The following is a 115343-nucleotide window of genomic DNA, read 5'->3' on the forward strand; positions in this document are numbered from 1 at the left end:
TCGCAACTCGCACAGCAAATAACTCGGCGCGATGTCCTTGAACTGCGCCACGAATCGCCTCATTTACTAGGTAAGCGATTTGTTCTTGGGTAATGCAGACATCCTTGAGCCATTCCCGTGCCAAAATAATTTGGGTTTTCAGACCGTCTAAGTCTTCGCTATACTGCTGAAGAAACTGTTGGGGAGATTGGGAGTAGGCGATCGCTTGCTCTACTGCTGCTACTCTTTGATCTAAGCCCAGTACACCGTCAGCAGAAAGAGCGATCGCAATTCTATCTAGTAAATGTTCCCGTAATCCCCCTTCTTCTGGGTTGTAGGTAGCAATAAACAAAGATTTACACGGATGTTGAAAACTAATTCCCTCCCGCTCAATTTGGTTACGTCCGTCAGATAATACTGTTAGAAGCTGATTTGATATTTGATCGTCTAATAAATTAATTTCATCTACGTACAGTACACCTCGGTTGGCTGTAGCAAGTAAACCGGGCTGAAAAATTGTATCACCTTGCTTTACAGACTTTTCCACATCTACGGAACCGAGAAGTCTGTCTTCTGTGATACCTAGAGGAATTTGCAAAAAAGGCGCGGGGATAATTTCAGTAGGGACATCTTCAATGTCTTTCTCTGCGTACTCCGCCAAAAGTCGATCGTCCCATTCTTCTGGGTGGTTGGGGTCACAATTACTGATAGAGCCTTTGACAACTTCAATAGGCGGTAATAGAGCGTGGATAGCGCGAGCCATCACAGATTTTGCCGTACCACGACGACCTGCGATCGCCACTCCCCCCAACCCCGGATCGACGGCTGCTAACAGCAAGGCTAATTTAATCGCTTCTTGACCGACTACAGCTGTCAAGGGAAAGGCAGTGATAGTAGGGTTGATAGTGGGCGCAGGCATGGTTTGAATAATCGCTAGTCTTGGCCTTTAGCATATCAATTTCTGGCACAATTAAAATAAGTGTTATGGGAATTAATGCACAAACTCCGCTTTGTGCTGCCACTAGTACAGCACAGCGTAAATAAACTACCCATTCCAAATCAACGAAACCCTTACACTGCATTGATTTTAAATTTTGTTAGCGTAGCGTCTCGTAGAGAGCGTCATTTTGAATTTTGAATTCACGGCGGTACTAAGTGTATTTTCAAAATCAAATATGAGTCCTAAATTACCAAAGCTTTTAATGGAAAAAGTGTAAAAAGCTAAGTTTGCGTCATTCTTAGACTTGTTGCACTTAGTATGGTGAATAAATACTACATAGTAGTAAGTTGAGCAAGAAATTCAAAGCTAAGAGATAGATACTCTTTCTATAAAAATAGTACTTAGGCACTGAAGCTGAAACCTAAATCTCTTATTTTTGCATCATTAGAGTTATTGAAAATACTGCAAAATTTCAGTTGACAGAATATTATCACAAATGATGCTTAGTTTTTAAGCATTGGTCACATTGGATAACATCATAAGTTGATAGTTGTTCTAAGTTTATTGTTGTAGCTAAGCAAAAATTCAAGTTTTTTAGTTTCTAGCTAGCAAACTGTGCGCTGCAATGCTTCGATACGCCTTTGAAGGCGCCCTTGCCGCACTGTACTATTTACCAGGAGACTACAGCAATGATGAAAGCTGAAGATATCATGACCAAAAACGTAGTTACCATTCGCGGTTCAGCAACTGTTGCTGAAGCGGTGGGGCTAATGAAAGAAAAAAGATTGCGTGCGCTGGTTGTGGATCGTCGCTATGACAATGATGCGTATGGTATTGTTACAGAAACAGATATTGTCTATAAAGTAATAGCTTACGGTAAAGACCCAAAGCAAGTACGAATTTACGAAATCATGAGTAAGCCTTGCATTGTGGTAAACCCTGATTTGGGTGTGGAATATGTAGCACGGTTATTTGCTAACACTGGTATGCATAGAGCGCCTGTGATTCAAGGTAAGTTATTGGGTATCATCTCGATTACCGATATTTTGACTAAAAGCGATTTTGTGGAAGCGCCAAAAGTGCTACAGCTGGAAGAGAGAATTCAAAAAGCAATTGAACAGGCTCGTGCTATTTGCACTGAACAAGGTGCTTATTCTAAAGCCTGTGCAGCTGCTTGGGATGAAGTAGAAGAACTCCAGGCTGAAGCAGCTCATCAGAAAGCCGAGGGTATGGTTTCAGCAAAAGTCTCTTTTGAGAAATACTGCAAGGAAAATCCTGATGCACCAGAATGTCGCAATTATTATCCATCCTAATTGAGGTGTGGAGATCGGGGGGACAAGGAGGACAAGGTAAAATTGTCTCCCTTGTCTCTCCCCTCTCGTCTCAAATCCCTCCATTTAACGTTTAGCAACTCGCGTCAATAAAAACATACCTATTGCCAAAAAAATAAAGTTGGGTAACCAAGCCCCCATAAAGGGAGAGAGGGCACCGGCTTGACCGATCGCTCCACTAATAAAGAAAATTAAGTAGTATGAAAAAATAACGATAACGCTAATCCCAAAACTGGTGCCTCTGCCAGTACGTTGGGGAATGCTTCCCATCGCTGCGCCAACTAAGCCAAAAACTACACATACAAAGGGCAACGAGATTTTTTGTTGAATCCGTACTTCGAGTTTACGAATTTTTTGGCGATCGCCACCAAGACGTTCCACTTCTAATTGATCTAGGGCTTCGCTAATATTCATTTCACCATAGTCTCGGCTTTTCTCTGCCAAGCTTAATGGTGTGCGGGGTAGTTGCAGTTGTTGCTTTTCAAATCTAACGATGTTGCGATAAGAGCGATCGGCAGCAACGAAATAGATCGTGCCGTTGTAAAAATCCCAAACATTTTTAGAAGGATTCCACTCCGCGGATTCTGATACGACAATTTGGTTCAAACCTTTAGTTGAGCGATCTATAATCGTCAACCCTGTCATACGCTTACCATCAAATTGGTCGGCGTAAAACAAGCGTGACAATATCCGATTCTTAGAGCCATCCGGCTGGTAAACATCCTGGTATTCAGGATAGAAAATATTTTGCTGTTTTAAAGTTGGCTTGTCTGATTTGAGAGCATTATTCAGAGTCATAGCCGCTTGGTAATTTGCTGCTGGTGCTATTTGTTCGTTAAACAAAAATGTCATTCCTGTAACCACAAGACTTAACATCACAGCAGTAAATACCATGCGATAGACACTCACCCCACAACCACGCAAGGCTATTAATTCGCTATCGCTAGAAAGACGACTATATGTCATTAAAGTAGCCAACAGCGTAGACATGGGAAAAGCTAAAACAATAAAGTTAGGAAACTTTAATAAAAAAACTTGAATAGCGATGTCTATCGGTAGCCCAGATTCGACAATTTTTCTGATCAGATCGAATACAGCATCAATGGTGACGCCAATTGATGAAAAAGCTCCAACACCAAAGAAAAACGGCGGTAACAATTCCCTCCCAAGATAACGATCCATGATCGTAAAAGGCATCAGCGAATGGAGGCTGTAAAAAGATGTGAATTTCTTTGATATCATAAGCAACTTCAAAAGTTAAATATTGGCAACCCTGGTAAAGCAAACAATATATAGCAATCCGATTTGATTCCTGAAATCACTTGCGTAGGTCGGTAGGAAAAAAGAAATACATATGTAACTAGCTTCACCAAAATAAAATCAGAGTCCTATGGAAAATTTAGTAGTTACAATTCAGAAGTAAAACAGGTTTCATATTTGGCTTTTAAGTCTAAGCTCCATACCTAAGTTAACTTTATCTACTATATGTAATATCAAAATTAAATTCTCAATTGCTGAACATTAACTCAGAAATTCATGGCGAAGCAGAAAAAATCAAAACATTCTTTAAAAAGATAGCAGTCTTAAATGATTTATGAAATTTGATGTTTATTTTATTGTCACTTCGATAGTTTTCACAACTCATTTATGATTGCTATATTCAGGAAATAATTTTTAATTTAGACATGAAAGTTATCACCCAAGTAATATTGCCGCACGAGAGGATTGCTGTAGAGTTCGTCAGCAGCGCCAAAGGCAAGGATTTGTCCCTCGCGCATGATGTAGGCGCGATCGGTGATTGCCAGGGTTTCGCGGACATTATGATCTGTAATTAAGATTCCCATACCGCGATCGCGCAATTGTGCCACAATTTGCTGAATTTCTGACACTGCTATGGGATCAACTCCCGCAAACGGTTCATCCAAAAGTAAAAATTTTGGACCTTCTGGTCCAGCAGCTAAAGATCTGGCTAATTCTGTCCGTCGTCGTTCGCCACCAGAAAGTTGAATTCCCTTGCTATTAGCTAATTTTTCCAACCGAAACTCCCGCAGTAAAGTTGTTAGTCGCCTTGGCCACTCCCATCGTGGCACATTAGTTTGCTCTAGCACCAACAGAATATTATCCTGCACCGACAGTTGGCGAAAAACACTTGCTTCTTGTGCTAGATAGCCAATTCCCAATCGCGCCCTTTTGTGCATTGGCATTCCTGTAACGTCTACATTACCTAGCCAAACTTTTCCTTGATTGGGTTTTTCTAAACCTGTAGCAATGTAAAAAGTCGTCGTTTTACCAGCGCCATTGGGGCCTAATAAACCAACGACTTCACCCTGAGCAACAGAAAGATTGACGCGATTGACAATTACACGCTTCCCGTAAGATTTGTGAATGTTCTCTAAAACAATTTTCACGCTGGAGGCACCCTTTCTTGGTGGTAAATGCTAATTAGAAGGCTTGAATGCTGGTGTCTTTGGAGCAGGTGTAGTAGTTTGTCCATCATTATCTGATTCCTGCACCATGTAGATAGACTCTACCTGACGCTTGGATTGGGGTAAGGCGACAAATCTGCCTTCGTCAATTAAATAGGTTACGTTTTCCGCTCGGATACTGTTACCGCCCTGTTGCAAAATATAAACGTTGCCGCTGAAATCAATTCGGCGTTCTTTACTAAAGTACTGTGCTTGGGCAGATGTTGCCTGAAGCTGGCGAGCAGGATACAACATTTGCACGTTACCGCGAGCCGTAACTACTTGAGTTTTGGCGTCATATTCTTGCACATCAGCACGGATAGTCAGAGGACGATTTCCTACCGATGTTTGTGCTGTAGCTGTTTGCACTTGGTTAGGGAAGGCAAAAGTTCCTAAGAGTGCAGCTGGCAGCATTAAGGCTAATCCAGCACGACGCATTTGAGATATTAACAATTGATAGCAGGGCATCATAACAATTTGGGATTCAAGATTTGGGCTTATATTCTAATTATCTCAAGTACTTTATCCAGAAAGGAAATGTAGAATCTGGAGTGATTTAGGATAACTACTGGCTGAAATAGTGACGCTACCCCCAACCTCAAGGTTTCAGGAAACGTTATGTAAAAAATTAGATACAGCAGATTGCAATTTTGTGAGGTACAGATAATTTTAAGGGCGAACGGCCGTTTGCCCCCAGATGTGTACTTCATTTACCTGAAAAACGCTGTATTAATCGACAACTGCATAAAGAACAATCCCTAGTTCAAAGTTAGGATGGTATCCTCCATTCTCTAGTTCATAGCTAAATAACTGACTCGCAGGACCTAAATTAAATTCACTGAGTTGCCGACTTAACCTGTGTATTGCAACCTTAAGAGGGGAATTTTGGCTTAGCTTTCCTTCAATCTGCACTCCAGAACGCAACCCGCGTCTACCGTCTGTATCGTAACCAAAGGTATAATCTTGAACAGCCAAAGGTTCGTATTCTGGAAGTTCGCTTGTCTGTTTCCTCGATTGACGCCGTGAGAAATGATAATCCTGCTCACGAATAATCACCTGGATTTGCTTTTCCGTTTTTTGTGCCAAAAAAGCCAGTATATTAAAGGCGCTTGACTCTGGCTTAATTCCATGCAGGCGATCGAGTTTTTTAGACCCAGGCATTTCTAGCAGCACTGACTTTTCTGTAGCTTTTTGCCAAAACTCATCCAATATCCTTTGGCCGCCTTTCTCTAATAAAGGAGCTATAGGCAGAAATTGTTTCCTGGCTATACCCATCTGTTCAGCCATCGCTTTGTGTACTTCTTTTGTATAACCCAAACCAATCATCACTTTTGGCGTGACTACATCGGCTTTAATAGAGAGGGCTGGTTTTTTAAGTAAATCTATTAGCCATTTATAAGAACCTTCTGGGTCTTCTTGAATATCTGATTTATGGATAATATCAATAACTCCCTTTTGCCGCCGCAGTTTTGCTGTTTCCCGTCTAAATAACTGGTTATCACCTTTGCTGCGAGATACAGCAGCAGCCGTAACCACAATAATCTGGATATCAGAGCGTTGAGCAACAATCTCTCGAATCACACCGCTACCTTGCCACCTCTGCATTTCCCGTTGTTCCTCAACTACGGGAATTGGGGTGACATAGAGGATTTCATCAATGAGTGCAAATTTGAGTGATGGGTTTGTCTTAGCAATCTTAATAGCTTCTTTTGCATCTTGAGTTGGATGGCATACAAGCCTAGCTTGTTTTAGACGGCTTTCGTGTAGTGCAAGCCAAGTTGGTTCATCATCTAGCAGTAAGACACTAAAATCAGTCACACACTCTTCCTCCTAAAAAGACGCAAAATATTTTTCACCATGTAGATTGCAAAAGCTGGTGTTGCATAATGTCCGGATGAATTGAGGTGTTTTACTGTGCATCGTCCATACTGGGAGTTGAGAGTATAGGGAAATACCTGTGTTAAACTGATTTATCCCGCATTTATCCAACGCCCAAAAGATATTTCAAATGATTGAAAGCTTCTTCCAATCGGTTGATTGCTTTTTGGCGTTGCTGGCGATCGCAAATACTAATTTCATCTAATGCTACTTGAAAATGCTGTTGCAGTGGCCGGCTCTCCTGACCAATAGTGACAATTGTATGACAAGCTACACGCGCATCTGACATCAATTTTTGTAAAGTTTTTTCTATCTCTTGTATTTTCTGGCTATCTTCCTGAGGTAAATTTTTCAGATGCTTAATATCTTCAAGACATGATGTGATTTGTTTGTCGCTCAGCTTTTGAGAAGCCCTTAGCTCTTTATGTAAAAATTTAAAATTTTCTGGTTCTAGAGGCACTAGTTCTTTGACCTTCTCTAACAATATAGAAAGCATCCAAGGACTTTCACAACAATCATGAGAACCCTGCCCAAAGCGCAGAACTCGGTGCTGCTGCTTTAAAGTAGAAAAGGGGATAGAGGATAATACTAGAACCGCTCCACTAAAACCTTTAAGACGAAGTTTTGGTAAGAGTTCTATCTGGTTTTCCGGAATTATACAGATAGATTGCTTGAGGGATTTCAACTTATGCCAATGCTCGTTTTCTTCCAGAAATAGTTGTGGTATGCCGAGTAATGTAGATAAAGCAGTTGCTACAGAAGTACTAACTAAACTACTTTTGACCGCTACAATCCAAGTGAACGGTGTTTGAATTGAATTTGTCACTAATTTAGTTGGTTGTATATCTAATTTATCCCCTATAACTTTGTATGCGGATCTTACTGTCTGTGGTGTTATCGAAGCCTCAGAAAATAAAAATGAAGGACTTTTAAAAATATTTTTCATTAAAGTATCAACAGCATCTTTATAAACATTGTTTGTACGTGGTGTTATCCACTCACTATTCAATAATTGCTCTAAATAGTGATAGTGTTGTTGAGCATCTTTTGATCCTCCCAAACCTTTAAGCCACCAAGATGAACGGGAAACTTTTGTATCCTGAGAATAGATTGATATATAACTCTGACAAAGTAATAATAGAGCAGGTAAAATTTCCTGAGATTGATAGCATATAGAAGGTAAATTTTCTCTCTGTCCAATTAAGTAATTAAATATTTCTTCAATATCTTTCGATTTAATTGCAAAATTAGGGGCGGTTTGCCGTAATATGGGAAATATACCTTCTTTTATTTGAGGAGTTCCAGGAGTATTGAATTCAAAAATACAGTTAGAAGTTAGATGACAATCGTGCAAAATATGTTCGTCACTAGAATGAAAAAAGACAGCACTAAAAGAAGAAGGTAATTTCCTTTGTGGAATCATGACTCCTTCTGTATCGCTGACGGTAAATTTCCTGTAATCACTACTAGATTGAATAATATATACTTCAGTAAAATAACTCATTAAAACTTTTGCCCAGAGAAAACTTCGATCGTCTCTGCAAATAACACATACAGTGAGAGAATTTTGACTTGACAATTGTGTTGTATTCATATGTTTGTTTTACTTTATTGATGCAATTATCAATGTGTCTCCTTCGATGTTGATAACTCCTGGACTCATAAATCCACTTTCACTGATGGCCATTTGACGCCATAGACGTAAAATGGCACTTATTGTGTTTTGAGGAAACTTGGGAATGGCGATCGTCTCTTGCTTAAATATTTTAGAAATAGTTTGAGCTAAAGATTCTTGACGATCTAAGGATGGATGCTGAGCATCCCAGCTAAGTTGAATTTTCAGTGTTTTGCCTGATTCATAAAAATATACACTTTTGACTTGAGACCTTCCGGATGTATTTTGACGAGAATTATCCTCACTTCGAGGATTAAACATGGAAATAAAAACATCATAAAGAGCAATAGCTGAAGCACGTGCAGTTGCTTTATCCTGTTTAGCAAAAATTGGACTTGTTGCTTGAGAACATTTCACCCAAGGTTTGACATCTTCCACAAATACATCGACATTCTTGTAAACTTTTTGATGAGCCATCAAGGCTATTAAATAAGCAGCGCCAACAGAAAGATGTCGCTTGCCATTCTTATCACTTTGGCCGCAAAAAAAATCACCACAAAGGCACTTGAGAGACTCATGGATATTGTTAGCTGTCTCTTCATTTTCCCACCATACATCAGGTAATTTGACATCTAAAGCAATTTCGATTTTTCTTTTGTATTCAGTAGCTAGAAAAATGCTATCACTATCTGTTTTGTTAAATAAAAACTTACTAACCTCTGAAAAGTTATGCTTAACTAAGACTGTATCGCTATCGCTTGAAAACCATCTGTCTGAGTAGCGCCACAACCTGCAAAGAGGATGTTCGTCAACATCCAACCAATTGAGAAAATCTTCAGGTAGTAGTTTATTTTCTTGTTTGTAATCATGAATGTCTGTTTTCCGAAACCGTTCTAAGTTATGCGGGTTCGGTAAATCTGCACCACCTATACTTAAATGACCAATTCTTTCAGTTGGTAGAGGTTGATGTTTTTGCCAGTACTCGACAAATTCTAGACCACGTGCCCTACTTTCCATAGTCTGTAGACCGTGGAAGTAATCTACCAATAAATACAGCTTGATGTTCCGGTTTTGGAACTCATCTATCCAGCTTTGTATAGCATCAACAATTAACTGGATATCTTCTTTTTTAGATGATTGAGGCAAGTCAAAAAAACCGATACCTAATGTATCGTTAAAAAGACTAAGCTTATCGAAAATGACTTTCAAACCGTAACCGTGTGCATTAGGAGGATTATCAGATACAGCTAGTTTAAAACAGTCATCAACAACAATAATGACTTTCTGACCACTCTCTTGCTTGTCTTGCTTCCAAACGTATCCTAACCACTTATTTTCGTGATTGTATTTATCCAATTTTTTCATGTTATTTTCGTTGATGATTGTATTTATTCAACTTTTACATCAAGACTCATTCCTGCTAATAATTGTGTGCCAGAAACCATCTATCATCTCAGGTCCTTTGATATCAAAAGCACCCTGCATACGCTTAATTAAAGAATCAAAAAATATCACATCTCTTGGTTGTTCTCCGTAAGGCGTTTTGTCGAATTCTTTCCTATTCCGAATTATCACTTCTTTGTCATTCACTTGAATGCGAAGATAAGGGCTGGATTGATCGGCACATTTAGCACGAAATGCATGATATGCAGCTTGCCAAAAACAATGATGAAAACAGATAGCAAAACCTCGGGATCTCAGCCAAGAGGGACACTCTCTGTCTACCCATTCAATTGCTTCTTCTATAGAGCTTCCAAACACTTCATCTCTAAACACATCTATTGGCTCTTCTGAATTCATCAATATTTCTATAGCTCTATCAACTGTATTGCTATCAGCTTCTTGTGTCTCAATGTCAGTGACTTCTTCTGAAGTTCGAGTATAAGTTGCACGTCTTAGTGCATGAGATAAGCTAATATCAATCAGTTGCTGAAATACCTGTTTGTTTGTTAAAGTTTCCCATTCAGGAAAATCAGGCTCTGGATCTTCAGAAATGTTTTTATTTGGTTTGAGGTTAAAATTACCCCAAACATCAACTAAAGATTTAAGCTGCCAAAGAGATGCTTTTGTTCTTGGCTCTAATTGTATCCTCATGGGGTCATCCCAAACTTCAGCAACTAACCCTGCTGCTTGATGCGCTATTTGACGTGATTGTTCTTCTCTACCCCGCATCTGAATTTTTTCTGTCTCCTGTTTCTTGGCTTGTAGTTCTTCGTACAAACCAGGAATCCGAACGCCTACTATTTGCATCTCGCCATTTAGTTCTTGACGAATCAATTCTTGATGTTTGTCTGACAGCCATTCTGGACCATAAATATTAATACCGTAATTTTGATAAACCAATTGCTTATTTGTTGCAGATGTATTGGGTTTTTCTCCTGTTTTGGACATATTGAAGCAAACAAAGTAATCTTTGACAGTTTCTAAAAATAAATCCTCAAAACCCAATTGCTGTTTGAGTCTTTCTTCTACTTTTGACAAGGCATCAAACCTTAAAGAGAATTTTAGAGTTTCAGAAACTGTTTGAATAACGTTAAAGATTTTGGAATACTTGTTCTTATCAAAAATTTCTGGTTTTTTCTGTAATTTCTTCACTATTGTTCTGCTATCGTCTTTAGCATATAAATAGGCAAAGCCTGCAAACCAGTATGTATCAATTATCAAGGGGTAATGTATCAAGTATCGATCTGAAATATCCGGACGTTGATATTGACTATATTTAATTTTATGAATTAAAGATTGTTCTACACAAGCAAACCAGGAATGATGAGGGTCATCGGATAATTTTATCGTCCAATTTTTATTATTTTTTAACTTACTCTTTTCTAATTGTGTTAAATGTTCTAAACCTAAATTTTGAGATATTTCCAACAATAGATTGTTAGCACTGATACGATTTTCCTGAATAAATAACCCATTAAGAACGTTGACAAAACGTTTTTTATCTTCTTGCGGATCGTCTAAAGAAAAAAACTTTCCTAACTTCCAAGCTTCATAGATAATGGCATTCGCTCCAAAATTAGTCGGGATATACTCTACTTCATATCTTTGGATTAATTTTCTAATAATTCTTTGAATCTCTTGTAAATCCCGTTCGTTAGGAAGTTCTCTAGGATTTAAATGCCGTACTTTTGTGTCATAAATTTCTGAAAGTAACTTCATTTCCTCTCCTAAGTCTGACAAACGCAATTCATCTGATTCTCGACTTGCCCATCTGACTGATTGCCAGTCCAAATTCAGGTATTCTGCATTTTCGTATAATCTTTTTAAGTCTTCCAAAAATGACTCTGGTTGATGAGCATTCAGCAGGTTATCAGAAATGTGTGGGTCAAATTTTCTTCTGATCGCAGTTTTGCCATTTTGTTCATATCTATGATTAAATAAAGCTTCAAATATCAGAAACTTTGGTTTGTAAGTCTTTCCGGGTTGGCTTGAGATTACATAATTTGCGGCGTCTGTATCAGTCATGGAGAAAACGGCTAGGGATTCTTGAACTCTCTCAACATAGCTGACAAAATATGGGTTGGAGGTCATCACGCTTACACCCAGGTATCACATTTATTTCAGATAGTAAACGTTATAACGATCAAAAAATGATAAATTTATAGTTTCTTTAGCTTTTAGTCACTTTATCGGGGCAAAGTTGCCACTGCTGCTAGACTTTAATGCCGATCGCATATATGTTAAGGTTCAGATTTATTGACTTAACTTTATATGTAGTAAATTTGCTGTTGATTTAACTTTTACAAAGATTGAAGTTCTTTAGATACATAGATGCATTTTGAAATTTATACTCGTTCCAAACGCAGTTAGGATCTTTGCGGTTGTAATTACCATAAACTGATTTAGCTAACAGAGAATCCCCACCCATACAGTAAGCAAAGCAAGCTTTATTGCGGCATTCTGAGTAATTATAAGCAAGCATGGAATTATAAAAAGGCGACTGTGGTAATAATACTCTACGGTAAATCTCTTGGATGGATTCTATCTGGATATTACCTACAGCTAGCTTAGTGTAATCTTTTTGGGTTAGAGGTTCACATCCTCCAACTACATAACCGTCAGATGAAATTCGCAAGGTATGTCGCCAGTATTCAGGGATGAGTTCTGGACGGAGAGTGATGGTTATAGAATCATTGACGCGAACGTTTTGATATAGGTGACCATATTTGTCTTGTCGAATTTGTTCTGGAATTAACCAACCACTATCTATAAGTGAAGGAATGAAAGCAGCGCAGTAGGCACAAATCTCAACTAAAATTGTTACTGTCTGTGAAACTTTTACTGATACAAGTGATTGAGATAAGCTATCTAAAAATTCCACTATATCTCTCTGTTGTAGCTGATATTGCTGCATTTTAACTGCCATCAAAAGACCAATATCAAACCATTGCACTCCATCTTCAAGAATAAGTTGATGAATCATACGAATAATTGAATCATGATTGAAGCGATGGAGCGTAGTCGCAACAATTACCTTTTCTGCTAGCTGCTTTTTTAGGGCGATTCTTAAGTTTTTCAACACTAAATCAAAATTACCTTTACCCCGAAGTTTATCGTGTTCATCACCTAAACCTTCCATTGAAATATCTAAGTAATCTAATTTAATTCGCTCTAAATCATTAGCATATCTATCGATCGCTAATCCGTTGGTGACACCTCCAAACTTGATATCAGGATATTCTTTGCGAAGTTTTGCTGTATGCTCAAAAAATGGTATGGATCGTTTGGGTGTGAGAGCATCTCTATCGACAACAGCGATCATCCGCGTGCCAAGTTTCTCAACCATGTATGTCACTGTGTCCAGCAGTGCAGACATCGGAATTAGCTGACTAATCGTGGCTCCACTATCGTATCCCAAAAAGCAATGCTCACATTCCAGTCCGCATACATTGCCTATGCCTAGTTCTAGCTGCATAGGATGTGATTTGGGAAGTAAATCTTGATAAAGCTCGATACCAGTAATTTGTTTGTGACCCAAAGCCGACCACTGCCTAATAATACTAATATCATAACCAATAGGGTCGCTAGACTTTGCATATATTCCACCTTTACTAGCTGCTAATGACATGAAAACATAGACCTCCTTGATATAGGCTGTTTTGCCTCTTTTATTGTTGAAATAAATTAATTTACTATCTGTTAATTTGCTTACTATTTGCAAATTTATTAATAATTTAGTCAACAATGAAATGAGTTACTAAAATAGCCTAAAACCACATGAGTCCGGTCAAATTCTCACACTAGCCTGTATTCAAGGCTAATTATCAATAATAATGCTTGTAACTGAGTTACAAGCACTTTATTTGTAGATAACCCCTTACATCTGCCTTTACAGGACTAAGACATCTGACAAAATTACAAAAATTCCAGGTTGAAAATTGGTACTTGTAACCATCGATTTTGCTTTTCTGGAATGTTATCGAGTCAGATAACTGTTACTAGGCGTTGCTCCATCCTTCATAAGCAGCGATCGCAATTTCTGCCGCCGGATGATTGCAAAGTTGTTTTAACGCTTCTGCGCCACCTGACTGTAATGCAGCAATAATCCTACCCCGAAGTTCTGGTTTCTGCTCAACTTCTTTTTTGAACTCAGCAGCAATCACCTGCTTTTGAGCATCAGTTTCCATTGGGTATCTTTGAGAAAGGTGATCTAAAAGATTTTGGATTTCTGAAGCAGCTTCTATCAGGTTTTGCTTTTGAGGGTAGTTATTCTGGGTTCCAACTTGAGTCCCGTTAACAGTACTATGAAAATTTAATCCACCTACGCTACCTAAATTCCAATTTGTTCCAGACATAAATATTTCTCCTGAAAAATCACTACAAACTTTTATTCAACTGATAAGAGACATCCAAATAAAAAATATTCAATTAACTCTTGTTGACTCGGTGGGCGAGACACCTACCCCAAAAAATTGGATGATTGATTTCTTGGATTTCCCTAATTAATAAGGGTTACAATTAAAGTTATTCGTTCGCACTTTGTTTCTCAAATCTTTGTGCCACCTAGTATTCAGCTTTTTTCACAACATCAAAAGTTCGTAAATGAGTTACAAGATTCGTATCGGTTACCCGTTGTCAGAGTATCGTTGTGAGGATATAGGATAAACCACCATGTAACCCTAGAGAAAATTCAAGACTTTGGAACCAGGATGGGTAGACCATTTTTTTCTTCAAGTGGCTTATCTGTTGCTTTCCTCTTCTTCTAACTGATTATGCTGGCTGCCAATTTGATTTCCCTGGGTTTTATTCCTGATGTTTATCGCCCCTATATTCACATTGATGAGTGTGAAACTTATATTAATCCGAAAAAGAGCTAACTGCTTCCGAAGACTACCCAGCCAAGATTCTGTATGTACAAAGTTACCTGAGTTTTGAGTGTTTCTATTAACCCTTCTAATAACATTGATTAAGTGAGCATAGGAATCCCCAGGATTGGAGTCTATTTGTGACTTGTTGATCACATTAATAACACCTGAAATATTTTCCAAGGATGTAATTTCTTGCCAAAATACATCTTGTAAAAATGCTGGAGTATTCCAGCCACTACGCTTAGCTGGTGCAGCAGTGATTAGTATGAAATGAGTATCGATTAAGCCAGCTTCCACAATCTCTCGAATCACGCCGCTTCCTTGCCAACGTTGAAGTTCTCCTTCTTGAGAAAACAAAATTTCATCAATGAGAGCGATTTTAATTTTGTGTTCTCTGGCAAAATTAATAGCTTCAGATGAATCTTGAGTGGGGTAGCAATCAATCCCAGCCTTTCTCAACTGTTGTTCATGTCGAGCTAGCCAGTGTTCTTCATCATCTAAAATTAAAACTCGATTGTTAAGCATCAGAATTATCCAAGAAGATCGGTTATTATCAGAATGCTAAGGGTACTGCTAATCTTTAGATAGAATACATCGTAGCTTCAAGATAGATGTTTAGTTTGCTCAATAAAATTGAATGATAATAACGTTAATTCTTATGGAGTTTCAAGCAAAACATTTGCAAAAGGAGCCATTTAAAACACGCTCAAATCTAAGGTTTTTACCGATCAATTTTTGAAACTGAGTTACAGTTATCATGTTATTTTTTTTGTGAAAAAATTAATCGACTGTCGAGCCAGTGATTGTTTCAGCAATGTCGGAACTAAAACTCATACTTTCTCTCAAAAAGATATGATGTAATGGAGAGCAATGAGGCTTCCAGAGAAAATAATCCAACAGGCGATCGCAGAACTACTTATAGAGCAATACAGTTCAGTTAAGCATTTCTTTGTTCTCTCTGTGTCCTCTGCGCCTCTGTGGTTCGTTAAAAAATCTACTTTAAAAGGTTTTAGCCTTAACTGAACCATATTGACTTATAGCGGTTGAAAATTATAGTGAAGTGAAAAGTATGACACAGAACAAAAGAAAAACAAGGAAGACAAGGAAGTAATTTTTCTCCCTATCTTCCTTGTCTTCCTTCACCTACTTAAACTTTATGAATCGCTAACTAGCACAATTCTAGGTAAAGATAAGGCTTCATTTTCAGCGAGATGGCCAGCTGTAATTTTGTCTGGTCCTATTTGTTGCAATGTCTTCAACAACGTTACACTTTGACTAAGTAGCTCATCTACATCAATGCTGCTATAACTAGATGGATAACGCCGCAAGCGATTGCTGCCTTCTCCCAGCAGAATTACCGCACCTCGCCAGTTACGATTCTCGAGATGATACAGTGCCACAGCAATTTGCAGAATGCCTTGATAAAAAGTTTTTTCTGGTTCGCTAGCTTCAATCCACAAAGCCTCTAAAGTGTCATGGCAAGTGTAAAACTGACCAGAGTTAAACTGTTCTACGCCTTGCCAAAACTCTTGGGGGATGATTTCGGTCATCCCATACTGTCTCGTACTTCTTTAATTGTTTCGAGAGAGATTTCTTGTTTTTCTCCAGCAAACTCGTTGTCAGGGGTGAGGAACAACATGCAGTGGCACTCTTTGCGTTCTCTCATGGGCACACAAGGACAGTTCCAATATGTGGCGTGAACTTCAGCTTCTTTATCTTCATAATGGCGACAGGGACATAAAGGCGCACCTAGTTCGTCTTTATGTTTGGCTAATCCTTCAATCACCACTGCGGTAACAGAAGGCTCAGAACAGAAGTATGTTCCAGTACGCTTGGCGTATTGTTCGGAAAAATGCCGCATTGCCTCTAGGCTTTTATCGCTGGATTTTGTGTTAAGTTCTGATGTGATCATCTGGATCTGTCGCTCATAATTTAAATATTTCTTTGCATTGTACCTCAGCCGCAGTAGGGGATTACTGGGTGTATTTCCCCAACCTGAGTTGCTCGCATTGTTTTACCTTTGCTCAAAGGCTGATATGTCTGGTGTGCTGGGATCGGAGAAAATCTCGGAAATTTCTATGATTTGGTTTTTTGCTGACAGTACAGTATTGATTAATGCGAATTTAATGTTTTTTGCAGTTGAGGTTGTAATGGACGATCGCTTTGCAAAACAAGACCAGGATGCTCCCAATTGATTACCTCTGGTTCTGCTGGTGAGGAAATATTTGGCCACAAAACCCAGCGACTACCTTGAGGAAGTGTAGCAAGGCTGAAGGGGTTTTGAGTCAGCCAAATCAAAGGATGGCTTTTAGGAACTACCGTACTGGAGTCTTCTAAGGTAGTGGTTGCTGCTAAGGTTTCTAAAACAAAGCGATCGCCTTTAATTAAACCTGTCAATGCTGTCCATAGTTGTACCTCTAGCTGCTGTTGCTGTGCATAAAAATACAGGGAAACTGCGGTAATTACTGCTTGTTCAAAGTTTTCTTCTTCCCAATTACTAGCACTGTCAACGCCAATCACTATCTCTTGTCCACCTGTGACCATTTCTAACTCCCGCACCCTTAATTCACCATAACGGGCGCTAGTCCGCCAGTGAATTAGGCGGGTGGGATCTCCGATGCGGTAGGGACGAAGCGATCGCACTAGTCCCGTTGTCGCTGTCTGCAAAGGTCTACCACGGGGATCGCCCCTTTTGCTCTCTTCTTGTCCCATTTCATCTATCAGGGGGCAAGTAACCAAGGGTAATACTGTGGGATAAACCATCGCTGTAGCAGCACAATCACGCTGACGACGGCACCAAAACAATCCCAAAGGCGCACCAGAAGCTAGTTCAACTGTATGCCAGCGATACACGCCCCGGCGCTGGGTAGGTTGGTAGTATACCCAACGGTAACTACCTTGACTAGAAATTGTTTCAATTGCCTTTTTGACTGGTTTCCCCAAGACGAAAGGCAGCATATCCTCGACTTGTAGCAAACTTACAGCCTGCTGTGTGTGATTGGAGATTTCTAATTCTACTTTCAGTTCGTCTCCTGCTGACACAGGCTGAATGGGACGGCGGGTAATGGATAGATTTGCGAGCGATCGCGGTGGTAAGATCGCTGCTACAGCCAAAAGGGCAAAACTGATGCCGCTAATGGCGTACAGCCAACCAGCCATCGTATTAATACCTGCCCCAAAAAAACAAATAGCTGTTGCTGCTAGCACCCAACCACCATATGCAGGGGAACAAGCGCGGGTTTCTAACCAGTTGGTGATGGGTTTGATGATTTTCATGTTTCTTTTTTAACTCAACACCATGCGAAATTCACAGTATCTGAAGAATTCCCTAAAAAGCCGTCATCTATCAAGGGTCAAGCAATTTCAAGCATTCTAGATGCTAATCCCTAATCCCTAGACCCTCTTCATCCCTTCTCTCTTCTTCAACCAGGAAATCTGGTGTTTCAATTACAAATGGAACTTCAGCGCCTACCAGACCTCTTTGGATGCGTTCTGATGTCTCACTAAAAAGTACAAATAAAGGATATATACTATTAGCCCCCTCACTCAAAATATGGCTGTGGCGCAGAGGCATTAACCACTCATAATCATTGTCCAAAAAAACTTGGGTTTGTCGCCAACGTCCTAACAAATCAGAAAAATCTTCATGGGGACGATGAATAAACAGCAAAATCTCTGCTCCGGTTTTGATTTTCCATTCTGGATCGCACATCAAAATTCCTACATCACAGGGTAAGCAAATTGCTTGTGGCACTGTTGTGGCAGTGTTGCGAAGACGAACAATTGGTAAAGGGATAGCGATTACACTCTCATCAGGACGGCGTAGACTGGGAATCATCTCCAAGTATGGGCGGTGTTGTTTTAGTAAAGCGATCGCAGCTAGATGATTGCTGTACTCTGCCAAGCTCGCTTCGTAGTGAGATTTTTGCACGGTCATAGCTTATTAAACAGTGAGTAGTTAGTAGTTAAGAATAAACTTTATAAGTGATACCAATTTGAAAAAAGAATGCGACAAATAGACCATTTGTAGAGACGCGACTAATCGCGTCTTCACCCAAAGATATGATGTAATCATTAATTAAATTCGTATTAATAAGTTAAGAATGATAAATAAAGAGTTAAAACTCCTAATTCTTAACTCCTCCCAGAAACTGGAGACCATCGGGCTTTGCTTTTACTTTTAAGAGACTTCAAAATAAAAAACATCCCACTATTTACAGTCAACATTCAGCAACTTCAAGCAGGATAATTTATTTATTCGATTTCCCTAATTTCTATCCCAATTTTTCAAATACCTTAAACATAGGCAGATACATTGCCAGCAAAATTGTACCAACCATTCCTCCCAAAACCAAAATCATAATTGGTTCCAAAACACTGGTCAATGCTTTTACTGCTTGCTCAACTTCATCTTCATAAAAATCGGCAACTTTCATCAACATTCCATCTAATTCTCCAGTTTCTTCTCCGATACTAATCATTTGAATTGCCATAGCTGGAAAAACTTGATCTTTTTGTAAAGCAATGCTAATCATACCTCCTTGTTGAATCTCCATCCGGGCTGCATCTATGGCATTAGCAATTACTTGGTTTCCTGATGTATCTCGGACAATTTCTAAGCAAGTTAAAATTGGCACACCTGAACGAGTCAAAGAACCAAAAGTTCTGCTAAAACGGGCAACCGAAGATTTTTGGATTAAGTCACCAAACAACGGCATTTTTAGGGAAAGACGATCGATTGTTACGCGGCCAACAGGAGTTTTAGCATAGTTTCCATAGGCAATTTTTAATCCTACAAGAACAGCGATAAGTACGAAAACCTTTGGACTTCTTAAAAATAGACTAGCATCCATCAAGAATTGGGTTAGAGGTGGTAATGTAGTTCCAATTTGGACAAAAATTGTGGCAAAAACAGGAATAAGAAAAATCGTCATGCCGAGAAAGATAGTAACTGCTATAAAACCCACAACCGTTGGATAAGATAATGCTGATTTAATTTGGTTTTGTAAGCGGGCAACATCTTCTAACAACTTGGCTAAGCGATTCAATACTTCGTCCAGAACACCACCAACTTCGCCAGCTTGAATCATACTCACATATAATCCATCAAAGCATTCAGGATGCTTCCGCATTGACTCAGAAAGATTCATTCCACTTTGAACATCGTTGCTAATGTCCACAAGAGCTTGTTTGAGTTTAGGATTACTACACTGTTCAGAAAGTACTCCCAAACTTCTAACGATCGCAACCCCCGCATTCATCAAAACGGCAAATTGACGGGAAAAAACGGCTTTGTCTTTTACAGAAACCTTAACTAAGGAATTCTGGAAATTTTTGAAGGCAACATCTGGCTGAAATCCCAGAGATTGCTTGAGATCTTGGATTACAAAACCCTGATCTCTAAGATTAGTACGAGCTTGGCTCAAAGATTCGGCAACAATTTTTTCTGTTCGGGATTTTCCTTGCGAATCCCGAACCCGGGCAACGTAGTTTGGCATAAATAAATTCAAAATAGTTGTTATTAATTTGGTATGGGGTATGAGGCATTGGATATGGGGACTTAGGAGTGCTGAGTTAAGAGTTAGGAGTTTTGTTTATCTCCTTGTCGCCTTGTCCTACCCTATCCCTTATCTCCCCATACTTCGGCTACGTGGTAGTTGAGCGTAGTCGAAACTCAGTACAAGTCCGCTCAGTAAAAGTCTCCTCATCTCCCTCACTCCCTCATCTCCACTTCCTTTAATGCGCTTTGGCAGCCGCACCAGGTTTCGCACCTGCTGCTTGCGCTGGTACAGAAGTACCGATGAGACGTTGGATTTCATCTGGCTTAGAAGTCTTAGACATCGCGGCTTCAAAAGAGATAGTTCCTGCTTTATAAAAATCGGCTAAAACCTTCTCCAGAGTTTGCATTCCCAATTTGCCGCCAGTTTGAATAGCTGAGTAAATTTGCGATGTTTTACCTTCTCGAATCAAGTTGGAAATAGCGGGAGTGACGATGAGAATTTCTTGAGCCATTACCCGACCGTATTCACCGGGTTTGGGGTTTTTCTTAGATACTAGGGTTTGGCTAAATACTGCTACGAGTGAGTTTGATAATTGCACCCGCACTTGGGTTTGTCGCTCATGTGGGAAAACGTCGATAATCCGGTCAACAGTCTGTGCAGCAGAACTGGTGTGTAACGTACCAAATACCAAGTGTCCTGTTTCTGCAGCCGAAATCGCCAAAGAAATTGTTTCCAAATCGCGCATTTCCCCCACCAGAATAATATCTGGATCTTCCCGCAAAGCTGCTTTGAGAGCATTAGCAAAACTCTTAGTATCTTCTCCCAATTGACGTTGGTGAACCAAGCTTTTAATTGGTTCGTAAACAAATTCAATTGGATCTTCTACCGTCAAAATATGCTCTGCTTTAGTGCGGTTAATCAAATCAATCATTGCCGCTAGGGTTGTTGTTTTCCCCGAACCTGTAGGACCTGTGACTAGAATAAGTCCTCTGGGCTTATCGCACATTTCCCGCACTATATCTGGCAAACCTAATTTTTCAAAGTTAGGAATCTTAGAACTTAATGCCCGTAAGCAAGCAGCATAAGCACCACGATCTTTATAGACATTGACCCGAAAACGAGCCAAACCTTTAACACCATAAGAACAATCCAACTCCCAGTTCTGTTCTAAGGTCTTACGTTGGGTATTATTGAGCATACTAAAAATCAGCCTTTGACACTGATCTGCCGTCAAAATATGCTCACCGATGGGAGTGAGTTTGCCACTGATGCGGAAATAGGGCGGCAAACCGGCGGATAAATGCAGATCTGAGCCTCCCATTTCAATCATCTGCTCCATCAAATCTTCAATCATCATTTCCATACTTTTACTTCCTTTGGTTATTTGTTCTTTGTCATTTGTTTTAAGTTAGTAAGCATCGACTAATGACCAATGACTGATGCCCAATTCCCAATACCTAGTCTTAAAACCGAGATGTCAGACAGTACGGACAATCCAGCATTTCTGGTTTCAATGTGGCATCACAAGTCCGACAGGTAAGACCTGTTTTGCGTTTGGCTTTTAACTCGGCTTCCAAACCAGTATCAGTAAACGTCACCCGTTCTACTTCTTCGAGGGTGGTAGAACCTTGGCGCACTAAGTCTATGCTGTAAGCCAGCAAAGTTTTCATACCCTCTTCTATTGCGACTTCCTTGATGCGTTCTGTAGGTGCTTCTTCGTTGATCAGGGTTTGGAGGTTTTCGGTGACTCGCATGACTTCATAGACACCACAACGCCCTTTGTAGCCGACGCCGTTACAGGCTGGGCAAAGATGATTTTTGGTTTTGGCTTCTGCGATCGCTTCTAATGTCAAACTGTTAGCTTTGTAGAAGGTGACTTCTACCTCAGAGGAAGCTAATAGACCATAACGAGCCAGTTCCTCGGTTGTGGGAGTGTAAGCAATGCGACATTCAGAACATACCCGCCGCACCAGACGTTGAGCCAAAACGCCAATTAAAGAACTAGAAACCATGAAAGGCTCAATTCCCATTTCTCCTAAACGAGCGATCGCTCCTGGAGCATCATTGGTATGTAAAGTAGTTAATACTAAGTGACCAGTCAAGGCAGCCTCAATCGCGGTTTTTGCCGTTTCCTTATCCCGCGTTTCACCCACCAGTAGCACATCTGGATCTTGTCGCAAGAAAGCCCGCAATGCTGTCGCAAAATCCAGCCCTTTCTCCCGAATCACCTGTACTTGAGTAATCCCTGGAAGACTGTATTCAATTGGGTCTTCTACAGTACTGATATTAATTCCGGGATCGTTCTTTTCTGATAGTGCAGAATACAGCGACGTTGTTTTCCCGGAACCAGTTGGCCCTGTTACCAAAATCAGACCAAAGGGACGGCTGACCATATCCTGGACAATACGCAAAGTCTCTGGATCGGTAATTAACTTATTCAATCCGAGTTGGGTGGAAGAATTATCCAAAATCCGTAGCACCACCTTTTCCCCATAGCGACTGGGTAAGGTATTAACACGGAAGTCCACCTTACGTCCCTCAAACAGCCGCCGGATGCGTCCATCCTGGGGTAGACGGCGTTCAGCAATGTCTAGACTGGCGATGATTTTAAACCGAGCTGTCACCGCTGGGATGATTTTTTTCGGTAGGGGATCAAAAGCTTCACGTAGTACCCCATCCTTCCGAAAGCGAATGCGTAAGTTTTCTTCCTGAGGTTCGATGTGAATATCAGAAACCTTCTCATGCAAAGCTTTTGCCAAGATTCTGTTAACTAAGTTGATAACTGGGGCATCCTCAGCACCCTTCATAGCTGCCCCAAGATCAGCCTCCATATCATCAGGGGCATCTTCAATGTCGAGATTTCCGAGATTTTCTAAATCCTGATTAATATCTGTAAACTTTTCTTGTTCTAGGTGCTTTTGCCGAACAGCCAAGTCATCCAAGTATTGGTTGATTAGCTGTTGGTAGTCCTCCTGTGTAATCACCATGCGCTGCAATGCCAAGCCTTGGGGGCGCAAGATGCGATTCAGGTCATCGGAAGCCTCTAAATTATCTGGAGCAACCATCGCCACTAAAACTGAAGGCGGGGTTTGGTCTTCGTGTTTTGACAGTGGTACTAAACGATGACGACGGCAAATATCCACTGGGATCAGGGTATCAATCAGGTTCCCCACCATTGTGTTACCAACGGAGTTGACTTCCGGATCGAGGAATTCTACGCCGTAAAGTATTTTAAGTTCAAATAGCTGCTGTTTTTTATATTGCCTGAGTAACTCGGGTGATAGCTGTTGTCCAGTAAGGGACTCTAGTACTTCCGTTAAAGGTCTACCAGACTTGCGGCTTTCAATTAGTGCTTGCCTCATCTGTTCGCTATTGACATAGCCAGATTGGACTAGCTTGTTGCCAAAGGGCGAGAATTCTGTTCTGGTAGTTAAAGCGGTACTGCGCCGTTGTGGAGACGAGTAAGTCATAAATGAGCAATGAGTAGGGAAAACTCTGATTAAAGTATTCCCAGGTTGTGACAAAGAATTCTCATTGTTCAAAAAAGTCCTCAGTGCTGAGTAGCGGTAAACAGCTGTTTAACCCTACTTTTGAAAGAATGACAATATCTGATAAACGGTTACATTTTAAGTAGTAATTCATTCAGGGAACTCCAAGAAATAAAAACAACCGCTTGAAGTTGCTGACTGTTGACCGTTGACTGCCAACAGTGAGATATTTTTTCTTTGGCAGTCCCTAAAAAACAGACTCATAAATCAGATGAGGGGCGAATCATATTCAGCGCCACTCTTGCAAAATACTTACTCCTAGCGTTACGCTACTCGTTCGGGTTACCGCACTAGGAGCGTCTGAGCTAGCGTGTTCACCATTTGTCACAATAAGATGACGGTGACATCACTTCCAGAAACTTGTCGGCAACAAAGTTAGCCTCAGTTGCAAGTCGTAAATGACGACAGTTGCAACCTATGGAGATGTACTGCCATAAAAAGCATCTGGAATCAGTAGACAATGATGGATGAAAATAAACAGATAAACAACACAAGCCAGCAATTGGGTGAACCAACAGAGGTAAAGCAAGCAATGAAGAGCGACTCCCTAGGCCAAATCAATTCTAATGAATCTGGCAGCGAAGTTACTGAGCAAGTGGCAGCCCAAACCAATGTAACGGGGGATACGGCTACTCTTAATCAAGAAAATGGCGTCGCTGCAACCGAGACAACTGAACTCGAAACGGCAGCCTTAGCACAACTGACTCAACAAATCGAGTCTCTCAAAGTGCAATTAGAAGAGCGTAGTACTCAATATATGCGGAATGCCGCTGATTTTGAGAATTATCGTAAACGTACTAGCAAAGAAAAAGAAGAGCTAGAGGTGCAGATGAAGCGGAACACGATTCTGGAATTGCTGCCAGTAGTCGATAATTTTGAGCGGGCGCGATCGCACCTCAAACCGCAATCCGAGGGCGAAATGACCATCCACAAAAGTTACCAAGGCGTTTACAAACAATTAGTAGATACCCTTAAACGTTTGGGTGTATCACCAATGCGTCCGGAAGGCCAAGAATTCGATCCTAACCTGCACGAAGCAGTAATGCGGGAACCTACGGATGAACATCCTGAAGGAACAGTGTTAGAAGAGTTAGTGCGCGGATATTACTTGGGCGAGCGGGTGCTGCGCCATGCAATGGTCAAAGTAGCTGCTCCCAAGGAAGATACACCTGCTGCACCAGAAGATCAGACGAGTTAAGCCTTCAGTTAACCTGTAATTGCTTGCCTCGCTGACCGAAAGTGCCTGGGTTCTAGCAGAGGCGAGCATCGTTATTGAGTATTGGGAAAATGAGGGAGATGAAGAGGCAAAGGGGCAAAGGAGCAAAGGAGCAGAGGAGCGGGGGGAAGTTACAGTCAGTCTTTCCCCTCTGCTCCCCATCTCCTCCGCTCCCCATTCTCTTTCCCCTTACCCCCATTTCTAGATGCTGAAATTTGGAGCTAGCCTTGGTTTCGTAGCCACAAAAGTTAGTCCGCAACATCATAAATTACAGCAGAAAGACTCAGTAAAAATACTGGTAAATATGGGAAAAGTTATTGGCATCGACTTAGGCACTACTAACAGTTGCGTCGCAGTTTTGGAGGGCGGTCAACCACTGGTGATCTCCAATTCTGAAGGTGGACGAACTACTCCAAGTATTGTGGGATTTGGGAAGGGTGGCGATCGCTTAGTCGGTCAACTGGCAAAGCGCCAAGCCGTAACCAATGCGGAAAACACAATTTACAGTATTAAACGATTTATCGGTCGGCGTTGGGAAGATACTGAAGTAGAACGCGAACGCGTACCTTACAACTGTGTCAAAGGTCGAGATGATACCGTTGATGTCCAAATTCGCTCAAAAAACTACACTCCCCAAGAACTATCTGCTATGATCCTGCAAAAGCTCAAGCAGGATGCGGAAAACTTCTTGGGTGAAACCGTGACTCAGGCAGTAATTACCGTACCGGCATATTTTACAGATGCCCAAAGACAAGCAACTAAAGATGCTGGTACCATCGCCGGACTAGAAGTTCTACGAATCATCAATGAACCAACTGCTGCGGCTTTAGCTTTCGGATTAGATAAACAAGATCAAGAGCAGCTAATTTTAGTCTTCGACTTGGGCGGCGGCACCTTCGATGTTTCAATTCTGCAACTTGGAGATGGCGTTTTTGAAGTGAAGGCAACTTGTGGTAACAACCACTTGGGTGGAGACGACTTTGATAATGCGATCGTGCGTTGGATGATGGAACGCTTCCAACAACACGAAAAAATCGACCTTTCCCCAGATAAAATGGCACTCCAACGCCTACGGGAAGCAGCGGAAAAGGCAAAAATTGAACTCTCCAGTATGGTGAATACCTCCATCAACTTGCCATTTATCACCGCGGATGAGAGTGGTCCCAAGCATCTGGAGATGGAACTCAGCCGCTCTAAATTTGAAGAGCTTTCAGGACAATTAATTGAAGCTACCATTGAGCCGATGATCCAAGCCCTCAAAGACGCGGATCTCAAACCACAAAATATAGATCGGATTATTTTAGTTGGTGGTTCTACCCGCATTCCCGCAGTCCAAAACGCTCTGATCAAATTTTTCAATGGCAAAGCTCCCGATCGCTCTATCAACCCTGACGAAGCTGTAGCATTAGGAGCAGCTATCCAGGCAGGGGTGTTAGGTGGCGAAGTCGATAATCTCTTACTATTGGATGTCACACCCCTATCTCTGGGAATTGAAACCTTAGGTGAAGTGTTCACCAAAATCATTGAACGCAACACCACAATTCCTACCAGTAAGTCACAAATTTTTTCCACCGCAGTTGATGGGCAAACCTCGGTAGAAATTCACATCCTCCAGGGTGAACGAGCAATGTCACGAGATAATAAAAGTCTCGGCAAGTTTCTCTTAGCAGGAATTCCCCCATCACCCCGTGGTGTACCCCAAATTGAAGTATCTTTTGAAATTGATGTCAACGGCATCCTCAAAGTTTCTGCCCAAGACAAAGGTACAGGTAGAGAACAGAGTATCAGAATTACCAATACAGGTGGTTTGAGTAACAACGAAGTCGAACGGATGCGCCAAGAGGCCGAATTATTTGCTGAAGAAGATAGAAGACGTAAAGAACTCGTTGAACTGAGAAACCAAGCGGATAATTTGTTATTCAGTTACGAATCTACCATTAAGGATAATGGCAACTTTATCGGCGATCAGATGAAAACCTTGGCTAGTGAAAAAGTTTCACAACTCCAAGCTGCAATGATTGACTCCAGCATCTCCACAGCAGAATTTAAGCAGCGCTTAGATGACTTCCAACAAACCCTGTTTGCAATTGGTGCTGATGTCTACAATCGAGCTAACAGCCAAACCGATGAAATTGACCAAGTTTCAACTAACCTCTTTACCCCAGAACTAGACTCAGCAATGAATGGCACACTAATACCACAATTTAATTTTGATTTTGACGAAGAAAGTACCGCACAAGCTGATTATGAGGCGATAGATTAGGGATTGGGCATTGGGAATGGGGCACAGGACACAGTAGAAAGACTGACTATAACTTACCCTTGCCCCCTCCCCACCCTGCGGAAAGCTAAAGCTACATCTCCCCCAGTCTTTATTTTTTAATTTTGAATTGATTTCTTCCCAGTCCTTAAATGTGAAGATTTTTGTTAATATATCTAAATCTTTTAATGATAAATTTAGCGGAGTTTCACAAGACGCCAGCGGTTTGCTAGATTGTAAAAACAAATTACTATGGGCTAAACGGTGTGCTAGTTGAGATGCGATCCAAAGCATATGGGTGGTTTTCCACACCTGATGGTGCGGCTAGCCCCTCTAGTTGATGAGCAGGTTTTCCTCTCCTACGTAGCACAATTGTAAAAGAGATAGCCAACACGGCAGTGAGAAATCCGCTCGGATATATCCCCCTGTTTATCGCTTTTTATCGTCTTGCTACGAGGAAAGCACCTATTGCTCAAGATGAGTCGGTGATTTTTGTAAAAGGTAAAGGGTAAAATCAACTTATTAACAAAAATTAATTTTATCTTCTGCCTTCGCCCCCGGCAAGCCAACTTCTGAAGGACACTGTGTTGCTCTTCCAGAGTTGTAGCCAAAACGCCTTTCCGTAGGGTAGCAAGTAACCGTAAGGTTCTACTGGCCTTCGGGTGACGCTCGTTCGCCCTTAGCGTTTCCCCTTGGGAGAAGACTCGCTATCGCTACGCTAACGCCAGTCGCTTATGGGGGAAAACCCCAAGACCGCGCAGGCTCACCTTCTGCTTTGTTCCTTCTAACTTTTACCTTTGCTATATGGCCCGCGACTATTATGAAATCCTGGGTGTCTCTCGTGACGCCGACAAAGAAGAAATCAAACAAGCCTATCGCCGTTTAGCCCGGAAGTATCACCCAGACGTGAACAAAGAACCGGGAGCGGAGGAGCGCTTTAAAGAAATTAACCGCGCTTATGAAGTCCTCTCAGAACCAGAAATCCGCGCTCGTTACGATCGCTTTGGTCCAGAGGGTGTGTCAAGTGGAGCTGGTGCAGGTTTCCAAGATGTTGGTGATATGGGCGGTTTTGCCGATATCTTTGAAAGCATTTTTAGTGGCTTTGCTGGCGGGATGGGTGGTCCAACCCAACAACAAAGACGGCGTAGCGGACCCGCGCGAGGCGATGACCTGCGGCTAGACCTAAAGTTAGATTTTCGAGAAGCAGTATTTGGCGGTGAAAAAGAAATCCGCATTTCCCATCTAGAAAATTGTGAAGTTTGTAACGGTTCTGGTGCTAAGCCAGGAACCCGGCCGCGTACTTGTTCAACTTGTACAGGATCGGGTCAAGTGCGCCGTGTTACTAGAACACCCTTTGGCAGTTTCACCCAAGTCTCGACTTGTCCTACTTGTAATGGCACAGGAATGGTAATTGAAGACAAGTGTGATGCGTGTGATGGTAAAGGCGCAAATCAGGTAACAAAGAAACTCAAAATTACCATTCCAGCTGGGGTGGATAATGGTACACGCTTGCGGATTTCTAATGAAGGAGATGCTGGCCAACGCAGTGGTCCTCCTGGTGATTTGTACGTTTATTTGTTCGTGAATGAGGACGAGGAATTCCAACGAGATAACATCAATATTCTCTCGGAAATCAAAGTTAGCTATTTGCAAGCAATTTTAGGTTGTCGGTTAGAGGTCAATACAGTAGATGGTCCAGTAGAACTGATCATTCCTGCCGGAACCCAGCCAAATACGGTGATGAAGTTGGAAAATCGCGGCGTACCCAGATTGGGAAATCCTGTAAGTCGAGGAGATCACATGCTGACGATATTAATTGATATTCCCAACAAGGTCACCCCAGAGGAGAGGGAACTTTTGGAGAAGCTGGCTAAAATTAAAGGAGATCGCACTGGCAAAGGCGGTTTAGAAGGATTCTTGGGAAATCTGTTTAAATAATGAAGTCCTCTTCTATTTCAACTCCCGATGCTCAGCTTGATTTGCGCGGCACCCCTTGCCCAATTAATTTCGTGCGGACAAAACTACGTTTAGAGAAAATGCCACTGGGAGGTTTGCTAGAAGTCTGGCTAGACCCAGGAGAACCGATTGAGCAGGTTCCCGATAGTTTGACAATGGCAGGTTATCAGGTAGAACAAATTACAGACTGCACTAGTTATTTTTCGCTGTTAGTGCGCCGTCCAGTTGCTACCCAATGATAGGGGAAAATTTTGCTGCAACTGGACAGTTATTAGGTACAGTGGTGGCTGTGCAAGCTAATTTTTACCGAGTACAGATGGATCAAGAGGCAGGGAAGCAGAGGAGCAGGGGAGCAGAGGAGAAACTGGATTTAAATACCTTTCTGCCCCACTGTCCCACTACTAGCTCACCTCCTCTGTTGCTTTGTACTCGGCGAACACGGCTGAAAAAAATCGGACAACAGGTGATGGTGGGCGATCGCGTTGTCGTAGAAGAGCCAGATTGGGCTGGAGGACGAGGAGCGATCGCTGAAGTTTTACCCCGCCAAAGTGAATTAGATCGTCCGGCGATCGCCAATGTCAACCAAATCCTCTTGGTATTTGCGGTTGCCGATCCCCCTTTGGAACCTTATCAATTGAGCCGATTTCTGATTAAAGCTGAGTCTACTGGCTTGGATGTGCTTTTATGCCTGAATAAAAGTGATTTAGTTTCACCGCAAGAACAACAACAAATTAGCGATCGCCTTTTTGCTTGGGGTTATCAACCAATATTTATCAGTGTTAAAGATGGTATAAATACCGACCAAGCAGCCAAATATTTAAGCAATAAAATTACTGTAGTTGCTGGCCCTTCCGGCGTTGGGAAATCCAGCATGATTAATACGCTAATTGACTCTGCAAAGCTGCGAGTCGGAGAAGTTTCTGGTAAACTGGCTCGTGGTCGTCATACCACTCGCCATATAGAACTATTTGAGTTACCTAGTGGTGGTTTACTAGCGGATACTCCGGGCTTTAATCAGCCTGATATGGATTGTATCCCAGAAGAATTAATCCATTATTTTCCGGAAGCAAGAGAGCGGTTGGCAGTTGCTAGCTGTCGGTTTAGTGATTGTCTGCATCGAGACGAGCCTGAGTGTGTGGTGCGGGGAGACTGGGAACGATATGAACATTATTTAGAATTTTTGGATGCGGCGATCGCTCGTCAAACACAGCTTCACCAACAAGCCGATCCTGAATCTAATTTAAAGTTAAAAAGTAAAGGCAAAGGGCAGAGTCAATACGAACCTAAGCTAGAAAGTAAAAAATATCGCCGGGTTTCGCGCAAGACTCAGTTGCAGGATTTACAAGAGTTGTATAAAGAAAGCGAAGAGTAAGAGAAGAATCAGTCACGATAGCATAGATACAAATAGAAAACTATATTGTATGTCTCAGCCCCTTGCTGCCACCCCTAGTTTACAAGATGTCACAGACAGTATAATTTTTCCACCAGGTGACATCTATAGTGACGAACCCCCCTTGGAATCTGATTTACACCGCGAACAAATCGATTTACTCATTCGCTTGATTAAATGGTGGTGGCGCGATCGCGAAGATTTTTATGCTACAGGTAATCTAACTATCTACTTCAGTCCTAACCAAAAAAAGTCAGAAGAATTTCGAGGCCCTGATTTTTTTGTGGTTTTAGATACCGAAAAAAAAGACCGTAAAAGCTGGGTTATGTGGCAAGAAAACGGCAAATATCCCAATGTGATTATAGAAATGTTATCTGATTCCACTGCCTCGGTTGATAAAGGTTTAAAAAAGCAGATATATCAGAACACATTCCGCACCCCTGATTACTTTTGGTTTGACCCAAATAACCTAGAATTACAGGGATTTCACATAGTTGAAGGGCAATATCAAGACATTATACCCACTGAGTCGGGTTGGTTGTGGAGTCAACAGTTAGGGCTGTATTTGGCAGTATATTTGGGCAAATTACGCTTTTTTACACCAGATGGACAGCTGGTGATGTTACCTGAAGACGAAGCAAACCAACAATTACAGGAAACAACCCAACAGTTACAGCAAACAAATCAACAGTTACAGCAAACAAACCAAGAGCTAGAACAAGAACGTCAACGGGCTGCAATATTGGCAGAACGCTTGCGAGCCGCAGGTATTGACCCTGAACAAATATTCTGAAAATAGAATTTCATCTCTAAACTATACTCATCCACAGGAGTCCAAGAATATTGGATTGCAAATTGGCAATTACAGCAGCTAGAAGTTTATCGCCCAGAAGCAGCCCAATTAAAACTGATAGCAATTTTGTTGGTTGATGACGAAATCAGATCGCCTCTGTTACCAGGTTTCGGCGTTCGAGTTGAGCGTTTTTTTGTATAGAAACAGTTGAGGAGTGGAGATAACCTCTGCCTCGTATCCGATTACCCCTGTCCTGCCGTTCCAACGAAATGTTGTACCGATGTTGGTTCCTCCTAGTCGCTCCATCTGTTTAGAATTGAGCGATATTCCGAATCTTTGTCGTCCATATCACCTAAATATATGCGGCAGTGTTTAGGAACAGCATCATAGGCTTGGCGCAAATACTCCTTATTTGCCTCGTTTGGCTCATGCTTATATTGTGTTAATGCCTGTCGGCAAATCTCTCCTGTTGTTAGCTGCCCATTGAGTCGTCGGATCTCGTCTTCAACTTCTTTAACAAACTCCTGTTCCTCAACTCTTGACTTCACTTGATGGGCGGTGAAATTAAGACCAGACACCATCATTGAGACTCTTACTCCTTCAGGCAGATGAGTTCTAACCCAACCGAGGCTCACCTTTTCTTTGAAACCATCAAAGTCAACCATCCCCCAGCAATCAATTTTGCCGTCTTTGTAGACCTTAATTTCAGTAACATAATAGTGGTCTCCATTGTTGATAAAGGCTTGCAGAAATACGCCAGGAATGTTTACGCCATCAACTATGCGATAGATCGTGTTAGAAGAGAAGGACATAACAAAAACTCATTATTATACAGTCTTAGCAAACAGTATGTACTGTACTCTTCTGTTTATCTCGGTAAGCCCCCTGAACACTTACCATCTGTGTAATGTTCAAATCACAAAATTTTGGGAAATACTGAGTTTACGTTTTTACGTGACAGTAAAAACACGCAGTGGAGGCACAACAATGTTGGCTGTACCCCTACAAACACTGTATTTAACTCATATTGAAAACTACTCTTACGATCCCCATAAAGTCTTAAAATATTGTTAATTTCAGCCAAACCTCTCAACCTTCAACTTACAAGTATCACCCCAAAAATCACTATGGCTATCGGCTACGTCGCGCTTGTACTCCACGCACATCTGCCCTTCGTTCGTCACCCGGAAAGTGATTACGTGCTGGAGGAAGAATGGCTCTATGAAGCCATCACAGAAACTTACATTCCCTTATTGAAAGTATTTGAAGGCTTAAAGCGAGACGGTATCGACTTTAAAATCACGATGAGTATGACACCCCCTCTAGTGTCAATGCTTCGCGATCCGCTGCTGCAAGAACGCTATGATGCTCATTTAGCCCAGCTAGAAGAACTTATAGAACTAGAAGCAAAACATAATGTCAATAACGGGCATCTTCGTTATTTAGCTGAACATTATGCTGCTGAGTTTAACGAAGCCCGTCAGCTATGGGAACGCTACAACGGCGACTTGGTGACAGCTTTTAAGCAGTTCCAAGACAGTAATAATCTGGAAATTATTACTTGCGGCGCTACTCACGGCTATTTACCGTTGATGAAAATGTATCCCCAAGCCGTGTGGGCGCAAATTCAGGTAGCCTGTGAACACTACGAACAAACCTTTGGACAAGCACCGAGAGGTATTTGGTTACCCGAATGCGCCTACTATGAAGGTTTAGAGCGAATGCTAGCAGATGCTGGGTTACGCTATTTCCTTACTGACGGGCATGGCATACTTTACGCCCGTCCCCGTCCGCGCTTTGGTACTTATGCCCCAATTTTTACTGAAACTGGCGTTGCTGCCTTTGGCCGAGATCATGAATCTTCCCAACAGGTATGGTCTTCTGAGGTAGGCTATCCTGGGGCGGCAGAATATCGAGAATTTTACAAAGATTTGGGCTGGGAAGCGGAATACGAGTACATCAAGCCTTACATTATGCCCAATGGCCAACGCAAAAATACGGGCATTAAGTATCATAAAATTACTGGACGTGGTTTAGGGCTGTCAGATAAAGCGCTCTACGATCCCTATTGGGCTAGGGAAAAAGCAGCAGAACACGCTGCTAACTTTATGTATAACCGAGAACGGCAATCGGAAAATCTGTATAATATAATGCAGCGTCCGCCAATTATTGTTTCGCCTTATGACGCAGAGTTATTTGGACATTGGTGGTATGAAGGTCCTTGGTTCATCGATTACCTATTCCGCAAGTCGTGGTATGACCAAGGAACCTATGCAATGACCCATTTAGCAGACTATTTGCGGGATCAGCCAACTCAGCAAGTCTGTCGTCCTTCGCAATCAAGTTGGGGTTTCAAGGGTTTCCACGAATATTGGTTGAATGAAACGAACGCCTGGATTTATCCGCATTTGCACAAAGCTGCTGAGCGAATGATTGAAATATCTCACCTGGAGCCAGAGGATGAGTTGGGGTGGAAAGCCTTGAACCAAGCAGCACGAGAATTGTTATTAGCACAATCTTCTGACTGGGCTTTTATTATGCGGACGGGAACGATGGTACCCTATGCAGTTAGACGGACGCGATCGCACCTGATGCGGTTTAATAAGCTCTATGAAGACGTTAAAGTTGGTAAAGTTGATAGTGGTTGGCTGGAAAAAGTCGAATTAATGGATAATATCTTCCCCGAAATCAACTATCGCGTCTACCGTCCATTATAGTCTCGCAAAAATAATCAACAGCAGTAAGGTGGGCAATGCCCACCTTATATTAGTTAAAGAGAAATTCCAAATCGCGTGAGCCGTAGGCATCGCTTTGATTAAGCATCTGATGAGGTAAAGGAACGTTAATTCAATTTTGATCTATTTCCCGTTAAAATCCCCAATAACGATCCCATTTGAGCAGGATGAGAGTCGGGTGTTTGTGCTGACTATTGCTGGCGAGACAATTGGCTAGACTGTTCCAAATTGGGAGTTTTGTACGCTAACAAATCAGAGAAATCGCTAAAAGCCTTGCCATTAAAGATTTTTGGCGTTCAACTTTCAAGGAATTTTTTAACGATCATTGGTCTTAAATACAAACAAATTCATTGGGTTTACATTTGCTGAAACTATTGATATTTAAGGGTTTCAAATTTTTGAGGTTTTCTTAGCGTACAAATTTCCCGTTTCGGTACAGTCTAGCCGTTCACCGCCGTCGCCTAGAGTTTGGATCAGTCCCCAAATTAATTTCCCGTTTTGGTACAGTCTAGCCATTAATTTTGAGTCACCGCAGCACAGGTTAATGCTTGTTGCACTCTAGGAGGAGATTTATCTGCAAATATCTCGATTTTACCGTCAGCATTACGTCGCCAACCTGTGGCTGGCACAAGCACCTCTAGAGATTTGGGTATTTGTGCTTGTACTGTCTGTGTATTGCGGTAGGCAGAGATATCACGCACATCAGACCAAGTGCGATCGCTCCTCACTTCCTGCGTTGGATTTTGCGGTATTCCACCCCGACCGGTTGCCACAAAACTACTACCAGTATTATTAGAACAACCTGTAGCAATTTGTTGTGATGAGTCTGTTAAGTTTACGGGCAATTCCACTAAACCAGAACTGGAGTCAACTCCAAAATTATTGATATCTACCGTACCGTTAATACCAAATTCGGAACTAGCAGTAATATCACTTTCAGGAGTCAGTTGGTTGCTGTATTTGAGTCCAAATATGCCTTGGGTAGTGATGTTGATGTTACCGCCCTTACCTTGGAATGCGTTGGCGACGATATCACTGTTTTCTAAACCCAGGATAATGGGGGAATTGATGGTAATATTACCACCATTACCGGTGCCTCCAGCCGTGGCGATAATATTGCTACCGTGGCGCAAGATTAAGGCATTAGATTGCAGATTAATTCCACCGCCTTTTCCTGAGTTTGTGGTTGCCGAAATTGTGCCAGAGCGATCGAGGGCGATCGTGTCTGCATTGATGTAGAGGTTGCCGGCATTCCCAACCCCTTGGTTGGCGACTCGCACCAGACCCCCATCCGTAATCTGCAAGCTTGGGGTATTAATTACCAAATCACCTGAATTGCCTGTAGGCAAACCCGATAGTCCAACTGATTTCAGAAAGGCAGCAGATTGCTTTGGCGCACCGGAGCCAATCCGACTTGGCACTCCCGATGCGTTACCACTGACAATAATTTGCTCTGAAGCATTGATTTGCAGGATTCCGGCATTGCCCTGGCCAAAGGTGTTGGTCGAAAGAGAGCCGGAATCCAGCACCCTCAATGTGGATGTATTGATGGTCACTTGCCCCACATTTCCTCGGTTAAAGCTGGTGGCTCCGAGAAAGCCAGAAGTGCCAGAGGGGTTGGGAATATATCCACTGAGTTCGATAAAATCAGTGGCATTGATCGTACTATTTCCTGTTGTTCCAGCGCCAAAAGTGGCATTCGTAAGCTGCCCCCCTCTTTGTATGCTCAATTGCTGTGTCGTGAGTTGAACATCACCACCCCGTCCAGCCCCATCCGTTTCGGAACCGATGTCGCTGTTATTACTGATATTCAAAGGTGAAAATCCAACGATCTGAATCCCATCCGCCGCGACTGAGATATTTCCTGCCCTTCCCGATCCCAAAGTACGGGTATAAGCTTCTGCGCCATCTTGGACTAGTACTTGTGGTGCAGTAATTACCAGATTGCCACCAGCACCTTTGGTGGTATCGGTAAACAACATGCTTCGGGCAAATCCATAGGTGCCTATCCCACTCACTTCCAAGAACTCACTGGCATTGACCGTAATATCCCCAGAAACTTGATTTCCCTCGTTGATTAATAAAGCTACAGAACCATCATTTACCCTAATATTTCTGCCTTGGAGGTGAATCGAACCAGATGGCGCACCACTGGCGTTGGCAAGGGCTTGACGCGAAAATCGGATATCGCCGTACTGCGTTAGTGTGCTGTAGTCTAAATTCCAGTCAGGGGATGTCGTGGTGAGATTAACGGTTCCGGCTTTGGCGCTACTAAGTTCTAGGTGGCCTGATGGAGCGCTGAGAATCCCACCATCTAACACTATATCTCCCCCTACCAATGCTAGGGTTTGACCGGGAGCCACTTGCAAGCCCAAGGGAGTTGTGCCCATCTGCACCGGACTACTCTGCTGAATTAATAAGCGGTGTCCAGTATTTTGGACAGTAATTATTCCTGGTGTTTGTCCCATTTGCAGTCCCATCGGCACACTTATTGTCAACAACGGTGTCGCAGTCGGATTCACTGCACTAAATTCCGTCCCATCACTAAACTTAATACTATTCGCCGTTGTCCCCAGAAACGAGCCGCCAATATCCAAGCGGGCATTTGCCCCAAACACAATCCCCGCAGGATTCATCAAAAACAAACTTACTGGGTTACTACTATTAAGCGTGCTAATTAACCCATCAATATTAGAGACATTTCCAGCAGTAACCCGACTAAATATAGTTGTAATATTTGGCGTGTTAATTAAATCAAAAGTTGCTGAACCACCCGTAGGCACAGAGAAATTACTGAAGCTATGAAATAAATTATTACCTTTATTTATACCATTAAGAATATTAAAATTATTACCACTTTGGTTGACTTGGGTGTTAGTTGTCCCATCAGATGTCACCTGAGCTGTAGCTGGTAACAGCATTCCCGAAGTGAAGAACCCAGTTGTTAATATCAATAGAAAGGGTACAATTCTCATCACTACAAACTTCCTTAACCTGATTTGTAGTTATAATTCCCTAGAGAGCCAGTCCACTAATAGGCTAGACTGTACCGAAACAGGAAATTTGTACGCTAAGAAAACCTCAAAAACCTGAAAACCTTAACTATCAATAGTTTCATCAATTGTCATCTGAATGAAATTTTTTGTATTTAAGACCAATGATGATTGAAAAATTCCTTGAGAATTTGACGCTAAAAGTCTTTAATAGTAAGGCTTTTGACCATTGCTCTCATTTCTTAGTGTACAATTCTTCTATTTCGGTAAAGTCTAGCCAATAACTGTTAACTGTTGACTGACAAGGTAGCCGTACTAGTTGTTTGAAGAACTGGCTTGATTGAGAAGGTCAATAGCATCTTGGTCGAGATTTATATTGACAGCTTTGATGATATCGTTGAGTTGCTCAACCTTAGTTGCACTAACAATAGGAGCAGTAATGGTAGGATTAGCTATGAGCCACGCCAGCGAAACTTGGGTGGGAGTAGAATTATAAGCCTTTGCCACTTGATCAATTGCCTCTAGAATTCGTAAACCACGAGGGTTTAAATATCTTTTTACAGAACTACCACGGAGACTAATAGACAAATCTTTTTCTGAGCGATATTTACCAGAAAGAAAGCCACTGCACAGAGAGGAATAGCTAATCACACCAATTTCTTGTTCTTGGCAGATTTGTTGTAAATCCTGCTCATAACCATCTCGGTCATACAAGTTATAACGGGGCTGAAGGCTTTCGTAGCGAGGATAGCCATGTTGACGGCTAATTTCTAATGCCTGTAATAAACGCTCTGCACTATAATTTGAAGCACCAATCGCACGTATTTTTCCCTGAGGAATCAATTCTGCGTAGGTTTCAAGAGTTTCTTCAAGTGGAGTACTTTCATCGTCGATATGCGATTGATATAGATCGATATAATCAGTTTGTAATCTTTGCAATGAGTCTTCAACAGCTTGTTGGATGTGTTTGCGAGAAAGCCCTTTGCCTTTAACACCCATGTCATTGCCAACCTTAGTGGCAATCACCACTTGGTGACGATGACCACGCTGCTTGAGCCATTTTCCTAAAATTGTCTCCGACTCTCCACCCTGATTCCCAGTAACCCATTTGGAATAAACATCAGCTGTATCAATAAAATTACCTCCAACTGCTATAAAGTGATCTAAAATCTCAAATGAACTATTTTCATCAATAGTCCAGCCAAACACGTTGCCACCAAAAGATAGTGGCGATACTTCTAATCCTGAACGTCCAAGTTTACGTCTTTGTGTAATGACCATAAGTTTTTTCTCAAGACAGTTTTGGAATTACTTCTGCCAACTATGACTTTATAAAAAATACAATATGCTATTTAAAATGCGATAAGGCTATCGAGAAACAGTATTTTAAGAGGCACACGTAGATTATCATGGAAAATCATCCAAAATCAAGTCTTCTTATCGTAATGGTCAAATACCTCTGCCAATCCAAGAGACAACTTTTAGCAAGCGTTCGTTAAGCACGTCCAATAATGGGCGGTTGTTACACACACCAGTCTGATTGCTATTAGTGAGAATGTAGTGGTGCAATATATTGCACTGTTACAAAAGCTAAATACAGAGGTAAACTATGTTTCCTTTTTGGGGTAATCCTTGTTATGGAAGCGAACCCATTTCGCACAAAACTAGCTTAGAGCGGAAATTAAAATTCTTGATCTGGCTGCGAGATGATTTAGAGTCAAAACTGGCTGGCATCAATGCTTCTATTGAGACCATTCGGCAGCAAATAGAACGTTCAGACTCAGCTGTTTAGAACTTAGTTCTTGCAGACATTTGTACTTAAGCTGATTGTAAATATGAAAGTGACTGGGAGCTGTACATAGGCTACAAAGCGTGTTGTAGTCATTTGTGCAGCACTCTGTCACTTTCATAGCGCACAAAAAACGAAGCCCAGTTTTTTGTGCTGGTGACTAGCAGAGTTGATTAATATCTGGAAGTTAGAGTCGTAATCGTCTGAAAGTGCCAAAACTTATAGAAATGAAAAATATTATCTCGATTGTTTGGAATAATTGGTTAAAACGGGACAAAGACTCTGTTTTACTATTTGACTCAATTGTGCCCTAATGCTTAATGGTAAATGGGATGGCTGCAATGGTGTAATCATAGCTTCCGGTGATGAGGTAGCTGTTAACACTGCTGCCAAGCTATTAGAATCTACAACGATAAACCCTACCATCCCATTACCTTGTTATCAAAACTTTTGATTAAATCGGGAATGCAGCCATTTGTTGACTTTATGCTCTATATCGGTTGCCGCATTTCCATACTAAACCTTGCATTTGTTTGGAAACTTTTTCGCCTACTGGTTTAGCCATACAAATCATCCAATGTTTCTGTTGTCAGCGATCGCCACCTTCAATAGATTGAATTTTAGACCTGTCCAGCTGCTAACACTAGGTCTGCGGTCAAATCCAGCACACGAAAACTCAACGATTACTACCTTTAAACAACCACAAAATTGTTGTTGGTTAATGATAAGCCTGTAGATAGTTGTGCAAATTGTACTTGAGTGAACGCACCTGCACTACCATCAGAGTCAAAGAACAATGCACCTGTAGTCGAGTTATAAATAAATCGCTGACTACTTGTGGTTGCAGATGTTCCAATGGTAAACTGACTCGCCTGAAGTGAGCCTGTTGATAAGCCGCCACCAAAATTAAAACCATATACCTGGATTAGTTCATTAGTAGCGTTGAAGTCATAAATAGTGTCAACACCCCCATTGTAATTATAGAAACCAAAGGTATCGATACCAGCTCCTCCAAAAAGGCTATCATTACCGTTTCCACCATTAAGGGTATCATTGCCATTGCTCCCAACAATCGAGTCATTATTGTCCGTACCTGAGATATTTAATTGTTCGATATTATTGTAGTTAACCTGATACATACCCACTGTAATTGAGCCAGTGTTAGTAGTAGCATTGAATGTCGAAGTAATTCCCCCGGCAGTAAAGTTGTAAATAGTCAACAACGAATCATCACCATTACCTCCATCTACTGTTTGAATCACTAAATCAGGTAGCTCAGTATCTACGGAATTAGTGATTATATCGAAGGAATCATTGCCATCGCCCCCAGAGAGGAGATTATCGCCTGTTGAACTGCTAACGCTCAAATTATCGTCACCAGCACCTCCATTGAGGGTATTATTACCAGAGGGACGAGAGTCGGAGTAGTCATAGGAGGCGTAGTAGTTGTAGTCGCCAGTAAGGTCAAGATAATCATTGCCATCGCCCCCAATAAGCAGGTTATTACCTTTTGAACCGCCAGCTTTCAATGTATCGTCACCTACACCTCCATCGAGAGTGTTATTGCCTAAAGTGCGATAGTCGGAGGTGGAGTAAGATTGGCTGGAGTAGCCGCCAAAGATATCTAGATAATCATTGCCATCGCCGCCAAAGAGCAGATTATTGCCTTTTGAACCGCTAGCACTCAAGCTATCGTCACCTATACCTCCATTGAGGGTGTTATTGCCTAAAGAGCGAGAGTCGGAGGAGTAGTCACCGTTGGTGTAGTAAACGCCAGAGATGTCTAGAGAATCATTGCCATCGCCGCCAAAGAGCAGGTTCTTGCCTGTTGAAGCCACAGCAGTCAATGTATCGTTACCTGCACTTCCATTGAGAGTATTATTGCCTGTTGAACCTCTAGCACTCAATACATCGTCACCAACACCACCATCAAGGCTATTGTTTCCCGCACCGCCAATGAGAGTATCATTTCCCGCACCGCCAATGAGAGTATCATTTCCAGCATTACCTCTCAAAAGATCGTTACCACTTAAGCCGTTGATGATATCGTCACCCCCCTGACCATTCACCACATCATTGGAGTTGTCAAAACCCGTAATGTTGTTGTTGAGGTCATTGAGGAAGGTAACAGTATTCCTGTTCAACAGGCTAGTTTGAGTGGAATTAGCATCAAACACATCAATACTCTTGCTGATGACGGTTTGCCCAGTAAACAAAATATTCTCACTATCAAGGTTTTCTAGTTGGAAATTTTGGAGAATGACTTTGCCAGTACTGTTATTAAATAAATCTTCAAAGGTGATTTCTAAATTGCTAGTGTTTTGAGTTAATTGGAGATTTTGAGCATTGAATAGAGGGAAGCTACTGTTATCTATAAATTGCAAAGTGTCTAAGGATGCACCAAAATCTGTGATTATATCAGTACCGATTTCATAGCCGCTCTCTAACAAGTCGTAAACAAATTTATCATTGCCGGAACCACCAGTTAAGGTGTCGTTACCCTTCCCACCTTTTAGGACATCATTACCTGCACCGCCAATAATCGTATCATTACCGTCATAACCCCCAAAGAGCGTATCGTTGCGATCGTTTCCTACAATATAGTCATCGAAGACTGTACCTGAGATATTTAATCGTTCGATATTCTTGTAACTAACCCGATTACTGTCTGCCGTAATTACTCCAGTGTTAGTAGTGGCATTGTATGTCGTTGCAATACCTGTTGTATTACTGGTGTAATCGACGGACAGCACATCGTCACCTTGACCGCCATCTATCGTGTCTTTGCCACTATAGCCTGTTGAGAGCGTATCATTGCCATTGTTGCCCACAATCTTGTCATCGTAGGCTGTACCTAAGATGTTTAATCGTTCGATATTCTTGTAGCTAACCTGATAAGTACCTGCGGTAATTGAGCCAGTATTAGTAGTGGCATTGAATGTTGTTGTGATTTTTTCTGTAGCACTACTGTAGTCAATAAACACTACATCGTCACCCTTACCCCCATCTATCGTATCTTTGCCACCATTGCCTGTGGAGAATGTATCGTTGCCATTGCTCCCCAAAATGTTGTCATTGTACTGTGTACCTAAGATATTTAATCGTTCGATATTTTTGTAGTTAACTTGATACTTACCTGCTGTAATGACTCCAGTATTAGCAGTGGCATTGTATGTTGAAGTAATTCCTTGGCTAGCAATGCTGCCATCGACAGACAACAAATCGTCATCTTTTCCTCCATCTACTGCTTGAGTTACTAAATTACCCGAGGAAAAAGTATTTAGATAAAAGGAATCATTGCCATCGCCACCAGAGAGTATGTTCTTGCCTGTTGAATACTCAGCACGCAATGTATCATTACCCGCACCACCGTTGAGAGTGTTATTACCTGAGGTGGGAGCGTAATAATCTCCACCACTGGTTCCGATGACGTAGCCAGAGACGGAGAGTAAATCATTGCCATCGCCACCAGAAAGTATGTTCTTGCCTGTTGAATACTCAGCAAGCAATGTATCATTCCCAGTACCACCGTTGAGGGTATTATCACCTGAGGAGCTAAAACTATAGTACGCTCTATAACCATCAACCCCAGAGACAGAGAGCAAATCATTGCCATCGTCCCCAGACAGGAATCTATTGCCTTTTGGAGTCAGAGCAAGCAATGTATCGTCACCAGCGCCACCGTAGAGGGTGTTATTGCCTGAGGTTGCAATATAGCCGTATCCGTAGTCACTACTTAGGTAAGAGGCGTCAACAATATCATTCCCATCGCCACCAAAAAGTAAGTTATTACCTTGTGAACCCTGAGCGCTCAATGTATCTTTACCAGCACCACCGTAGAGGATGTTATCACCTGTTGAAGAGTCAACTCTCAAGCTATCGTCACCAGCACCACCAACAAGGGAGTTATTGCCACTAACCTCAACGAGGGTGTCATTTCCCAGACCGCCAATGAGAGTATCATTCCCCGCACCACCACGCAGCAAGTCGTTGCCACTTAAGCCATCGATTTTGTCATTACCCCCCTGACCATTGATGACATCATCTGAGTTATCTAAACCTGTAATGTTGTTGTCTAGGTCATTGAGAAAGGTGACTGTGTTCTTGATGCCGATGCTCGTATCGGTAGAATTAGCATCTAGAACATTAAAGCTATCGGTAATGGTAGTTTGCCCATCAAAGATAATATTGCCAATAGCTGGCCTACTACCAGAAGCTCTCAAGTTATCCAAATCTTCTAGTTTGAAGTTTTGCAAGATGACTTTTTTAGTAACTGGCCCAAAAACTCTCCTTTCAAAGGTAATTTCTAAGTTTGTGCCATTTTGGGTGAGTAGCATATTTCGTGCAGTCAACCCTTCCCCATTAAATTGGATGGTATCAACTTCAGCAATGACTGCTGCTGTTGGGTTTGTTCCTTTACCTACACCACCGAAATCAGTAATAATATCAGTCTCATCAGTACTGCTATCGTAAAAAAATCTATCCTTGCCGCCCCCACCTGTTAAGGTATCTTTGCCTCCCTGACCATTAATGACATCATTCCCAGCTTTGCCATTAATTGTGTCGGCGTCGCTACTACCATTTAGGGTATCGTTTGCGTTGGTTCCAATGATATTTGACATAACTTTTTCCTACCTGAATCGATTTTTGCGGTAAATGAAGTTCTCAATTTGCTGTGAGTGCTGTTTGAGCGCAGAAAATTACGCCGAAAGCATCATATTTCGGCATACCTTATATCACGTCGGAAAATTAGAACTTTTTGATGAAAAATCTGCTTTTAAGTTGCTTGCAAGTAGTATTTATCCAACTATTGAGGGCTATCTACGTCTTAAGCACCGTACACACTTGTGAGGATGTACATTCACAAAAACAACTAGTTTCAGGCTTGTTTTAAGTATTTTTCTTCAATAGTTTTGTTAAGCATTTAGCCTCAACATTACTGAAAAACGCTTGAAAAGCCAAGCTCGAATGTCCCAAACCAAAATTTGATAATTTGGTTGGGCGAATGCTTAAGTCGTACTAGTTTGAAAATAGGGAACACTTGACAAGAATAGGATAAATAATCTCTATGCCTTTTTTGTAGGCGAATGCCCTTGGGTATTTGGCTTACAAATAGGAAATATATTCAGATAACATCATACTAAATCAATCTAGAGTATTTACTTAGATTTAGACGGATATCTTTGCAGATTCTTTATATTAGTTGCTAACAAATCTATACATAAGCACTTGCTAATTGCTCTAAGATTGCATAAGTTTCTGGAATTTTGTTTGAGAAAGCACTTTTACTGCTCCCACTCGGAAGTCCCCAAACCGTTCAGGTAAGTCTCGCCACCGGATACCTGCTCGGTAGCGATATAACACGGCTTCCACGAACGACCGATTGTCTTTCGCTGTTCCACCGACATGACCTTCTCTTCCTGGCAATAGGTCTTTGAGGCGCTCCCACTGGTCTTGCCGGACAAGCCAAAACAGAACTCGCTTGTTTTGGAAATAAAGCTATGCCTTTAATTGCGATCGCAGATTACATTACCTGATGACTGATGACCGTCAAAGTATTTAAATTTAGTATAATTATCGTCCCAATTTATTAGGAATACCTTCACAACCATCAGGAATAGTACCTCTAGTTTTTTCGCCACCCCAAGCGCAACAGTAGTTACGTGTAGACTCAGACATGCGTTGCACATTGCTGAAATCGGCATTTTCCACCACAGCGCCAGTTTGTTCGCCTGTTTGATAATCTGGTGGTTCAGTGCGACTGCGGGGTGATGCTTTATCTACTACACCATAGAATAAGCGAATCCCGTTGATGTCAGCACCATTGAGATTAGCACCATATAAAATTGTGCGCGAGAGGTTGGCTTTTACTAAATCACAACCGCCCAGGTTGGCGCGGACAAGATTAGCTTCGCTGAGGTCAGTCCAACGCAAATCTGTACCAGAAAGGTCTGCTGCGGCTAGCATTACGCCTAAATCGATGACGCGCACACCTTCGAGACGGTCTTCTGCATATCCGCCAGTTCCATCAAGAATGGCTCGACCTAATAAGCGATCGCGTTTGAGAGGTGACAATAATTTGGAACGTGAGAGAAACCTAAGAATTTTCGCTTTACCGCTACCATCAACACTACTTAAAATTGCCGCAGTACGTCCTTCTGCGATCGCCCTTTCTTGAGGCCAATCTTCTAATAATCCTTCTTCATCTAATACCAAATCTGAAACACCCTGAAAATAGGAATCAATCGTCTGTTGCTGGGTGATAATATTTTGCTGAACTGTCAGCATATTTTGCTGAATTGTCAAGTCTTTGGAAATGACATATTGTCGCCAAGCTACGTAAACAGCGATGATGGCGATGAGAATTTGCCCCAAAGCGCCAAACCAGTCTGCAAGGCTACCAGCAGTGTCCCAGTTAATCTGGCGTCCTAAAAGCAGCAAGCGATCACCTATACCTGTAAACCGGATCAAACCGATGATGGCTATGATTAATCCGAAAAAGCCAACAAACAGCGTCCGTTCTAAGGGTGAAAACCACTCCTCAAAAACTTCGAGTAACCAAGGCAATAATATCGCTAAGGATAACAGCAAAGTTACCAAGGTTCCCGCTATGCCGACGATCCAGTTATTCAAGATAACTCCAATGAGAGTGGAAGCGATCGCTACAAAGATTAGCAGCAATGCCCTTGGCTTAACTGTAAATTGCTTGGTAATGCGTTGCTTGAAGTCAGAACGGGCTTGTTGCAGAGTCGTTGTATTTTGCGGAGATTGCAAAGCTGATAAGGCTTTTTGTGTCGCTAGTGCTTCTGAGTTTAGGTGATTCTCAGTTACACCACCATCAAAGTCATCTGGTTGCAAGTCGTTTTTTGGGATAGGTTCTGGGGTTGGTAGATTTGAGGAATTCGATTCAATCGTCATGTCTTCTATTTTGCCCCAGCAGACTCAGTTCAATATCTGTTTTATCAGAAATTGCCCAAAATTCTATAGGACTGCTATCTGATTTTTGAAAAAATCTCCGTACATCTGAAGAGTATCAAAATCGAAGGAAGTGTATCGAATAAACCACTCAAACAGTTTGTCTTTTACCCTCCATCCCCTCTAATACCGTTTCACTTTAAGATTGATACAGATTCTTGCAGGGGGAGCAGGAGGTTCTCCTTGAGTTGAACCTTGCTGACCAAATTCGTTACTCAAACTGGAATCTAATGATTGATTTGTTGCCTGAATATTCACAAGGAATCAAAGAATCGTCAAGATCGGTCTGTGATTGATTTTTTGTATAAGCTCTAATTGCTGCTTCTAATAATCATCTTTCTCGCTCTTCTTTGCTTCCCCAATATTAGACCTGAATCCTTACGAATCTCCTGCAAATAAAAGTTTTAGTTGACATTAGTCCCGCTGCACCGAATTCAAAATTATGACCGGCTAAAGGTTTGAGCGGGATTGATTGGCAAACAACATTAAGGCTAAATCCTGATTTAGTAATGGATTAATGGAAGCTTCTGGGAGAGATTTATCGCTACTGAGTTGTAAAGTTATGTCTGTAATTCCAAAACTTTTTTGTAGATGAATTTGCAATTTTTGCAACAGGCGATCGCGTTCATGAATAGTTGCACATTCCACGGTTAAATTCGCGCATAGCATCACACTATTAGAACTAATTTTCCAAATATGTAGTTTCTCTACTTGCAATACATTTGGAAAAGATTTAATAGATATATTTACTTCATCTGGATTAATGGATTCCGGCGCATATTCCAAAAATATGTTTAGGCTTTCTTTTACTAAAGGGAAAGCACTTAAACCAATAAAAATAGCAACTAGGAAACTAATAACAGCATCCGCCCACCACCAATGGCAAATATGAACTAATAAGGCCGCAATAATTACACCCACAGAACTGACAGTATCAGCAATTACGTGTAAAAATACTCCTTGTAGATTTAAATCGTTATGAGTGTGGGGATGAAGCAATTTCATGCTAAATATATTAACGATTAAACCCAAAAATGCAATGAACAACATTGGTAAACCCAAAATTGGTTCTGGATTTTGCCAACGATGGATTGCTTCCCAGAGAATAAAGCTAGCGATCGCTATTAAACTAAACCCATTAATTAAAGCTGCAAGCACTTCCAAACGCTGGTTGCCAAATGTTGCCTTACTTTTAGCAGGTTGTTGGGCAAAAAAAGTTGCAAATAGCGATATCAATAACGCTAATACATCAGCAAGAATATGTCCTGCATCTGCTTGTAAGGATAAACTTTTGCTCCACAAGCCTACACTCCATTCTGCAACCAAAAAACACGCTAGTAAATACACTGCTATCCACAAAAGTTTAGACTTTTGCTGACGTGCAATCATTTTATGAGACTCATCTGCACAAGAACATCCACACCATTTAAGTGACAGCATTAGGAAAAAATCTTAATGTTTTCAAAGTAATTTCAACTAGAAACTACATCTTTTTATTTTCAGTTTATTAATAGATAAACGTTAGTGTGGAAAAAGGATTGCTGTTTAACAATACCTCGATAGCTTGGTTAACTTCTGTTTAAATTCCCAAAAATATTTTAGCTAAACCTCGTCCATCTTGAAACCTGTAGTTCTTCTCGGATGAAAAAGATTTGCCCTCATCCCCAACCCCTTCTCCCATATCTGGGATTCGGGGAGCTAGAATTTCAAAGTCCCTCTCCCAGATCTGGGAGAGGGATTTAGGGTGAGGGCGAAAACTACGGTTCTCAACTTAGATGAGGTTTAATCTGATTGCTAACGCTATAATAGCGCTTTAAATATTAATTTGAGGCAGTTTATGCAACTTCAATAGAGTTTGCAGCGCGGTCAAACTTTAACAAACACAGTTTAAATATAGTAACTTACGCTAAAGTACCGTAAGTTTACTGAAAATAAAAAATTATATAGCACTAGTATTTGATTTTGTAGATGCTAGCTGTGTGCCTCATACTGTGGTTAATTATTTCTTTGTGTACCTGATGTGAGAAACGCAATGCTATATGGTTGGCGGTGTCAAGTTTTTATCTAGGTTGCACTACTGAATTGCGATCGCTCCATTCTGCATATTCTCACTATCTGGTAATTTTTCTGTTATGTATTGATAAAGTTATACTAACATAGATTAATCTCTGATTAAACTACTTACAAACAAATCGCATATCTAAATTAAGTAATGGCGTCAAGGCAAATATCTCGAAAGACGATAACATTTTTAACACTACTAGCGGTAGTTTTTACTGTTGTAGTGTTGCTGTGGTTTAACTTTCAACCATCCTCACAAACCCCAAAAACAGCAGAAGCAAACTCTAAAAACACTTTACCTCCAGAAGCTTGGCGAAATACTCAATTACTCCGTACCATTGCTGAACCTTCCAGCGGTAGTCAGTGGATTACTTCCCTAGCAATTAGCTCCGATGGCAAAATCCTTGTGAGTGGTAGCGACGATCCCAAGGTGAAAGTTTGGAGTTTGGAAAATGGTCAACTTCTCAACACCCTCTCTCAACACTCTGCTTCTATCAAATCTGTTGCTATTAGTCCTGATGGCAAACAAATCGCCAGTGCTAGTGAAGATAAAACAGTAAAACTATGGGAATTAAACACAGGAAAGCTGCTACATAATTTTGATACTTATACAAATGAGGTTAAGTTTATTGCATTTAATCCTGACAATAAAACGTTAATTAGTGTGAACGATGAAAATCAACCTAATGCTGACAAAAAAACTAAAAAAACTATTAAAATTTGGGACTTAAATACTCAAAAACTAGTTACAACTTTGTCTGGAGGTACAGGAACAGTTAATGGTGTTTCCTTTAGTCCCCAAAAGCAGATATTAGCCATTGGCAGTGATGAAGCTAACACAGTCGATCTCTGGGACTTAAAAAATAAAAGACAATTAAATACTCTAACGACACAATCCCCCAAAGTAATCGAAATTGCCATAAGTAATGACGGTCAAATGTTAGCTGATAGCGGAAACTTTGGTAGCTTAGAACTGTGGAATTTGAATTCTGATAAAGTGAAGATTCCTTTTGTAGGTGAAGATACTCAAAAGAACCATACTCTATCAGGAAATAACGGTACTATTGATACTATCGCTTTTAGCCCAGATGGTAAAACTCTTTTCACTGGTTCTAGGGATTTGACAGTGAAGATGTGGAACATCAGTAACGGGGACTTGATTCGGGTTCTCAAAAATCATGCTGCTTGGGTGGAAGCGATCGCTATTACTCCTGATGCTAAGACTCTTGTTACTGGTAGTGCATTAGGCGAAATCAAACTTTGGCAAGCTTCTTCTCAAGCAGATACAGTGAGAAAAGAAGTAGCTGAAAATGTCAGAAAATTGTTAGGAACTAAAGATTGCCAAGAATGTAATCTCAGTGGTGGAGATCTAAGAAATTTCAACTTAAATGAAGTTGATCTGCGATGGGCTAATCTTAGTGGTGCCAATCTCAGCGGTACTAATCTTAGTGGTGCCAAATTACAAAATGCTATTCTATTTGACACTAATCTCAAGGATGCAAATCTAGAAAATGCCAATCTGGAAGGCGCAAATTTGCAAAAAGCCAATCTGGAAGATGCCAAATTACAAAATACTAAACTGGCTGGGACAATTATGCCTAATGGCAAACTAAATCAGCAAGAAAATAAGATAGAAAGTGTCAAGTCAATTGAGCCAATAAAACCTGATGTAAACAATAAAAAAGCCAAATAAATAGGAAAACTCAACTAGATAAGGAATAAAAAACCTAGCTAGATAATTTACACAACAATAAATTTAACTTAGCAGGTTTAAATTATAATTTGGACAAAATTTCTGGTAACAACTGGCGAGGAACTTTAGATAAAGCCAAATTTTGTCCTTGTATCCCTAATTCATTATGGAAAGCACGAATTGTTTTTACCACATAAGCGAAGGTTGTTTGATAAGCCTCTGGTTGTTTACTCAATCCGTTTAAGGCTTGTAAATGATTATCTAATGCTATTTCTAAATGTTGAGAACGAGTTGCTTTGTCCCCATTAAAAGACTTATCTATTACTAATTGATAATGTGCTAATGCCAAGTTATTATAAGAAGCAAGCAAATCAAAACTTAAAGAATTTCCCTTAAGTGAATGGGCTAAAGCTATAGCTTCTTCGTAAGCAGTAATGCATAGTTGCAAATATTTTTGCCGTTTTTCTTTAGTTATTTGAGATAAATTTGTTAAATGCCAATAGGCAGTACCGAGATTATTTTGAGTGGCGGCACAGGCGTTAGGAACATTCTCTGGGGTACGATATTTAAGAGCTTCGCTATATACATCAATCGCTAGTTGTAAATTTTCGGCAGGTTGTTCGTATTGTGCCAGATTCCAATAGGCAGTGCCGATATTGTTTTGAATCATGCCATATTTGAGCGGTTCCTCTTGGGGGTTGTAATGTAGAAGTGCTTCTTTATAAGCTGCGATCGCTTTCTTTAAATGTACAATCGGCTGATTGTATTGCCCTAAATGCCAATAAGCAGTACCCAAATTATTTTGACAAGCAGCATACTTTAATGAATCCATATCAGCTGTACGGTAGTTTAGTGCTTCGCTGTAAGCTAAAACTGCTTGTTGCCAATTTTCAGACGGGTGAGAAAAACGAGCTAAATCACCATAAGCTGTCCCCAAATTATTTTGCACTCGGGCATAAGTTTCAGGATGTGTTTGGCGTGAGATTGTGTTTAACGCCAACTGATAAAATTCTATTGCTTGCTCTATATAAGTATGTCCCTCTTCTGAATTGGGTGGTGTGCGATATAACATCCAATAGAGCGTACCCAAGTCATTTAAAATATCTGGGATTTGCGGTGAGGTTTCGTCATAGCTAATTGCCTCCTGATAGGCAATAATTGCCACCATTAAATTTTCTAAAGTTGACTCTCCTTGCTCAATCCGAAGGCGGTATAAGTTCCCCAAGCGATGATAAGCTTCCGCCAATACTTCCCCAAGAACTTGCTGTGAATGTAATTCTTCAATCTCCAACAAAATTTGCTGCGGTTGCAAATAATCTTCTGTATTTTCAACAATATTTGTATTGATTGTTGCTATTACTAGCTCCGTTAACTCGCTGCTAATATGAGATAAAGAGGACAGCAATTGATTATTATTACCACTTCCAGATCTAATAGTGAATTCCATCGGTTGTGGCACATTCTTCGACAAATCTGTTACTGATGGCGAAGTTCCCTGGGTGTGGTGTAAATTATTCGCTGGTGTCCGTGCTGGTAAGTCAGAATTTTTCCCAGACTTTAACTCAGTGGCTGCGGTTCTCAGTTGTCTTTCGGGAACAGATTCATCTGCTATGGACTGCTCAAGATTGTCTACATCAAAGCTTCTGGAATTAGAAAAACGTTCTGAATAGTGGGAATTTTGAGTTGCTGGTGTGGGTTCTCCAGCAAACACAAATACGCCAGTACGGCAACGCCAAAACTGTGGTGCTGATTGTTGAATAGCAGATAACCAAGGACGTGGTAACCACAACAGTAAGTTAGATTCTAGGAATCGACTAGATTCTTGTGTAGAGAAATATTGCTCGCTTAAGCGGAGATAGTGCAAAAATAAACGCTGTGTTGCTACTGGTTCCTTGGTTAGCTGCTCTACGCCAACAATCTGAAATGCTGGTATTGGAGAAGTCCTTCCTGGAGTATCTTTTGATGCCCCAATAATTGGCGGTGGATAATTAGCCAACCATTGATTTACCTGAACTATAAGATTGGGATCTTTTAAATTCAACCGCAACGTGACTAATCGCGGATAAGCTGGACTGCTATTTTCTTGGGCATTTGATGGTTGATATAGCACTTGTCCGACAGGATAAGCCAATGTCGAATGTAAACGTGCTGCTACTTGGTTTCTTAAGTGTAAATCATCACATACTGCGAAAAAAACTTGTCGCCGTAAACCAAGACTTAAGGCAAGTTTTAAGCGTTGGTACACTTGCCGATTCAAATTAAAATTGTTGTTGTGTGCAGTGTCATTCACGCTCATGGCGGCTAAAGAGCCAAAACACAGTATACATTACATTTATAGGTGCATCTAATTCAGCTAAAAATTTGATTATGAAAATGATTTTTAAGTGTATGTTGCACGACTCAGGATAACTTAAGCCTTTCAGGATTGGGAGAATGAAAAACCATGTAATTATACTTAATCTCTAATTCAATTTAGACAAAAAATAAAAAAGCAGGCTCCTCCTGAAATCGGAACCTGAAAAACTATAAAGATGAAATTTTATTAAAATGTTTTAAGCTCAAGTTTTTTGGGAAACAAAGAAGGCGACTACAATCAAGCCTACAACCAAAACTGTAGCAGCAACTCCTAGAAAAATATAGGTTCGTTTTTGCCCTTCTGTAGGAGGTTCTGCTTGATAAATCTTCGGTTCCTTGGCAAAATTATTCAGGCGACCGCCTTCTTCGGTTGTATAGGGCATGAATTAATTCCTTTATCTTTTCTTAATTGTTCATTTAATGTTACATAAATGGTACTTCTGCTCTGGAACTGTTAGACAAATCGTTACATTGGGGATTGCGTTAGGAGTGCTGTTAGCGATAGCGGGGCGTTTAGCCCGTGCTGAGTTAGGAGTTTTGTTTGTCCCGTTGTCCCGTTGTCCCCTCATCTCCCCATGCCCCATTTTCTAACTACTAATCGTCCCAGTCAGGGGTGAACTAGCACTGGCGTAGTCTTTGATAGGCATTCTGCCAGCAAGATAGGCCAGGCGACCGGCTACTGTTGCTAAATTCATGGCACGAGCCATTGCTGGTGGGTTTGGAGAAAGAGCGATCGCGCTATTAATCAATAAGGCGTCTGCTCCCAATTCCATTGCTTGGGCGGCTTCTGAGGGTGAACCAATTCCAGCATCTACTACCACTGGTACACCAGCATTTTCGATGATAATTTGAATATTGGCAGTTGTTTTCAACCCTTGTCCAGAACCAATAGGCGATGCTAAAGGCATCACCGTGGCACAGCCTACTTCTTCTAAACGCTTGGCTAACATGGGGTCAGCGTTGATATAGGGCAGTACTGCGAAGCCTTCTTTAACTAGTTGTTCTGCGGCTTGTAGTGTTCCAATGGGATCTGGAAGTAAATACTTAAGATCGGGTATTACTTCTAACTTCACGAAGTTATTATCTTCCTGTCCCAACAATTTCGCCATTTCTCGCCCCAAACGCGCTACCCGAATGGCTTCTTCCGCAGTTTGACAACCTGCGGTATTGGGTAACATCCAGATTTTTTTCCAATCCAAGGCTTCAGCTAAACCTTCGTGTCCAGGGGCTTTGGTTTGGACTCGCCGCACTGCGACAGTGACGATTTGGCAATCGCTGGCGGTGATGCTTTGCTGCATTTCTTCAATGCTGCGATACTTGCCAGTTCCCGTCATCAACCGCGATTGAAAGGTTTTGCCAGCGATAATTAGTGGAGAATTTGTAGAGACGCGATTCATCGCGTCTAGATTCATCGCGTCTGCGATACGGTGTCCGTTGGCGAAGTTGGCAGAATGAGTCAGCATTGGGGTGGAGGTAGATGGCTTAGTCTGGAAGCGCGAATAGTGAAAATCAGCAAGTAGGGGGTCAGATTTTTCTTCTAAAATTAAATCGGCAATCAAGGCTGCTGTTATGGGCGCAAGTAGAATACCGTTGCGGTAATGACCTGTAGCAAGGGTTAAATTTTGACAATAACTGGTGCCTAGGATGGGTAATTCGTCGGGGGTGGCTGGACGAAATCCCCACCAGAATTCTTCGATGGGATAATCTTTTAATTGCGGATATAGCTCAATGGCAGCTTGTAGTAATGTTTGAATGCCTTCTGGGGTGTTGTGGGGTCTAAAACCAACGTCTTCGCTGGTTGCCCCAATAACGATGCGATCGCCTCTCGGTACAATATAAATATCTTCCCCAAATAAAATCCGCTTCAAGGGCAAGTCCGGCAGCAATTCCGGCACTTTCAAACTCAGCATTTGCCCTTTTCGGGGACGCACGGGTAGCGGTAACAACTCATTTGACCAAGCACCTGAGGCTAAAACATAGTGGGCGGCGCGAATTACTCCAGCATTGGTTTGCACGCCCACAACTTGTCCCTGTTGCTGTAAAAATCCTTCTACTGTAACGCCTTCTTTGATTTCAACGCCAAGAGACTCTGCCGCTGTCCACAACACTTGAGCGAGTGCTTTATTATCAACTTGTGCATCTTCCGGATACCACCATCCGCCAACGACCTCTGCTGCCAATCCTGGCTGATATTGATGGATTGCTTTTTGGTCTAACCAGTAAGCTGGGGAAGAGGCAGAGGGGCACAGGGGCACAGGGGCACAGGGGAAAAACTCCTCTTTTTTACCTCCTCCCTCGCTCCCTCGCTTCCCTGCTCCCCGGCCTTGTTCAAAAAGGGGTGTGAGGATACCACAAGGCCTATAACCAGTGTTTAAGCCTGTCAGGTCTTCTAGTTTATGTGTCCAGTCGGGATATAAGGAACGCGATCGCCAACACAACGAACGCATTGCTTCATCAGAGATTTTTTCGGCATCTGGTGCTAACATTCCGGCGGCGGCGTGGGTAGCGGCAGCCTGAAAATCACGACAAAGCACGGTGACACTTGTCCCGCGCAGTTTTAGTTCAATGGCGATCGCTAAACCAATAACGCCGCTACCAATAATTACAATTTCACTAGTCATTAGTCATTTAGTCATCGATCGTTAGCCATTTATCATTAGTACATAACTAATAAATCATAACTAATAAAGGAATAACTAAAGACTAGTAACCTTTACCACAACGCTCGAATTGGTTCGCTGCTTTGATTTGAATCGGTTGATTGTGTGTTTGTTGTGGAACTATCTGTATTATTAGAGTCTGTTGTATTGTCAGGAGATGAGGTTGAATCATTGGCAGGATTCTGGGCAACATTGCTCCTGTTATCAGGTCTTGGGGCTACAATAGAGCGTTTGTTTTGATTTGTTGGGGTTGTTTCAGGTTCTTCAGTTGCAGTTTCATCATTCCGGCTTCCTGCACTGCTATTAACATTAATATTAGCTGGCAGGACTTTCGCTGCTTTGCCACCGGGATTGTTAGCGGTTTGTACGCCCATAGGAAAATTTATGCCCAGTAATGTACCAAGCAAAATGGCTAAACCTCCAGCCATTAATATTAAGGGTGTCCATCTACCCATCTTGTCTTACTCCTTTTTAACCTTTTGGTGTCCACACTATTCGAGAAACTTGTCCCCAAAATCTATCAAATTTTGTCACATTAACATCTCCTAAAACCTGGGCTTGACTATTTCTTACGCAGGTTTGTTGTAGGAGAATGGGGAGGAAGCGATCGAAAACGGCGATCGCGCCAATTCGCCGCTGATACTTTGCTCTCTACCTTAACCGCGCAGATACCACAACTGCCAATACCCCAACAGTTTATTACCTTAGCACCGTCATTGTAGAGGCCAATACTATTTTTCCGCAAAATTTTTCGGAGATTACCTCCCTGAACGCCCTCAATTGTTTTACCTTGAGCTAGTATTTTAGGCATTTTTGAAATTGCCAAACTGGCTTTTTGTTGTATATTGACACATCGCCTTGAAAGTTGTCTCGTCGGTCCCAGTTTTATGACCACAAATTCTTCACCTCAACTTTGGCTCTATGACACTACATTACGGGATGGCACTCAGCGCGAGGGGCTATCAGTATCGATAGAAGATAAGTTACGCATTGCCAAAAGACTCGATCAACTGGGAATTCCCTTTATTGAAGGCGGTTGGCCTGGTGCCAATCCTAAAGATGTTCAATTTTTCTGGCAACTCCAAGAAGATCCGCTCAAACATTCAGAAGTTGTGGCTTTTTGTTCGACTCGACGCCCCAATACTTCTGCTGCCGAAGAACCGATGCTACAGGCCATTCTGGCCGCGGGAACTCGCTGGGTAACGATTTTTGGCAAGTCTTGGGATTTACATGTCACAGCCGGACTCAAAACGACATTAGCAGAAAATTTAGCAATGATTGGTGACACTATTGAGTACCTCCGTTCTCAAGGGCGTCGCGTGATCTACGATGCCGAACATTGGTTTGATGGCTATAAGCAGAATCGAGATTATGCTTTACAGACATTAGACGTGGCGATCGCATCCGGTGCAGAATGGCTAGTCCTCTGTGATACAAATGGCGGCACTTTACCCCACGAAGTGAGCCAAATTGTCCAAGATGTAGTCAAGGTGACTGAGGAACTGGGGACTAGGAAAGACTCTTCCCAGTCCCTAATCCCCAGTCCCCAGTCACCAATGCCCCAAATTGGCATTCACACTCACAACGATTCGGAAATGGCGGTTGCTAACGCAATAGCCGCCGTCATGGCAGGGGCAAAGATGGTACAAGGCACAATTAATGGTTATGGTGAACGTTGCGGCAATGCTAACCTTTGTTCGCTAATTCCCAATTTACAACTGAAGCTGGGTTACAGTTGTATCAGAGAAGACCAGCTCACACAACTTACAGAAGCTAGCCGTTTTGTCAGCGAGGTGGTGAATCTTGCTCCTGATGAACATGCCCCCTTTGTCGGACGTTCGGCTTTTGCACACAAAGGTGGTATTCATGTATCCGCCGTGGAACGTAATCCCCTGACTTACGAACATCTTAAACCGGAACAAGTCGGAAATCGTCGTCGCATTGTGATTTCGGAACAGTCTGGACTGAGCAATGTTTTAGCCAAAGCCCGCAGTTTTGGCATTGAACTAGATCAACTCAAAGTAGAGGCTAAGCAAATTCTCCAGCGCCTCAAAGATTTGGAGAGTGAAGGATTTCAATTTGAAGCCGCAGAGGCGAGTTTTGCCCTGTTGATGCACGAAGCTTTGGGAGGACGCCAGAAGTTTTTTGAAGTCAAAGGTTTTCAAGTCCACTGCGACTTGATTGAAGGGAAAGAAAGTAGTAACGCCCTAGCCACAGTCAAACTTGCTGTTGAGGGGAAAAATATTCTGGAAGCGGCGGAAGGTAACGGTCCTGTGGCAGCTTTGGATGCAGCTTTACGCAAAGCTTTGGTGAATTTTTACCCCCACATCGCAACTTTTGATTTGACAGATTACAAAGTGCGGATTCTCAACGGACATACGGGCACTGCGGCAAAAACCCGTGTGTTGGTAGAATCGGGCAATGGTCGTCAACGCTGGACAACGGTAGGAGTTTCTACCAACATTTTGGAAGCTTCCTATCAAGCGGTGGTGGAAGGCTTGGAATATGGTTTATTGTTACACTCCCAAGCGGAAGAGGCTTTGAAAGCTTCTAGTTGACAAAACTGGCTGTGTAGTGCGAGATAAATTTAGGGAAAAAGGGAGGCGATCGCCTCCCTTTTTCGTGCAACATTGTCACCTCAAAAGCGATCGCTAAGTGATTTCTACTAGAGAGCGTTAATTAGGTAGTCGAAGTAACTGCCAACTTCGCCAGCATCTTCTCCAGACAACATTGAGATAGCGATGTTCTTCATCGCAAGGACACTTTGGGCAACCGCCTCAATTGGTGTACCAAGGGATCTATACATTTGGCGAACACCAACGACTCCGATCTCTTCAATTGGTGTAGTATCTCCAGCTGCAACACTGTAAGTAATCAACCGCAGGTAGTAATCCATATCCCGCAGACAGGTGGCAGTCATGTCTTTGCCGTAGGCGTTACCACCTGGAGCAACAAGGTTTGGACGCTTTTGAAAAAGTTCTTTTCCAGCTTCTTTAATAATGCGATCGCGGCTCAGAGTTAAAGCTTGCACAACGCGTAGACGGCGCTCACTGCTTGTAACAAACATTTTGATCTGCTCAAGTTCTCCAGGGCTGAGATAGCGAACTTCGTCATCTGCATTTACAATCATTTTTGTAATAACACTCATGAGCTAACTCCTGAAAGATTTAAATTAGATCTATCTGAAATGGTTAAATTATTTACACTTTGAACCTGGGACAGCAAACTGTAAAGTTTCTCACCTTTAATAACTTTTGTTTCTAATAGTTGAGTAGCGGGTAGGCATAGCCCGTCGTAGACATCGCTTTCACAATGTACAAAGCACAAGGTGATAATTTAATATTTCCTTCCCTACAAGATCGCAGAGTACTGTTTTATTTCGGGGGTTATTTGATTAACTACGACATAAAAGTTCTTAATTAGGGGTTGCTGAAAAAGAAAGAGAAGCTCACAGGATATAGATTATCTGACCAAAGAAGTATATTCAGGTGCAAGACTTGAGGGTAAAATAGCCCAAAATCCTTGCATAACCGCGACCAGCAGTACACAAGTGTGCTGTTTGTAACCATGTACAGAAAACAGGGGCAAAATCCAATCTCACCAGAGAACTTTGAATTTCCGTTTTCAGGCAAGTTGTCATCAGATAATCGTTGGATTATTCTGGCGAATTTAATACCCTGGGCAGAATTTGAAGAGGAATATTCATCCGGGTTCTCTGTAGAGATGGGAGCGCCAGCAAAGTCATTTCGGATGGCATTAGGGGCATTAATAATCAAAGAAAAACTAGGAATAAGTGATAGAGAGACAGTAGAATAAATCAAGGAAAACCCTTATCTACAGTACTTCATAGGGATGTCATCCTATATTAATGAAGCTCCATTTGATGCATCGATGCTAGTCCATTTTCGTGAAAGAATTAGTGCAGAATTAGTAAACAAAGTAAATCAAGAAACTGTTAAGAGGATACTAGAGACAACATCTTCGACTTTAGCAACTGAATCAATTGAATCAACTGAATCAACTCAAAAAAAAAGAAGAATTAGAAAAAGAAGATAACACGCCAAAAAATCGGGGAGAATTAATATTAGATGCGACTTGTGCGCCAGCAGACATCAGCTATCCAACAGATTTCGAGCTATTGAACCAAGCAAGAAAACAGACAGAACAAATAATAGACCTTCTTTATGAACAGATAAAAGGTACATTAGAGAAAAAACCAAAGACTTATCGGGAAATAGCAAGAATTGACTACTTAGAAGTCGCTAAAAAGCGTCGTGTATCCCAAAAAGATAGGAAAAAAGCGATTAAAAAGCAGCTTCAATATATCAAAAGAAACTTATCTCATATTGACCAGCTAATCAGAACAGGAGCAACTCTAGAAAAACTAAGTACTAGACAATATAAAATGTTGCTTGTAGTTGTAGAAGTTTATCGTCAACAACTATGGTTGTATGAAAATAAAAAACAGAGTATTGATGACCGAATCGTTAGTTTAAGCCAACCACATATCCGTCCAATTGTCCGTGGAAAAGCTGGGAAAGCCGTGGAATTTGGGGCAAAATTATCAGCTAGTTATTTTGATGGATATGTATTTTTAGACCATATTAGTTGGGATAATTTTAATGAATCAGGAGACTTAAAAGCACAAGTAGAAGCATATAAAAATTATACTGGCTATTATCCAGAATCGGTTCATGTAGATAAAATTTATCGCACAAGAGAGAATAGAGCTTGGTGCAAAGAAAGAGGTATTATCATCAGTGGCCCTCCTTTGGGAAGACCACCTGCTAATCTTAGTAAAGAAAAAAAGAAACAAGATTTAGAATCTGAGAAAATTCGTAATTGTATTGAAGGAAAATTTGGGCAAGCTAAAAGAAGGTTTAGCCTCAATCGAGTGATGGCGAAACTTTCCCATACTTCTGAAACTGCAATTGCTATTACTTTTTTAGTGATGAATCTTTCTACTCACCTGTCGCGCGTGTTTTATGCTTTTTTATGTCTATTTTTGAAAACTGCACCTTTTTTGCAGTTTCCTATAACTGAAAGTTATTATTTTCTGAATTAGAGACAACAAAAGCTTATCTTTCATTTTGCTTGAATAACTAGTCAACCCAAAAGAATTGCTTTTTCATACTTTTTCAGCAACCCCTAATTAAACAGACAAGGAGGTTAAGCCCCTTGTTAAAGATACGTGAGTTCGACGGTTAGAAAAAGCCAAAAAAGCTTGCCATATATAGATTTGCACAATTGGGTATTGTTCAGGCGATCGCTACGATTGATTGAGAATCTGTGAAAAAGTGACAAAAAAATGCCGAGACTAAAAATATCTAAGAAAAATCAAGGTCTCGGCTATGTCTACCATTGTATCTCGGCTCGATATCACTCAAATATTCTGGGATGTAGATGATTTCTGTAACCAATGGGAAAATCTATGGCAGCAAATACCACAATTACCGTCTACTTCTGGAGAGCGTCGCAGTAAATCGAGGATGTGTTTATCAGAGGTAATGACAATAGTCATTGCATTTCATGGCAGTGGATATAAGACTTTCAAGGAATTCTACACTCTGCATGTGCTTCAAAGTTGGCATCAAGCATTTCCGAATTTGGTCAGCTACACTCGGTTTGTGGAATTGATGCCTTGGTGCTTAATGTTATTATGTTGCTTTTTACATACACGTACAGGAGAAATTACAGGGATTAGCTTTATTGATTCCACTCCGATTAATGTTTGTCATAACTGTCGAGCCCATTCTCATAAGGTATTTAAAGGCTTAGTAGAATGGGGTAAAAATTCTGTAGGTTGGCACTTTGGATTTAAACTTCATTTGATTATTAATGATTGCGGAGAATTACTTGCATTTTCATTAACTCCGGCGAATGTAGATGACCGAAAACCAGTTCCAGAAATGACTCGTGACTTAATTGGTAAACTTTTTGGTGACAGAGGATACATCTCTCAAAAATTATTTGAGGAGTTATATGAGCGCGGATTGCAGTTAGTCACAAAATCTAAGAAGAAAATGAAAAACCGTTTGGTAAAACTGATTGATAAGATTCTGTTACGCAAACGCGCTGTGATTGAGTCCGTCAATGACCATCTAAAAAATATATGTCAAATCGAACATTCTCGCCATCGTAGTCCATTTAACTTTTTGGTTAATTTAATGGCTGGTTTAGCTGCTTATACTTATTTGCCTAAAAAACCTTCTATTGACATTTACCCAAAAGGCTTACTTGCTCTACCTCCTGCCCTTTTTTAGCTCTGTCGAACTCACGTTAAAGATAGGTAAATTTACCCCGTGCTGTACTAAGCACGGTGTAAATCAGCTAACCATTTTAAATCGCTGAAACCCTTGCTAATAGGTAATTACGAATTACCCACAACGGTACTAAGCTGTTACGCATTTAATTTGTACATTTACTTTATGACTGTTAACCGTTAACAGTTAACCGTCAACAGTCAACGACCATCAAGAGTGTTTATATACTTTAGACGCGCATCAGCTTAGCTATGTTTTAGGATTCAATGTTTCATTGCTCATTTGAACTCTTTACTCTCTGTACAGGTCCATCATGTCTGTTAGGGTCTTTCTTTTGCTTTTTAGTACCATCAGATTGCTTTTTGGATTTTTTGGCTTCTTTGTTGCCTTTTTTCTCTTTTGACATAATGATTCTCCAATCAAGGTGTTACTTTAATCTAAAATCTGATCTTTGATTTTTAAGTCATTGGCAACCTGGCCAAGTGTTCACCTCTGACTCAAACCGATGCCAACGCATCAATGCTTATCTTGACTACATCCTGCGGCATGATAGTTTATTGATTCATATCAAGTTACTTCAATGTCCTCCAGTAAAAAATACTGATGGGGCTTGAGTTACATTGGTTTTCTCAAAGTGATTGAAACGAAGTCTGAAGATAATGTGAATCAATACAGAGGAACTAGTTAGTGCAAATTTTTTGTTAGGTGTGAGCTAAAGAAATAATTTGCAGACTCTAAGCGATCGTTGTGTGTTTTTCCATCAGGCATTTTTGCGCCCTTCAGATTAGCACCCTTGAAATTTGCTCCTTTAAGTCCAGCCCAGTTTAAATTGGCATAGCTTAGATCTGAGTTCCTCAAGTCTGCGTAGTTCAAAAGTGCCCCAGTCAAATCTATCCCACTCAAATTTGCTTTAGCTAGACTTATTCCTCTCCAGTCTTGCTGTCTAAAATTTCTTTCTCCAGCGGCATATCGTCTTAAAACTTCATTGGCATCCATATTGGTTGCCTCGCAAGGTGTAGCGTTGTCGCTGTTACTATCTCTAGTATAACTCACAAATCCTTACTATTACAGATTTAGTAGAGCGATCGCTAGGCAATATTTCAGATTTGTGAGTTAACCTCAGAAAGCTTTTCTACCGAACAAATCCCAAGTTCAGTAGTTCCTGGGGAGATGCCAGCAAATCGATCGCCACAAAGAAAATCTTGCCTTGAGGATTGAGTAAAAACCGCCATGCTAAGTTAATACCAATACTCTCAGCAAACCAAGGAGTTTGCACTTTACCCGTCACTTTAATGTGGGTGAACTCTCCTTCTGCTGATTCAGACACTCCTCGCTCAGGAATCAGCTTCAGTCCATAGCATTCTTCACGCATATATGCGAGGATCGACTCATGACCCACAATCGGTTGCTGAAAAGGAGGTTGCAGGGCACCATCTTCAGTAAATAAAGCTACAGCCCCCTGGAAATCAAAGGCGTTCATATTCTCCATATAGCTTAGGATTGTTAGATTATTGATGCCCTGAATATCGATCTTGGCTCGTGGTGCGATATCTTTAGGAGCAACAACAGGTTCTTTGACTTGTAATTTATTCCGAATCGTTTCTCAGCAAGCTTTTTGATACTTAACGACAAAAGTCAGATTCACGTACAAATTCAATGTCGCTAAACTAACCTTTAGTTTAAGTTTCTGTGAAGTTGCTAAAAAAGCTTTACAGATACAAGTAGTCTATTTTACTGTGAAGAATATCAAATGTTAAATGGTTACCAGGAAAATAAAATTATGACTGTAAATGTACTGAAAAGCTTATCAATGGCTGCTCCTTTGGTATTGGCAACAACTTTACTTTCTGCGCCATCTGTATACGCAGATGAAGCGATACAGAGTTTGACGGGTGGAAGTAGCTTCTCAGCTTTTAATGGTACAAATCAAACAATTGGTTGGTCATTTACTGCTAATGACAACCTCTCAGTTACTGCATTAGGTTTTTACGATCAAACTCTTGCGAATCCTCTATCACAATCGCACTTAGTTGGTTTGTGGACATCGGATGGGAATTTACTAGCTTCAACAACTGTCCAGACCACCAGTCCACTAACTGGAAGCTTTCGTTACCAGGATATTACATCAGTCAATCTTCTTGCTGGAATGTCATACGTTATTGGTGCAGCAATAACTAGTCCATTTAGTGATATTTATAGGGTTCCCGCATCTGTAAGTACGGCTCCAGAAATTACTCTCACCGGTAGCGCCAGAAATGGTTCATCCCAAGGGTTTAGTTTTCCTTCAACGCTGACAGCAGGTAACGGTAGGATTGGCCCCAATTTCAAATTTGAGGTAGTTACCCAAGCTGTTCCCGAACCCACCTCCCTGATTGGTATCTTAGGCTTAGGTGCTTTCGGCATCACCTCTGTTCGTAAACGCAAGCAATTAGTTGGAGAATAAACGAACGGACAGTGGTTAGTCGAGTTCTATTTTCCTTATATGGTCTTGGCGAAATCGTATCTACCCCCACGTTCAAGGGCACGTTCGTAAGCAGGTCGTGCATGGATGCGCTCGATAAATTGCTTAATCTTTGGTCGGCTAGAGATGAGTTCGGCTTGCATACCGACCAATTCCAAAGGAAAGCTCATTTGGATATCGGCGGCGGTGAATTCTTCACCTGCAAACCACGTACTCTTACCAAGTTCACCTTCTATGTAGTTAAAGTGAAGCTCGATCTGGGGCGCAATAAATGCGCTGTTGGCACTGCCGTCACCTGCCCCAAAACGGTTGAAGATGAGGTTCATCACTAGAGGGGGCATTGCAGAGCCTTCAGCGTAATGCAGCCAATACGTATAGCGCAAACGTTCCTTAGTACCGAATGCTGGGATTAACCGACCATTGCCGTAGCGACCCACTATGTATTCAACGATCGCGCCTGACTCAGCGACCGTCTTTTCATCATCTGTAATCACTGGTGACTTGCCGAGCGGATGGATTTGGCGCAGCGATGCTGGTGCTAGCATCGTCTTTTGGTCGCGTTCGTAGAACTCGATCTTGTATTCGATACCTAATTCTTCAAGTAGCCATAGCACCCGCTGCGATCGCGAGTTATTGAGATGATGGACAACGATCATAATAAATAGCTACTTTTTCACTTCGAGGGTTGTTAGAAGCTTTTGTTCACCTCAAGTTATCATCAGTTCCTGCACTTTTCATCTATCTGGTGGTTTGTCTTGGGTATTAAGTAGAGGTAGATCGAGTGATTAGGAATTGGTCATAATTATGACATGAACAAGGTTTGATCAAATGTCAGAACCTTTTTCAGACTCTTCTCAACTAACTGTGCAAAGGGCGAGTCAAGAAACATCACATCCTAACTACGAATTGAGCTAACGTTTATAAACCAAGAAACCTGCGATCGCATCCAAAAGTGCTTCTGGCTCATCTGCACGGATCAAATGACTGCTATTCTCAAAAATTCTCAAATCGCTATTAGGTATTGCCTGAGCAATTTCTTCAGAAAATTCTGGGGCGCAAATCCAGTCATATCGACCTGCAATAACTAAAGTGGGTGCGGTAATTTTGTGTAACTGGTCAAGAATATTGTAGTGGCGGAGGAAACCGCCAAAAGCAACATTAATCGCATCAACTGAGAGAATATTCCGCTGCCAAGCAATGGCTGAAATTGTGGGATCGTATCTTAGCGAATACATTGGTCCCAACACTTGAAAATATTGTCTTAGCTGTTCTTCATTTTCAAAGTTCCCATCCCAAAGTCGTTGAGCGATCGCTTTTTGTTCTTCAGTTCCCTTTGATGCCAGGATTTCCTTAGCCCTTTCTAAAAAGCCACTATGGGCTGTCGTGGCAATTACAATCAGATGAGAGACATTCTGAGGATAGCGAACTGCATAAGTCAGAGCCACCATACCACCGTAAGAACCGCCAATCACAACAATTTTATCCAGACCAAGGTGTTGGCGTAATGCTTCCATGTCTTCAACATTATTGTCTAGAGTATAGGTTTCTTTAGGTCCACGGGCAGACCTTCCTTGACCGCGATGGTCAAAATAGACTAGTTGTAGTTTTCGGCTTAAAGTCGAGAAGGTTGGTTTGAAGGAAGTATGATCCGCACCTGGTCCCCCATGAATTAGAAAGGCGACAGGTTTAGAGTATATCCTCGCACCATCCACAACTAATGCAGAACCTTCCACATCAAAGAAAATCTCTGTATCTCGTATTTTCGCTCGCATTTTTCGGATTGTATAAAATCATATGAATTAAATATATACAAGTACGTGGACAAAATTAAATTCAATCATGGAGACAGGGAATAGCGAACACAAAAAAATGTGTGTAATTAATTCTGTTTAAGTATTTACTTATTTTGATAGTACGTGAGCTACCATCACCGCCATAAAAAAAAGCCCCCTTCCGAGGGGCTTTTGATCTGGTTTATATTTCTTCCAAAAACAGAAGAGCGTGATTTAGTTTCCGTATAAGGATTTCTGTATATCTGACCATAGTAGCAACTGAATCAGTGAATGCTAAGGGCGATTACTGAATCTTCAAAATCGCTTCACAAGAACTGAATCAATCTACTGATTTTCAAGACTTTGGCGATCTCACTTTCGCTTTCGCATTGCTTTTGTTTCCTCTCTAGCAGACGCTGAACGCGATCGCCTCTATTTTATGAGGGCAATGGCACAATTGGAAGCAATCGTTGTATTTCTGACTTTAAAAATAGTCCGGCTTTACTAACACCAGGTTAAATTAAGAGCTTTTGTGCCGTGAACGTAAAAATAGCACATCAATTGTCCATTTCCGACAGATAATCATTCTCACGTAACAGCGAAAATGCGATCGCCAATATTTAAATATTTAAATATAAATCTTTCAATTTAAATTTTTGTCTGCTGCAACCCGATCGCCAAGGGCCAAATTCTAAGAAAACTTTTCCCAAGATTGGGCAACTAATTGGCTCAACCAGCGACGTTGTTGCTGATCCAACAATGGATCTTCCGCTAGCAGTTGGGCAGTTAATTCTTCCAAAGATTGACCTTGAGCGCGGACAATCTTAATAACTCCAGCGATCGCGCTGGCAACTAATTCTTCATCAATTGGCTGTTGTCGCAGAGCTACAATTTCTTGGGGACTGTCTGGAATGGGATAATGCATGGCGTAGGTTTACACTTTTACAAAATGAACAATAAATTTGACAAAATCTTAAAATTTCTTCACTGAATCTTTACGTAACTAATAGGGCGGAGTTTACCTTACTTTGCGCCTTCATAAAATCTGTCTTTGTGAATAGATTCATTGGAAATGTCAGGAAAAGATGAGAGAAATCCTTTATTTAGAAATTCCAACTTCGGATATCGCTGCTGTACGTAGCTGGTTGCAAACAGATTTTGAACCTCCAAATGGGGAAAAACTGCTGACATCAGAAGGCTTCCGCCTCAAAATTACTACGGCTACTACAACTTCTAGCGAGGTGATTTCCGAAAATTTACCTGGAGAACTTTCAGTATTTGTTTGGTCGGTGCAACGAACTACCTATTTAAAAGTGTTTCGTTGGGCAGAACAACCCTTTCCCCAAGAGAAAGAAGTTCTACAATACCTCACTAAAGAAATCAGAAGCCATTTTCCGCATCATTACCCGGAACCGCCAGTTATTGATTTATCCCAGCAATCGATTTTTGCAGCCCTAGCCCCTTATTACCCTCTTACCGTCAAATATTTTCAGAAAATGCCCAACGGGGAATATGACCTCAAACGTGCCTACTGGTGGGAGCAGCGATGGCGCGAAGGGGTACGAAATCCACAACAGCCGCGACAGGTTGTGTTTTCGAGTCAAGGGGACAAGGGGACAAAAGTCAACAGTCAGCAGTCAACAGTCAGCACTCCCAATGTCCCATCCTCAATGCCCCATGGCCAATACGATCTGATTTATATCGGCGGCGCACTAGGTGTCATCCATGCAGCAGTGATGGCAAAACTAGGATATAAAGTCTTGCTACTGGAACGAATGCCTTTTGGGCGGATGAACCGAGAATGGAATATTGCCCGTGATGAAATTCAAAGCTTACTTAACTTGGGTTTAATCACCCCCGCAGAATTAGAAACCATCATTGCCAGAGAATACAAAGATGGATTCAATAAGTTTTTTGATGCCAATAATCCAACTAAATTGCGATCGCCTATATTGCACACACCCACAGTCCTAAATTTAGGATTAGATTCCGAAAAATTGCTGCAACTATGCGGACAAAAGCTACAAGCAGCAGGTGGTGAAATTTGGGATGAAACAGAGTTTATCCGTGCAGATATTAATGAACCACAAGTTGTTTTAAAAGTCAAGCATTTACCTAGTGAAATCGAGAAAGAAGTAACTGGGCGACTACTAATAGATGCGATGGGAAGCGCATCCCCAATTGCTTGGCAATTAAATGGCGATCGTGCCTTTGACAGTGTGTGTCCAACAGTAGGAGCGGCAATTGAGAGCGGATTTGAACCGGGGGTATGGGATTCTGAGTATGGAGACGTTCTTTACAGTCATGGGGATATTTCGCGGGGAAGGCAGTTGATTTGGGAATTGTTTCCCGCACAAGGTGAGGAACTGACAATTTATTTATTTCATTACCACGAAGTCAATGCTGAAAATCCTGGTTCATTGCTAGAGATGTACGAGGACTTTTTCACGATTTTGCCAGAGTATCGCCGATGCGATATGGACAAATTAGTCTGGAAAAAGCCGACATTCGGCTATATTCCGGGACATTTTAGTGTCGGGAGTAGCGATCGCAAAGTCGCCTTTGATCGATTAATTGCGATCGGTGATGCCGCATCACTCCAGTCTCCCTTGGTTTTCACCGGTTTTGGTTCTCTGGTTCGTAACTTAGAGCGCTTAACAACACTGTTGGATATCGCCCTCAAGCATGACCTATTAAGTTTCCGACACTTAAACCAAATTCGTGCTTATCAAAGTAACGTTTCAGTAACTTGGCTCTTTTCTAAAGGGATGATGGTACCCACAGGGAAATTTTTACCACCCCAGCGGGTAAACGCCATGCTGAATACCTTCTTTGGGTTGTTAGCAGACGAACCCCAAGAAGTCGCAGATAACTTTATTAAAGACAAGTGTGATTGGTTAACTTTTAACCGCCTAGCACTCAAAGCAGCGAGAAAAAATCCTGCCTTGCTTTTATGGATTTGGGAACTGGCTGGGCCTAAGGATTTAGTGAGATGGCTCGGTAGTTATTTTAACTTCTCTCGTCATGCCTTAGTGAGTGCTTTACTAAGTCCGTGGTTCCCGCAATTCTTGAGCCGGGTAGGTTCTTGGTTGGAACCCCGGAATCCGGCATTGTGGTTGAGGCTGTTAGCGATTAATTACGCCATCGCCACAGGTAAACCGCGATCGGGCACTCCGATAACAAAAATTAGCTCAGAAGCCATAATTCCAAAATCAGAAACAAGGATTCTTAATTAGGGATTGGGTATGGGGTGGAGGGGTACGGAAGAATTTCTAACTCCTCACTCCTCACTCAGCACTACTCCTTCCCCTTGGGGCGAAAATTTGGTAGTTCCACAGATGCCAAAGACTTGCGCCCTTTGGGTGGACGCTGGGGATAAACCACGGGTGATGGTGAACTGACATCATTGGCGTTATCATCGGATGACTCTGGAGACAATTCCAACTGTGTCAATTGTGAAACTTCTGACCAGTAATCTTCAGTTTCTTCAACAAAGACCTTGGCATGAGATGAAGTAGAGGTGGTTGCAGGGGGATTGATTTCTGCCTCCAATTGCTCCTCCTGGGGATTTTCTACTTGCTCATCATTATGTAAAATTGTTGCTAAAGTTTCCCAGATAGGCGCATCATCTACATTACTATTTACATCCGTTTTTGTCTCAACCGATGGTGATGCAGATACTGGCTGGGAGGTAAAAAACATTTGGATGAGACTATCTAATTGCTGATCTAAGTTTGACGACTCCAAAGGTGAAACAGCTTCGGTTTTATCTGGGGAATCGTCAATTTTGGAAGATGGGACAGGTTGTGCTGGTGCTGGTGTGTTTTCCTTAACTGACCAATTCCAAGAAGATGAAGGAGTAGGAGTAGGTTCATTTCTTTGGAATGGAACTGGTGGTGAAGGTTCCCCCCAAGAAGTATCTACATTATCAGTCAATGATTCTGGTTCCGCTGACCAAGGTTGAATCGGTTGTGCGTTAGGAAACAAAGACCGAGCTTTTCGAGAAAATCTTCCTTGTGAGGAGGTGATATCTTTAGGATGTTTTGCAGTATCGTCTAAGGAATCATACCCAGGAACAGGTGTATCTAGACATTTTTCCAGAGCCGCTTTAAATTGTAGGGTCTGGCGTTGTTGGCGCATAAGTCTAGTGCGTAACTCCCGACAAATATTGTCTGATTGCAATAACTGTTGAGACTGTTCGCTGTTAGTGGTGTGTAGCAACGTACATTCCCTTTCTAGCTGGGCAAGGCGTTGCTGGCTAATTTCTAGTTGCGCTTTATGAGTTTCAATGAAAATTTCCTGGCGTTGAACAGTTTGTACAGCAGTTTCTAATTGTTGAAATAACGATTTTATTTGTTCTTGGGCGGCAGCTAGTTCTTGAGTTTGTTGGTTGAGCATCGACTCACTAACGCTAGAACGCGTTTTCTGCCACTGCAAAACCTTTTCGGACTCAGCTAGGTTGTCTTTTAGCTGTTCTACTTGTTCGTACAAGTTATTGTTAGCCACACGCAATTCTTCATTCAATGCCAGCAGGTTGTGAAATTCTGAGTCAAGAAGTGCTTGTTTGCCGCTTTCAGGCTCTGCAACCCAGTCCTGCTGGGTAGTATCTTCCGAAAATTGTGTATCTTCAGCTGGCATGAGGAGTGGCAATTTTGAAATTGCCATATTGTCATTAGGCACAACCGAGTAAAAGGGACAATTCGCCTGCTTTAATTGTGGCGAATTAGCAGAATTTAGGGATTCCATCACAGTCCCCTTATTTGAGGTGTCAGCTTCATTCATCACTCTTGACCCACTCGCTTAAAAATATTCAGCAGTGCTGGCGTTAGCATTGCTTATTAACTGTGTCCGATCGGGGTTTGCTCTAGAAGCTAAGTTTAACTCTCTCTAAGCACCAGTAATTAGTAATCAATTGGTTATTACCCATTTTGTATCTAGACTGATGCCGTTATAACACTATGAGGCTCTTCCCCGTCAAGAAGAGGCAGATGCGGAATTCGAATTACCTTTGGGGATGAGCGGGAGAGAATAGAAACCCAATACTTAAACCAATTAGTTGTTTTTTACCTAAAACCTAAAATTTAGTTGAAAACTAAATTGTATTGGCTAATAAAGCTTTATCTACCTTAAATTAAAAGTTAATAATTATAACATTTTATTTTCTATAATTACATCTTCCTTAAATTTTAAATGAAAAATGTATTCGCAGAGACATTTTTATACTTACTCACTTGCTTACTTAGGATTGATTTCAGTATCAGTATCTGATTGACAAGTCGGTCAACCAAAAAAAACGTAAGATAGATAGAGTGCAGAAATTAAGTGATAGCTGATGCATAAGGCGTTAAGAATAATACTAACTGCTGAAGAAAGCCTGACACTAAAAGAACTCAGTTGTGCTGATAAAGTACCACAAAGTAACACGTCGAACCAAACTCTCGAGCGATCGCTTTGCGCCTCAATGCCCACGCATGGAATGTACGTAAGATTGCAAAGTATTTAGGTTGGGCACAACAAACGGTCAGGCAGACAATAAAACGCTGGCAAGTTCAGGGGTTAGGAGGTTTGTGGGAAGCGCCAGGACGCGGAAAAAAACGAAAGAATACTACTTCTGAACGCAACTTAGTATGAGAAATTAAGAGTAGTGGTGATTAAATATCGTACTACTCATAATTGGCAGTTCAGCGATGGACAGAAGAAATTAGTAAACCAGTATTACAATGCTAATAAGTTTTTAGTAGATTGTTTGAATAGTGATTGTTATATCATCCGCGAAGTACGACAGCAAATAGAAAATACCTTGCTATCTATTACCGATCGCAGAGATTAAACAGCGTCAACAGGAATATTAAATACCCATGTAGCACATAGATTATGTTTCAGTCCTACAGGTAATTTATTCGTTATTTTTGTTAACTATCTGTTGTTATTCCAATTTCTCTTTAGCTAATACTGAATTCTCCGGTAAATCCAAAGAATTCCCCTGACAATAAATATAACCATTTGTGATAGAAATACCAAACATTTGTCTCATGATTTTGGTTGCTTCTTTTCTCTCTTCATCTGTCAAGTAATCCTGACCTTTAAAACCTACCCGATAACGTTGAGGATTTCCGCCAGCATTTACGTAGCGATGCTTTCCAATTTCTAAAATTTCTTGGAACCTAGCATACTTTTGTTTTTGCTTTTCAGTCGAATTTGTCATAATTAGAACTTCCAAATAGCTAGAATAATATCACAATTTTGCAAAATACTAGCCAGAAGATTAGGCTGTAGCTAAGTCAATACTGCTCGGATAAGCAGGGCAGGTAGAGGAAGCAAAACTCTTCTCCTGCCTCCATTTCTCCTCCTGCTCAAGAACAGCTTGCCTCAACCAATAAATTCCAAAACCTACGCAGTTTTGGGAGGTAAGTAACTTGGCGTTAAAAAATCAATCTATGTAGCGAAGTGTAAACTTAGCAAAGAGCTTATAAATGAATCGTTCAGGGTTTTTTACAAAACTCAATATACCTTGTTTTTATTGTGCCTACTTACCTAATTATTTACTAATTGCCACTATCTTCATCATAGAACAAATTACCAAGTAAATCTAGAGTAATAAGTGCGTTCATAGTCAATTTTTGCAGTTCACTCAGTATCATCAGTGGTTATTTAATAAAATTGACTTGAGCGATTCTCTGAAAAAAGTACTTACCAACTACTAAGAAATAAATCTATAGTAATTCTATTTGATTTATCTAAGTTCCAAGCCTTATCTCTTCGAGTTCTCTAACAAATCTGGGTTCTAGTTGTTCACAAATAATTTAAGATTGCTATAGAATAGAAGTAAGAGTTGGTATTAAGTCTGCTTATCTCTATTCAATGGTGTGAATATGCAGACGTAATGAATAATACTTAGTTCAGAAACAATTAGAGTAATTTTGCGTCCCGCAAGTGTATCGTCTCCTATTTAGCTAGATACATTAGCAAGATAAAAATCCTGAGACACGATATTTAGGATGAGCTACACCTAAGCACAGACTCGTCTTAATTGTCAGCATTTTTACCTTCGGAATATGCTTAAAGTCACGTTTAAAAATGGTCAGAAACAATCTCAGTGAAGCATCGTCATTACACATATCACATACACAAAGGACAACCCACCTATGACTCGCCTACATCACTGGAAATCTGGAACTGCTGCACTTATGGCAATGGCCGTTACTACAACCGTCGTTAGCCCCCTATTCAGCTTGGCTCCTGCTAATGCTCAATCTTATAATATTGGGCAAAACAGAGCTGGGCAATACGGAAACGTTACTATTCCTTCTGGGGTTGCTCTTCCTGTCACCTATGACAAAGAGACAATTACCATTGCCCCTGGTGAAAGTAAATCTCTAACCTTGAGAATAGCGAACGATATTATCGACAGAAATAGAAATGTCTTAATTCCCGCCGGTACTAAAGTAAATGGACGACTAGAAGCTGTTGACTTAGATAGTTATTCAAGAGATACAGATGATAACAAAGGAAAAGGGGTAAGGTTTGTAGCTCAAGAATTAGAATTTCCTAATGGTCAGCGCCAGTCAATTAATGCAACTTCTCGGACATACACTACAACTCAAAAAGTTACACAAGGACCCAGCACAGGTCAGGTTCTAACTGATGCAGCTATTGGTGGGGGTGCTGGTGTTTTAGGTTCGCTACTTACTGGTAATCGCAGAATTGATGATTTAAAACCTGTTATCGGTGCCGCGGCGGGTGCAGGTGCGAGTGTCCTATTGCGGAAAAAAGAAGCAAATATGTTTGTCCTAAGACCTGCACAGGATTTAAAGATTACACTGAATTCTAACTTGAATTTAGTACCATCATCGCGCTACTAGACTTCACTCAATTCAAGTCGTGACTTTAATCACCCCTAATAGGCGATCGCCACTTTAACTATAGTGTGCGATTGCCTTCATTTTTAAACCCCCAAAAAATCTATTTTCAGCAACTATTCTATCTCTCTATTCGTCTTAGCTGATATCGATATTTATGGGAATAATTATTGAATTGGCCTAAGAGTTAATCAGATGCTCAGACTATTTTTAGTCTCTACTCATATTGACAGATATCTTTTAATGATGGCTATCTTACTAAAGTAATGGTTTTGACAAACAGCACAAATAAAAGGGAACCTTATACCTCAGTAAATGTCTAATTAATTAACAGTAAAAAACTAATTGTGACGGAGTAAAAAATAATGTTTAACTTAAATCGTTGGCAATCTAGAACAGCTACGCTGATGGCTTTGAGCGTTACAGTTGGGACTATAGCACCCTTCATGACAGCGGCACCATCTTTTGCTCAAACTACTTTTTCTGATGTTTCATCTAACTATTGGGCAGCAGAATTTATTCAACAATTATCACAGCGAGGTGTAATTGCTGGGTTTCCTGATGGTAGCTTCCATCCTGAAGAACCGGTAACACGCGCTCAATTTGCTGCTATGGTAAACAAAGCTTTCCAAAAAGCACAGCAGCGATCGCCAATCAGTTTTACTGATGTGCCTAGCAACTATTGGGCATCCAGTGCCATTCAACAAGCCTATACCATTGGTTTCCTATCAGGATATCCCGGCAATCGTTTTGAGCCTAACCAAGCTATTCCCCGCCAACAGGTGTTAGTTTCACTCGCTAACGGTCTCGACTATGCTCCCGTCAATACCGAAAGCACTCTGCAATACTTCAATGATGCCTCTAGCATCGCTAGCTACGCCCGTAGCCCGATCGCCGCAGCAACAGAAAAGCAAATTGTGGTGAACTATCCTAATGTGAAGTTCCTCAATCCCACTGCAACCGCCACTCGCGCCCAAGTAGCAGCTTTTATTTACCAAGCGTTAGTCAGTTCTAATCAAGCCTCAGCAATTAACTCGCCCTATGTTGTGGCTCTTGGCTCTACTACCCCAACGCCTACATCTGTCACAATTGCCCAAGGGACTGCTATCCCTGTGAAGTATGACAAGGCGCAAAAAATTCTGGTCACAAAGGACGAAACAGCGCCTTTGACACTCACAGTATCGCAAAACGTGGTTACGCAAGACGGATCTGTAGTCATTCCTGCTGGTAGTCAAGTTATCGGTCAACTCAAACCCGCTACAGGTGGTTCTCAATTCGTTGCCCAGAAACTGGTTTTGACCACAGGTCAAGAATATCAACTTAACGCTACTTCTGAAGTGATTACCAAAACTGAAAGCGTCAACAAGGGTACTAGTACTACTTCAATTATTAAAGATACCGTATTGGGCGCAGGAGCCGCCGCTGCCGTCTCTGCCGTCACAGGCGATCGCGCCATTGCCACAGAAGAAGTCTTGGGTGGTGCTGGTATTGGTGCGTTGATTGGTCTATTCTTTGGTAAAAAGAGTGTAGACTTAATCGCAATTGACCCAAATACCGATCTACAAATGACAATCAATCAAAACTTGTTGGTTTCAGTCAGATAAGCATTGGTTATGGGGCATAGGGCATTGGGGATTAGTAGACTTCTTGGATGAATTAAAAGCCCTCACCCTAAATCCCTCTCCCAGCCGTGGGCTACGGTGTACACACAAGTCACCAGTTTTATCCCAATACCCTTGGCATAAGCCAGAAAGCCATCATGTTCTATAGACGCGATAAATCGCGTCTAAAAGACTGACGTGTTAGAGAGACGTGAGAAATCGCCGTCAAGACAGATAATTTACTTGCCAAGTATTCCTTAACAGACTAATATTTCCCACTTGTGTGTACACCGTAGCCCACGGCTGGGAGAGGGACTTTGAAATTGTCTCCAATTCTCCCAATATTTGGGAGAAGGGGTTGAGGCAATACGGTTCGGATAAGCATTTTTCACAATCAAGTGTGGTCTGGGGAAAGGGTAAGGGGTAAAGGCGAAAGGATGTATTCAAAACATCAGTCCCTTTATCTCTTACCCTTTAACCGAACCGTATTGGGGGTTGAGGGATGAGGGCAAGAGGTCTAGTATTTACAAATGACAAATGACTAATTCCCAACTTCTGGTAACCAAATAATAAATGTAGTTCCCGGTCTATTGGGTGAAGTTAGCTGAGAATGAATTGCAGGGCTGAAAACCTCGATTTCGCCCTGCATTTGCTCTATTAATTGTTTAGCGATCGCTAAACCCAAACCTGTACCAGGGATTTCTGTTTGTCCTTGTACACCCCGATAATGCCGTTCTCCAAGATGCTCTAAATCTTCGGCTGGAATACCAGGCCCGTTGTCACTGATGGCAATTCCTAAAAAATTAGCTTTTTTTTGGCCTGCTTGGATCAAAATTTTGCCACCAGTAGGAGTGTATTTCAATGCATTATCAATAATATTATTTAATACTTCTCGTAATGCTTTGATGTTCGCACGTACTAGGGGTAAATTGTGCTTAATTTCAATTATGATTTTTAGCTTTCGTTCTTGGGCGATCGCTTTGGCTGATATTAATAATGGTTCTAATATATCTGCTATGGAACATGCAACTGCTTTATCTCCAGTTCCCGGCAATAATAGCGGTGGTTTAGCATCTTTTTGGACAGTTGCTTCCACAAATACTTCCTTTTCTGCCAGATGTAGCGGTGCTAAATCTGTCTCTGTCAAGTCAATTACTTGCTCGAATTGTTGCAGTAATTCTTGGAGGCGATCGCTTTCCCGCACAATACTATTTGCCACATCTCGGTTAGCATCTGCTGGTCGGAGTCGCTTCAATAGCAGTTTACCAAAAGTCCGCAACGCTGTTAATGGGTTACGAAACTGATGCAACAGGTTATCTAGCAAATCTCGCTGTTTTTCTTGGAGAATTTGCTGTTCGTGTAACTGTTGCTGCAACCATGCTCGTCGCTGATCTAAAATACAAGCGATGGCCAGTGTTTGAGCTATTCGTTGAATCTGACTTTGCTCGTTTTCGTTCCATGCCTGATTTTCCCTACCAGTAACCAATAAACCCATCATCATCCCCTCATAAACCAGAGGTAAAACAATTTGGTTACCCGTAAGTAAGTATTCCTCTTCTAAATGAGGTTGAGATCCATCTGGTATTTGAGACTCCCATGACGAAGTTGAAGATTCCGATCCTGCCTTCAATAACCTTTGACGATCGTTGGGTAATAGCAAGGTATTTCTAACTCGAAGTTGCTTGGGTGCTGTGATCTCAGTAGTTTCCTCTCGTGGCGGTAATAATGCTGTTTCTGGATAAATCACCACAGGAATCAGTTTTGCGTCACCTGAGGGAGTTTCTACCAATTCTTGTGTCAGGTATACAATACTTAAAGTTGCCCCCAGCCCTTGGGTGAGGAGTGCTATTTGCTCTCGGCACAGAGCAAGAAAATCCGAACTGGCAGACATTAACATTTTTTCGTTCTTGCTCAAGATTACAGATTTTAAGGCATGATTAAAAAAGGATAGTTAGTTTTTACCTTATTTTATTTAATACAGCTTAACTAAAATTCTTCTGAGTAATGATTTGTATCAGGAGATTATATTTTAGCGAGTTTTGTATTATCTATTTTCAAAGATACTTACTTTCTTTGAATCAAAAGTTAAAAAAGTGTTGATTTTTTGAACTAGAACTTATATAATGACGACGGATTTTGTAGCTATCACTACAATCTATAGCTTGAAAGAGGAGGACAATAGGTTGGCAAGGAGACGCAAAAGAAAAAGTCGTCGTCGGCAGGAAGGACGGCGGATTCTGGAACATGTGCCTCAATATAGCATCGAAAGTGGTGAAGAAAAACCTGTGACAGCAGCGAGAAGATTCATTCAAGCTGAAGGTATTTTGCCACCTGCGTTGTTACTCGTAAAGCGAAACGAACACACCACAGACCGTTATTTCTGGGCGGAAAAGGGACTGTTTGGTGCTCAATACGTAGAGGAAAACCATTTCTTGTTTCCGAGCTTGAGGGTGTTAGAACCTTCGCCAGGTCAAGAAGCTCTTGCTTTAGCTACTCGCTAAACCATAAATGGTCATCTTACGCATTGAATGCGGCTCCTGACTATAATTAACTGGCAAAGTTGCTAAGTTTATGCAAAATTTAATTTTTTTTTAGTTTGTAGGTGATTTGCCAGTCAACCTAGTCTAGGTAATTGGAAAGTTAACTAGTCTCAAACCACGCTGGATTGCATGGCTTGATATTAGTTTGAATGATGCGGAGGAAGGGAGTAGGTATAGAGCCAAGCGCATCCCAAAGCGCTAGTGAAGTTGCGCTCTTGTCCAATGGATTGTTAAGCAAGCTCTGTCAACAAATTTAAATCGCTCGATTTAAATTTTTCCCCACGACACAAGTTATGGGGAAAATTGACAAAGCAACAGTCTTGACTGACTCCTGACTATCAAACTGGTTGGGGCATCAACCAGTTCGGGAGGCAACGTAAGACAGGCTCAGTCTGCGGTTGCTGTTTGACCGGAGAATCCCTGTACTTTGAGTTCGGGGAGTTATAAGAACACTTTCCATTGCCTCAAGAGTAGATCGGGTCAGAAATCTGCATATCATAGTTAAAAGATGGTCATAAGAACCAATAGTTATTCATTACCCTTTAGCTGTAAAGTCCTTCGTAACTCAGTGAGTTCATCTCGATGGGCAACCACAGTAATTTTACTTGAGGAGGTTTGTTCGCTCTGAGTTGTTTCGACTTTGAGCGACACCTTCTCAAGTCTTCCAGATTTTTTCCAATAAAACAGACCACTCAAAGGTGACAGCAGTACCATTCCAAGAACCACAGTACTGAGGCTAGGAAAAAGTAGGTACACCACTAGTGATAAGCAAACAATACCAATAGCTGCCAGCAGAGTGAGAAATATAGCTAAGAACCAGCTAGGGCGAACATTACCTTCAAAAGTTACTTGGTTTAATTCTCGGTCTACCGCTGCCACTCGGTAAGACCGCGATCGAAAATACTCTTTTAATTGAGACATAAAAGCAGCTTCATTTTCCTCAGAGACCAGGTGCGCTGTTTCTATACGGTCTTTAGTCGAAGCACGAATAAAGAAAAACAGCCCAACCGATAACAACAAGGTTAGTAACAAGGTAGATGGCAGAATAGGAGTATCCATAACTAATTGTTATTGTTTGACTGGAGGAGACTTATTCATTATCAATTATTCGTTACTTGGTTCGCTTGTTAATGTAGTCTTGCCAAAGAAAAGCTAAATCCGGCGCTTGAACTTGCCATTCGGGAGAAACTTGGTACATCCGCCTGGGGCGTCCCCGTCCTTCGAGTTTTTTCCAATATCCAGTGATTGCCCTTTCGTCTTCCAGAAATTTGATTGCACTGTAAAGTACGGTATCCGAAAGCCTATAGGTAGGATATTCAGTCTCTAATCGCTGGATCAACTCGGTTCCGTAGGATTCCCCTTGTAACAAAATAGACAGTATGTAACAAACTGCTAATTCCTGACAAAGGTAAGTTGGCGGAGGATTCTCAAAAAATTGATATATATCCTCAAGTTTCATGGTTAATGAATGGCTAAAAAAATGCCTTAGGGTAAGGTCTACAATCCTCGCAGTCAGTATATATTGCTACTCAGTGATGAATAGCGTATATAAAACTACTAAAGCTAGATTTCCAAACGAAAACACCAAATAATTACCCACACCTCTAAAGTTGTGGGACGAGTTTACGAGTTTGAGGGCACAAAAGAATATACCCGTACTCAAGCTCAATACGGTGTAGTGAGGAGGGAACACACAGTGGCGAAGTCACTGTTTTGGTGTGTAAGTGATGCCGAACTCGTTAGAACTGTTTAAGCAATAAGATACCATCGAAGAAATTCTACAGGTAAAATGCTATTTTGTCTGTAAAAATTAATAAACACTTTGTATTACAGTGATTTTCCCAATGCAGATTCTAAAAGCTTAAGGTAAAGAATATGTCTGGGTTAAGGCTACTATGCTGATGGACACAGCTAAAAAGTAATCATTACTGATTCTCTGGATTTGTGATTCTCTTGTCCTATCTGGTAAATGTGATAGTAAATTTATCAAAGAGGGCATGGGGGAAAACAGTTCCGAGTTCTGAGTAAAGAACTGAAATTTCCCATTCACTACTCAGCACGGGCTAAACCTTAGCTATCCGCTAATAGCACTCCTGAGGGGTATGGGGCATGGGGCATTGGCCAAACAGGCATTGCATTGATATCTCCCTTGTCCCCATGTCTTCGTTTCCCTTAAAAGCACTTAGCACATTTGTAAACAGTATGTCACAAACTCCCGATGCCCCATCATCTTCATCTACTCTCCGGGCAATTGCCCAAACTTTTCGCCTTATAGGTTGGATTAGCTTTTGGATTCAGCTAGTACTAGGTGTTGTTTCTGGCATAATTGTGTTGCTGTTCGCCATCTTTAGTCAGAAAGCTGGTAGTCCCAGTAATAATGCGGGGACTGGCTTTGGTGTATTTTTAGCTGTTTGTGGACTAGTTGTTTTGGGTGGTGGGATTTATTTAGCTTACCGTTACACCAGAATTGGCAAGCAACTTGAATCTTCCAACCCTAGTAACCGCCCTCGGAAAAGCGAGACTGTGCAGGTATTACGCTTAGGACTGTGGGTGAATTTAGGGGGAACGCTGGTGACTCTTTTAGGAGCGCAGGCGATCGTTGGTACGCTGGTAGCAAGATCCATATCTCCCCAAGCGGTAACTACCCAACTTTTTGACCCCACCCGAATTATTAGCGGTTTAGATATGCTTGTGGTACAGGCAAACACCAACACTGTCTCAGCTCACTTTGCAGGGCTTGTGGGGTCACTTTGGCTACTGAATCGCATCAACCGAGCTTAATAAGCTTAAGAAGCGCAAGTCGGGGATAGTAAGTAATTTCCCCGGGTTTTTATTATATTTAGGAAATTAATTGGTAAATTATATCCTATGTTTCCGTAATAAATAGTAGAAGGTGTGAAGAAAACTATAGATTATTTGAAAAAAACATCCGCCTCAAAAGTGGCATAGGAATGATAAACACCTTTTTTGGAAGTTTTACACCATGAAAAATCAGTTTTACACTACAAAAAATCAACCAGCACGGAAATTTAATCAAGAAACTTGGAGATTTGCTGTACAGGTTTTCTTTAGTAGCATTGTGCTGGGGCTGTGCATTTTCAAGCTTGGCTCAGGAGGGGACGACAATAATATTGCCCTTTACTGGGGTGGTTTATCAAGCGTACTTGCATACTGGTTACCTTCACCTGGACAAATTAAAGACGAGAAGGAAGCACCAAATATCACTCAAAGGACATTTGCAGCAGCAAATAACATGAATAGTAATGCTCAGAGTCTCGCTCAGATTACTGAAACGGCAGTAACTCAAAATACTAGTTCGTGATTAATTAAACCGATTATCTGCTTTTGTAGCCCTGGCTGTGATGCTAGGGGAAAATTTTGCTAAGAGCTTAAAACTGATTTTTCTAAAAAACTTTGCTTTTCCAGTCACACCAAACCAAAATTAATATATGCTGGATGCTTATGTGTTAACTGTATTTACAAGAAAATTCTAAGTTAGAAACTAAGAAAATCTGTGCTGGATATTAAGCAAATACGGGAAAATCCCCAATTAATTCAAGAAAGATTGAACAGTCGTAGTGGTAAATACGACATAGAACCGATATTAAAGTTAGATCGGCAACAACGGGAACTTGAGGGGACACGGAGTCAACTTCAAGCCCGTAGCAACGAAATTGGTAAAATTGTTGGGCAAAAGCTTAAATCTGGTATTAACCCTCAAGACCCAGAAATTCAAGCTTTGCGGGATGAAGGTAACTCTCTCAAAGCTACGTTGAGCGAACTGGAACCCCAGGAAAAAAACCTCAAAGCTGAAATTGCCCAACTTGTTTTGGCACTTCCGAATTTACCAAGCGAGTCTACACCCCTTGGTAAAAGTGAGGAAGATAACGTAGAAGTGCGCCGTTGGGGTGATGAGTATATTCCCCAAAATCCGAATATTCTGCCTCACTGGGAAATAGGGGAAAAGCTAGGTATTCTCAATGTTGAGCGAGCTGTGAAAGTTGCCCAGAGTCGATTTGTGACATTGATAGGGGCTGGTGCGGCATTGGAGAGGGCATTAATTCAATTTATGCTGACTGTCCATACTCAAGCCGGGTATGTGGAAGTCAGTCCGCCCTTGTTAGTGAATACTGAGTCTTTGACAGCAACTGGTCAGTTACCCAAATTTGCTGAAGAAAGCTTTAAATGCGCTGATGATAACTTGTGGCTGATTCCGACGGCGGAGGTTCCAGTTACAAATCTCTATCGAGGTGAAATTCTCGCCGCTGAAGATTTGCCTATCTATCACTGTGCTTTTACTCCCTGTTTTCGCCGGGAAGCTGGTAGTTACGGGCGGGATATGCGGGGTTTAATTCGCCTGCATCAATTTAACAAGGTGGAAATGGTGAAATTTGTCGAACCCAGTACGTCTTTTGATGAACTCGAGAAATTGGTAGGGAATGCAGAAGCAATTTTACAGGCGTTGCGGTTGCCTTATCGAGTAGTAAATTTAAGTACTGGAGATTTGGGATTTGCCTCTACCAAAACTTATGATTTAGAGGTTTGGTTACCCTCTTCTGGCAAATATCGGGAAATTTCTAGCTGTTCCAATACTATAGATTTCCAGGCGCGACGGGCTGATATTCGCTTCAAAGAGGCGGGGAAGAAAGGTACCCAGTTTGTGCATACTCTCAATGGTTCGGGTTTGGCGGTGGGAAGGACGATGGCAGCAATTTTGGAGAATTATCAACAACCCGATGGGACTGTGAGGATACCAGAAGTGTTGCAAACTTATTTAGGGCGTGAAGTTTTGTAATTTGTTATTGGTCATTGGTCATTTGTGCTTTGAATAGCAAAGGCAAGAGACGCGAGAAATCGCCGTCTCTACAAATTTCATCAAAAAACCTCAACCGAACCGTATTGCCTATGCCCAATGCCCAATTAGAATGGAAATAAGTATATAGCATTAGATGTAGGTTGGGTGGAGCGGAGCGCAACCCAACACATATCAGAATGTTGGGTTACGCAAAGCCTCCACCCAACCTACAATTTTTTTGCAACATTAAAGCCTTGACAGGCCACTACTAGCTTTAGACGGTAGAACCAGATACGAAAAATCGAACTATGACCAATGACTAATGACTAATACCCAATACTCAATGCCCAATTAGAATGGAAATAAGTATATAGCTTAATATCTTCACAAATTTGCTCTATGTCAGTTTTAGCAGCGATCGCAGTCTTGGCTGTTTTGATCTTGGTACACGAGTTGGGACATTTTGTTGCAGCACGTTCTCAAGGCATTCTGGTTAACCGTTTTTCTTTGGGTTTTGGCCCAGTTCTTTGGAAGTACCAAGGTTCACAAACGGAATACGCTGTCCGCGCCTTTCCCTTGGGCGGCTTTGTCGGCTTTCCCGATGATGACCCCGATAGCGATATTCCACCCAATGACCCAAATTTGCTGCGTAACCGTCCAATTTTAGACCGGGCGATCGTCATCAGTGCCGGAGTGATCGCAAATTTAATATTTGCCTACTTAGTACTAGCTTTGCAATTGGGTATTGTCGGGATTCCCAAGGAATTAAACTATCAAGGTGGTGTCACTGTACAGCCTGTTAATGAAGAATCTATTGCTTATCAAGCAGGGATTAGAGAAGGAGATGTTATTCTGGCTGTGAACGGTCAGGAACTCCCCGCTTCTGAAAAGGCAACTACTTTGCTGACAAAAGAAATTCAAACTCATCCCAATCAGCAAATTGACCTAAAAATTCAGCGTCAAAAACAAGAACAATCCCTGAAATTAACACCAAAATTGGGTGCTGATGGCAAAGGTGTAATTGGTGTGGCACTTAGTCCAAATGCTACAGCAGTTTATCGCCGTCCTAATAGTCCTTTTGAAATTTTCGGCATTGCTGCTAACAGATTTCAACAATTATTTGTTGGGACACTCAGTGGTTTTGGGCAGTTAATTACTAACTTTCAACAAACTGTTGGACAAGTTTCTGGGCCAGTTAAAATTGTCAAAATAGGCGCACAATTAGCTGCTGACAATAGCGCAAATCTGTTATCTTTTGCGGCAATTATCAGTATTAACTTGGCGATCATCAATATTTTGCCTTTACCAGCTTTAGATGGCGGACAACTGGCTTTTCTGCTAATTGAAGGTTTGCGCGGTAAACCTGTGCCTGCAAGGATTCAAGAAGGTGTGATGCAAACTGGTTTGGTGTTACTTTTAGGACTAGGAATTTTTCTGATAGTCAAAGAAACTACCCAATTAACTAGCCAGTTGGAGTGGGTACAAAAGTTATTTCAGTAAAAATAGGGAGTAGGGAGTGGGGAGTAGGAAAGAGAAAGTTTCACCTTTAAAGCAGCGATCGCTAGAAATTTTAGCTCGTCTGAAGCGTCTTTATCCAGATGCTACTTGCTCTTTGAACTACTCAACACCAGTACAACTTTTGGTAGCAACTATTCTCTCGGCTCAGTGTACTGATGAGCGGGTGAATAAAGTGACACCAGATTTATTCGGTCGGTTTCCGGATGCAGCTAGTTTAGCGATCGCCGATTTAGTAGAATTAGAAAACTTGGTGCGTTCAACTGGGTTTTATCGCAATAAAGCTAAGAACATTCAAGGCGCTTGTCGAATGATTGTGAGTGAGTTTAACTCTGTTGTCCCCAACGAAATGGAACAGTTGTTAAAACTTCCAGGGGTGGCGCGCAAAACTGCAAATGTAGTCCTCGCTCATGCTTATGGCATTAATGCTGGAGTGACAGTAGATACTCACGTCAAGCGCCTCAGTCAACGTTTGGGTTTAACTCAAGCAAAAGAACCCGTTCGCATTGAACAAGATTTAATGGGTTTATTGCCGCAAGCAGATTGGGAAAATTGGTCAATTCGGCTGATTTATCATGGTCGGGCTATCTGTAAAGCCCGCTCTCCCGTCTGCATTGCTTGTGAACTGGCCGATTTATGCCCCACTGCTAATAAGTAAGGGCAACCAGAATTGATGTAGAGATTGTAGAATGGAAAATGCTGTCTTTAAATTAAGCTAGAGAATATATGGCAAAAAAGAGCATGATTGAGCGCGAGAAAAAGCGCACCAGATTAATAGAAAAGTATGCTGACAAGCGAGAAGCTCTTCTGGATGAGTTCAGAAGTGCAGCATCTCCTCTAGATAAGCTGGAAATCCACCGGAAGATTCAACAGCTACCTCGGAATAGTGCGCCCACCCGCCACCGCAATCGTTGCTGGTTGACTGGTCGTTCTAGAGGTGTTTACCGCGATTTTGGACTTTCTCGGAACGTGCTGCGTGAATGGGCGCATGAAGGTCTTTTACCTGGAGTTGTTAAGTCTAGTTGGTAATCAAGAATCATTAGTGATTGGTCATTGGTCATTTGCAAAGGACAAATGACAAATGACAAAAATTATTGACCACAACACTTATCAATTCCCAGGCTTTCTAAGAGTAGATCGCTGACGGCGTTGGCGATCGCAAACTCTCCATAAAAACTATTGGAAAAATCATACGACTGCATCTCTGTGACAATGGCAATTACCAGAGAACCAAGGTCGTTTTCTCCTTCCATCCGTTGACGAACAAAAATCTGGGCGGCTCGTTGAGCAATCTTTTGGTTGACTGCTTCGGGGATAAATTCTGTATCTAGCCACCGCAGTAAACGCTCTCGTAACCATTCTCCTTCGAGTAGGGCATTTTCAGGCGGTGGTAGGGTGATTGGTGGAATTGGTTGAGTCATATTTTTAAACGCAAAGGAACGCTAAGGGAAACGCAGAGGAACGCAGAGAATGATTGTTAGCATCAAATTGCGTTTCTCTACTGTTTTTTATATTTATTTATGCAATATGATATCGCTGCTATTATTCAAGGTTATGCACAAGGCTATTTTCTCATGGCTGATGAGCGCGATCGCCTGAGTTGGTACGGAAGTCGCGATCGGACTTTGATTCCTTTGGATGAGCGGTTTCGTTACCCCAAGTCTTTGCAGCGTGTCCTGAATCAAGAGCGGTTTACTGTGGATATTAACCGGGACTTCCAAGCTGTGGTGGCTGGGTGTGCTGACAGAGAGACAACTTGGATTTCACCAGAATTGGAAAAGATTTACTGGCTACTTTACCAGAATGGTTATGCTTATAGTTTTGAAACTTGGCAAGGTGACGAACTAGCTGGGGGAATTTTAGGGATTGTGATTGGCGGCGCTTTTATTGGCGAGTCAATGTTTTACCGCATTCCCGAAGGTTCAAAAGTCGCAATGGTCAAGTTGGTGGAAAGATTGCGTCAGAGGAAATTTGTGTTTTTTGATGCCCAAATGATGAATCCGCATTTGGAAAGATTTGGTGCTTATCGAGTTGGGGATGAAGAATATCAAATGCTACTTAAACAAGCGTTGCAATCTCGTTGTTGCTTGGTATAGGGGTATAGGAAAAGGAAATTCCCCATAGGATTAATAATTTAGTTTTTGCCCAGTTATTTTTGGAAACGCATTTAGGTTATTTTCAAAACATACAGCATTTACGAGTACAACTGCACAATTTGGGATACAACAAATAATTCTTTGCATATATTTAATTAATAAAAGTAAATGCCCCTTGACAACAAAAACCAAAGTGCGATCAAAATTCCTCCATCAAAAGTAATTCCATACTTTGTGGAGGATCGCCCTTTGACAGCTCAGACAAAAGTGCGATCGCCCTAACTTATTTCTTCTTCGAGAATACACAATTAAAGATAATTAAGATACAGCAAAATCCGTATATTGCCGTAGTTCAGCGGGATGGAAACCCAAAACAATATCTTCGCGCAAGATACCCGCTTCTAATAATGCCTCTGCTACTGGCTGGGAAGTACCATCATATTGAATCCACACTTTATCATTAATAATATCTATATGTACCACCGAACCATGTACGCGGCGCACTCCATCCCAGCCAATATGTAACACTTCATAGTGATCTCGCTCCGAGTCAATGACTGCTTCTGTTTCTATTTGACCGTTAGCAGGCTTATGAGTTGCATAGTCAAATATCAACTGACGAATAATTTCACGATATCGAGCTAGCTTATCCATCTGATAATCCTCTCTAGTTGCTCGTCAAAGACAATTAGGTTTATTCCTATACTATTAAGAATTAGCTGACCAAAGCGTTCAGAAAATATACCTTCATAGACTCGCTTGGGAACTGCTAAATAAAGTTGGCGTTTTGGTTGTAGTTCTTTAAGCACGCTGCGATAAATTTCATACTGTCCTACAGCTTCCTGGAGGTCACTTACGGGAGAAGGACTCAGAAAACTTTTGATTTCAACAGCTATTTTTTGATTATCTCTCTCAGCAGCAATGGTAACTCTTTCTGCTCCAATATCTACGTAAAGTTCTCTACCCCCATAAGCGAGGTATAAGGGATCGTTGGTTATTGTCCAACCATCTGCTATAAGTGCTTTAATGACTGCGGCGTGGTAGATGTCTCTGGCTGGCATTAGTCGAAAGATAGCTCCATAAACACAGCTTTAATCTAGCAAAACTTTTTTACAGAGGCGCGATCGCCAATTCAAAATATCACCTATTCATCTTCATCATAATTAAACATTAAAACAAATTTTTGTTTAGGTAAAACTAACATAGGTAGATATATAGGATGACCATCCCATTTCTTGCTTTTTTCACCTTTTTGATAGCAAACAATTAACGTTGGGACATCGGGATATTTCTCTTTAGCCTCTAATGACCACCTACCTGATCCGAAGCCAAACATCCACTCAAAAGGGTCTTTTCTCGTCATGTCTAATCCTTGATTATTATTTCTTTCACCTCTACGAACATTTAAACGACCCTTTGTCATACCTTGTGATTTTATATTTGTTAATCCTTTGATAATACGTTTATCTTCCCATTTTTCTGAGAAGATATAATGACTTTTTGTATAATTGAGTAGTTTAATGATAAAGTCTATATCAGTTTCATAATATTGATTATTATCTTGATAATTTATTAAAAGTTTCTCAATTTCTTTAAAATTATCCTCGATTTCTTCTTTTTTATAGGCTGGATTTTGAGGAAAAACTAATGAACCTGGTACTAAGACATTAATGACTGAAGGATCTAAAACATTAGAACGAGTTGGTTTTAGGTTTCCTCCTATCCAAACAGGCTGAAGTTTAATATTATGAATATCATCTCCAATTGCTTGACGCATAGCTTCATCCGCTTCGTGAATAGAACGAAAAGCGTCTAGTATATGTTCTGCTATAAAGAGACGAGTTACATCTTTTAGTTGTGGACGATAACCATACATTCGAGCATGTTGATGAACCGTATCCATTACTTTTTGTTTTGCATCACGCCCATAATAAGTTACCATTAAACCATCAATTGTTACACCTCTACCTAATCTATTTCCTCCTATTAAGATATTCATACCAGGATTATAATTAGGTTCTTTTTCGGGATTATTTGCATTAATTGTTTTAGTATGAATTGCGTTTCTTAGTTGAATTTTTAACTCATTTATTAATTCAATCAATGGAGGTAAGTTATTAGCCGTTTGTTTTAACTCTTTATAAGCTTCTTCTAACCATTTTTGGGCTTGCTTATTTTCTGTATCTGAACTCTTTTCTCGAATTGCTTTATCTAAATTAATTACAAATTGAGTAATCACCTTTTCTAATACACTATGGATATCTTGTTTATAACAAACATGAGCAAGAAAAGAATATTTCTCATCTTCTTTTTGAGAAGATAACATTTTGTAAGTTGAACCTAAGAAGAAGGAACAAAGTGCAAGTCTTAATCCATCAGGAATTATCCATTTATTACCTGGATTTATAGCACCTTTTTGTTTCTTTAATTGGTTAATTTCTTCAGCATCTACAATACAACAGTATTTACTGTTCTCAGCAAAAAATAACTCTCCTCCCATATAACTATCTCCCGGCTCTGGTAATGCTGCACAGAATTTTGGCTTACAAGGATGAGGGAGACTTTGTAATAATAAACTTTGGGGAGTTGCTGTGATTTGAATATAAATATGATTAGCAACCTCTTGACGAATTTTACCTATAGTCTCAAAAATTTTACTATCATCAATTGCATTTTTTCCTTTTTTAGCTTGTTTAGATTCATTCGTATTTAAACTAGCGTTATCCGCTTCATCATCAAAAATTAAGGTAGGAACACCTTTGACTTTTGCTGCTTTTAAAACCTTCAATAAATTATCCAGGTGATGACCATTTTTTGTTGAAACTAATACAACACCTATATCTGTATCTTTTATATAAGGTGCAACTTTCGTATCTGCAAAACCATCAGGGTCTTTTTTCCATTCTTCCCAATCAAAAAAAAACAGGGTCGTCTTGAACTTGATTATTGAAACGATTAGCAGTTTGTTTTCCTAACCATGTATTATCAGAGGTTAAGACAATAAAACAACGAAAATTATTTTCATGAGCCAGGGCTAAAGTTGCAATAGTTGTGTTAGTTTTACCACTTTAAACTCGACCATAAATAAGTCCAGTTGTACCATTAGGAATAGGGTCTTGTCCCTTATAGGGTTAGCTCACTAAACCCGTACTATTTTCCCCCACATCACCATAACCGAAATTTTCTGAATAAAATTTGACACAATTTTGTACAACTTCAATAGCCGTTTCTTTAAGCTTACTTGCTTCTTTTTGTCCGATTTGTTTCTCTAATCTCTTAATTAATCTGTCAATACAGTCGCCATTAGTTTTAATCTGAGTGGATGTCATAGGTTATTTGATGTTGATAAAATTACGTCAGGCCAATTATTTTGAGGGACTGTCTGCTCTAAGGGAACTCTCCCCGTACCTTTAACATAATAACTCCCTCTTAGTTCTCTTTTTACAGAAACACGCTGCTTGCCTAAACCCTCACTAGGATCAATAATTTTCCATAGTTGTTGTTCTGATAGACAACAAACGCCATCGCGATGACAAATCAACGCTATAAAAAGTTTGACATCAGGATAAGTTTCACGAAATATTGTCAGTGCATTTTCTTCCTGTGAACTGAAGCTAAATGACCATGAAGAAGTAGGTTTTTTTGATATTTTAAATAGTATAGCTGATTCTTGATTTGAGCTTTTTATAGTATAGAGAGATGAATGAATATAAGATAAATAACTGATAGAGATATAAGATGTTCCTTTGAGGAGTCGAAGAAAAGCTGCACCATGCAGAAATTCTAGATCATTAATACTCATAGAACTATTACCAAAAATTATTTATATCAATAATAAACATTATAAGAGCAGGTATAAAATTTTCCCAGTAGTTATGCTCGTTGTAATACCAATTAATTTGTCATACAACAAATAATTTTTTTATTAAGAAAAATAAACGCACTTTGCCAATAAAGCCAAAGTGCGATATATATTAAGTCCACTTACGCGAACTTTATTTGTATAGTTCTACGATTTCTAGTTACAGGACTAGATGCTAAATATCTATCTCGCTTAACTCGCGTGTGATGTGATCAAATGGTTCATCCACAAAAGCAGTATTCAGCACACCTGCGGCTGCTACTTGTTCCTTAATCAAATCTTTGAGAATTTGGATACCGCGAACCGTAGGTCCAATAGGTACTCCTAGAGAATTGTAAGTTTCTCGCAGCCCTTGTAGCACACGCTCATCCAACACATTTGTATTTCCTGCAACCAGCGCATAAGTGGCGTAACGCAAGTAGTAGTCTAAATCTCGCAGACAAGCCGCATAACGACGAGTTGTATAAGAATTTCCACCAGGACGAATTAATTCTGGTAGTTCTTCATATAACTTTAAACCAGCTTGCTTGACAAGTGCAGCCGCATTAGAATTGATTGCTGCCGCCGCTTGTACTCGTGCTGTACCACTGTCAAAGTAAGACTTCAGGCTATCGAGTGCATTCCGGTCAAAATACCGACCAGCTAAGTCATAATTCTTAATTAAACTTGTTACCGCATCGCGCATTCCTTCTTCTCCCAATCCTTGCTATTTATGGTTTGATATTTATTTGGCTGCACTTGGGCACCAGTAAATTTTTGTGCTATTTAAATATAGATTTGGCACAAAAACAATTTATCCACTATTTAAGGATTTTATGCCAAAGTTGACCCCTATATGATGAACTTTCCAGTTTTGTAAAGATGATCGCCGAAAGGTTAATATAACCTGATAATCCAGATATCTGTAACACAGACTACAAAATCCCCTAATGTCTAGTATTTAAGATATTTCTGGTGTGTCACGGCTTGATTGAGATCAGCAGGGTTAGGATGCAATGTAAGATTCTGGTTTACTTTAGGAAATTGGTAGAGAAGGAGTAACAATGACAACACCGCAAGAAGTCCTGAAAAGAATTCAAGATGAAAAAATTCAGCTGATTGATCTCAAATTCATCGATACAGTAGGGACTTGGCAGCACCTCACACTGTACCAAAACCAAATCGATGAGACGGCATTCACTGATGGCGTACCTTTTGACGGTTCCAGCATCCGGGGTTGGAAAGCGATCAACGAATCGGATATGACGATGGTACTCGACCCTAACACTGCTTGGATCGACCCATTCATGGAAGAGCCAACGCTAAGTATAATTTGTAGTATCAAAGAACCCCGTACAGGCGAATGGTACAACCGTTGTCCACGGGTTATTGCCCAAAAAGCAATAGATTACTTGGTTTCCACTGGTCTTGGTGATACAGCCTTCTTTGGTCCTGAAGCTGAGTTCTTCATCTTTGACAGTGCTAGATTTGCCCAAACCGCCAACGAAGGCTACTACTTCTTAGACTCCGAAGAAGGCGCTTGGAATTCTGGTAAAGCCGGTACAGATGCAAAACCCAACTTGGGTTACAAACCACGCTTCAAAGAAGGTTACTTCCCTGTTTCGCCGACGGATTCTTTCCAAGATATCCGTACAGAGATGCTGTTGACGATGGCGCAATTGGGTGTACCCATTGAAAAGCATCACCACGAAGTCGCTACTGGTGGTCAGTGCGAATTAGGTTTCAAGTTTGGCAAGTTGATCGAAGCGGCTGACTGGTTGATGATTTACAAATATGTCATCAAGAACGTTGCCAAGAAATACGGCAAAACCGTCACCTTCATGCCAAAACCAATTTTTGGCGACAACGGTTCTGGAATGCACTGTCACCAGTCCATCTGGAAAGATGGTAAACCCCTGTTCGCAGGTGATAAGTATGCTGGTTTGAGCGATATGGCGTTGTACTACATTGGTGGGCTTCTCAAACACGCACCAGCGCTGTTGGCAATTACTAATCCCAGTACCAACTCATACAAGCGCCTAGTACCTGGTTATGAAGCACCTGTTAACTTGGCTTACTCCCAAGGTAACCGTTCTGCTTCTATCCGTATTCCTCTATCTGGTACTAACCCCAAAGCCAAACGTTTAGAATTCCGTTGTCCAGATGCTACTTCTAACCCTTACTTAGCATTTGCTGCAATGCTTTGTGCTGGTATCGATGGCATCAAGAACAAAATCCATCCTGGTGAACCCCTAGATAAGAATATCTATGAACTCTCTCCAGAAGAACTGGCAAAGGTTCCTTCAACTCCAGGTTCTTTAGAACTGGCGTTGGAAGCACTGGAAAACGATCACGCCTTCTTAACAGAATCAGGCGTCTTCACGGAAGACTTTATCCAAAATTGGATTGACTACAAGCTAGCTAATGAAGTCAAGCAATTGCAGCTACGTCCTCATCCCTACGAGTTTTACCTCTATTACGATGCTTAATTAAGTGCCGTATCTAAAAAAGTAACAAGGTTTGCCACCCTAGAGTAGAGGGTGGCTTTTTTTTTCAGAGTTGTCAGTTGAGACATTCACTCAAAAAATCAACCTTTTAACTCATGGAAGCATGACTTGACCCGTACATCATCCGAGCGCTAGCATCTACCTTCCCTTGAATGGGGTTCCAGTAGTGGGAAGCTTCTTCAGGAAGACCAAGTTCTTGTGCAGCACGCATCAGCATTGATTGTTGGCGATTTTTGACTTGTTGATGTTCGCGCACCATTAACGCACGAGATTTATCTGCGATAGACATAACCATAGTCCTCTCTATTTGGTGAATATATAATTTTGGACTCTTCAATAAATTCAATATAACAAAAATCTGTAGCATACGCTACTGTTTTTACATTTTCATTAGAAATTTAGATTTTAAATTTTTGAATTTTAATGATGTAAAGCTTGCTATCAAACCTTTATGGCAGTTTTGTGATTAAAATCATTATTCATAAGTGATAACAATTTTTACAAAAGTTTATATTTTGAGGTTTGAAACTTGAGGGAAGATTGAGTGATTTATTTTTTGAACTTTGAAGTTTTTTCTTTGATTGAGAACTAATACAGCAGTTACAAAAAACTAAGTTACGATCAAATACAGATTTATAAAACTTTACATAGTCTGATGACAGTTACCTACCCACATAAATTTCAGAATGCTTTAAGTGCGAGGGAAATCTTGAAACGGGTGGTATGCGATCGCGAAATCCATCTAATTACCCTGAATCGCTACCGCTACAGCGAACAGCGCAGTTGCAAAGACCTGACTGACTTAATCGAACAACTCAATGGACAGCCACGAGAACTAGTGCGGGATTTGTCTCATCACATCTCAGATGAAGCTCGTCATGCCATGTGGCTAACTGACTTATTAGCAGAACTGGGAGCAGATATTGGTAAACCACCTGGTTCATCCTATATCAATGAATTTGAACGCCTGCTCGATCGCGAACAACAAGATCCAGTCCAAGGCCTTGAAGATTTTGTCATTTCTTCTCTTGCTGCAATTAACGTCACCGAAAAACGGGGTTGTGAGTATTTTTCTGCTCACATTTACGCTCTCAAGCAAGCGTCACAAACCGAAGAAAATATTAAAATCCGGGAAACAATTGCAAAAATATTGCCAGAGGAAGCAGGACATGTGCGCTGGGGTAACCGTTGGTTGGCAGAACTAGCGCGTAAAAGTCCAGAACATCGGCAAAAAGTAGAGCAAGCCAAGCGAAAATATACCGCTATCGAACAGGCAGCGTTTGAATCAGGAATGGATATCACCTTGGGAGCCGAACTGCGGCGAGTTGCCAACCTGGTGGAAGTAGCAAATACCATGCCGCTTTGGCAGCGTCCCCAGTATCTAATGGAACGTTTACCCCAAACTTTGTTAGCGCCTGAATTGCAATTTACTAGGATTCAGGTTGCACAAAAAGCTTGGCAGCGCGACCCACAGGCGTTTTTCGAGAATTTTGTGCCGATGTTCCTCAACGGCATTCAGCGAATTGAAAATAACCGCAAGAAAACAACCGTTTGAAAAGAGGAGAGTGGGGGGAGCAGAGAAACAGAGGAGAAGTTGCAGCAAGTTTTTCCCTTCTGCCCCCATCTCCTCTGCTTCTGTAGCCTCTTTCCCATGCCCAATGCCCAATGCCCTAGAGAAGATGAGGCGAAGGGGATTTCAAGCTTCGGCAAAGGACACCAAACAGATGTCAAAGCGAAGAACAATTATTTGTTGATGTAGATTGGCAGCTACTCAATCTGTGAGAAAACCTGTTTGGGAATAAAGATAAGTTACCTTAAGGTTGTTTCCCCAATTAGCAAAATGTCCGAATTAGATGTATTTTAAATTAGTTGATAACCTAAGTAACATCTGTTTCTAAAGCAGTTGAGGATTGAGTTCTCAGGAATACGAGTAACAGTTGTGTGGCTTTTGAGGAGTTGGTGATACTGTGGATTGAGGCATTTGATTTAATTTGCCTTTTCATTACCAGAATTTATGCCAACTACTATATATACAAAGCTTGCAGTTGAAATACTAAGCGATCGCTGAAGATTTTCGTGTGTTAACTCTATATATGTCTGCCAGAAAAGCTGTGTGAGAAATGTTAGCACAACATCCTGTTTTCTGGTCGTTTGTTTCCTTAGCAAAAAGAGGCATTACTCTGCGGTGGTTAGACAACAGCATAGATATTTGCGAATTTTTGCGTTACTTCTCTGCGCCCACTACCGCGATGACGTGGCGCATCATCTGTGTTTTGTTCAGATTCCGCCGAGAGCAACTGTTGCCAATTAGGCATACAAAGTAGCCGATTCTCTGGGAAAGTTCTCTTTGCCCTTGGTATTGGCACAGTCAGAGCTGAAAGCCCGCGCACTCTGGGGGAAGCCGCAGAATCGTCTACAGACTTTCCGCTGGATAAGTGATTGACCATTGCTTGGCAGTTAGAAGCTAAGGGGCCGAACACCAGACTCGAAACTAAAAGTGAAATGGCAGCACGCATAGCAGATGTCTATTTTGGAACTCTCCACTTCACTGATACTTAACTTTTTGATGAATATCCGGACAATTTGTCAAAAAGTATTGTGTTTTACTGAAAATAAAGTCTTCTTATACTCCGTCCAGATGTTCGACTAAGAACCAATTACTGAAGTGATTCTGACGACCCCACACTGTAACTAATTGTTCGTGGGGATAAGCGTGTAACTGCTCGTTGATATACGATCGCAAAGTCACAAGCTGCCAATTTTGACCTTGATATGCGGCTGGTGCAGTAACAGTGAATCTGTATTCCTGCTGACCCAACCGGTAGAAAATACCTTGGAAACAGTTATTTTCTGAGGTTAATACCTTGTCAAAAGTAGAATCAGAGTACTTATCCTTTGATGCCCAAGGGCAATTACCACTAGCTGGATAGGCTTGTGGGTTATTTAAGTAATACAGTTGCCAGTGCAGCCAATCCGAATGATTAGGTGGTAGATTAAAAAAAGGAATAATTACGGCTCTAGCGCGATCGTCTTGTAATAACGCCGCTTGTAGCTCCCTGACAGGTAAATCCCTCGGCTGACAGTTTAACTCAACACACATGGCTGCTGCCATTCCTGCTGCTTGACCAATGCCCATAACCACGGGTTGTAATCTGGTTGCGCCATTGGCAATGTGAGAGACAGAAATATTCTTTTCACAAACCAAGAAACCGTCTGTTGTAGCTGGGATTAGACAACTGTAAGGAATTGTAAAAGGAGTCCCAGTCCAGCGTCCGCCCCAACGGATAGATTTCGGTTGTAGTGGAAATTGAACATCAGGGTAATGATGATCGTTGGCGTAATTACCAACAGCGATCGCATCATTAAATATAGATGCAACTCTACTTCCGGCAACAGGCAAAATATCCTGTTCGCGGACAGTAGTTACTCCCACTAAGCGCCGACTTTCTCGGTAATAGGGATGTAGTGCAAAAGCTGTAGGCGTGTGAGGAAATACTTGTTTTGCTAAACCATAGCGACGGCCAAGTTGATTTTGAATAAAATGGGCAAAATTTTGACTGTGCCAGCGTGATTCTTGGATGAATTCACCTCTGGCTACGTCTGACTTTATCAGTCGCTCAACCCCTTCGCCGTAGTCATTGCCACAGATTGGCCAATTAATCATGAAGCGATCGCCAGGCAAGCGTCCATAATTTAAAAATGTCTCAGCGCCATAGTTATCCCAAGCACCTGTAAACTGGGATGGATTATAGTTAGGGGTAGCCGGAATTTCTGGGGCAACGGCTTCACCAAAATCCTGCATAATCACTACATAAGTGGGCGCTTGCACCGGATATCTCTCGGTTAAAGAGTTAAAAGTCACTGGGGCGCTGGGTTCTCCCCACTCAGATTGCAATTCCCAGCCCCAGCGGTAAGGTATCTCAGCTAAAGCCAATAAATCTCCTAATTCTGTGGCGTCGAGAATAATTTTGGCTGTTACAGCAAAATCAGCAAAGCGGACACCAGTAATAGAATCACCTTGTCGGAATACCTCTAAAGGTACTTGTCCAGAAATCCAATGCAGATTCGCCAATTCCTGCACCCAATTGGCAAAAATCTCTGCCCCAATGCGGGGATCGTAACTAAAAAAGCTTACCCAGCTGTTATCTAATCCTCCGGGCTGTCGTTGTCGCAATTCCTGCAAAAAGGCATCCCATAACCCTGTTTGAAAGGCTTCTAATTCGTTACCATCTGGTGCAGATACTCCAGCCGAAGTTAGCATTCCTCCTAACCAAGGAAATTCACTCACAAGAATCGTTTTGGCTCCTCGTCGCGCCGCTTGGATAGCAGCTGCGGTGCCTCCGGTTCCACCACCGACAACTAAGACATCAGCTGTGTATGTTTGATTAACCATAAATAATAATTTACGTATTTTTGACGAAGATACATAAGAATTTATCCTGTTTTATCAGCATTTTATTATTGTCTAATGTTTGTATTAGCTAATAATTTAATAATCCTTAAGAGTGTCAAATTGATTATCTATTTATCGTATTTTTACTGAAAAAATAATTGATCATTTGGGAATACTAATAAACAAAGAGTAATTTGTGATTAAAATGAAAGTATTGTTGATTTTGATAGGGGCTTACTTTTCAATTTATATATGGGCTTACTTTTCAATTTTTTGTCATGAAATGGGACATTTTATAGCAGCTAAAATTATGGGTTTGAAACCATATTTAGTGAAAATAGGAACTGGTAAAAGAATGTTAGATTTTAAATTATCCAATTTAATAATTGAATTTAATCTTATGCCAAATGGTGGTATAACTTATGTATCTAATTTAAGCTTACATAACATCAAACCTAAGCTGATATTTATGTATTTAGCTGGGCCAATGATTAATTGTTTCTTACTTGTATTAATTATTAGCATTTATAATCAGAGAATTTTACACTATATATTTGCAAATCATGTATATATTTTAGAGGCTTTTGCTATTTTTGAGGTTTTATTAATTATTGGTAATCTTTTGCCATCAGAATTCACTATATACGGACAAAAGCATTCAAATGATGGAAAGCAAGTACTTGATGTTTTAACTAAAACCAATGAACAATTTATTCAAAAAAAGTTAGGTTTGGCTAGATACACAATTAATAAAAATGACTCTTCGATTGATTTTTTTAACAATGATTTAAAAACATTACAAATACTATATGAGGCTCAAGTAGAATTTGATAAACGAAACTTTAATCAAGCAATTAAATTATTAGAGCCAATTGTAATAAACGAGCGATTGATAGTAAGGGACAAACTATATATCCTTGATATTTTAGTTTCAATTGTTATTGAACACGAACAAATGAAATATTTACAAAAAGCTGATACCTGGTCTCTTCAAGCACTGACATTAGCTGGTGATATTAAAACTATTCAAGGAACTAGAGGAGCTATTCTAATAGAATTAGGTAGATATAGTGAAGGTAAACAAATGCTTTTACCTTTAACAGAAGCAGGTAACGATCTCATTGATATCGCATATAGTTGTTGCTACATTGCTAAAGCAGATTATTTTTTAGGAAATGAAAATCAGGTCAAAGATTGGTTAAATAAAGCGAAACAAGTTGGTGTTGCTTCTCGTATATTGCTAAGGATACAAAAGGAAATTAATTATTTTATATAAATTACAATTTTTTCGATTTTTTAACAGCTGTATTACGCCAAGTGGTGCAGGGAATGGCATCAGGTAAAAATGTATCTATAGTTACCCAATTATCCTAAAGATCGTCATGTTCTTGTCGGTGCTGTAGTTGCTAAAGCCGAGATTATTGTTACCAAAAATCTTAAAGACTTTCAGCCTCAAGATTTAAACTATTGGAATGTAAAAGCACAGTCACCAGATGATTTTCTTAGTGATTTATTTGAACAATATCCTCAAATAATGGTTCAAATATTACTGATACAATCTCAAAACTATAAAAGAAATCCTAGGACTTTTCTTGAATTAGTAGATAAGTTGAGTAACCAGATACCAGAATTTTCCCAAAAAATCTGCACTTTCATAACCTAATCGAACCACTAAATGTTACATCTAGTATCGTTGATCGGGAAAAAACAACGTGAAAGCACAGGTATTTAGAGGCGTTAATCAACTTTCTTACGAAGATATCCCAGTTCCAACCCTGGAACCAGATGAAGTGCTGGTACAGGTGCGGGTTGTGGGGTTGTGTCAGTCAGATATTAAAAAAATTCGTTATCCACTGTATGAACCACCGCGCATTTTTGGACATGAAACTGCCGGCACGATCGCCGCACTAGGCAATAATGTCAAAGGTTGGCAAGTTGGACAACGGGTAGCGGTAATGCACCACATCCCCTGTATGCATTGTGCCTACTGTCTAAATGACAATTTTTCTATGTGCGATGTTTACAAAAATATTTCTACTACCGCAGGTTTTAACGCCAGTGGCGGCGGTTTTGCTGATTATGTCAAGGTTCCTGGACATATTGTGGAAAATGGTGGGCTAATTCCCATCCCGGAAAATATCAGTTTTGAAGAAGCGAGTTTTGTTGAACCAACTAACTGCTGCTTGAAGGCTGTGAAAAAAGCTCAAATTGCTCCAGGACAAACTGTGTTAGTTACTGGTGCTGGGCCAATTGGGTTAATGTTTATCATGTTGGTGAAGTATTTCGGAGCAAAAGCGATCGCCACCGATTTACTACCCTCTAGAATTGAAAAAGCCTTGAGTGTCGGTGCAGAGGCGGCTTTTGACGCGCGCGATCCCGATTTAACCGCCAAAATCTCTGCCTTAACTGGTGGACTAGGTGTTGATGTTACCCTCCTAGCTGTCCCCAGTGAGAAAGCTTTTTTTCAAGCACTTGATAGTACCCGCAAAGGTGGCAAAATATTGTTTTTCGCCGAATTCCCTGATGAGGTGGAAATTCCCATTAACCCCAATATCCTCTACCGTCGGGAAATCGACTTAATCGGCAGTTATAGCTCGTCTTATCGGCTTCAGAATCTCTCAACCGATATTGTGTTTAATCAGCGAATTGATGTAAAAGCGTTGATTAGCGATCGCTATCCATTAAAAGATTTATCAGCAGCTGTAGAGCAAGCGATCGCACCGACAGCAGAAACTTATAAAATCTTGATTTATCCATAACAGGAAGATCGGGGGAATGAGAGAGTGTTAAAACTAAAAGTTTAAAACTCAAGGGTTCAAAGTTCGCCCTTAAAAGCTCAAGTTTCATCCTTATCTTTCTCACCTCCCCTTATCCCTAATAAAATGCTTATTACCCTGATTTTCGTAGCTCTACTAGCTTTCTATGTCGCCTGGAATCTCGGAGCAAATGATGTTGCTAACGCGATGGGAACCTCTGTAGGTTCCAAGGCTGTTACTCTCAAACAGGCAATAATAATTGCTGGGGTATTAGAGTTTACAGGTGCTGTGTTATTTGGACATGAGGTAACCGAAACCCTAGCAACGAAAATTGCTAATCCCGTCTTATTCGCAGCTACACCCCAAATATTCGTTCTTGGAATGGTAACGGTACTAATATCGTGTGGTGTGTGGTTGCAAATTGCCACATCACGCGGTTTACCTGTATCCTCTTCTCATGCGGTTGTTGGTGCGATCGCTGGATTTAGTTGGGTAGCTTTGGGAATAGATGCAATTGATTGGTCATCAATTGGCTTCATTACCATTGGGTGGATTTTAACCCCATTAATTAGTGGTGCGATCGCCGCTTTATTCTACAGTCAAATCAAGCACTGGATTTTGGATCAACCCAATCAAATAGTGCAGTTACAAGAGTGGATTCCCTGGTTGAGTACTCTACTGCTAGGTGTATTTGGCGTCATTGTATTACCATCACTGACAGAACCGCTCACCAATTTTGTAATTGAGCAAATTGGTTTCCAAATTCCTGCTTACGACATCCCACTGTTAACCGGTGCAGTAGCAGCAGTTGGACTCACAATCATTAGTTGGCGACAGTTACAAGAAACTGAAGAAGTGTTTCTCACTTCCCAGTCCCCATTACCCCTTATCCCCAGAGGGGACCCCACCTTCCCCAGTCCCCATTACCCCTTATCCCCAGAGGGGACCCCACCTTCCCCAGTCCCCATTACCCCTTATCCCCAGAGGGGACCCCACCTTCCCCAGTCCCCAATCCCCAACCCAGTAGAAAAATTATTTGCTCGATTCCAACTCCTGAGTGCTTGCTTTGTAGCCTTTGCTCATGGTTCTAATGATGTGGGAAATGCGATCGCTCCTTTGGCGGCGATCGTCTACATCCATCGCACTGGTAGCGTACCTACAGATGGTATTACTATCCCTATTTGGATTTTAATCCTTGGTGGTGCTGGGATTGTTGGTGGTTTAGCTGTCTGGGGTAAAAAAGTCATCGCCACCATTGGCGAAAATATTATTTCTTTGCAACCTAGTAGTGGATTTTGTGCAGAACTTGCGACTGCTACCACCATTCTTATCGCTTCACGGCTAGGTTTACCAGTTTCCACCTCCCACGCCCTTGTCGGTGGTGTAGTAGGTATTGGATTGGTGCAAAATATCAAGTCGATTAAGTTTAAAACTTTACAAGGCATTGCTGCCGCATGGCTAGTTACAATTCCAGTCAGTGCCGTCCTTAGTGCTGCCATCTTTAGCATCGCCCGGATTCTGTTCCTCTAAGAATTATTAATATTTTCCTAATTTTTCCCTTTACTCGCTGTAAAACCTAAACTGCAACAACACTAAAAAAGCGTGTTTTTGCAGAATTGCTGCTCATTTATTAGAATGTTGTCCAGGGGATAGCGTAACGAATGAATTTCTACAGAAAGATACTTTAATCTCCATTAGAGATGTAAACTGTCACTCAAGTTACATTCCACACGAATTTACAGCTAGTTTGGCAAGTCAGACAAATTTGTGGCGATCGGGCACTTATCTGCAAGTCTTTGATAATAAAATTGCCACCAAAACAATAAATATAGGACTTACGCAAATCTTAATTTTGAATTTCCAGACAAATCTGAAATCGGGCTTCCTGACATCAGAACAGGGTGTGATTGTCAATTCACCGCAGGGGTTGATACTTTGCCAACCCTGTGTCTAGCATGACAGAATTACGTTGAAATGCGGAAGTGCTGTTAGAATTTTTAATTTATCTGACAAAATACAGGAAATTAGTTATGAGTGCCGATCAAGTGTATAAGAAGCAGCTTTATCGTCAAGGTGTTAGAGGTTAGAAGCTAATGGGGCGATTCGAGAAGCAACCAGAAAACCCACGAGTCAGAGGCGAACTTTCCAGAGCCGCAGAAAATGCTCTCTGGGCTGTAGTTGAGGACTTAGAAAATCTCCAGCAAAATGTCCTTAGAGCTTTACAAGAAGATGTAAAGCGGCTTCAGGCAGAAAAAAACCGATTATCTGATGATATTCAAAGCTTGCTAGAAGAAAAAGAGCATTTACAACAGGTGCGGCAAATTACTGAACAGCAAGTATTAATTCGTCAATTAGCAGAAGTTCTAGCAAAACATATATCTTCACAACTACAATCCTCTCTGGCAAATTTAGCTACGCAAAATATAGAGGGTAAATCTTACGAACAAGCTGCGCTGAAATCCGCTGAGGTGAACAGCAATGTAGTAAGTGAAATCAATGAAAAAGTCGAACACATGTTTGACAGTCTTGATGACACCGTTACTATCACTTTTAATTCACTGCAACAAGAATTAAAGAATTATCAAAGTAATCTTTCCCAACAGCTGTCACGGATGTACAGCCAACAGCAGCAAGGGGAAACGATTTTGACGGAATTTGTGAATCGGCTGCATGGAGAACTAGAAAAAACTATAGAAGAAACTTCACGCAAAGCACCAACAGCAGGTATACCTACTGTTTTGCAGCTGACTGAGCCAGAGAAAAACATTTCCTTGGAAAAATCTCCGCAGTTTGGCGAAGTAGTCAGCAATTCCCCTGAGCCAATTTCCCAGATCGCGAATAATTTTTCAAAAAGCGAAACTACATCACAGTCACAGTTTCCGGTTATTCAAGAAAACGTCACTGAGCCAATTTCTCTTTTCAGCAAAGACTTATCTCAAAGCGAAACTCCATCAGAACTTACTGCTGTAGTTCCACCACCCAAGGAAATCCCCCCCGAACCAATTTCTGTCCTCAATCAAAACTTATCAGAAAACGAAATTCCATCAGAACCTACTCCTGTAGTTCCACTACCCAAGGAAAACCCGACTCAACCAATTTCTCTCGTCAATCAGAACTTATCAGAAAACGAAATTCCATCAGAATCTACTGCTGTAGTTCCACCACCCAAGGAAAACCCGACTCAACCAATTTCTCTTGTCAATCAGAACCTATCAGAAAGCAAAACTCCATCAAAGCCTACTGCTGTATCACTTCCAGAAGAGCAAACACCAGAACCTTCACGAAAGCTCAATGTTCCCGAACTAACTCCTATCCTCCGCCAGAGTGTCTCACGGAACAAACCTAAATCCACATCTGCGACTGGACTCGAATCGTCACAAGAAGCAAAAAACTCACTACGGCGATCGCGTAACTCCTCAGGTTTAGCATCGATTCAAATCGGTTTCTTGCTAATTGTTTTGTCCACGGTCATATCCTCAGTTTACAACGTAGCCATCAAGGTGATTTTCCACGAAGGTTCCCAGATTTTTGGGGTAGTAGAGGTAGAGCAGTTGCTACCACCGACTTTGGGTAATACTTTGTTAATTTTGACTCTGCGGTTTATGGTGGTGGTGCCACTGATGGTACTGTTGTCTCCCATACTGCATCCCACGCTCTGGCAAGATTTGGAAAACTTGGCTAATTCAGTCCGAGGAAATCCCACACCTGCTAATGCAGCTACAAAGCAGATTTTGCTGCTGTCGATTGTCAGTGGGTGCTTTTTATTCTTATCTCAAGTGCTAATTTACATTGCGATCGCTCAAGTCCCAACTGGAATGGCGATCGCACTTTTCTTTATCTATCCGATGATTACCGGTTTATTCTCGTGGTTTCTGTTCCGCGATCGCCCCACCATATTCCGTGCTGGTGCGATCGCGGCGATTTGCTGCGGTGAATTGTTGGTTTTAAGCACTTCTCCCACTACAGGTATAGGTAATACTTCACTAGGAACCAGCACTGCGATTATTTCTGGCGTTGCTTTTGCTGCTTACATCATTCTGACGCGAGTCTGTGCTAGTAAACTGCATCCAGTAACTTTTACTTTAATTAACTTCGCTACCATGTTGCTGTTGAGCTTTATCTGCTTGATGTTACCTTTACCAAGTAACTGGAACTTGCTAATTGACCCCACTAAAATGTTAGAACTCGTTTTAAGCGCATTTATTTTGGGTGTCTTAACTCTTTCTAGCTATTTGCTCAACAATGCTGGAATTACAAAACTAGGTGCTTCCCGGTCAGCGCTCATTGGTGGTAGCATCCCCGTTTTAACCGTGATTTTTTCAGGTTTAATCATTCAAGAAAATTTGGATATTCTGCAAATTCTAGGAGTATTATTAGTAACTTTTGGCGCGGCCGCTTTCAGCTTTGAAACAATGCGAAATCAGGTTAAACCCTCTACTCCCACGAATTAAATGACGAGCTTAATTGGCTTAGACTCTGATGGGAGTACTTTAACTCCCATCAATTTCAACTTAAATCTTCAGGCTAATACCACCGTTCCTAATTCCTAATTCGTAATAGTCGCCAAAGGCAAGTAAGTAGCAAACTACGTATTCGTAATTAAGATTCTTCGTCTTTCCAGTAATTGAGCTACAGCACTTTTTACTCCCCAATGTTACTACTTAAGCTGGAGTTAAAACCCCGATTTCTTGAAGAAGTCGGGGTTCTGGGTAGCAATTTTTGCTTAAGTTAAGTAGCATTCAATACTTCTCGGTTAAGCATTTTTAACTCGGAATCGGGTTTGGGGAAAAGGGAAAAGGGTAAGGGTTAAAGGTTTTTTCTTTCCCTTTTCCCTTTCCCCTTTTCCCCTTAACCGAGAAGTATTGAAGTAGCATTTGTCCTCATTCTCTGTCTTAATTGCGATCTAAACACCTGAAAACTGTTCTCATCTGGGTGTCTTTGTAGTCTGATTTTCGACAGTTGGCATAACTTACTTTAAACTAATGCGATCGCAGGTATTGCATTTTTTCGAGATTTAGCCTGATACAGATAGGAAAACACGTATATATGAGCAGTACGAGTACTACTGACTCAACGAATTGCTGATGATTACTTGTCTACAGAGGAGATTTGCGAGGAGTTAAGACAATTGCAACACGTTTTGGAATTAGAAGCCCTAATGTCTAAACTAACCAATTTTTTCAGCCTACCAGACTGTTGGAGCTACATAAATATTTGGAGCATCCGTAAAAAACCTACTACTAAAGCACTCCATCAATCCAATTGCCATATCAGACAAGGCCTTGTCTAAGTATGTTGTTAAAGGTAGCCAAACTTCCTCCAGAGTCTACTAGCACTATCATCCGAAAACTCCTGCGATAAATGCGAAATTCAAAATGCCTATTACTAAACTATACAAATACATAAAATAGCAGGGTAAAAACATACTTAAAAGTACTCAAGGAGTTAATTCAATAATGAAAATTTAAAATTATTTCATTAAAAAAATATAAATCAATTTGAGAAAATTCTCTAAGTCATTAGAAAATAAAATTCAATACATTTTATCATATTATTGACTAATAAGTAATTTTGTTCTTTAAAAAAGCCTAATTGCTATATAGTAAATTCTGCCTCTATCCCACCTTTGGGCGTAAGTTCGGCAAAACAAAAAGATTAATCAGACGTTTATTTATGAGGATTTTGAAAATATCAGTAAACCTTGACTTAACCAAGGTATATTTTTTTTAATAGGCTTAGTTTATCAACTCTAAAAATATATAAATATATTCTCAAGGCAAAAAATAATGATACAATCAGTAACGATGTTTGAGAAAAAAATAGGTATTTTGAAATTGGAATTATTTGCTCTACTTGATGTCTATAATTTTTCCTCGAGCCAACGGGCTATATTGCCGAGACATCACTGGAGGTTGTGAACAACTAAATCGCTCATTGTGAACTATTTCGCTTAACCTGTGAATCTTGACACATCTGCTAAGCAGTTTCCTTCTAGATCGCTCCTAATTATTTCAAGTCAACTTGTGTACTACAAATAATTCATCAAGGCTGAATAAAAATCATTTTTTCGAGTCTATAGATATCCCAGATGAACTGTGTAAAGTAGTTTTTCTTTCAAGCTAGCATAATGCCATACTTTAGTAGTAAGCAGCTTGATCTTATTACTTTTGAAGGACGAGAAAAACTTAAACAACTTAAAAGCTTTGTAGATTACTTGCAAGACCACTGACTTTGAGGAGATCAACCACCGTCAAACTAGATATGGTAAGGTGTGTAATTTTCTGGACAGATGTAGGGACAGTTATGGTAACAACACTTAATCTACCTGTGTACCAGAAAATATGCGAAAATTGTAGTTTGGGCTACCAACGATCTCATAGTTATCGCATACTAATATAGTCTGAAATGAAGACTTGCCTTCACCTAGGTGTATACTACCTATTTTCACTCGATTAAAAACTCTGTAAACGTGCTATTCAATTGTCTGTAATATGAGTAACGACATAGATCTGATCAAACGTCTTGACCCCAGTGCGATGGATCAGATCATGCTTTATCTGGCTTTTAGTGCCATGCGGACGAGTGGGCACAGGCATGGGGCATTTTTAGACGCAGCCGCAACAGCAGCCAAATGTGCAATTTACATGACCTATTTAGAGCAGGGGCAAAACCTGCGAATGACAGGGCATTTGCACCATTTGGAGCCAAAACGGGTAAAAATTATTGTAGAGGAAGTTAGACAGGCGCTAACAGAGGGTAAACTGCTGAAGATGCTGGGTTCTCAGGAACCTAGGTATCTGATTCAATTGCCTTATGTTTGGTTAGAAAAATATCCTTGGCAACCGGGACGATCGCGCGTTCCTGGTAGCAGTCTAACAAGTGAAGAAAAAAGACAAATTGAGCAAAAACTGCCAAGTAATCTACCTGACGCCCAGTTAGTTAGCTCCTTTGAGTTTCTGGATTTGATCGAGTTTTTGCACAAGCGATCGCAAGATGACTTGCCACCCGAACACCAAATGCCTTTGAGTGAAGCCTTGGGTGAGCATATCAAGCGCCGTCTGCTTTACTCAGGTACGGTAACACGCATTGATTCTCCTTGGGGAATGCCCTTCTACGCTCTTACCCGTCCTTTTTATGCTCCAGCAGACGATCAAGAACGCACTTACATCATGGTAGAAGATACCGCTAGGTATTTCCGGATGATGAAAAATTGGGCAGAAAGACGACGAAATGCCATGCGCTTGTTAGAAGAACTTGATATCCTTCCAGAAAAAATGGAACAGGCTATGGAAGAATTGGATGAAGTTATTCGTGCTTGGGCAGATAAGTATCACCAAGATGGAGGTATTGCAGTAATTTTACAGACAGCTTTTGGTGAAAGAGAAGACTAGCAAAACTGTGCAAAATTCCAAATTCCTAAAGGCGATCGAGTAACGTGAGTTCGACGAATATCTTCCAACTCCTCTCCGATACGGAGAGGAGAATTATAGTTTTTTCATATATTTGAATCATAATTATCAGTAGGGCAACACAGACATACTGCCATCAAGTATTATTTATTACATTTTATTTAAATTCTGACCAAATTCATCTCAAGTACATATACTGTGTTTTTTTTAAGAATAAGTCATTATTATAACTTTAGTCACTCACATAAGACTTACCAGTAAAACATTATAAAAATAACTAAGCTAAAAATGTCTGCAAAGTTACATCCAGTGCAGCTTTATAGTGGTGCGACCTGTTATCAGGGGGCGATTCCTTTAAGTGCTGTTCCTGGTGCAGGTTTGTTTATTGGCAGCCAATTTGACTTATGAAAAAGTGACTATTACTACCTCTGAATTTAATTTTATGTAACCGTTTTTGTACTCAACTAAGTCCAAACGATAACATTATTTTCCCAACAAAATTGGAAATTTAATTCAACTTATTTATGTTACCCACCTCTAAGACTACTGCCCCAGAACGCGGATTTATCTCCTGGTCGAATCAAGCCGGGGGCTACTATGGTGTTATTTCTACCGCGCTGTCATCCCAGTGGATTTGTGAAATGGGCAGCAGGAGGGGATGGTGAAGTTCACCATAGGCTGTCAAGAACTTTATGGTGTGCAACTTTCGATGGTTTGGAATCAAGAAGAAAAAGAAATTTGCCAAGAATTTATTACGCCAGAGTTGAACTATTGGTTGCGATCGAGTGCGGTGACTTGTACTAAGGAATCTGTTTAATCAGAGCGTAATTGTTGAAATCAAAATTGACGACATCAAAACTTTTAATTTTATCAGAGGTTTTTTCATGCCTGAATTCCAAGTTAATACTTACACCAACGGTAGTCAAACTAACTCCACAGTAGCGATAGATGGAAATGGGAACTTTATTATTTCATGGCAAAGCAATGGTCAGGACGGGTCTGGCTATGGAATATATGCCCAACGCTACAACAGTGCTGGGGTGGCTCAAGGGAACGAATTTAAAGTCAATACCTACACCAGCACCGGTCAATCAAACCCCACAGTAGCAATAGATGCAGGGGGCGACTTTGTTATTTCCTGGAGTAGTGATGGTCAGGATGGGGATGGGAGTGGGATATATGCCCAACGCTACAACAGTGCTGGGGTGGCTCAAGGAAACGAATTTAAAGTCAATACCTACACCAGCAGCAATCAAACTAACCCCACAGTAGCAATGGATGCAACTGGGGACTTTCTTATTTCCTGGAGTAGTAATGGTCAGGATGGTTCTGGCTATGGGATATATGCCCAACGCTACAACAGTGCTGGGGTGGCTCAAGGGAACGAATTTAAAGTCAATACTTACACCAGCAGCAGTCAAATTAACTCCAGAGTAGCAATGGATGCAGCTGGGGACTTTGTTATTTCCTGGCAAAGCTATGGTCAGGATGGGAATGGCTATGATGGCTATGGGATATATGCCCAACGCTACAACAGTGCTGGGGTTGCTCAAGGAAACGAATTTAAAGTCAATACCTATACCAGTAGCTACCAAGTTAATCCTACAGTAGCAATGGATACATCTGGGGACTTTGTTATTTCCTGGCAAAGCTATCAGGACGGGTCTGGCTATGGGATATATGCCCAACGCTACAACAGTGCTGGGGTCGCTCAAGGAAACGAATTTAAAGTCAATACTTACACCGGCAGTCATCAATATGCCCCCACAGTAGCGATGGATGGAGTGGGGAACTTTATTATTTCTTGGACTAGCGATGGTCAGGACGCGTCTGGGAGTGGGATATATGCCCAACGCTACAACAATGCTGGGGTGGCTGTTGGGGGAGAGTTCAAAATCAATACCTACACCAGCAGCAATCAATATGCCTCCACATTAGCGATGGATGCAGGTGGAGACTTTGTTATTTCTTGGACTAGCGATGGTCAGGACGGGTCTGGAAATGGGATATATGCCCAACTAAATAGCAATAGTGGCGTTCCCCCAACAATCACCTCTGGTTCTGCCTCAGCGTTGGCATATACAGAGAATGCTACTACAACCATCGACTCAGGCATCACCGTCAGCGATACAGACTCCCCCAACCTCTCCAGTGCTACTGTCAGCATTACCAGTGGTTTTACCTCTACTCAAGACATCCTCGCCTTCACCAGCCAGAATGGGATTACGGGCAGCTACAACAGCAGCACAGGTGTCTTAACCTTAACTGGCAGTTCCAGCGTTGCTAATTATCAAACCGTGCTGCGTTCTGTTACTTATACCAACAGCAGCGACAACCCCAGTACTACACCTCGTACCGTCAGCTTTGTGGTCAATGATGGGGCTAGTAATAGTACCGCCCTTACCCGCAATATTAATATTACGGCGGTGAATGATGCGCCCGTTGCGACTGCCACTAACTCTGCCCTGGCATACACAGAGAACGCCACTACAGCCATCGACTCAGGCATCACCGTCAGCGATATAGACTCCGCTAACCTAGTTAGTGCCACCGTCAGCATTACTAGTGGCTTTATTTCTGCTCAAGACACCCTCGCCTTCACCACTCCAAATGGGATTACGGGCAGCTACAACAGCAGCACAGGCGTTTTAACCTTAACTGGCAGTTCCAGCGTTGCTAATTATCAAACCGCACTGCGTTCTGTTACTTATACCAACAGCAGTGATAACCCCAGTACTACACCTCGTACCGTTAGCTTTGTAGTCAATGATGGGACTGCTAATAGTACCGTCGTTACCCGCAATATTAATATTACGGCGGTGAATGATGCGCCCGTTGCGACTGCCACTAACTCTGCCCTGGCATACACAGAGAACGCCACTACAGCCATCGACTCAGGCATCATCGTCAGCGATGTAGACTCCACTAACCTAGTTAGTGCCACCATCAGCATTACCAGTGGTTTCGCCTCTACTCAAGACATCCTCGCCTTCACCAGCCAGAATGGGATTACGGGCAGCTACAACAGCAACACAGGCGTTTTAACCTTAACTGGCAGTTCCAGCGTTGCCAATTATCAAACCGTGCTGCGTTCTGTTACTTATACCAACAGCAGCGACAACCCCAGTACTACACCTCGTACCGTCAGCTTTGTGGTCAATGATGGGACTGCTAATAGTACCGTCGTTACCCGCAATATTAATATTACGGCGGTGAATGATGCTCCTGTCGCTGTTAACGACAGCATCACTACAGACAAAAACACACCTGTTGTCATCAGTGCTACTACTCTGTTGAGCAACGATACAGATGTGGATGTCATTGACATATTGAGTATTACTAGCTTCACTCAACCGAGCCAAGGAAGCTTAGTTAACAACAACAATGGTACTTACACGTATACTCCTATCCCAAGCTATTATGGCTCCGACAGCTTCACTTACACCATAAATGATGGGCATGGAGGCAGTAGTACTGCTACTGTCAACTTGACCGTTAATCAACCGACCAATGTGATTAATGGTACTCCAGGTGTAGACAACCTGACTGGTACGGTCAACATGGATATCATCTCCGGATTACAGAGTAATGATACGCTCAAAGGACTAGGTGATAACGACACCCTTAATGGCGGCGATGGGAATGATTTCTTAGATGGTGGTACCGGAAATGACAGTCTCATCGGTGGAGTTGGCAATGACACTTATATTGTGGACAGCATCGGCGACACTATTACTGAAGGCTTAAATGCAGGCACAGATTTAGTTAAGTCTTCGGTAACTTGGGTGTTGGGAAATAACTTGGAGAACTTGACCCTGACTGGAACCGACCCAATCAATGGCACTGGTAACAGCCTGAATAACGCCCTGATTGGAAATACTGCCGCTAACACCTTGAGCGGAGAAAATGGTAACGATAATCTCTTTGGTGATTCCGGGAATGACACCTTGTTAGGGGGTTCCGGCAATGATACCTTGGATGGTGGTACAGGAGATGACAGTCTCATCGGTGGAATCGGTAATGATACTTATACCGTGGACAGCATCACCGACACTATTACTGAAGGGTTAAATGCAGGCACAGATTTAGTTAAGTCTTCGGTAACTTGGGTGTTGGGAGATAACCTGGAGAATTTGACCCTAACTGGAAGTGCAGCAATCAATGGTACTGGTAACAGCCTGAAAAACATCCTGACAGGAAACACTGCTGCAAACATCTTGAGTGGGCAAGATGGCAATGATAGCCTGATTGGCGGTGCGGGTAATGACACGTTGTTCGGTGGTACAGGCGATGACACCTTGGATGGAGGTTTAGGATCTGATGCTCTTGATGGTGGAGTCGGTAATGATATTTATATCGTAGACAGCCTCAGCGATACGATTACTGAAGGTTTAAATGCAGGTACAGATTTAGTTAAGTCTTCGGTAACTTGGGTATTGGCAGATAACCTAGAGAATTTAACCCTGACTGGAAGTGGAGCAATCAATGGTACTGGTAACATCCTGAATAACATCCTGACCGGAAATACTGGCGCTAACATCTTGAGTGGGCAAGATGGTAATGATAGCGTAATTGGTGGTTCCGGTAATGACACGTTGTTCGGTGGTGCAGGTGATGACACCTTGGACGGAGGTACAGGAATTGACAGTCTTGATGGTGGAGTTGGCAATGATACTTACATCGTAGACAACCTGAATGATGTTGTTATTGAAGGTTTAGATGCAGGTACAGATTTAGTCAAGTCTTCGATAAATTGGGTGTTGGGAAATAACTTAGAGAACTTGACTTTGACTGGAACTGGGACAATCAATGGTACTGGTAACAGCCTGAATAACATTGTGACGGGAAATAATGCTGCTAACACGTTAACAGGAGGAGATGGCAACGATAGCCTCTTTGGTAATTCAGGTAATGATACCTTGTTAGGTGGTGCAGGTGACGATCTACTCACTGGTGGAGTTGGTCGAGATGTATTGACTGGTGGAATTGGGCGAGATGGTTTTGATCTGGCTGGTAGCCGCACTGGAGGCTATGATACTATTACTGATTTTACTCTTGGAGATGATAATATCTTTGTTTCCAAGACAGAATTCGCACTGAGTCAATCTCCCAATACTACGCTCAATGCCAGCTTGTTCCTACTTGGGACTAGTGCAACAACAGCAAGCGATCGCTTTATCTACGATAAAAATACAGGTAATCTTTTCTTTGACCTAGACGGGACTGGTAAGGCTGCACAAGTTCAAATCGCCCAGTTCTCTAATCAGGTAATGCTTACTAATGCAAACTTTACTGTGATTGCCTAACAGATAGCTATTTAACGCGGTGTGAAACTTTTTTTCAAACCTAACTCCCAGCCCCTTCTCTTGTAGCAGGGTGGTTTCATACAAAAAAAGAAAAATACATTAGTCTTGATTGATCGTTTTGTAGTATGGCTTTTTCCCTCTCTTCAAACCTCTCCCCCACGGGGGGAGAGGCTTTGAAACCCAGTTTTAGTTTTTCTCTGCTTGTATGAAACCACCCTGCCTAGTACCGTATGTGAAAGTGCTGACAACCTAAAATTTTGTTTCAAACCGCTAAAGCCCGATTGGGCAATAGGGGTTTTATGTCATGATGGCAAAGTAGAACACATATGCTTTTCTAACTACAGGGAATCTCACATGACTCTCCGTTTAGGTGATACAGTACCCAACTTTACACAAGCCTCAACACACGGCGATATCGATTTTTACGAATGGGCAGGTGACAGCTGGGTTGTGCTGTTCTCTCACCCTGCTGATTTTACACCTGTTTGTACAACAGAACTCGGCACAGTTGCCAAGCTGAAGCCAGAATTTGACAAGCGCAATGTCAAAGCGATCGCACTCAGCGTTGATGATGTTGAATCCCATAACGGCTGGGTAGGAGATATCGAAGAAACTCAAAGCACCACCCTTAACTACCCAATCTTGGCAGATGCCGATCGCCAGGTTTCTAACCTTTATGATATGATCCACCCCAATGCCAACGCGGCTGTAACAGTGCGATCGGTTTTTGTAATTGATCCCAATAAAAAACTCCGTCTCAGTTTCACATATCCCCCCAGCACGGGACGTAACTTTGATGAGCTTTTGCGGGTAATTGATTCTCTACAATTGACTGATAACTATAGCGTGGCGACACCCGCTGACTGGAAGGATGGAGAGGATGTTGTAATTGTCCCCTCACTCAAAGATCCAGAAGTTCTCAAAGAAAAATTCCCCAAAGGCTACCAGGAAGTGAAACCTTATCTGCGATTAACTCCTCAGCCTAACAAGTAAATCTGAAAATGATTTCCTGCATTAGACGCAAAGACGCAAAGCTATATCTTGGCGTCTTTGCGTCTTTGCGTGAGAATAAATTCAGTAGGCTAGGCATCCGAATTTGGAGGAAATCCCTATGTTTTCATCCCCTTTGGTTTTACAAATTCCCTCATCAATGCAGATGACAGACGAACAATTTTTTGAGTTTTGTCAGGCTAATCGTGATTTACGCATTGAGCGCAATCAATTTGGAGAATTGGTAATTATGCCTCCTACTGGTTCAGAGACAGGAAATAGAGAAGTTAATATCTCAGGACAGCTGTGGGTGTGGTCAGAACAAGATGGTACAGGTATAACTTTTAGCTCTAGTACTGGTTTTAAGTTATCAACAGGTGCAGAGCGATCGCCAGATGCTTCCTGGATTAAACTAGAACGGTGGAATAGTCTTAGTGCAAAACAACAGCAAAAATTTGCTCCTATTTGTCCAGATTTTGTAGTTGAACTCAAATCTTCCAGCGATAACCTCCAAACTTTGAAGGAAAAAATGGAGGAATATATGAGCGAGCCAGGAATACAGTTAGGCTGGTTGATTGACCGTAAGCAGCGTCAGGTCTATATTTATCGTCCGGGATTATCAGAGGAATGTTTGGATAATCCTGCTACGGTTAGCGGCGGTCTGATATTGCCTGGGTTTATTTTAAATATGAGTAAAGTTTGGTAGAGAAAATTTTACTTAAATCCAGGCTGGCGACGATACAAAATTTTACACAATACTTTCTTCATGTTTTGCAGCCTAGGGATTTCCAAGTAAAAAAATATTCCATCGTTGTGTATGCAGAGGAGGCAGAGGAGAAAGAATCTGCCACTATGAAAATGGGATAATTTATTTTCTGGAAGTCCCTAATTCAAGAGTACGCCTGATGTGAATTAAAAACGCCTCTTTCCCCATAAGGGTTTCAAGACTTGTTAAAAATCCTATTTTTGGAACGATAGACGAAATTAGCAGGATTTCCACACTTAATTCACATTAGACGTAGAGTGTAATTACCTGGAAAACTTCTCGAAAAGAAAAACCCCGCTATAGCGGGGTTACACAACAAAACTATGAACTATGAACAGTGAAAACTTGATTTAGCTGGAATACTTCATTTCAGCTTCCAGTTGACGAATCAGCTGTTCGTCGCCTTTTGCTCTGGCTACTTCCAAGCGATGCTCCAGGCTTTTTTGAATATTCTCTCTGTGAGCTTCTCGTGCTTTTCTAGCACTTTGTAATCTACCTTGATTCATAGGAATTACCCGTTTAATTTTTGACTTTATATCTTGTATTCTTAACATAGCACATATTTTGTAGCTGTTGCTACAGAAATTTCTAATTTTATATATATTTAGGTAAAGTATGTCAGAGAACTCGCTCGAGCAACAAGCACTGCTGACTTTACTGAGCGATTTCGGCGATCGCGATGTCTATGTAGGCGTGATGAAAGGAGTAATAGCCCAAATCAACTCTCAAATCACAGTGGTAGACTTGACACACCAAATTCCGCCGCAAAACATCGCCGCAGCTAGGTTTTGTCTGATGAATGCTTACCCCTATTTCCCAGCTAGGACAGTGCATATAGCAGTGGTTGATCCAGGTGTGGGCAGCAAACGACGGGCGATCGCAGTAGAATTTGCTCAAGGTTTTCTTGTCGGCCCAGATAATGGCATATTTAGCGGAGTATTAAGTCAAACTCCGGCGATCGCTGCCGTGGAACTGACAAATATTAATTATTGGAGAACTCCTCAACCCAGTAAGACTTTTCACGGTAGAGATATTTTTGCACCAGTGGGAGCTAATCTTGCGAGTGGTGTCCCCCTGAAACAGTTAGGACAAGAAATTGATCCAGCAAGTTTGGTAAAGCTGGATATCGGCGAGTGCAAGCAGACAACAACTGGTGTAGTGGGTTGCATTCAATATATTGACCACTTTGGCAACTTAATCACCAACATTCCTGGGAGTTACGTCCAAGGTAAAAGCTGGTGTGTGCAAGCCGAACGGTTGACTATACCAAGCTCTGAAACTTATAGTGATGTCAAAGTGGGAGAAGCGTTCGCCTCCGGCGTTGGCGCAGCCATCGCTTTGATTGGCAGTCATGGCTGGGTAGAAATTGCTGTCAATAACGGCAATGCTCACTTGCACTTGCAGTTAGATTTGCAAGAAGCGATCGAAGTCTTGCTAACTTAAACACCACACCTCACAAGTGCTACATCTAAAGAAACCCCAAAGTTATATCCTCTTTCCACACTTGGCAGGTATTCTGGCGGGAAGGTTTTAAAGTTTGGTTCTTTACCAGGTTTATACTCATATCTTTTTGTTTGCTGATTGTAGTTCCACTGAATCAGCCACTCGCCTGTTAAAGTTTGCCAACTCAGGGCGTTATACATTTTGCGATAGTCGTTTTTTTCCCTCAAAATCTTTTCTTGAGCGCTAAAACCCAGCTTTCCATCACTGGCTGTACTCCAAAGTCGATCAATGGTTTTTAAATCAACACACGAAAGCGCATTCATTTCATCTTTACCAATAGCACCCTCTGCTTGTGCTTTAGTCCCGGCAACGTCTAGCATTCTGAAATATGTTTCTCCATCGGATGCTTGCCAATCTTTGTTTTGCAAATCTTTTTGCAACTAACTGTAATCGACATTGCGGGCTGTGGTAATTTCTACTGGCTTGAATGAGTTAGAATTGGTAGTTGTGTTTAGTAAATCAGTATTTCCTGGGTTTTTGTCTCAGACTTAGGCCGCGTTAACGTATATCCAATCCAACTGCGAAC

Annotated in this window: 90 protein-coding genes and 4 pseudogenes (1 of these 94 only partly in view); 40 read left to right on the plus strand and 54 right to left on the minus strand. The window is 41.3% G+C overall.

Annotation, left to right across the window (positions count from 1 at the left end):
• Positions 1–898: the beginning of a magnesium chelatase ATPase subunit D gene (bchD, locus tag ACFG4S_RS10475; protein WP_392534731.1), read on the minus strand. 1136 nt of this gene lie to the left of the window's left edge; 898 of the gene's 2034 nt are visible here — the first part of the coding sequence; the start codon lies at positions 896–898; its stop codon lies beyond the left edge, outside the window.
• Positions 899–1608: 710 nt separating this feature from the next.
• Between bchD and ACFG4S_RS10480 the strand changes: the two genes are divergently transcribed.
• Positions 1609–2232 carry a CP12 domain-containing protein gene (locus ACFG4S_RS10480; protein ID WP_392534732.1) on the plus strand — a complete coding sequence of 208 codons (624 nt, stop codon included), beginning with the start codon at positions 1609–1611 and terminating at the stop codon, positions 2230–2232.
• 84 nt (positions 2233–2316) lie between these two features.
• On the opposite strand, the gene ACFG4S_RS10485 is transcribed toward ACFG4S_RS10480, so the two are convergent.
• The 17 genes from ACFG4S_RS10485 to ACFG4S_RS10565 form a co-directional block, all read right to left on the minus strand.
• The gene (locus ACFG4S_RS10485; RefSeq protein WP_392534733.1) at positions 2317–3432 is read right to left on the minus strand and encodes an LptF/LptG family permease; all 1116 of its coding nucleotides are present in this window, start codon (positions 3430–3432) and stop codon (positions 2317–2319) included.
• Positions 3433–3929: 497 nt separating this feature from the next.
• The gene (gene lptB / locus ACFG4S_RS10490; protein WP_392534734.1) at positions 3930–4658 is read right to left on the minus strand and encodes an LPS export ABC transporter ATP-binding protein; all 729 of its coding nucleotides are present in this window, start codon (positions 4656–4658) and stop codon (positions 3930–3932) included.
• 30 nt (positions 4659–4688) lie between these two features.
• Complete coding sequence (locus ACFG4S_RS10495) at positions 4689–5186, minus strand: LptA/OstA family protein (RefSeq protein WP_392534735.1); 498 nt, start codon at positions 5184–5186, stop codon at positions 4689–4691.
• Between the two features lie 258 nt (positions 5187–5444).
• The gene (locus ACFG4S_RS10500; RefSeq protein ID WP_392534736.1) at positions 5445–6533 is read right to left on the minus strand and encodes a hypothetical protein; all 1089 of its coding nucleotides are present in this window, start codon (positions 6531–6533) and stop codon (positions 5445–5447) included.
• Between the two features lie 163 nt (positions 6534–6696).
• Positions 6697–8097, minus strand: coding sequence for a hypothetical protein (locus ACFG4S_RS10505; protein ID WP_392534737.1), 1401 nt, complete (start codon positions 8095–8097; stop codon positions 6697–6699).
• Between the two features lie 99 nt (positions 8098–8196).
• Complete coding sequence (locus tag ACFG4S_RS10510) at positions 8197–9573, minus strand: hypothetical protein (protein WP_392534738.1); 1377 nt, start codon at positions 9571–9573, stop codon at positions 8197–8199.
• Positions 9574–9612: 39 nt separating this feature from the next.
• Positions 9613–11742, minus strand: a complete 2130-nt coding sequence (locus tag ACFG4S_RS10515; RefSeq protein WP_392534739.1) for a hypothetical protein — start codon at positions 11740–11742, stop codon at positions 9613–9615.
• A gap of 202 nt (positions 11743–11944) precedes the next feature.
• Positions 11945–13279, minus strand: coding sequence for a radical SAM protein (locus ACFG4S_RS10520; protein ID WP_392534740.1), 1335 nt, complete (start codon positions 13277–13279; stop codon positions 11945–11947).
• Positions 13280–13649: 370 nt separating this feature from the next.
• A complete protein-coding gene (locus ACFG4S_RS10525; RefSeq protein WP_392534741.1) occupies positions 13650–14006 on the minus strand; it encodes a hypothetical protein in 357 nt (118 codons plus the stop codon).
• Positions 14007–14390: 384 nt separating this feature from the next.
• Entirely contained in the window at positions 14391–15044 is a 654-nt protein-coding gene (locus ACFG4S_RS10530; RefSeq protein WP_392534742.1) for a hypothetical protein, read from the minus strand.
• A 629-nt stretch (positions 15045–15673) separates the two neighbouring features.
• Positions 15674–16069 carry a DUF309 domain-containing protein gene (locus ACFG4S_RS10535; protein ID WP_392534743.1) on the minus strand — a complete coding sequence of 132 codons (396 nt, stop codon included), beginning with the start codon at positions 16067–16069 and terminating at the stop codon, positions 15674–15676.
• Positions 16066–16431 carry a ferredoxin thioredoxin reductase catalytic beta subunit gene (locus tag ACFG4S_RS10540; protein ID WP_392534744.1) on the minus strand — a complete coding sequence of 122 codons (366 nt, stop codon included), beginning with the start codon at positions 16429–16431 and terminating at the stop codon, positions 16066–16068. Before ACFG4S_RS10540 ends, ACFG4S_RS10535 begins: the two co-directional genes overlap by 4 nt.
• 200 nt (positions 16432–16631) lie before the next feature.
• Complete coding sequence (locus ACFG4S_RS10545; RefSeq protein ID WP_392534745.1) at positions 16632–17795, minus strand: DUF58 domain-containing protein; 1164 nt, start codon at positions 17793–17795, stop codon at positions 16632–16634.
• A 103-nt stretch (positions 17796–17898) separates the two neighbouring features.
• The gene (locus ACFG4S_RS10550; protein ID WP_392534746.1) at positions 17899–18456 is read right to left on the minus strand and encodes a hypothetical protein; all 558 of its coding nucleotides are present in this window, start codon (positions 18454–18456) and stop codon (positions 17899–17901) included.
• 337 nt (positions 18457–18793) lie between these two features.
• Positions 18794–20017: a type II secretion system F family protein gene (locus ACFG4S_RS10555; protein WP_392534747.1), complete on the minus strand. Its 1224-nt coding sequence runs from the start codon at positions 20015–20017 to the stop codon at positions 18794–18796.
• Between the two features lie 238 nt (positions 20018–20255).
• The gene (locus ACFG4S_RS10560) at positions 20256–21383 is read right to left on the minus strand and encodes a type IV pilus twitching motility protein PilT (RefSeq protein ID WP_392534748.1); all 1128 of its coding nucleotides are present in this window, start codon (positions 21381–21383) and stop codon (positions 20256–20258) included.
• A gap of 100 nt (positions 21384–21483) precedes the next feature.
• Positions 21484–23490, minus strand: coding sequence for a GspE/PulE family protein (locus ACFG4S_RS10565; RefSeq protein ID WP_392534749.1), 2007 nt, complete (start codon positions 23488–23490; stop codon positions 21484–21486).
• A 538-nt stretch (positions 23491–24028) separates the two neighbouring features.
• On the opposite strand from ACFG4S_RS10565, the gene grpE reads away from it, so the two are divergent.
• The 7 genes from grpE (at position 24029) to ACFG4S_RS10600 (ending at position 31384) form a co-directional block, all read left to right on the plus strand.
• Positions 24029–24766, plus strand: coding sequence for a nucleotide exchange factor GrpE (grpE, locus tag ACFG4S_RS10570; protein ID WP_392534750.1), 738 nt, complete (start codon positions 24029–24031; stop codon positions 24764–24766).
• A gap of 322 nt (positions 24767–25088) precedes the next feature.
• A complete protein-coding gene (gene dnaK, locus ACFG4S_RS10575) occupies positions 25089–27047 on the plus strand; it encodes a molecular chaperone DnaK (protein WP_392535956.1) in 1959 nt (652 codons plus the stop codon).
• An 801-nt stretch (positions 27048–27848) separates the two neighbouring features.
• The gene (dnaJ, locus tag ACFG4S_RS10580) at positions 27849–28982 is read left to right on the plus strand and encodes a molecular chaperone DnaJ (protein WP_392534751.1); all 1134 of its coding nucleotides are present in this window, start codon (positions 27849–27851) and stop codon (positions 28980–28982) included.
• Positions 28982–29239 carry a sulfurtransferase TusA family protein gene (locus ACFG4S_RS10585; RefSeq protein ID WP_392534752.1) on the plus strand — a complete coding sequence of 86 codons (258 nt, stop codon included), beginning with the start codon at positions 28982–28984 and terminating at the stop codon, positions 29237–29239. Before dnaJ ends, ACFG4S_RS10585 begins: the two co-directional genes overlap by 1 nt.
• Entirely contained in the window at positions 29236–30372 is a 1137-nt protein-coding gene (gene rsgA, locus ACFG4S_RS10590) for a small ribosomal subunit biogenesis GTPase RsgA (protein ID WP_392534753.1), read from the plus strand. The genes ACFG4S_RS10585 and rsgA overlap by 4 nt, the downstream gene beginning before the upstream one ends.
• Positions 30373–30421: 49 nt before the next feature.
• Positions 30422–31183, plus strand: coding sequence for a Uma2 family endonuclease (locus ACFG4S_RS10595; protein ID WP_392534754.1), 762 nt, complete (start codon positions 30422–30424; stop codon positions 31181–31183).
• 54 nt (positions 31184–31237) lie between these two features.
• Positions 31238–31384, plus strand: coding sequence for a hypothetical protein (locus ACFG4S_RS10600; protein ID WP_392535957.1), 147 nt, complete (start codon positions 31238–31240; stop codon positions 31382–31384).
• A 92-nt stretch (positions 31385–31476) separates the two neighbouring features.
• Here the strand turns inward: ACFG4S_RS10600 and ACFG4S_RS10605 are convergent, their stop codons facing one another.
• A complete protein-coding gene (locus ACFG4S_RS10605) occupies positions 31477–31995 on the minus strand; it encodes a hypothetical protein (protein WP_392534755.1) in 519 nt (172 codons plus the stop codon).
• A 315-nt stretch (positions 31996–32310) separates the two neighbouring features.
• Here ACFG4S_RS10605 and ACFG4S_RS10610 point away from each other — a divergent pair, with 315 nt between their 5' ends.
• Complete coding sequence (locus ACFG4S_RS10610) at positions 32311–33900, plus strand: glycoside hydrolase family 57 protein (RefSeq protein ID WP_392534756.1); 1590 nt, start codon at positions 32311–32313, stop codon at positions 33898–33900.
• 533 nt (positions 33901–34433) lie between these two features.
• Here the strand turns inward: ACFG4S_RS10610 and ACFG4S_RS10615 are convergent.
• Both ACFG4S_RS10615 and ACFG4S_RS10620 read right to left on the minus strand, forming a co-directional pair.
• Positions 34434–36893, minus strand: coding sequence for a filamentous hemagglutinin N-terminal domain-containing protein (locus ACFG4S_RS10615; protein ID WP_392534757.1), 2460 nt, complete (start codon positions 36891–36893; stop codon positions 34434–34436).
• A 333-nt stretch (positions 36894–37226) separates the two neighbouring features.
• The gene (locus ACFG4S_RS10620; protein ID WP_392534758.1) at positions 37227–38192 is read right to left on the minus strand and encodes an aldo/keto reductase; all 966 of its coding nucleotides are present in this window, start codon (positions 38190–38192) and stop codon (positions 37227–37229) included.
• Positions 38193–38520: 328 nt separating this feature from the next.
• Here ACFG4S_RS10620 and ACFG4S_RS10625 point away from each other — a divergent pair, with 328 nt between their 5' ends.
• Positions 38521–38703: a hypothetical protein gene (locus ACFG4S_RS10625; protein ID WP_392534759.1), complete on the plus strand. Its 183-nt coding sequence runs from the start codon at positions 38521–38523 to the stop codon at positions 38701–38703.
• 689 nt (positions 38704–39392) lie between these two features.
• Here the strand turns inward: ACFG4S_RS10625 and ACFG4S_RS10630 are convergent.
• From ACFG4S_RS10630 to ACFG4S_RS10645, 4 genes and pseudogenes are all read right to left on the minus strand, one after another.
• Positions 39393–43322, minus strand: coding sequence for a beta strand repeat-containing protein (locus ACFG4S_RS10630; RefSeq protein WP_392534760.1), 3930 nt, complete (start codon positions 43320–43322; stop codon positions 39393–39395).
• A 676-nt stretch (positions 43323–43998) separates the two neighbouring features.
• A pseudogene (locus ACFG4S_RS10635) lies at positions 43999–44175 on the minus strand (transposase); the annotation flags it as partial.
• Between the two features lie 99 nt (positions 44176–44274).
• Positions 44275–45618: a pentapeptide repeat-containing protein gene (locus ACFG4S_RS10640; protein WP_392534761.1), complete on the minus strand. Its 1344-nt coding sequence runs from the start codon at positions 45616–45618 to the stop codon at positions 44275–44277.
• A gap of 507 nt (positions 45619–46125) precedes the next feature.
• Positions 46126–47064, minus strand: coding sequence for a cation diffusion facilitator family transporter (locus tag ACFG4S_RS10645; protein ID WP_392534762.1), 939 nt, complete (start codon positions 47062–47064; stop codon positions 46126–46128).
• A gap of 823 nt (positions 47065–47887) precedes the next feature.
• Between ACFG4S_RS10645 and ACFG4S_RS10650 the strand changes: the two genes are divergently transcribed.
• Positions 47888–49429, plus strand: coding sequence for a pentapeptide repeat-containing protein (locus tag ACFG4S_RS10650; protein WP_392534763.1), 1542 nt, complete (start codon positions 47888–47890; stop codon positions 49427–49429).
• A gap of 82 nt (positions 49430–49511) precedes the next feature.
• On the opposite strand, the gene ACFG4S_RS10655 is transcribed toward ACFG4S_RS10650, so the two are convergent.
• The 5 genes and pseudogenes from ACFG4S_RS10655 to ACFG4S_RS10675 all read right to left on the minus strand — a co-directional run bounded on the left by ACFG4S_RS10655 (position 49512) and on the right by ACFG4S_RS10675 (position 55255).
• The gene (locus ACFG4S_RS10655; RefSeq protein ID WP_392534764.1) at positions 49512–51725 is read right to left on the minus strand and encodes a tetratricopeptide repeat protein; all 2214 of its coding nucleotides are present in this window, start codon (positions 51723–51725) and stop codon (positions 49512–49514) included.
• 262 nt (positions 51726–51987) lie between these two features.
• Positions 51988–52167, minus strand: a complete 180-nt coding sequence (psb34, locus tag ACFG4S_RS10660; protein ID WP_392534765.1) for a photosystem II assembly protein Psb34 — start codon at positions 52165–52167, stop codon at positions 51988–51990.
• A gap of 204 nt (positions 52168–52371) precedes the next feature.
• Complete coding sequence (gene thiO / locus ACFG4S_RS10665) at positions 52372–54405, minus strand: glycine oxidase ThiO (RefSeq protein WP_392534766.1); 2034 nt, start codon at positions 54403–54405, stop codon at positions 52372–52374.
• A 92-nt stretch (positions 54406–54497) separates the two neighbouring features.
• Positions 54498–54899: a hypothetical protein gene (locus ACFG4S_RS10670; RefSeq protein ID WP_392534767.1), complete on the minus strand. Its 402-nt coding sequence runs from the start codon at positions 54897–54899 to the stop codon at positions 54498–54500.
• A 16-nt stretch (positions 54900–54915) separates the two neighbouring features.
• Positions 54916–55255, minus strand: a pseudogene (locus tag ACFG4S_RS10675) ((2Fe-2S)-binding protein).
• 76 nt (positions 55256–55331) lie between these two features.
• On the opposite strand from ACFG4S_RS10675, the gene cimA reads away from it, so the two are divergent.
• Positions 55332–57002, plus strand: a complete 1671-nt coding sequence (gene cimA, locus ACFG4S_RS10680) for a citramalate synthase (protein WP_392534768.1) — start codon at positions 55332–55334, stop codon at positions 57000–57002.
• Between the two features lie 107 nt (positions 57003–57109).
• On the opposite strand, the gene ACFG4S_RS10685 is transcribed toward cimA, so the two are convergent.
• Positions 57110–57592, minus strand: a complete 483-nt coding sequence (locus ACFG4S_RS10685) for an allophycocyanin (protein ID WP_392534769.1) — start codon at positions 57590–57592, stop codon at positions 57110–57112.
• A 419-nt stretch (positions 57593–58011) separates the two neighbouring features.
• Between ACFG4S_RS10685 and ACFG4S_RS10690 the strand changes: the two are divergent.
• A pseudogene (locus tag ACFG4S_RS10690) lies at positions 58012–59509 on the plus strand (IS5 family transposase).
• Positions 59510–59795: 286 nt separating this feature from the next.
• On the plus strand, positions 59796–60707 hold the full coding sequence (locus ACFG4S_RS10695) for an IS982 family transposase (RefSeq protein ID WP_392530720.1): 912 nt from the start codon (positions 59796–59798) through the stop codon (positions 60705–60707).
• Positions 60708–60978: 271 nt separating this feature from the next.
• Here the strand turns inward: ACFG4S_RS10695 and ACFG4S_RS10700 are convergent, their stop codons facing one another.
• From ACFG4S_RS10700 to ACFG4S_RS10710, 3 genes and pseudogenes are all read right to left on the minus strand, one after another.
• Positions 60979–61113: a hypothetical protein gene (locus tag ACFG4S_RS10700; protein WP_392534770.1), complete on the minus strand. Its 135-nt coding sequence runs from the start codon at positions 61111–61113 to the stop codon at positions 60979–60981.
• 278 nt (positions 61114–61391) lie between these two features.
• The gene (locus ACFG4S_RS10705) at positions 61392–61760 is read right to left on the minus strand and encodes a pentapeptide repeat-containing protein (RefSeq protein ID WP_392534771.1); all 369 of its coding nucleotides are present in this window, start codon (positions 61758–61760) and stop codon (positions 61392–61394) included.
• A gap of 79 nt (positions 61761–61839) precedes the next feature.
• Positions 61840–62289 (minus strand): annotated as a pseudogene (locus tag ACFG4S_RS10710) (ketosteroid isomerase family protein); the annotation flags it as partial.
• A gap of 198 nt (positions 62290–62487) precedes the next feature.
• Between ACFG4S_RS10710 and ACFG4S_RS10715 the strand changes: the two are divergent.
• Positions 62488–63150, plus strand: coding sequence for a DUF4082 domain-containing protein (locus tag ACFG4S_RS10715; RefSeq protein ID WP_392534772.1), 663 nt, complete (start codon positions 62488–62490; stop codon positions 63148–63150).
• A gap of 35 nt (positions 63151–63185) precedes the next feature.
• Here the strand turns inward: ACFG4S_RS10715 and ACFG4S_RS10720 are convergent, their stop codons facing one another.
• The 3 genes from ACFG4S_RS10720 to ACFG4S_RS10730 form a co-directional block, all read right to left on the minus strand.
• Positions 63186–63824, minus strand: coding sequence for a glutathione S-transferase family protein (locus tag ACFG4S_RS10720; RefSeq protein WP_392534773.1), 639 nt, complete (start codon positions 63822–63824; stop codon positions 63186–63188).
• Positions 63825–64079: 255 nt separating this feature from the next.
• Positions 64080–64940: an alpha/beta fold hydrolase gene (locus tag ACFG4S_RS10725; RefSeq protein ID WP_392534774.1), complete on the minus strand. Its 861-nt coding sequence runs from the start codon at positions 64938–64940 to the stop codon at positions 64080–64082.
• A 691-nt stretch (positions 64941–65631) separates the two neighbouring features.
• The gene (locus tag ACFG4S_RS10730; RefSeq protein ID WP_392534775.1) at positions 65632–65865 is read right to left on the minus strand and encodes a hypothetical protein; all 234 of its coding nucleotides are present in this window, start codon (positions 65863–65865) and stop codon (positions 65632–65634) included.
• 160 nt (positions 65866–66025) lie between these two features.
• On the opposite strand from ACFG4S_RS10730, the gene ACFG4S_RS10735 reads away from it, so the two are divergent.
• Positions 66026–68176: an NAD(P)/FAD-dependent oxidoreductase gene (locus tag ACFG4S_RS10735; protein WP_392534776.1), complete on the plus strand. Its 2151-nt coding sequence runs from the start codon at positions 66026–66028 to the stop codon at positions 68174–68176.
• Positions 68177–68237: 61 nt separating this feature from the next.
• Here the strand turns inward: ACFG4S_RS10735 and ACFG4S_RS10740 are convergent, their stop codons facing one another.
• Complete coding sequence (locus ACFG4S_RS10740; protein ID WP_392534777.1) at positions 68238–69722, minus strand: hypothetical protein; 1485 nt, start codon at positions 69720–69722, stop codon at positions 68238–68240.
• Positions 69723–70391: 669 nt separating this feature from the next.
• Here ACFG4S_RS10740 and ACFG4S_RS10745 point away from each other — a divergent pair.
• On the plus strand, positions 70392–70571 hold the full coding sequence (locus ACFG4S_RS10745) for a helix-turn-helix domain-containing protein (protein WP_392534778.1): 180 nt from the start codon (positions 70392–70394) through the stop codon (positions 70569–70571).
• A gap of 13 nt (positions 70572–70584) precedes the next feature.
• A complete protein-coding gene (locus ACFG4S_RS10750) occupies positions 70585–70770 on the plus strand; it encodes a hypothetical protein (RefSeq protein ID WP_392534779.1) in 186 nt (61 codons plus the stop codon).
• Positions 70771–70866: 96 nt separating this feature from the next.
• Here the strand turns inward: ACFG4S_RS10750 and ACFG4S_RS10755 are convergent, their stop codons facing one another.
• Entirely contained in the window at positions 70867–71145 is a 279-nt protein-coding gene (locus ACFG4S_RS10755) for a hypothetical protein (RefSeq protein WP_392534780.1), read from the minus strand.
• 940 nt (positions 71146–72085) lie between these two features.
• Here ACFG4S_RS10755 and ACFG4S_RS10760 point away from each other — a divergent pair.
• Positions 72086–72802: a conjugal transfer protein TrbI gene (locus ACFG4S_RS10760; RefSeq protein WP_392534781.1), complete on the plus strand. Its 717-nt coding sequence runs from the start codon at positions 72086–72088 to the stop codon at positions 72800–72802.
• A 362-nt stretch (positions 72803–73164) separates the two neighbouring features.
• On the plus strand, positions 73165–74403 hold the full coding sequence (locus ACFG4S_RS10765) for an S-layer homology domain-containing protein (RefSeq protein ID WP_392534782.1): 1239 nt from the start codon (positions 73165–73167) through the stop codon (positions 74401–74403).
• Between the two features lie 538 nt (positions 74404–74941).
• Here ACFG4S_RS10765 and ACFG4S_RS10770 read toward each other — a convergent pair.
• Entirely contained in the window at positions 74942–76297 is a 1356-nt protein-coding gene (locus ACFG4S_RS10770) for a sensor histidine kinase (protein WP_392535958.1), read from the minus strand.
• Positions 76298–76583: 286 nt separating this feature from the next.
• On the opposite strand from ACFG4S_RS10770, the gene ACFG4S_RS10775 reads away from it, so the two are divergent.
• Complete coding sequence (locus ACFG4S_RS10775; protein ID WP_392534783.1) at positions 76584–76901, plus strand: DUF3155 domain-containing protein; 318 nt, start codon at positions 76584–76586, stop codon at positions 76899–76901.
• Positions 76902–77468: 567 nt separating this feature from the next.
• Here ACFG4S_RS10775 and ACFG4S_RS10780 read toward each other — a convergent pair.
• Both ACFG4S_RS10780 and ACFG4S_RS10785 read right to left on the minus strand, forming a co-directional pair.
• Entirely contained in the window at positions 77469–77999 is a 531-nt protein-coding gene (locus ACFG4S_RS10780; RefSeq protein WP_392534784.1) for a cofactor assembly of complex C subunit B, read from the minus strand.
• A gap of 52 nt (positions 78000–78051) precedes the next feature.
• Complete coding sequence (locus ACFG4S_RS10785) at positions 78052–78399, minus strand: PadR family transcriptional regulator (protein ID WP_392534785.1); 348 nt, start codon at positions 78397–78399, stop codon at positions 78052–78054.
• 743 nt (positions 78400–79142) lie between these two features.
• Here ACFG4S_RS10785 and ACFG4S_RS10790 point away from each other — a divergent pair.
• The 6 genes from ACFG4S_RS10790 (at position 79143) to rpsN (ending at position 84279) form a co-directional block, all read left to right on the plus strand.
• Positions 79143–79721 carry a DUF3611 family protein gene (locus ACFG4S_RS10790; protein WP_392534786.1) on the plus strand — a complete coding sequence of 193 codons (579 nt, stop codon included), beginning with the start codon at positions 79143–79145 and terminating at the stop codon, positions 79719–79721.
• 202 nt (positions 79722–79923) lie between these two features.
• Positions 79924–80262: a hypothetical protein gene (locus ACFG4S_RS10795; RefSeq protein WP_392534787.1), complete on the plus strand. Its 339-nt coding sequence runs from the start codon at positions 79924–79926 to the stop codon at positions 80260–80262.
• A gap of 192 nt (positions 80263–80454) precedes the next feature.
• On the plus strand, positions 80455–81735 hold the full coding sequence (serS, locus tag ACFG4S_RS10800) for a serine--tRNA ligase (protein ID WP_392534788.1): 1281 nt from the start codon (positions 80455–80457) through the stop codon (positions 81733–81735).
• A gap of 399 nt (positions 81736–82134) precedes the next feature.
• Positions 82135–83235: an RIP metalloprotease RseP gene (gene rseP, locus ACFG4S_RS10805; RefSeq protein ID WP_392534789.1), complete on the plus strand. Its 1101-nt coding sequence runs from the start codon at positions 82135–82137 to the stop codon at positions 83233–83235.
• A gap of 16 nt (positions 83236–83251) precedes the next feature.
• Complete coding sequence (gene nth / locus ACFG4S_RS10810; protein ID WP_392534790.1) at positions 83252–83908, plus strand: endonuclease III; 657 nt, start codon at positions 83252–83254, stop codon at positions 83906–83908.
• Positions 83909–83976: 68 nt separating this feature from the next.
• Positions 83977–84279 (plus strand): 30S ribosomal protein S14, encoded by a 303-nt coding sequence (gene rpsN / locus ACFG4S_RS10815; protein WP_114081875.1) that lies wholly within the window; start codon positions 83977–83979, stop codon positions 84277–84279.
• Positions 84280–84341: 62 nt separating this feature from the next.
• Here the strand turns inward: rpsN and ACFG4S_RS10820 are convergent, their stop codons facing one another.
• A complete protein-coding gene (locus ACFG4S_RS10820; protein WP_392534791.1) occupies positions 84342–84671 on the minus strand; it encodes a hypothetical protein in 330 nt (109 codons plus the stop codon).
• Between the two features lie 99 nt (positions 84672–84770).
• Here ACFG4S_RS10820 and aat point away from each other — a divergent pair, with 99 nt between their 5' ends.
• Positions 84771–85346: a leucyl/phenylalanyl-tRNA--protein transferase gene (aat, locus tag ACFG4S_RS10825; RefSeq protein ID WP_392534792.1), complete on the plus strand. Its 576-nt coding sequence runs from the start codon at positions 84771–84773 to the stop codon at positions 85344–85346.
• A 318-nt stretch (positions 85347–85664) separates the two neighbouring features.
• On the opposite strand, the gene ACFG4S_RS10830 is transcribed toward aat, so the two are convergent.
• From ACFG4S_RS10830 to apcB, 6 genes are all read right to left on the minus strand, one after another.
• Positions 85665–86000, minus strand: a complete 336-nt coding sequence (locus tag ACFG4S_RS10830; protein ID WP_334805129.1) for a XisI protein — start codon at positions 85998–86000, stop codon at positions 85665–85667.
• Positions 85988–86407, minus strand: coding sequence for an element excision factor XisH family protein (locus ACFG4S_RS10835; protein ID WP_392534793.1), 420 nt, complete (start codon positions 86405–86407; stop codon positions 85988–85990). Before ACFG4S_RS10835 ends, ACFG4S_RS10830 begins: the two co-directional genes overlap by 13 nt.
• Before the next feature lie 83 nt (positions 86408–86490).
• On the minus strand, positions 86491–88134 hold the full coding sequence (locus ACFG4S_RS10840; protein ID WP_392534794.1) for a Z1 domain-containing protein: 1644 nt from the start codon (positions 88132–88134) through the stop codon (positions 86491–86493).
• A gap of 343 nt (positions 88135–88477) precedes the next feature.
• Complete coding sequence (locus ACFG4S_RS10845; protein WP_392534795.1) at positions 88478–88675, minus strand: hypothetical protein; 198 nt, start codon at positions 88673–88675, stop codon at positions 88478–88480.
• Positions 88672–89148, minus strand: coding sequence for a hypothetical protein (locus ACFG4S_RS10850; RefSeq protein WP_392534796.1), 477 nt, complete (start codon positions 89146–89148; stop codon positions 88672–88674). The genes ACFG4S_RS10845 and ACFG4S_RS10850 overlap by 4 nt, the downstream gene beginning before the upstream one ends.
• Positions 89149–89383: 235 nt before the next feature.
• A complete protein-coding gene (gene apcB / locus ACFG4S_RS10855) occupies positions 89384–89893 on the minus strand; it encodes an allophycocyanin subunit beta (protein WP_392534797.1) in 510 nt (169 codons plus the stop codon).
• A gap of 358 nt (positions 89894–90251) precedes the next feature.
• Here apcB and glnA point away from each other — a divergent pair, with 358 nt between their 5' ends.
• Positions 90252–91676, plus strand: coding sequence for a type I glutamate--ammonia ligase (gene glnA, locus ACFG4S_RS10860; RefSeq protein ID WP_392534798.1), 1425 nt, complete (start codon positions 90252–90254; stop codon positions 91674–91676).
• A gap of 106 nt (positions 91677–91782) precedes the next feature.
• Here the strand turns inward: glnA and ACFG4S_RS10865 are convergent, their stop codons facing one another.
• Positions 91783–91983, minus strand: a complete 201-nt coding sequence (locus ACFG4S_RS10865; protein WP_392534799.1) for a hypothetical protein — start codon at positions 91981–91983, stop codon at positions 91783–91785.
• 366 nt (positions 91984–92349) lie between these two features.
• Between ACFG4S_RS10865 and ACFG4S_RS10870 the strand changes: the two genes are divergently transcribed.
• A complete protein-coding gene (locus ACFG4S_RS10870; protein ID WP_392534800.1) occupies positions 92350–93249 on the plus strand; it encodes a ferritin-like domain-containing protein in 900 nt (299 codons plus the stop codon).
• Positions 93250–93883: 634 nt separating this feature from the next.
• Here the strand turns inward: ACFG4S_RS10870 and patX are convergent.
• On the minus strand, positions 93884–94210 hold the full coding sequence (gene patX / locus ACFG4S_RS10875; RefSeq protein WP_392534801.1) for a heterocyst-inhibiting protein PatX: 327 nt from the start codon (positions 94208–94210) through the stop codon (positions 93884–93886).
• Between the two features lie 107 nt (positions 94211–94317).
• The gene (locus tag ACFG4S_RS10880; protein WP_392534802.1) at positions 94318–96087 is read right to left on the minus strand and encodes an FAD-dependent oxidoreductase; all 1770 of its coding nucleotides are present in this window, start codon (positions 96085–96087) and stop codon (positions 94318–94320) included.
• Between the two features lie 205 nt (positions 96088–96292).
• Here ACFG4S_RS10880 and ACFG4S_RS10885 point away from each other — a divergent pair, with 205 nt between their 5' ends.
• From ACFG4S_RS10885 to ACFG4S_RS10925, 9 genes are all read left to right on the plus strand, one after another.
• Complete coding sequence (locus tag ACFG4S_RS10885; RefSeq protein ID WP_392535959.1) at positions 96293–97363, plus strand: M50 family metallopeptidase; 1071 nt, start codon at positions 96293–96295, stop codon at positions 97361–97363.
• A 436-nt stretch (positions 97364–97799) separates the two neighbouring features.
• Positions 97800–98846 (plus strand): zinc-dependent dehydrogenase, encoded by a 1047-nt coding sequence (locus ACFG4S_RS10890; RefSeq protein WP_392534803.1) that lies wholly within the window; start codon positions 97800–97802, stop codon positions 98844–98846.
• A gap of 123 nt (positions 98847–98969) precedes the next feature.
• Positions 98970–100373 (plus strand): inorganic phosphate transporter, encoded by a 1404-nt coding sequence (locus ACFG4S_RS10895; RefSeq protein WP_392534804.1) that lies wholly within the window; start codon positions 98970–98972, stop codon positions 100371–100373.
• A 563-nt stretch (positions 100374–100936) separates the two neighbouring features.
• Positions 100937–103294: an EamA family transporter gene (locus ACFG4S_RS10900; protein ID WP_392534805.1), complete on the plus strand. Its 2358-nt coding sequence runs from the start codon at positions 100937–100939 to the stop codon at positions 103292–103294.
• 2040 nt (positions 103295–105334) lie between these two features.
• Positions 105335–106234: a heterocyst differentiation master regulator HetR gene (gene hetR / locus ACFG4S_RS10905; RefSeq protein ID WP_392534806.1), complete on the plus strand. Its 900-nt coding sequence runs from the start codon at positions 105335–105337 to the stop codon at positions 106232–106234.
• A 676-nt stretch (positions 106235–106910) separates the two neighbouring features.
• Positions 106911–107069, plus strand: coding sequence for a hypothetical protein (locus ACFG4S_RS10910; RefSeq protein ID WP_392534807.1), 159 nt, complete (start codon positions 106911–106913; stop codon positions 107067–107069).
• Between the two features lie 67 nt (positions 107070–107136).
• Positions 107137–111558, plus strand: coding sequence for a beta strand repeat-containing protein (locus tag ACFG4S_RS10915; RefSeq protein WP_392534808.1), 4422 nt, complete (start codon positions 107137–107139; stop codon positions 111556–111558).
• A 354-nt stretch (positions 111559–111912) separates the two neighbouring features.
• Positions 111913–112551 (plus strand): peroxiredoxin, encoded by a 639-nt coding sequence (locus ACFG4S_RS10920; RefSeq protein ID WP_392534809.1) that lies wholly within the window; start codon positions 111913–111915, stop codon positions 112549–112551.
• A gap of 118 nt (positions 112552–112669) precedes the next feature.
• On the plus strand, positions 112670–113254 hold the full coding sequence (locus ACFG4S_RS10925; protein WP_392534810.1) for a Uma2 family endonuclease: 585 nt from the start codon (positions 112670–112672) through the stop codon (positions 113252–113254).
• A 410-nt stretch (positions 113255–113664) separates the two neighbouring features.
• On the opposite strand, the gene ACFG4S_RS10930 is transcribed toward ACFG4S_RS10925, so the two are convergent.
• Entirely contained in the window at positions 113665–113820 is a 156-nt protein-coding gene (locus ACFG4S_RS10930; protein ID WP_392534811.1) for a hypothetical protein, read from the minus strand.
• Between the two features lie 109 nt (positions 113821–113929).
• Between ACFG4S_RS10930 and ACFG4S_RS10935 the strand changes: the two genes are divergently transcribed.
• Positions 113930–114757, plus strand: a complete 828-nt coding sequence (locus tag ACFG4S_RS10935) for an S-adenosyl-l-methionine hydroxide adenosyltransferase family protein (RefSeq protein WP_392534812.1) — start codon at positions 113930–113932, stop codon at positions 114755–114757.
• Here the strand turns inward: ACFG4S_RS10935 and ACFG4S_RS10940 are convergent.
• Positions 114754–115185 (minus strand): GUN4 domain-containing protein, encoded by a 432-nt coding sequence (locus tag ACFG4S_RS10940; protein WP_392534813.1) that lies wholly within the window; start codon positions 115183–115185, stop codon positions 114754–114756. The two genes, ACFG4S_RS10935 and ACFG4S_RS10940, sit on opposite strands and share 4 nt — an antisense overlap.
• Between the last annotated feature and the right edge of the window lie 158 nt (positions 115186–115343).

It is taken from the genome of Nostoc sp. C117 (genome assembly GCF_043099735.1).
GTDB lineage: Bacteria > Cyanobacteriota > Cyanobacteriia > Cyanobacteriales > Nostocaceae > Nostoc.

Excerpts from the sequence above, each read along its gene's own strand:
- ACFG4S_RS10480 (WP_392534732.1), top strand. The coding sequence starts at position 1,609 with ATGATGAAAGCTGAAGATATCATGACCAAAAACGTAGTTACCATTCGC.
- ACFG4S_RS10485 (WP_392534733.1), bottom strand. The coding sequence starts at position 3,432 with ATGGATCGTTATCTTGGGAGGGAATTGTTACCGCCGTTTTTCTTTGGT.
- ACFG4S_RS10495 (WP_392534735.1), bottom strand. The coding sequence starts at position 5,186 with ATGATGCCCTGCTATCAATTGTTAATATCTCAAATGCGTCGTGCTGGA.
- ACFG4S_RS10505 (WP_392534737.1), bottom strand. The coding sequence starts at position 8,097 with ATGAGTTATTTTACTGAAGTATATATTATTCAATCTAGTAGTGATTAC.
- ACFG4S_RS10510 (WP_392534738.1), bottom strand. The coding sequence starts at position 9,573 with ATGAAAAAATTGGATAAATACAATCACGAAAATAAGTGGTTAGGATAC.
- ACFG4S_RS10515 (WP_392534739.1), bottom strand. The coding sequence starts at position 11,742 with ATGACCTCCAACCCATATTTTGTCAGCTATGTTGAGAGAGTTCAAGAA.
- ACFG4S_RS10520 (WP_392534740.1), bottom strand. The coding sequence starts at position 13,279 with ATGTCATTAGCAGCTAGTAAAGGTGGAATATATGCAAAGTCTAGCGAC.
- ACFG4S_RS10525 (WP_392534741.1), bottom strand. The coding sequence starts at position 14,006 with ATGTCTGGAACAAATTGGAATTTAGGTAGCGTAGGTGGATTAAATTTT.
- ACFG4S_RS10530 (WP_392534742.1), bottom strand. The coding sequence starts at position 15,044 with ATGCTTAACAATCGAGTTTTAATTTTAGATGATGAAGAACACTGGCTA.
- ACFG4S_RS10535 (WP_392534743.1), bottom strand. The coding sequence starts at position 16,069 with ATGACCGAAATCATCCCCCAAGAGTTTTGGCAAGGCGTAGAACAGTTT.
- ACFG4S_RS10540 (WP_392534744.1), bottom strand. The coding sequence starts at position 16,431 with ATGATCACATCAGAACTTAACACAAAATCCAGCGATAAAAGCCTAGAG.
- ACFG4S_RS10545 (WP_392534745.1), bottom strand. The coding sequence starts at position 17,795 with ATGAAAATCATCAAACCCATCACCAACTGGTTAGAAACCCGCGCTTGT.
- ACFG4S_RS10550 (WP_392534746.1), bottom strand. The coding sequence starts at position 18,456 with ATGACCGTGCAAAAATCTCACTACGAAGCGAGCTTGGCAGAGTACAGC.
- ACFG4S_RS10555 (WP_392534747.1), bottom strand. The coding sequence starts at position 20,017 with ATGCCAAACTACGTTGCCCGGGTTCGGGATTCGCAAGGAAAATCCCGA.
- ACFG4S_RS10560 (WP_392534748.1), bottom strand. The coding sequence starts at position 21,383 with ATGGAAATGATGATTGAAGATTTGATGGAGCAGATGATTGAAATGGGA.
- ACFG4S_RS10565 (WP_392534749.1), bottom strand. The coding sequence starts at position 23,490 with ATGACTTACTCGTCTCCACAACGGCGCAGTACCGCTTTAACTACCAGA.
- grpE (WP_392534750.1), top strand. The coding sequence starts at position 24,029 with ATGATGGATGAAAATAAACAGATAAACAACACAAGCCAGCAATTGGGT.
- dnaK (WP_392535956.1), top strand. The coding sequence starts at position 25,089 with ATGGGAAAAGTTATTGGCATCGACTTAGGCACTACTAACAGTTGCGTC.
- dnaJ (WP_392534751.1), top strand. The coding sequence starts at position 27,849 with ATGGCCCGCGACTATTATGAAATCCTGGGTGTCTCTCGTGACGCCGAC.
- ACFG4S_RS10585 (WP_392534752.1), top strand. The coding sequence starts at position 28,982 with ATGAAGTCCTCTTCTATTTCAACTCCCGATGCTCAGCTTGATTTGCGC.
- rsgA (WP_392534753.1), top strand. The coding sequence starts at position 29,236 with ATGATAGGGGAAAATTTTGCTGCAACTGGACAGTTATTAGGTACAGTG.
- ACFG4S_RS10595 (WP_392534754.1), top strand. The coding sequence starts at position 30,422 with ATGTCTCAGCCCCTTGCTGCCACCCCTAGTTTACAAGATGTCACAGAC.
- ACFG4S_RS10605 (WP_392534755.1), bottom strand. The coding sequence starts at position 31,995 with ATGTCCTTCTCTTCTAACACGATCTATCGCATAGTTGATGGCGTAAAC.
- ACFG4S_RS10610 (WP_392534756.1), top strand. The coding sequence starts at position 32,311 with ATGGCTATCGGCTACGTCGCGCTTGTACTCCACGCACATCTGCCCTTC.
- ACFG4S_RS10615 (WP_392534757.1), bottom strand. The coding sequence starts at position 36,893 with ATGAGAATTGTACCCTTTCTATTGATATTAACAACTGGGTTCTTCACT.
- ACFG4S_RS10620 (WP_392534758.1), bottom strand. The coding sequence starts at position 38,192 with ATGGTCATTACACAAAGACGTAAACTTGGACGTTCAGGATTAGAAGTA.
- ACFG4S_RS10625 (WP_392534759.1), top strand. The coding sequence starts at position 38,521 with ATGTTTCCTTTTTGGGGTAATCCTTGTTATGGAAGCGAACCCATTTCG.
- ACFG4S_RS10630 (WP_392534760.1), bottom strand. The coding sequence starts at position 43,322 with ATGTCAAATATCATTGGAACCAACGCAAACGATACCCTAAATGGTAGT.
- ACFG4S_RS10640 (WP_392534761.1), bottom strand. The coding sequence starts at position 45,618 with ATGACGATTGAATCGAATTCCTCAAATCTACCAACCCCAGAACCTATC.
- ACFG4S_RS10645 (WP_392534762.1), bottom strand. The coding sequence starts at position 47,064 with ATGATTGCACGTCAGCAAAAGTCTAAACTTTTGTGGATAGCAGTGTAT.
- ACFG4S_RS10650 (WP_392534763.1), top strand. The coding sequence starts at position 47,888 with ATGGCGTCAAGGCAAATATCTCGAAAGACGATAACATTTTTAACACTA.
- ACFG4S_RS10655 (WP_392534764.1), bottom strand. The coding sequence starts at position 51,725 with ATGAGCGTGAATGACACTGCACACAACAACAATTTTAATTTGAATCGG.
- psb34 (WP_392534765.1), bottom strand. The coding sequence starts at position 52,167 with ATGCCCTATACAACCGAAGAAGGCGGTCGCCTGAATAATTTTGCCAAG.
- thiO (WP_392534766.1), bottom strand. The coding sequence starts at position 54,405 with ATGACTAGTGAAATTGTAATTATTGGTAGCGGCGTTATTGGTTTAGCG.
- ACFG4S_RS10670 (WP_392534767.1), bottom strand. The coding sequence starts at position 54,899 with ATGGGTAGATGGACACCCTTAATATTAATGGCTGGAGGTTTAGCCATT.
- cimA (WP_392534768.1), top strand. The coding sequence starts at position 55,332 with ATGACCACAAATTCTTCACCTCAACTTTGGCTCTATGACACTACATTA.
- ACFG4S_RS10685 (WP_392534769.1), bottom strand. The coding sequence starts at position 57,592 with ATGAGTGTTATTACAAAAATGATTGTAAATGCAGATGACGAAGTTCGC.
- ACFG4S_RS10695 (WP_392530720.1), top strand. The coding sequence starts at position 59,796 with ATGTCTACCATTGTATCTCGGCTCGATATCACTCAAATATTCTGGGAT.
- ACFG4S_RS10700 (WP_392534770.1), bottom strand. The coding sequence starts at position 61,113 with ATGTCAAAAGAGAAAAAAGGCAACAAAGAAGCCAAAAAATCCAAAAAG.
- ACFG4S_RS10715 (WP_392534772.1), top strand. The coding sequence starts at position 62,488 with ATGACTGTAAATGTACTGAAAAGCTTATCAATGGCTGCTCCTTTGGTA.
- ACFG4S_RS10720 (WP_392534773.1), bottom strand. The coding sequence starts at position 63,824 with ATGATCGTTGTCCATCATCTCAATAACTCGCGATCGCAGCGGGTGCTA.
- ACFG4S_RS10725 (WP_392534774.1), bottom strand. The coding sequence starts at position 64,940 with ATGCGAGCGAAAATACGAGATACAGAGATTTTCTTTGATGTGGAAGGT.
- ACFG4S_RS10730 (WP_392534775.1), bottom strand. The coding sequence starts at position 65,865 with ATGCATTATCCCATTCCAGACAGTCCCCAAGAAATTGTAGCTCTGCGA.
- ACFG4S_RS10735 (WP_392534776.1), top strand. The coding sequence starts at position 66,026 with ATGAGAGAAATCCTTTATTTAGAAATTCCAACTTCGGATATCGCTGCT.
- ACFG4S_RS10740 (WP_392534777.1), bottom strand. The coding sequence starts at position 69,722 with ATGAATGAAGCTGACACCTCAAATAAGGGGACTGTGATGGAATCCCTA.
- ACFG4S_RS10755 (WP_392534780.1), bottom strand. The coding sequence starts at position 71,145 with ATGACAAATTCGACTGAAAAGCAAAAACAAAAGTATGCTAGGTTCCAA.
- ACFG4S_RS10760 (WP_392534781.1), top strand. The coding sequence starts at position 72,086 with ATGACTCGCCTACATCACTGGAAATCTGGAACTGCTGCACTTATGGCA.
- ACFG4S_RS10765 (WP_392534782.1), top strand. The coding sequence starts at position 73,165 with ATGTTTAACTTAAATCGTTGGCAATCTAGAACAGCTACGCTGATGGCT.
- ACFG4S_RS10770 (WP_392535958.1), bottom strand. The coding sequence starts at position 76,297 with ATGTTAATGTCTGCCAGTTCGGATTTTCTTGCTCTGTGCCGAGAGCAA.
- ACFG4S_RS10780 (WP_392534784.1), bottom strand. The coding sequence starts at position 77,999 with ATGGATACTCCTATTCTGCCATCTACCTTGTTACTAACCTTGTTGTTA.
- ACFG4S_RS10785 (WP_392534785.1), bottom strand. The coding sequence starts at position 78,399 with ATGAAACTTGAGGATATATATCAATTTTTTGAGAATCCTCCGCCAACT.
- ACFG4S_RS10790 (WP_392534786.1), top strand. The coding sequence starts at position 79,143 with ATGTCACAAACTCCCGATGCCCCATCATCTTCATCTACTCTCCGGGCA.
- ACFG4S_RS10795 (WP_392534787.1), top strand. The coding sequence starts at position 79,924 with ATGAAAAATCAGTTTTACACTACAAAAAATCAACCAGCACGGAAATTT.
- rseP (WP_392534789.1), top strand. The coding sequence starts at position 82,135 with ATGTCAGTTTTAGCAGCGATCGCAGTCTTGGCTGTTTTGATCTTGGTA.
- rpsN (WP_114081875.1), top strand. The coding sequence starts at position 83,977 with ATGGCAAAAAAGAGCATGATTGAGCGCGAGAAAAAGCGCACCAGATTA.
- ACFG4S_RS10820 (WP_392534791.1), bottom strand. The coding sequence starts at position 84,671 with ATGACTCAACCAATTCCACCAATCACCCTACCACCGCCTGAAAATGCC.
- aat (WP_392534792.1), top strand. The coding sequence starts at position 84,771 with ATGCAATATGATATCGCTGCTATTATTCAAGGTTATGCACAAGGCTAT.
- ACFG4S_RS10830 (WP_334805129.1), bottom strand. The coding sequence starts at position 86,000 with ATGGATAAGCTAGCTCGATATCGTGAAATTATTCGTCAGTTGATATTT.
- ACFG4S_RS10835 (WP_392534793.1), bottom strand. The coding sequence starts at position 86,407 with ATGCCAGCCAGAGACATCTACCACGCCGCAGTCATTAAAGCACTTATA.
- ACFG4S_RS10845 (WP_392534795.1), bottom strand. The coding sequence starts at position 88,675 with ATGACATCCACTCAGATTAAAACTAATGGCGACTGTATTGACAGATTA.
- ACFG4S_RS10850 (WP_392534796.1), bottom strand. The coding sequence starts at position 89,148 with ATGAGTATTAATGATCTAGAATTTCTGCATGGTGCAGCTTTTCTTCGA.
- apcB (WP_392534797.1), bottom strand. The coding sequence starts at position 89,893 with ATGCGCGATGCGGTAACAAGTTTAATTAAGAATTATGACTTAGCTGGT.
- glnA (WP_392534798.1), top strand. The coding sequence starts at position 90,252 with ATGACAACACCGCAAGAAGTCCTGAAAAGAATTCAAGATGAAAAAATT.
- ACFG4S_RS10865 (WP_392534799.1), bottom strand. The coding sequence starts at position 91,983 with ATGTCTATCGCAGATAAATCTCGTGCGTTAATGGTGCGCGAACATCAA.
- ACFG4S_RS10870 (WP_392534800.1), top strand. The coding sequence starts at position 92,350 with ATGACAGTTACCTACCCACATAAATTTCAGAATGCTTTAAGTGCGAGG.
- patX (WP_392534801.1), bottom strand. The coding sequence starts at position 94,210 with ATGCGTGCTGCCATTTCACTTTTAGTTTCGAGTCTGGTGTTCGGCCCC.
- ACFG4S_RS10880 (WP_392534802.1), bottom strand. The coding sequence starts at position 96,087 with ATGGTTAATCAAACATACACAGCTGATGTCTTAGTTGTCGGTGGTGGA.
- ACFG4S_RS10885 (WP_392535959.1), top strand. The coding sequence starts at position 96,293 with ATGAAAGTATTGTTGATTTTGATAGGGGCTTACTTTTCAATTTATATA.
- ACFG4S_RS10895 (WP_392534804.1), top strand. The coding sequence starts at position 98,970 with ATGCTTATTACCCTGATTTTCGTAGCTCTACTAGCTTTCTATGTCGCC.
- ACFG4S_RS10900 (WP_392534805.1), top strand. The coding sequence starts at position 100,937 with ATGGGGCGATTCGAGAAGCAACCAGAAAACCCACGAGTCAGAGGCGAA.
- hetR (WP_392534806.1), top strand. The coding sequence starts at position 105,335 with ATGAGTAACGACATAGATCTGATCAAACGTCTTGACCCCAGTGCGATG.
- ACFG4S_RS10910 (WP_392534807.1), top strand. The coding sequence starts at position 106,911 with ATGGTGAAGTTCACCATAGGCTGTCAAGAACTTTATGGTGTGCAACTT.
- ACFG4S_RS10915 (WP_392534808.1), top strand. The coding sequence starts at position 107,137 with ATGCCTGAATTCCAAGTTAATACTTACACCAACGGTAGTCAAACTAAC.
- ACFG4S_RS10920 (WP_392534809.1), top strand. The coding sequence starts at position 111,913 with ATGACTCTCCGTTTAGGTGATACAGTACCCAACTTTACACAAGCCTCA.
- ACFG4S_RS10925 (WP_392534810.1), top strand. The coding sequence starts at position 112,670 with ATGTTTTCATCCCCTTTGGTTTTACAAATTCCCTCATCAATGCAGATG.
- ACFG4S_RS10930 (WP_392534811.1), bottom strand. The coding sequence starts at position 113,820 with ATGAATCAAGGTAGATTACAAAGTGCTAGAAAAGCACGAGAAGCTCAC.
- ACFG4S_RS10935 (WP_392534812.1), top strand. The coding sequence starts at position 113,930 with ATGTCAGAGAACTCGCTCGAGCAACAAGCACTGCTGACTTTACTGAGC.